Annotated in this window: 104 protein-coding genes; 39 read left to right on the forward strand and 65 right to left on the reverse strand. The window is 62.9% G+C overall.

Annotated elements, in window-relative coordinates; genetic code table 11:
* Positions 1 to 265: 265 nt before the first annotated feature.
* From NKJ81_RS07475 to NKJ81_RS07485, 3 genes are all read right to left on the reverse strand, one after another.
* Positions 266 to 3,394 (reverse strand): PAS domain-containing protein, encoded by a 3,129-nt coding sequence (locus NKJ81_RS07475; RefSeq protein WP_352540090.1) that lies wholly within the window; start codon positions 3,392 to 3,394, stop codon positions 266 to 268.
* A 404-nt stretch (positions 3,395 to 3,798) separates the two neighbouring features.
* A complete protein-coding gene (locus NKJ81_RS07480) occupies positions 3,799 to 5,379 on the reverse strand; it encodes an MFS transporter (RefSeq protein ID WP_352540091.1) in 1,581 nt (526 codons plus the stop codon).
* Positions 5,376 to 6,470, reverse strand: a complete 1,095-nt coding sequence (locus NKJ81_RS07485) for an HlyD family secretion protein (protein WP_352540092.1) — start codon at positions 6,468 to 6,470, stop codon at positions 5,376 to 5,378. The genes NKJ81_RS07480 and NKJ81_RS07485 overlap by 4 nt, the downstream gene beginning before the upstream one ends.
* Positions 6,471 to 6,890: 420 nt before the next feature.
* Here NKJ81_RS07485 and NKJ81_RS07490 point away from each other — a divergent pair, with 420 nt between their 5' ends.
* The gene (locus NKJ81_RS07490; RefSeq protein ID WP_352540093.1) at positions 6,891 to 7,172 is read left to right on the forward strand and encodes a hypothetical protein; all 282 of its coding nucleotides are present in this window, start codon (positions 6,891 to 6,893) and stop codon (positions 7,170 to 7,172) included.
* A 137-nt stretch (positions 7,173 to 7,309) separates the two neighbouring features.
* Here NKJ81_RS07490 and NKJ81_RS07495 read toward each other — a convergent pair whose 3' ends face one another.
* The 13 genes from NKJ81_RS07495 to NKJ81_RS07555 all read right to left on the reverse strand — a co-directional run bounded on the left by NKJ81_RS07495 (position 7,310) and on the right by NKJ81_RS07555 (position 21,288).
* A complete protein-coding gene (locus tag NKJ81_RS07495; RefSeq protein ID WP_352470623.1) occupies positions 7,310 to 8,368 on the reverse strand; it encodes an ABC transporter ATP-binding protein in 1,059 nt (352 codons plus the stop codon).
* Positions 8,369 to 8,408: 40 nt separating this feature from the next.
* Positions 8,409 to 9,230 carry a carbohydrate ABC transporter permease gene (locus NKJ81_RS07500; RefSeq protein ID WP_023674179.1) on the reverse strand — a complete coding sequence of 274 codons (822 nt, stop codon included), beginning with the start codon at positions 9,228 to 9,230 and terminating at the stop codon, positions 8,409 to 8,411.
* Positions 9,231 to 10,133, reverse strand: a complete 903-nt coding sequence (locus NKJ81_RS07505) for a carbohydrate ABC transporter permease (protein ID WP_245274609.1) — start codon at positions 10,131 to 10,133, stop codon at positions 9,231 to 9,233.
* 35 nt (positions 10,134 to 10,168) lie between these two features.
* Positions 10,169 to 11,506: an extracellular solute-binding protein gene (locus NKJ81_RS07510; RefSeq protein WP_352540094.1), complete on the reverse strand. Its 1,338-nt coding sequence runs from the start codon at positions 11,504 to 11,506 to the stop codon at positions 10,169 to 10,171.
* A 61-nt stretch (positions 11,507 to 11,567) separates the two neighbouring features.
* Entirely contained in the window at positions 11,568 to 12,227 is a 660-nt protein-coding gene (locus NKJ81_RS07515) for a GntR family transcriptional regulator (RefSeq protein WP_352540095.1), read from the reverse strand.
* 39 nt (positions 12,228 to 12,266) lie between these two features.
* On the reverse strand, positions 12,267 to 13,151 hold the full coding sequence (locus NKJ81_RS07520) for a dihydrodipicolinate synthase family protein (RefSeq protein WP_352470626.1): 885 nt from the start codon (positions 13,149 to 13,151) through the stop codon (positions 12,267 to 12,269).
* Positions 13,152 to 13,355: 204 nt separating this feature from the next.
* A complete protein-coding gene (locus tag NKJ81_RS07525) occupies positions 13,356 to 15,152 on the reverse strand; it encodes an ABC transporter ATP-binding protein (RefSeq protein WP_352470627.1) in 1,797 nt (598 codons plus the stop codon).
* Positions 15,149 to 16,093, reverse strand: a complete 945-nt coding sequence (locus tag NKJ81_RS07530) for an acetamidase/formamidase family protein (RefSeq protein WP_352470628.1) — start codon at positions 16,091 to 16,093, stop codon at positions 15,149 to 15,151. Before NKJ81_RS07530 ends, NKJ81_RS07525 begins: the two co-directional genes overlap by 4 nt.
* On the reverse strand, positions 16,083 to 17,726 hold the full coding sequence (locus tag NKJ81_RS07535) for an ABC transporter substrate-binding protein (RefSeq protein ID WP_352470629.1): 1,644 nt from the start codon (positions 17,724 to 17,726) through the stop codon (positions 16,083 to 16,085). The genes NKJ81_RS07530 and NKJ81_RS07535 overlap by 11 nt, the downstream gene beginning before the upstream one ends.
* Before the next feature lie 32 nt (positions 17,727 to 17,758).
* Positions 17,759 to 18,679: an ABC transporter permease gene (locus NKJ81_RS07540; protein ID WP_352470630.1), complete on the reverse strand. Its 921-nt coding sequence runs from the start codon at positions 18,677 to 18,679 to the stop codon at positions 17,759 to 17,761.
* Positions 18,676 to 19,542, reverse strand: coding sequence for an ABC transporter permease (locus NKJ81_RS07545; protein WP_352470704.1), 867 nt, complete (start codon positions 19,540 to 19,542; stop codon positions 18,676 to 18,678). Before NKJ81_RS07545 ends, NKJ81_RS07540 begins: the two co-directional genes overlap by 4 nt.
* Before the next feature lie 19 nt (positions 19,543 to 19,561).
* Complete coding sequence (locus tag NKJ81_RS07550; protein ID WP_352455770.1) at positions 19,562 to 20,164, reverse strand: ANTAR domain-containing response regulator; 603 nt, start codon at positions 20,162 to 20,164, stop codon at positions 19,562 to 19,564.
* A complete protein-coding gene (locus NKJ81_RS07555) occupies positions 20,161 to 21,288 on the reverse strand; it encodes a transporter substrate-binding protein (RefSeq protein ID WP_352470631.1) in 1,128 nt (375 codons plus the stop codon). Before NKJ81_RS07555 ends, NKJ81_RS07550 begins: the two co-directional genes overlap by 4 nt.
* Positions 21,289 to 21,810: 522 nt before the next feature.
* On the opposite strand from NKJ81_RS07555, the gene NKJ81_RS07560 reads away from it, so the two are divergent.
* From NKJ81_RS07560 to NKJ81_RS07570, 3 genes are all read left to right on the forward strand, one after another.
* Positions 21,811 to 22,926, forward strand: coding sequence for a hypothetical protein (locus NKJ81_RS07560; RefSeq protein WP_352470632.1), 1,116 nt, complete (start codon positions 21,811 to 21,813; stop codon positions 22,924 to 22,926).
* A 378-nt stretch (positions 22,927 to 23,304) separates the two neighbouring features.
* Positions 23,305 to 24,399 carry a branched-chain amino acid ABC transporter substrate-binding protein gene (locus tag NKJ81_RS07565; RefSeq protein WP_352470633.1) on the forward strand — a complete coding sequence of 365 codons (1,095 nt, stop codon included), beginning with the start codon at positions 23,305 to 23,307 and terminating at the stop codon, positions 24,397 to 24,399.
* 81 nt (positions 24,400 to 24,480) lie between these two features.
* Positions 24,481 to 26,949: an adenylate/guanylate cyclase domain-containing protein gene (locus NKJ81_RS07570; RefSeq protein ID WP_352470705.1), complete on the forward strand. Its 2,469-nt coding sequence runs from the start codon at positions 24,481 to 24,483 to the stop codon at positions 26,947 to 26,949.
* Positions 26,950 to 27,229: 280 nt separating this feature from the next.
* On the opposite strand, the gene nadE is transcribed toward NKJ81_RS07570, so the two are convergent.
* From nadE to NKJ81_RS07610, 8 genes are all read right to left on the reverse strand, one after another.
* Positions 27,230 to 28,237, reverse strand: a complete 1,008-nt coding sequence (nadE, locus tag NKJ81_RS07575) for an NAD(+) synthase (RefSeq protein WP_352470634.1) — start codon at positions 28,235 to 28,237, stop codon at positions 27,230 to 27,232.
* Positions 28,234 to 29,796, reverse strand: coding sequence for a class I adenylate-forming enzyme family protein (locus NKJ81_RS07580; RefSeq protein WP_352470635.1), 1,563 nt, complete (start codon positions 29,794 to 29,796; stop codon positions 28,234 to 28,236). Before NKJ81_RS07580 ends, nadE begins: the two co-directional genes overlap by 4 nt.
* A 22-nt stretch (positions 29,797 to 29,818) precedes the next feature.
* On the reverse strand, positions 29,819 to 30,082 hold the full coding sequence (locus NKJ81_RS07585; protein ID WP_352470706.1) for an acyl carrier protein: 264 nt from the start codon (positions 30,080 to 30,082) through the stop codon (positions 29,819 to 29,821).
* Between the two features lie 19 nt (positions 30,083 to 30,101).
* Positions 30,102 to 32,039 (reverse strand): asparagine synthase (glutamine-hydrolyzing), encoded by a 1,938-nt coding sequence (asnB, locus tag NKJ81_RS07590; RefSeq protein WP_352470636.1) that lies wholly within the window; start codon positions 32,037 to 32,039, stop codon positions 30,102 to 30,104.
* 185 nt (positions 32,040 to 32,224) lie between these two features.
* Positions 32,225 to 33,196, reverse strand: a complete 972-nt coding sequence (locus NKJ81_RS07595) for an NAD-dependent epimerase/dehydratase family protein (RefSeq protein WP_352470637.1) — start codon at positions 33,194 to 33,196, stop codon at positions 32,225 to 32,227.
* A gap of 109 nt (positions 33,197 to 33,305) precedes the next feature.
* On the reverse strand, positions 33,306 to 36,764 hold the full coding sequence (smc, locus tag NKJ81_RS07600) for a chromosome segregation protein SMC (protein WP_352470638.1): 3,459 nt from the start codon (positions 36,762 to 36,764) through the stop codon (positions 33,306 to 33,308).
* A gap of 117 nt (positions 36,765 to 36,881) precedes the next feature.
* Entirely contained in the window at positions 36,882 to 37,616 is a 735-nt protein-coding gene (locus NKJ81_RS07605) for a DsbA family protein (RefSeq protein WP_352470639.1), read from the reverse strand.
* A 129-nt stretch (positions 37,617 to 37,745) separates the two neighbouring features.
* Positions 37,746 to 38,246 (reverse strand): DUF721 domain-containing protein, encoded by a 501-nt coding sequence (locus NKJ81_RS07610; RefSeq protein WP_352470640.1) that lies wholly within the window; start codon positions 38,244 to 38,246, stop codon positions 37,746 to 37,748.
* 49 nt (positions 38,247 to 38,295) lie between these two features.
* On the opposite strand from NKJ81_RS07610, the gene mutY reads away from it, so the two are divergent.
* Complete coding sequence (gene mutY, locus NKJ81_RS07615) at positions 38,296 to 39,408, forward strand: A/G-specific adenine glycosylase (RefSeq protein ID WP_352470641.1); 1,113 nt, start codon at positions 38,296 to 38,298, stop codon at positions 39,406 to 39,408.
* A gap of 11 nt (positions 39,409 to 39,419) precedes the next feature.
* Entirely contained in the window at positions 39,420 to 40,031 is a 612-nt protein-coding gene (locus tag NKJ81_RS07620; RefSeq protein WP_352470642.1) for an HAD family hydrolase, read from the forward strand.
* Between the two features lie 65 nt (positions 40,032 to 40,096).
* Here the strand turns inward: NKJ81_RS07620 and NKJ81_RS07625 are convergent, their stop codons facing one another.
* Positions 40,097 to 41,230 (reverse strand): site-specific DNA-methyltransferase, encoded by a 1,134-nt coding sequence (locus NKJ81_RS07625; protein WP_352470643.1) that lies wholly within the window; start codon positions 41,228 to 41,230, stop codon positions 40,097 to 40,099.
* A gap of 180 nt (positions 41,231 to 41,410) precedes the next feature.
* Between NKJ81_RS07625 and NKJ81_RS07630 the strand changes: the two genes are divergently transcribed.
* Complete coding sequence (locus tag NKJ81_RS07630; RefSeq protein ID WP_254818468.1) at positions 41,411 to 42,100, forward strand: HAD family hydrolase; 690 nt, start codon at positions 41,411 to 41,413, stop codon at positions 42,098 to 42,100.
* Between the two features lie 38 nt (positions 42,101 to 42,138).
* Here the strand turns inward: NKJ81_RS07630 and NKJ81_RS07635 are convergent, their stop codons facing one another.
* Positions 42,139 to 42,837 carry a hypothetical protein gene (locus tag NKJ81_RS07635; RefSeq protein ID WP_352540096.1) on the reverse strand — a complete coding sequence of 233 codons (699 nt, stop codon included), beginning with the start codon at positions 42,835 to 42,837 and terminating at the stop codon, positions 42,139 to 42,141.
* 128 nt (positions 42,838 to 42,965) lie between these two features.
* Between NKJ81_RS07635 and thrC the strand changes: the two genes are divergently transcribed.
* From thrC to NKJ81_RS07655, 4 genes are read left to right on the forward strand one after another with little or no spacing between them, the layout of a single operon-like run.
* On the forward strand, positions 42,966 to 44,363 hold the full coding sequence (gene thrC / locus NKJ81_RS07640) for a threonine synthase (RefSeq protein ID WP_352540097.1): 1,398 nt from the start codon (positions 42,966 to 42,968) through the stop codon (positions 44,361 to 44,363).
* 14 nt (positions 44,364 to 44,377) lie between these two features.
* Positions 44,378 to 45,670 carry a M16 family metallopeptidase gene (locus tag NKJ81_RS07645; protein WP_352470646.1) on the forward strand — a complete coding sequence of 431 codons (1,293 nt, stop codon included), beginning with the start codon at positions 44,378 to 44,380 and terminating at the stop codon, positions 45,668 to 45,670.
* Positions 45,671 to 45,685: 15 nt separating this feature from the next.
* Complete coding sequence (locus NKJ81_RS07650; RefSeq protein ID WP_352470647.1) at positions 45,686 to 46,282, forward strand: GNAT family N-acetyltransferase; 597 nt, start codon at positions 45,686 to 45,688, stop codon at positions 46,280 to 46,282.
* Between the two features lie 2 nt (positions 46,283 to 46,284).
* Positions 46,285 to 49,173, forward strand: a complete 2,889-nt coding sequence (locus tag NKJ81_RS07655; RefSeq protein WP_352470648.1) for an EAL domain-containing protein — start codon at positions 46,285 to 46,287, stop codon at positions 49,171 to 49,173.
* Between the two features lie 23 nt (positions 49,174 to 49,196).
* On the opposite strand, the gene NKJ81_RS07660 is transcribed toward NKJ81_RS07655, so the two are convergent.
* Entirely contained in the window at positions 49,197 to 49,805 is a 609-nt protein-coding gene (locus NKJ81_RS07660) for a YqgE/AlgH family protein (protein WP_031211061.1), read from the reverse strand.
* Between the two features lie 147 nt (positions 49,806 to 49,952).
* On the opposite strand from NKJ81_RS07660, the gene NKJ81_RS07665 reads away from it, so the two are divergent.
* The 3 genes from NKJ81_RS07665 to NKJ81_RS07675 all read left to right on the forward strand — a co-directional run bounded on the left by NKJ81_RS07665 (position 49,953) and on the right by NKJ81_RS07675 (position 51,970).
* Entirely contained in the window at positions 49,953 to 50,759 is an 807-nt protein-coding gene (locus NKJ81_RS07665; protein ID WP_352456894.1) for a protein-disulfide reductase DsbD domain-containing protein, read from the forward strand.
* Between the two features lie 82 nt (positions 50,760 to 50,841).
* Positions 50,842 to 51,342: a peroxiredoxin gene (locus tag NKJ81_RS07670; RefSeq protein WP_352540098.1), complete on the forward strand. Its 501-nt coding sequence runs from the start codon at positions 50,842 to 50,844 to the stop codon at positions 51,340 to 51,342.
* Between the two features lie 148 nt (positions 51,343 to 51,490).
* Entirely contained in the window at positions 51,491 to 51,970 is a 480-nt protein-coding gene (locus tag NKJ81_RS07675; protein ID WP_352470650.1) for a DUF2938 domain-containing protein, read from the forward strand.
* A gap of 18 nt (positions 51,971 to 51,988) precedes the next feature.
* Here the strand turns inward: NKJ81_RS07675 and rnhA are convergent, their stop codons facing one another.
* From rnhA to coxB, 11 genes are all read right to left on the reverse strand, one after another.
* Entirely contained in the window at positions 51,989 to 52,528 is a 540-nt protein-coding gene (gene rnhA, locus NKJ81_RS07680; protein WP_352470651.1) for a ribonuclease HI, read from the reverse strand.
* Entirely contained in the window at positions 52,525 to 53,487 is a 963-nt protein-coding gene (locus tag NKJ81_RS07685) for a homoserine kinase (RefSeq protein ID WP_352456890.1), read from the reverse strand. The genes rnhA and NKJ81_RS07685 overlap by 4 nt, the downstream gene beginning before the upstream one ends.
* 5 nt (positions 53,488 to 53,492) lie before the next feature.
* Entirely contained in the window at positions 53,493 to 54,497 is a 1,005-nt protein-coding gene (gene ispH, locus NKJ81_RS07690) for a 4-hydroxy-3-methylbut-2-enyl diphosphate reductase (protein WP_254818458.1), read from the reverse strand.
* A 107-nt stretch (positions 54,498 to 54,604) separates the two neighbouring features.
* Positions 54,605 to 55,360 (reverse strand): SURF1 family protein, encoded by a 756-nt coding sequence (locus tag NKJ81_RS07695; protein ID WP_352540099.1) that lies wholly within the window; start codon positions 55,358 to 55,360, stop codon positions 54,605 to 54,607.
* The gene (locus NKJ81_RS07700; RefSeq protein ID WP_352470653.1) at positions 55,357 to 55,743 is read right to left on the reverse strand and encodes a DUF983 domain-containing protein; all 387 of its coding nucleotides are present in this window, start codon (positions 55,741 to 55,743) and stop codon (positions 55,357 to 55,359) included. The genes NKJ81_RS07695 and NKJ81_RS07700 overlap by 4 nt, the downstream gene beginning before the upstream one ends.
* Before the next feature lie 82 nt (positions 55,744 to 55,825).
* Positions 55,826 to 56,707 (reverse strand): cytochrome c oxidase subunit 3, encoded by an 882-nt coding sequence (locus NKJ81_RS07705; RefSeq protein ID WP_352540100.1) that lies wholly within the window; start codon positions 56,705 to 56,707, stop codon positions 55,826 to 55,828.
* A gap of 1 nt (position 56,708) precedes the next feature.
* Entirely contained in the window at positions 56,709 to 57,341 is a 633-nt protein-coding gene (locus tag NKJ81_RS07710) for a cytochrome c oxidase assembly protein (RefSeq protein ID WP_352449884.1), read from the reverse strand.
* Positions 57,342 to 57,348: 7 nt separating this feature from the next.
* Positions 57,349 to 57,516 (reverse strand): cytochrome c oxidase system small membrane protein, encoded by a 168-nt coding sequence (locus tag NKJ81_RS07715; protein ID WP_023674135.1) that lies wholly within the window; start codon positions 57,514 to 57,516, stop codon positions 57,349 to 57,351.
* Positions 57,513 to 58,457 (reverse strand): heme o synthase, encoded by a 945-nt coding sequence (locus NKJ81_RS07720; RefSeq protein WP_352470654.1) that lies wholly within the window; start codon positions 58,455 to 58,457, stop codon positions 57,513 to 57,515. The genes NKJ81_RS07715 and NKJ81_RS07720 overlap by 4 nt, the downstream gene beginning before the upstream one ends.
* Before the next feature lie 76 nt (positions 58,458 to 58,533).
* Positions 58,534 to 60,186, reverse strand: a complete 1,653-nt coding sequence (gene ctaD, locus NKJ81_RS07725; protein WP_352470655.1) for a cytochrome c oxidase subunit I — start codon at positions 60,184 to 60,186, stop codon at positions 58,534 to 58,536.
* 38 nt (positions 60,187 to 60,224) lie between these two features.
* Positions 60,225 to 61,103 (reverse strand): cytochrome c oxidase subunit II, encoded by an 879-nt coding sequence (coxB, locus tag NKJ81_RS07730; protein ID WP_352470656.1) that lies wholly within the window; start codon positions 61,101 to 61,103, stop codon positions 60,225 to 60,227.
* Between the two features lie 372 nt (positions 61,104 to 61,475).
* On the opposite strand from coxB, the gene NKJ81_RS07735 reads away from it, so the two are divergent.
* From NKJ81_RS07735 to NKJ81_RS07750, 4 genes are all read left to right on the forward strand, one after another.
* The gene (locus tag NKJ81_RS07735; RefSeq protein WP_352449887.1) at positions 61,476 to 62,000 is read left to right on the forward strand and encodes an invasion associated locus B family protein; all 525 of its coding nucleotides are present in this window, start codon (positions 61,476 to 61,478) and stop codon (positions 61,998 to 62,000) included.
* Positions 62,001 to 62,126: 126 nt separating this feature from the next.
* Positions 62,127 to 63,539 carry a metalloprotease TldD gene (gene tldD, locus NKJ81_RS07740; RefSeq protein WP_352540101.1) on the forward strand — a complete coding sequence of 471 codons (1,413 nt, stop codon included), beginning with the start codon at positions 62,127 to 62,129 and terminating at the stop codon, positions 63,537 to 63,539.
* A 151-nt stretch (positions 63,540 to 63,690) separates the two neighbouring features.
* Positions 63,691 to 63,966 carry an AbrB/MazE/SpoVT family DNA-binding domain-containing protein gene (locus NKJ81_RS07745; RefSeq protein WP_352449889.1) on the forward strand — a complete coding sequence of 92 codons (276 nt, stop codon included), beginning with the start codon at positions 63,691 to 63,693 and terminating at the stop codon, positions 63,964 to 63,966.
* The gene (locus NKJ81_RS07750; protein ID WP_023674128.1) at positions 63,953 to 64,342 is read left to right on the forward strand and encodes a type II toxin-antitoxin system VapC family toxin; all 390 of its coding nucleotides are present in this window, start codon (positions 63,953 to 63,955) and stop codon (positions 64,340 to 64,342) included. Before NKJ81_RS07745 ends, NKJ81_RS07750 begins: the two co-directional genes overlap by 14 nt.
* A 54-nt stretch (positions 64,343 to 64,396) precedes the next feature.
* Here the strand turns inward: NKJ81_RS07750 and NKJ81_RS07755 are convergent, their stop codons facing one another.
* The 3 genes from NKJ81_RS07755 to NKJ81_RS07765 form a co-directional block, all read right to left on the reverse strand.
* Entirely contained in the window at positions 64,397 to 64,768 is a 372-nt protein-coding gene (locus NKJ81_RS07755) for an antitoxin Xre/MbcA/ParS toxin-binding domain-containing protein (protein WP_352470658.1), read from the reverse strand.
* A 75-nt stretch (positions 64,769 to 64,843) separates the two neighbouring features.
* Positions 64,844 to 66,085: a class I SAM-dependent RNA methyltransferase gene (locus NKJ81_RS07760; RefSeq protein ID WP_352540102.1), complete on the reverse strand. Its 1,242-nt coding sequence runs from the start codon at positions 66,083 to 66,085 to the stop codon at positions 64,844 to 64,846.
* Positions 66,082 to 66,861, reverse strand: a complete 780-nt coding sequence (locus tag NKJ81_RS07765; RefSeq protein WP_352470660.1) for a TlyA family RNA methyltransferase — start codon at positions 66,859 to 66,861, stop codon at positions 66,082 to 66,084. Before NKJ81_RS07765 ends, NKJ81_RS07760 begins: the two co-directional genes overlap by 4 nt.
* Positions 66,862 to 67,036: 175 nt before the next feature.
* On the opposite strand from NKJ81_RS07765, the gene NKJ81_RS07770 reads away from it, so the two are divergent.
* The gene (locus NKJ81_RS07770) at positions 67,037 to 67,438 is read left to right on the forward strand and encodes a GFA family protein (protein WP_352449893.1); all 402 of its coding nucleotides are present in this window, start codon (positions 67,037 to 67,039) and stop codon (positions 67,436 to 67,438) included.
* A gap of 27 nt (positions 67,439 to 67,465) precedes the next feature.
* Here NKJ81_RS07770 and NKJ81_RS07775 read toward each other — a convergent pair whose 3' ends face one another.
* From NKJ81_RS07775 to NKJ81_RS07805, 7 genes are all read right to left on the reverse strand, one after another.
* Positions 67,466 to 67,759: a hypothetical protein gene (locus NKJ81_RS07775; protein ID WP_352449894.1), complete on the reverse strand. Its 294-nt coding sequence runs from the start codon at positions 67,757 to 67,759 to the stop codon at positions 67,466 to 67,468.
* A gap of 211 nt (positions 67,760 to 67,970) precedes the next feature.
* The gene (gene dxs / locus NKJ81_RS07780) at positions 67,971 to 69,884 is read right to left on the reverse strand and encodes a 1-deoxy-D-xylulose-5-phosphate synthase (protein ID WP_352540103.1); all 1,914 of its coding nucleotides are present in this window, start codon (positions 69,882 to 69,884) and stop codon (positions 67,971 to 67,973) included.
* 81 nt (positions 69,885 to 69,965) lie between these two features.
* Positions 69,966 to 70,886, reverse strand: coding sequence for a pirin family protein (locus NKJ81_RS07785; protein ID WP_352540104.1), 921 nt, complete (start codon positions 70,884 to 70,886; stop codon positions 69,966 to 69,968).
* A 9-nt stretch (positions 70,887 to 70,895) separates the two neighbouring features.
* Positions 70,896 to 71,162 (reverse strand): DUF2277 domain-containing protein, encoded by a 267-nt coding sequence (locus NKJ81_RS07790; RefSeq protein ID WP_352540105.1) that lies wholly within the window; start codon positions 71,160 to 71,162, stop codon positions 70,896 to 70,898.
* A gap of 109 nt (positions 71,163 to 71,271) precedes the next feature.
* Entirely contained in the window at positions 71,272 to 71,523 is a 252-nt protein-coding gene (locus tag NKJ81_RS07795; RefSeq protein WP_031211056.1) for an exodeoxyribonuclease VII small subunit, read from the reverse strand.
* Positions 71,524 to 71,526: 3 nt separating this feature from the next.
* Positions 71,527 to 72,453, reverse strand: a complete 927-nt coding sequence (locus tag NKJ81_RS07800; protein WP_352470663.1) for a histone deacetylase family protein — start codon at positions 72,451 to 72,453, stop codon at positions 71,527 to 71,529.
* A gap of 133 nt (positions 72,454 to 72,586) precedes the next feature.
* Positions 72,587 to 73,240 (reverse strand): TetR/AcrR family transcriptional regulator, encoded by a 654-nt coding sequence (locus NKJ81_RS07805; protein ID WP_352470664.1) that lies wholly within the window; start codon positions 73,238 to 73,240, stop codon positions 72,587 to 72,589.
* 118 nt (positions 73,241 to 73,358) lie between these two features.
* On the opposite strand from NKJ81_RS07805, the gene NKJ81_RS07810 reads away from it, so the two are divergent.
* Positions 73,359 to 74,582: an MFS transporter gene (locus tag NKJ81_RS07810; protein ID WP_352470665.1), complete on the forward strand. Its 1,224-nt coding sequence runs from the start codon at positions 73,359 to 73,361 to the stop codon at positions 74,580 to 74,582.
* 58 nt (positions 74,583 to 74,640) lie between these two features.
* Here NKJ81_RS07810 and ribB read toward each other — a convergent pair whose 3' ends face one another.
* The gene (ribB, locus tag NKJ81_RS07815; RefSeq protein ID WP_352449900.1) at positions 74,641 to 75,741 is read right to left on the reverse strand and encodes a 3,4-dihydroxy-2-butanone-4-phosphate synthase; all 1,101 of its coding nucleotides are present in this window, start codon (positions 75,739 to 75,741) and stop codon (positions 74,641 to 74,643) included.
* Between the two features lie 176 nt (positions 75,742 to 75,917).
* Positions 75,918 to 77,018, reverse strand: coding sequence for a chorismate synthase (aroC, locus tag NKJ81_RS07820; protein WP_352470666.1), 1,101 nt, complete (start codon positions 77,016 to 77,018; stop codon positions 75,918 to 75,920).
* A gap of 275 nt (positions 77,019 to 77,293) precedes the next feature.
* Here aroC and NKJ81_RS07825 point away from each other — a divergent pair, with 275 nt between their 5' ends.
* On the forward strand, positions 77,294 to 77,557 hold the full coding sequence (locus NKJ81_RS07825; RefSeq protein ID WP_023716902.1) for a DUF1344 domain-containing protein: 264 nt from the start codon (positions 77,294 to 77,296) through the stop codon (positions 77,555 to 77,557).
* Positions 77,558 to 77,620: 63 nt separating this feature from the next.
* Here NKJ81_RS07825 and NKJ81_RS07830 read toward each other — a convergent pair whose 3' ends face one another.
* Positions 77,621 to 78,208: a histidine phosphatase family protein gene (locus NKJ81_RS07830; protein WP_352456876.1), complete on the reverse strand. Its 588-nt coding sequence runs from the start codon at positions 78,206 to 78,208 to the stop codon at positions 77,621 to 77,623.
* 31 nt (positions 78,209 to 78,239) lie between these two features.
* On the reverse strand, positions 78,240 to 79,061 hold the full coding sequence (fabI, locus tag NKJ81_RS07835) for an enoyl-ACP reductase FabI (RefSeq protein WP_352449903.1): 822 nt from the start codon (positions 79,059 to 79,061) through the stop codon (positions 78,240 to 78,242).
* 572 nt (positions 79,062 to 79,633) lie between these two features.
* Between fabI and NKJ81_RS07840 the strand changes: the two genes are divergently transcribed.
* The 4 genes from NKJ81_RS07840 to NKJ81_RS07855 all read left to right on the forward strand — a co-directional run bounded on the left by NKJ81_RS07840 (position 79,634) and on the right by NKJ81_RS07855 (position 84,743).
* Positions 79,634 to 81,214, forward strand: a complete 1,581-nt coding sequence (locus tag NKJ81_RS07840) for a hypothetical protein (protein WP_352470667.1) — start codon at positions 79,634 to 79,636, stop codon at positions 81,212 to 81,214.
* Between the two features lie 84 nt (positions 81,215 to 81,298).
* Positions 81,299 to 82,321 (forward strand): phosphatase PAP2 family protein, encoded by a 1,023-nt coding sequence (locus NKJ81_RS07845; protein WP_352449905.1) that lies wholly within the window; start codon positions 81,299 to 81,301, stop codon positions 82,319 to 82,321.
* A gap of 9 nt (positions 82,322 to 82,330) precedes the next feature.
* Complete coding sequence (locus tag NKJ81_RS07850) at positions 82,331 to 83,875, forward strand: S8 family peptidase (protein ID WP_352540106.1); 1,545 nt, start codon at positions 82,331 to 82,333, stop codon at positions 83,873 to 83,875.
* Between the two features lie 166 nt (positions 83,876 to 84,041).
* Positions 84,042 to 84,743: an adenylate/guanylate cyclase domain-containing protein gene (locus tag NKJ81_RS07855; RefSeq protein ID WP_352470669.1), complete on the forward strand. Its 702-nt coding sequence runs from the start codon at positions 84,042 to 84,044 to the stop codon at positions 84,741 to 84,743.
* Positions 84,744 to 84,878: 135 nt separating this feature from the next.
* On the opposite strand, the gene NKJ81_RS07860 is transcribed toward NKJ81_RS07855, so the two are convergent.
* Positions 84,879 to 85,805: a DnaJ C-terminal domain-containing protein gene (locus NKJ81_RS07860; protein ID WP_352540107.1), complete on the reverse strand. Its 927-nt coding sequence runs from the start codon at positions 85,803 to 85,805 to the stop codon at positions 84,879 to 84,881.
* Positions 85,806 to 85,905: 100 nt separating this feature from the next.
* A complete protein-coding gene (locus NKJ81_RS07865) occupies positions 85,906 to 86,367 on the reverse strand; it encodes an RT0821/Lpp0805 family surface protein (RefSeq protein ID WP_352470671.1) in 462 nt (153 codons plus the stop codon).
* A gap of 39 nt (positions 86,368 to 86,406) precedes the next feature.
* Here NKJ81_RS07865 and pdxH point away from each other — a divergent pair, with 39 nt between their 5' ends.
* Together pdxH and NKJ81_RS07875 are read left to right on the forward strand one after the other, a co-directional pair.
* Positions 86,407 to 87,024: a pyridoxamine 5'-phosphate oxidase gene (gene pdxH / locus NKJ81_RS07870; RefSeq protein ID WP_352540108.1), complete on the forward strand. Its 618-nt coding sequence runs from the start codon at positions 86,407 to 86,409 to the stop codon at positions 87,022 to 87,024.
* Between the two features lie 257 nt (positions 87,025 to 87,281).
* Positions 87,282 to 87,566, forward strand: a complete 285-nt coding sequence (locus NKJ81_RS07875; RefSeq protein WP_352470673.1) for a hypothetical protein — start codon at positions 87,282 to 87,284, stop codon at positions 87,564 to 87,566.
* Positions 87,567 to 87,638: 72 nt separating this feature from the next.
* On the opposite strand, the gene NKJ81_RS07880 is transcribed toward NKJ81_RS07875, so the two are convergent.
* Together NKJ81_RS07880 and NKJ81_RS07885 are read right to left on the reverse strand one after the other, a co-directional pair.
* Complete coding sequence (locus tag NKJ81_RS07880) at positions 87,639 to 88,391, reverse strand: crotonase/enoyl-CoA hydratase family protein (RefSeq protein ID WP_352540109.1); 753 nt, start codon at positions 88,389 to 88,391, stop codon at positions 87,639 to 87,641.
* Between the two features lie 50 nt (positions 88,392 to 88,441).
* Positions 88,442 to 90,205 carry an acyl-CoA dehydrogenase family protein gene (locus tag NKJ81_RS07885; protein WP_352540110.1) on the reverse strand — a complete coding sequence of 588 codons (1,764 nt, stop codon included), beginning with the start codon at positions 90,203 to 90,205 and terminating at the stop codon, positions 88,442 to 88,444.
* Positions 90,206 to 90,328: 123 nt separating this feature from the next.
* Between NKJ81_RS07885 and NKJ81_RS07890 the strand changes: the two genes are divergently transcribed.
* The 3 genes from NKJ81_RS07890 (at position 90,329) to NKJ81_RS07900 (ending at position 92,505) form a co-directional block, all read left to right on the forward strand.
* The gene (locus NKJ81_RS07890; RefSeq protein ID WP_352540111.1) at positions 90,329 to 90,709 is read left to right on the forward strand and encodes a type II toxin-antitoxin system TacA family antitoxin; all 381 of its coding nucleotides are present in this window, start codon (positions 90,329 to 90,331) and stop codon (positions 90,707 to 90,709) included.
* On the forward strand, positions 90,706 to 91,209 hold the full coding sequence (locus tag NKJ81_RS07895; RefSeq protein ID WP_352470677.1) for a GNAT family N-acetyltransferase: 504 nt from the start codon (positions 90,706 to 90,708) through the stop codon (positions 91,207 to 91,209). Before NKJ81_RS07890 ends, NKJ81_RS07895 begins: the two co-directional genes overlap by 4 nt.
* A 138-nt stretch (positions 91,210 to 91,347) precedes the next feature.
* A complete protein-coding gene (locus tag NKJ81_RS07900) occupies positions 91,348 to 92,505 on the forward strand; it encodes a glycoside hydrolase family 25 protein (protein ID WP_502904275.1) in 1,158 nt (385 codons plus the stop codon).
* A 21-nt stretch (positions 92,506 to 92,526) separates the two neighbouring features.
* Here NKJ81_RS07900 and purD read toward each other — a convergent pair whose 3' ends face one another.
* Positions 92,527 to 93,804: a phosphoribosylamine--glycine ligase gene (gene purD, locus NKJ81_RS07905; protein WP_352470679.1), complete on the reverse strand. Its 1,278-nt coding sequence runs from the start codon at positions 93,802 to 93,804 to the stop codon at positions 92,527 to 92,529.
* 156 nt (positions 93,805 to 93,960) lie between these two features.
* Between purD and ubiA the strand changes: the two genes are divergently transcribed.
* Positions 93,961 to 94,944 carry a 4-hydroxybenzoate octaprenyltransferase gene (gene ubiA, locus NKJ81_RS07910; protein WP_352540157.1) on the forward strand — a complete coding sequence of 328 codons (984 nt, stop codon included), beginning with the start codon at positions 93,961 to 93,963 and terminating at the stop codon, positions 94,942 to 94,944.
* Here ubiA and NKJ81_RS07915 read toward each other — a convergent pair whose 3' ends face one another.
* From NKJ81_RS07915 to NKJ81_RS07925, 3 genes are all read right to left on the reverse strand, one after another.
* A complete protein-coding gene (locus tag NKJ81_RS07915) occupies positions 94,945 to 95,511 on the reverse strand; it encodes a DUF6101 family protein (protein ID WP_023674094.1) in 567 nt (188 codons plus the stop codon). It abuts the gene before it with no gap.
* 186 nt (positions 95,512 to 95,697) lie between these two features.
* Complete coding sequence (locus NKJ81_RS07920; protein WP_352470680.1) at positions 95,698 to 97,128, reverse strand: FAD-binding oxidoreductase; 1,431 nt, start codon at positions 97,126 to 97,128, stop codon at positions 95,698 to 95,700.
* Between the two features lie 18 nt (positions 97,129 to 97,146).
* Positions 97,147 to 98,127 (reverse strand): L-threonylcarbamoyladenylate synthase, encoded by a 981-nt coding sequence (locus tag NKJ81_RS07925; RefSeq protein ID WP_352540112.1) that lies wholly within the window; start codon positions 98,125 to 98,127, stop codon positions 97,147 to 97,149.
* 159 nt (positions 98,128 to 98,286) lie between these two features.
* Between NKJ81_RS07925 and NKJ81_RS07930 the strand changes: the two genes are divergently transcribed.
* On the forward strand, positions 98,287 to 98,718 hold the full coding sequence (locus NKJ81_RS07930; RefSeq protein WP_352470682.1) for a hypothetical protein: 432 nt from the start codon (positions 98,287 to 98,289) through the stop codon (positions 98,716 to 98,718).
* Between the two features lie 29 nt (positions 98,719 to 98,747).
* Here the strand turns inward: NKJ81_RS07930 and glyS are convergent, their stop codons facing one another.
* Positions 98,748 to 101,366, reverse strand: coding sequence for a glycine--tRNA ligase subunit beta (gene glyS, locus NKJ81_RS07935; protein WP_352540113.1), 2,619 nt, complete (start codon positions 101,364 to 101,366; stop codon positions 98,748 to 98,750).
* Between the two features lie 261 nt (positions 101,367 to 101,627).
* Here glyS and NKJ81_RS07940 point away from each other — a divergent pair, with 261 nt between their 5' ends.
* Positions 101,628 to 101,801, forward strand: coding sequence for a hypothetical protein (locus NKJ81_RS07940; RefSeq protein ID WP_352501982.1), 174 nt, complete (start codon positions 101,628 to 101,630; stop codon positions 101,799 to 101,801).
* Here the strand turns inward: NKJ81_RS07940 and NKJ81_RS07950 are convergent.
* Positions 101,798 to 102,835 carry a glycine--tRNA ligase subunit alpha gene (locus NKJ81_RS07950; RefSeq protein ID WP_502904278.1) on the reverse strand — a complete coding sequence of 346 codons (1,038 nt, stop codon included), beginning with the start codon at positions 102,833 to 102,835 and terminating at the stop codon, positions 101,798 to 101,800. The two genes, NKJ81_RS07940 and NKJ81_RS07950, sit on opposite strands and share 4 nt — an antisense overlap.
* Before the next feature lie 270 nt (positions 102,836 to 103,105).
* Positions 103,106 to 104,881, reverse strand: coding sequence for a tetratricopeptide repeat protein (locus NKJ81_RS07955; RefSeq protein ID WP_352470709.1), 1,776 nt, complete (start codon positions 104,879 to 104,881; stop codon positions 103,106 to 103,108).
* Between the two features lie 334 nt (positions 104,882 to 105,215).
* Between NKJ81_RS07955 and NKJ81_RS07960 the strand changes: the two genes are divergently transcribed.
* The 3 genes from NKJ81_RS07960 (at position 105,216) to NKJ81_RS07970 (ending at position 108,417) form a co-directional block, all read left to right on the forward strand.
* The gene (locus NKJ81_RS07960) at positions 105,216 to 106,301 is read left to right on the forward strand and encodes a helix-turn-helix transcriptional regulator (RefSeq protein WP_352540114.1); all 1,086 of its coding nucleotides are present in this window, start codon (positions 105,216 to 105,218) and stop codon (positions 106,299 to 106,301) included.
* Positions 106,302 to 106,706: 405 nt separating this feature from the next.
* On the forward strand, positions 106,707 to 107,774 hold the full coding sequence (locus tag NKJ81_RS07965) for a YadA-like family protein (RefSeq protein ID WP_352502062.1): 1,068 nt from the start codon (positions 106,707 to 106,709) through the stop codon (positions 107,772 to 107,774).
* 10 nt (positions 107,775 to 107,784) lie between these two features.
* A complete protein-coding gene (locus NKJ81_RS07970) occupies positions 107,785 to 108,417 on the forward strand; it encodes a hypothetical protein (protein WP_352540115.1) in 633 nt (210 codons plus the stop codon).
* Between the two features lie 19 nt (positions 108,418 to 108,436).
* Here the strand turns inward: NKJ81_RS07970 and NKJ81_RS07975 are convergent, their stop codons facing one another.
* A complete protein-coding gene (locus NKJ81_RS07975; RefSeq protein WP_352540116.1) occupies positions 108,437 to 109,042 on the reverse strand; it encodes a TetR/AcrR family transcriptional regulator in 606 nt (201 codons plus the stop codon).
* A 104-nt stretch (positions 109,043 to 109,146) separates the two neighbouring features.
* Between NKJ81_RS07975 and NKJ81_RS07980 the strand changes: the two genes are divergently transcribed.
* Entirely contained in the window at positions 109,147 to 110,580 is a 1,434-nt protein-coding gene (locus NKJ81_RS07980) for an MFS transporter (protein ID WP_352540117.1), read from the forward strand.
* Positions 110,581 to 110,617: 37 nt separating this feature from the next.
* Here NKJ81_RS07980 and NKJ81_RS07985 read toward each other — a convergent pair whose 3' ends face one another.
* Positions 110,618 to 111,634 carry a polyprenyl synthetase family protein gene (locus NKJ81_RS07985; protein ID WP_352540118.1) on the reverse strand — a complete coding sequence of 339 codons (1,017 nt, stop codon included), beginning with the start codon at positions 111,632 to 111,634 and terminating at the stop codon, positions 110,618 to 110,620.
* Positions 111,635 to 112,060: 426 nt separating this feature from the next.
* Between NKJ81_RS07985 and NKJ81_RS07990 the strand changes: the two genes are divergently transcribed.
* Positions 112,061 to 112,285 (forward strand): putative signal transducing protein, encoded by a 225-nt coding sequence (locus NKJ81_RS07990; RefSeq protein WP_023674082.1) that lies wholly within the window; start codon positions 112,061 to 112,063, stop codon positions 112,283 to 112,285.
* Positions 112,285 to 113,085 (forward strand): tRNA1(Val) (adenine(37)-N6)-methyltransferase, encoded by an 801-nt coding sequence (locus NKJ81_RS07995; RefSeq protein ID WP_352540119.1) that lies wholly within the window; start codon positions 112,285 to 112,287, stop codon positions 113,083 to 113,085. Before NKJ81_RS07990 ends, NKJ81_RS07995 begins: the two co-directional genes overlap by 1 nt.
* The last annotated feature ends 42 nt before the right edge of the window (positions 113,086 to 113,127 follow it).

Raw genomic sequence — 113,127 nt, forward strand, 5'->3', positions numbered from 1 at the left:
CGCGAGCGTTGCGCTGGAATCGGTCTCGCCAAGTGAGTTGGGCGCTATCGTCATCGGGTGCCCCTGACGGACAAACAAACTCTGGAGATTGTCGGCGCTTCGTGTAGCACTTGCTCTTGATAGCTGGACTGGGCTGACGGACTCACGTCGCCACCCTAATCCCGCCACGCCCCAACCGCACCTCATGGAAATCCATGCATTGCATGGGGCGGCGGCGCCCCTTCACCGAGAGCCGAAAAACCAAGCGCTTACTGAGCGCCGCCAGTTATTGCGCAGCTTTCGCTTCAACCGGGAGGGTGAAGATGAATATCGCCCCACGCGGCACGCTATTCTCCGCCCAAAGGCGTCCGCCGTGAGACTCGATGATCGAACGGGAGATCGCGAGCCCCATGCCCATTCCGTTCCCTTTCGTTGTAAAGAACGGCTCGAATATCTTGTTGGGACGTTCGATACCCGGGCCTCGGTCGCTGACCTCGGTCTGGATCGTGTCCTCTATCCGGCGCACGCGCATTCCGAGAACCTTGTCGCCCGCCGTGGTGTCCATCGCCTCCATGCCGTTGCGAATGAGGTTGACCAGGACCTGCTGGATCTGGACGCGATCGAACGCAACCAGCGGAAGGTCGCTTTCGACGTCGATGTCCATGCGAACGCGACGCCGCATGGCTTCCTCGGCCATAAGGTCACGTGCTTCGGCAACGACGCTGGGGATCGGCGTGCTGGTTCTCATTTCAAGCGAAGGTCTGAACAAGGCACGGATGCGGCTGACGACATCCGCCGCCGAGTTGGCATCGCGGATGATACGCTCGGCCGTGATCTTCGCGCGCTCGACGTTCGGGGGCTCGGCGGACAGCCAACGGTGGCATGCGTTGGAGTTGGCGACGATGGCGGCCAGCGGCTGGTTCACCTCATGAGCGATGGATGCGGAGAGTTCGGCAAGGCTCGCCGCCTGGCTCGCACGCGCAAGTCTCTCTTGTGCCAGCCGAAGCTCCTCTTGTGTCCGCACCTCATTTTCGATGTCGAGGCAGATAACGTTCCACTGCACTATGGCGCCTTCAGCGTTGCGCATCGGCGCGGCGCGCGTCTCGACCCAGCGATATTCACCATCGAAGCGCCGCAGACGGTGCCGTCGCGCATACGGCTCGCCTGTGGACAGACAATGGGCATATCTCTCTTTGACACCTGTCAGGTCGTCGGGATGAACACCGGCGTCGAGTGTGCCAGCCAGCCGGGACTTTCCCGCTTCGTCCAATTCCTCAAGATTGTATCCGAGGAATTCGCGGAGCTGCTGGCTGCGATATATCGGTTCGCCATCCGGCGCGGCGCAATCGATCATTGCCGGCAGCGTTTCAACGAGCTGCCAGAGAGCCCGTTCTCTCTCGCGCAGCGCCTCTTCGACGCGCAGCTGATCGTCGATGTCGTGCGTAAGGCCGTACCATTGGACGATGCGTCCACCCTGGTCCCGCAGCGGCTCCGCGCGGCCCTCCATCCAACGATAAACGCCATCGGCACGGCGCAGGCGATACTTCATGAAGAAGCGCTCGCCGGTGGCAAAGCAGCTGTCGAGTGCTTCCTTCAGGCTGGCTGCATCGTCGGGATGGACGACGGTGGCAATGAAGGCCGCCAGCAGGCTCGTGTCCGGCTTTTCCGCGTCCGCTATGTCCAGGCCGAGAAAATCTATCAGGCGCTTGTTGAAAAAGGTCGGCTCACCGTTGGGAGATAGCCGCCAGAGGTAGCTCGGAACCATGTTGACGAGTTGCGAGAGCTCTCGTTCCCGGTCGTGCAACGCGGCTTGCGTGGTCACCAGGTCATGGATGTCGACGCTCACGCCGTACCATTGGAGAATGCTGCCATCTTCGTCGCGCAGCGGCTCGGCGCGAGTCTCGGTCCAGCGATAGCCGCCGTCGGCCCGCCTCTGGCGATATCTCTGAACGTAAGGCACGCCCGTTGCGAATGAATGGCGGATCGCCTGTCGTGCGGTGTCGATATCGTCTGGATGGATCACGCTCAGCGACGGCGAGCCGTCCGGGGCGGTGATGTCGCGGAGCGTGGCCCCGGTTACATCGGTGAACCGTTTGTTGACGTAGGAAGGCGTCCCTTCCCGTGTCGTACTCCAGATCAAAGCGGGCACGGTGTCGATCAGCTGCTGAAGGCGCCGCTCACTTTTGCGCAACGCCGCCTGCGCGCGCACCTCATCGTCGATGTCGAGAGAAACCCCGTACCACTGCACGACCGTTCCATCGTCATCGCGTCGCGGCTCGACCCTGCACTCAGCCCAGCGATAGGTGCCGTCTTTTTCGCGCCAGCGAAACCGCATCGCGGAGCCGCCGCCAGTTTCGAAACACCTCAGCAACGTGCGCTGCACCTCGGGCGCATCTTCGGGATGAATCACCTCGTGCAGCAACGTTTCGATTCCCGGCTCGCCGAGCGCGTCAAAGTTCGCGATAACGGAGCGGAAATGGTCCTGGTATCGCTTGTTGAAGTAGACCGGCCCGCCGGTCGGCATCACACTCCAGATGCGGACCGGCACGGCGTCGATCATGTGCTGAAGTTGCTGCTCGCTCTGCCGCAACGCCGCTTCGGCGTGCATCTGATCGTCTATGTCGTGACAGAGGCCGTACCACTGGACGATGCGGCCAGCGCCATCGCGCATCGGCTCCGCCCGGCTCGACATCCAGCGATAGACGCCATCGGCACGGCGCAGGCGATAGCGCATGGCGAAGCTCGCACCGGTAGCGAAGCAACCACGAAGTGCATCGCCGAATGCTGCTGCGTCGTCCGGATGAACGGCGGCCTGTATCATCGCCGCCAGCCGGCTCATGCCCGGTCGGTCCAGATCCGCTACATCGAGGCCGAGAAAGTCGACCATGCGCCCATTGAAGAAGATCGGCTCGCCATCGGGATCGAGCCGCCAGATATGACTCGGGACCATATCCACGAGCTGCGAGAGTTCCCGCTCCCGGTCGCGCAATGCTGACTCGGCCCGCTTCTGGTCCTCAATGTCTATTGTCGTGCCGTACCATTGAACGATGCGCCCCTGGCTATCGCGAAATGGTCGTCCTGAGCTTCGAAACCAGCGATAGACGCCATCGGCGCGCCGCAGGCGATGCTCGGTATCATAGGGATCGCCGGTTTCGAGGCAATGCCGCCATCTGGCGGCTACAGGATCATAATCGTCGGGATGGACGGCTCGACGCCAGCCGAACTCGTCGTTGTCTTCGGAAGTGTTGAGACCCTCATGCGTGTTGCCGAGGAACGCCAGGGTGTTTGGGCTGACATAGGTGAATCTTCCGGCGGCATCGGCTGCCCACGCGTGGCCGGGCATGCTCTCAATGATTTGCAGCGCAAGCGTTGCTTCGGGGTCGATTTCGCCAAGTGAGTTGGACGCTGCTGTCATTGGCTTCTCCTGTCGGACAAAAAAGCCTGGGGACGGTCAGCGCTTGATATAGCACTTGTTTTCAATATCTGGACAGGCGAACTCACCGCCTAAATCTAGTTCCGCCATGCCTCGGCTGCATCTCATGGAAATCCATGCATTGCGCGGAGTTATCGCCGCTACGGGGGCCCTAACGATGGCCTCGCGCGAGGAGCGACGCGGATCGATGCATCAACACCTACCACTGGGAATACGAGCCGGACAGGTAAGACGCTCGGCTGCCTCTTCGTCGGCTGCAGAGTGAAACCGGAAAAACCTCTGCATTCGTCATCCCTGTCTCGTCCGGTTAACACGGCTCATGAGATAATCTGGAAGCCTCTCCCGACCAACACATCTGCTCCAAAGTATAGGGCGTGGACGCGGTTTTAGTTCTGCGGAGCGGCTTGGCGGCCGAGCAATTGTTTGGCGACAATGAGACAGGGCGCAGCGACCGCGAACAGCAGGACGAGCGCGAAGAAAGCTTCGTCGAACGAGATCGTGGCGACCTGCTTCTCAAGCGCGCGCTGCAGCAGCGGCAGGGCGGTCTTTGTCGCCGCAGTGCTGTCGACACTGTTCGCCAGAGCGTTCGCAGTTGCTCTCAAGCGCTGGTCTACGGCTGGATCGCCATTGACGAGGTGGGACGCCAGTATCGTCCGGTTGTGGACATTCTGGTGATCAATATACGTTTGCAAGAGGGCTGTGCCGGTCAGACCGCCCACCTGCTTGCCGAAGTTGAACAGCCCGATGCCAAACGGCAACGCATTGGCGGCAAGGCCCTGCAGCGTAACCAGCGTCAGTGCCACGAACAGAAGGCCGAGGCCGAATCCTCGCAGCAGCAGAGCAAGGGTCAGGTCCGGTGATCCGCTACCGCTCGTCGAAGCGGACAGCAGCCACATGGCACCTGCGAAGAGCAGAATGCCAAATGGCGCAAGCGTGATCGGGCGCATCCCGGTCCTTTGGATGACGAAGCCGGACAACAGAAGTCCAAGCGCGAGCATGGCTCCGCTGGGCAGCAGAAGCACTCCTGCGCCCGTCGCGGTAAAATCGAGCACGTTGAGGGCAAAAGCCGGAATAAGATAGGCGCTGCCTGAAAGGGCAGAGCCGGCGACGAAGCTGACGAGAAGGCCAAAGCGAAAGTCCGGATTGCCAAGGGGCGAGATGGCCAGCAGTGAGCCTTCTGAACGAAAGCGGGTCTCCCAGACGGCCAGGAGGCCGGCAGCCGTCATACCGGTTGCGGCAAGGAAGGTGATGTCGGTGTCGTCGAACCAGTTGAACCTGCTGCCTTGCAGCAGGACGTAGGTCAAAAGCGCGGCGCTGATGCCGAGCAACAATATCCTGACGGCAGGAAACCTGGTTTTCCGCCAAAAGGTCCGATCGCCGTCCGCCGCCAACAGGACAAGGGAGACGATGCCGAGCGGAATGATGCTCAGGAATATCCACTCCCAGGTCAGATGGTCGACAAGCCAGCCCTGCAGGGCTGGCGTGACGGTCGTCGGAGCCATGACGGCGCCTACGGCAAAAACCGCCTGAACGACCGGCTGATGCCGGTGCGGGAACCGAAAGAACAGCAGTGTCTGGCCGGCGACGAGAACTGTGCCGCCAGCCAGCCCTTGGACAATGCGGCAGATGCAAATCCAGGTGAGGTCCACTGACAACGTCAAGGCCGCGGATGCCAGCAGAAGGGCGACAACCGCCGCGCGCAGGCAGGCGGTCGGCCTGGCTGCCGTCACAAGTAGCGGAGCGACAAGGAACGCCGTCAGCTTGGCCGCGATGAAAACAACGTCGATCATCGCCAGTTCGTCCAACGTTGCGTAGGTGTCGCCGAGCATGTCGATCCGGCCGATGGACAGTGCAGTGGATGCGACCGCGTCCATGAAGGCGGCCAGCACGACGCCGGTTGCTATCAAGCAAGCGCGCAATGTACCGGGATGGCGCTGCACAGCCGCCGTTTCGGCGAGGTGCATCATTGTGCTGAGCGCCCGTCCGCAATCCCGCCTGTCTGCATTTCCTGCGCTACAGCCGGAGCATCCCTGGTGCCGACGGTGATGGCAACACGAGCCGAGAGTCCCGGAACCAGGCGGCCGGGCAACGGATTGCGCGTCATCCTGATCTTGACCGGCACACGTTGGACGACGCGGATGAAGTTTCCGGTGGCGTTGTCCGGCGGCAGCAGGCTGAATGCCGCGCCGCTACCGGGAGCGAAGCTGTCGACAAGGCCGTCGATTTGCAGATCTGGATATTCATCAACCATGACGCGAACCCGTTGGCCGATCTCAACCTGCTTCAGCTGTGTTTCCTTGAAGTTGGCAACGATCCAGACATCGTTAACCGGAACGATGTCCAAGGCTGCTGTCCCTGGGGTGACATAGCGGCCGACACGGATCTGGCGATTACCGACGATGCCGCCGACCGGGGCCCTCACGACGGTGTTGGCCAGGTCGAGCATTGCCAGGTCGAGCGCTGCCTGTGCCTGGGACAGGGCTGCCTGCGCACCGGACAACTGTGCATCCAGGACACCGAGCTTCAATTTTTGAGCCAGCAGATTGGCCTCTGCACCGTCCAGCGATGCCTTTGCCTTGTCATGGCCGGCCTGCGCATCCTGCAGCTTCTGATCGCTTGCGGTCCCGTTCTTCTGCAGCGTGACGTAGCGGTTCAGGTTGGCGCGGGCGAATTGCAGGTCGGCTGCGGCAGATTGCTTCTGCGCCTCAGCCTGCGCGATCAATGCGTCCTGCAGTTCACGGGTCGCCTTGATGTTGGCGATTTCCGCCTGCCGGGCGGCGACGTTGGCTTTCGCCTGCTCGGCCTTGGCCTTGTAGTCGCTGTCGTCGATGCGAAACAGGACAGCACCCTTTGACACACTGGCATTGTCGTCTATGTTGACTTCGACGACGTAACCGGCGAGCTTCGGCGCGATGCTGGTAATGTCTCCGCGGAGATAGGCGTTATCGGTCGTTTCCTCGAACCGGCCCCGCGTGAACCATTGCCAGCTCCAAATAGCTGCCATTGGAATCACCATAAGGGCGACGATAGCGATTGCGATCTTGCGGGCTCGGCTCATGATTGCCTCGACACCCGGTCGATGCGCTCGCTATCGAAGGAGGTATCCGCCTCCCGAAGAGCGAGATGTTCGGCAAGGCTGCAAACCCACGGTGCGCAGTACAGTTTCACGAGAACGTCTCCGTCGAGCTGCGGCTCTGCAGCAAAGCAGAACTGCAGAACGATCGCGGATTTCACGCCTCGCCGCTATCACGCGGACGAACATCCCATCTGCCCTGATCGGTAGTTCGTACTGAACCTCAGCACAGGTCGTATTGTCAGTCAGCCGGATTCAGGCGCGCGAACATGCCGGCGCGGATCTCCGTAGTGCCGAAGACCGCCCACGAGAAAATTCACTTTGAAGCGTTTCCGGATCATCCTGTGGCAGCAATGATCGCAGAGAGCGCCCCTCGCGGCGCGCGCGCCATGCTGGAAACTCTGCATGTTTGCCGAGGGCAGCCGCTACCAGGAGCAACTCTGCGCTGTCGGCGGCGACGGAAAGATCGAATGTCTGGTTCCCGGACCAGGCCGTTTCTGGCCGACCCAGCTTGGCCCTGCGCCAGTGCCCCAGTTGATCGTCAGTCCGCGCAATCCGCCTGGACCACGCCTGCTGGAGATTCCCGTCGACCCCCGGCTGCTCGAGGCAGGCGACCATAGCGGTTCGACTATTTCGAGCACGCCCGCTTCACCGCTGCGGTGCGCGAACAAGGCAAAGTGGAAGTGACCTTGCAAGACGGCTGGTGGGCCGTCGTCATGGGTCTCGGCGCCCAGAGATCGGCCAGCGAAGGCCGCGCCATCGAGGTCGCCGATGAATTCGCGTTGCCGACCTAAGGCCGACCACGCATTCACCAGACCATTGGGTCAGATGCGCCGACCGGTTGCTGCGTCGAACAGATGCGCACATGCGCGGTCGATCTCGATCCCCACCCCTTCGCCCTGCCTGAGCGCAAGCCTTTCTCGGAAAAGGCAGGAAATTTCTTCACCGGAGCAGTCGACCCTGGCGAAGATTTCCGAGCCTGTCGCCTCGAGAAGCGTGATCGTACCCGGCACGCCTTGCCCCGTCGCCCGGATATGTTCCGGTCGAATGCCGTAGACGAGTTCGCGTCCTGCGGCATCCGCGGGCTGGGCGCCTTCCGGCAACGGCAGGACCAACCCGCCGGCGCTGCGGAACACGCCCTCCTCGATGCGGCCGGCAATGAAGTTCATGGCGGGCGAGCCGATGAAACCGGCAACGAAGAGGTTGGCCGGATGGTCGTAGAGGTCCAGCGGCGCGCCGATCTGCTCGACCAGGCCGTCATGCAGCACGACGATCTTGTCGGCCATCGTCATGGCCTCGATCTGGTCGTGCGTGACATAGATCGTCGTGGTACCCAGCCGCTGGTGCAGGGCCTTGATCTCGCCGCGCATCTGGACGCGCAACTTGGCGTCGAGGTTGGAGAGCGGCTCGTCGAACAGAAAGACCTGCGGGTCACGTACGATCGCGCGGCCCATGGCGACGCGCTGACGCTGGCCGCCCGAAAGCTGGCGCGGATAGCGGTCAAGCAGCTTTTCCAGGCCGAGGATGCCGGCTGCCTTCCGGACCCGGCCAGCGGTGTCGGCCGGGTCGGCTTTCTTGATCTTGAGGGCAAAGCCCATGTTGTCGGCAACGGTCATATGCGGATAGAGCGCATAATTCTGGAACACCATGGCGATGTTCCGGTCCCGCGCGCGCAGATTGTTGACCATGCGTTCGCCGATGGCGATCTTCCCGCCGGAGATCGTCTCAAGGCCTGCGATCATGCGCAGCAGCGTCGATTTTCCGCATCCCGACGGGCCGACCAGGATGACGAATTCGCCGTCGGCGATGTCGACGCTGACGTCGTGAATGATCTTGGTGGCCCCGAAGGCCTTCTGCACGTTGTTGATCGTTACCGATGCCATTGGATCTTTCCTGGAAAAAGAGTGATGTCCGGGCGCGCGCTCAACCGCCCTTGACGGCGCCGGCGGTCAGCCCCGCCACGATCTGCCTTTGCGCGAACATGGTCAGGATCAGCACTGGCAACGTCACCACCAGCGCCGCCGCGGCGAGCGGCCCCCAGCTGACCTGCTCGTAGGACAACATGTTGTAGACGGCGACCGGCAGTGTGCGCGTCTCACGGCTGGCGAGCACGACGCCGAAGACGAAATTGTTCCACGAGAAGATCACGGACAGGATGAAGGCGACGACGATGCCTGGCTTGGCGATGGGCAGGGCAACCAGCCGGAAAACCTGCCAGGAGCTGGCGCCGTCGATGTTGGCCGCCTCCTCCAGTTCCATCGGCGTGGTCTCGAAATAGCCGATCATCACCCACACCACGATCGGCACCGTCACCACCAGATGGATGATGATCTGCGGCCACAGCGTGCCGAGTATCCCGATCCATTGGAACAGCAGAAACAGCGGGATGAGATAGGATAGCCCAGGTGTCATTCGGGCGATCATGATGACGACCGCCGATCGTTCAGCCTTGAGCCGTGCGATGCCATAGCCGGCCGGTACGCCGATCAGCAGCGCCAGCAAGGTCGCCGTGCCGGTCACCAGCACCGAATTCCAGAGATAGAGCAGGAAATTGTTCTCCTCGAACACCTTTACATAGTTCGACCAGGCGAAGCGTTCGGGGATCAGGATCGGCGGATAGGCACCGTTGTCGATCTCGAATTTCAGCGACAGCGAGATCATCCAGAGGAAGAACAGGATCGCCGGGGAGACGAAAACCAGGGCAGCGAAAAACAGACCGATCTGGTTGAGCAGCCGTGAACTCATCTATTTGCCCTCCGTATCGATCCACTGCGAGCGTTGGCGCAGCATCAGCAGGACAAACGACAGGGCCACGATGACAATGAAGAACACCACGGCCATGGCCGAGCCGTAGCCGATATCGTAGTAGGAGAAGGCGGTGTTGTAGAGATAGATGTTGATGGTCTCCGACGCCGTACCCGGCCCGCCCTGGGTCATCGCGTAGATGATGTCGAAGCTCTTCAGCGCATCGATGGTGCGGATGATGACCGCGATCATCAGGAACGGCGCGATCATCGGCAGAGTGAGATAGCGGAATTGCTGCCAGGCATTGGCGCCGTCGATCTCGGCGCTTTCGAAGGGCTCGCGCGGCACCGAGGCCAGCCCGCCAAGCACGATCAGCATGACGAGCGGCGTCCACTGCCAGGTCTCGACCGCAACCAGCGACGGGATGACCGTGTTGGCGTTGAATATCCATTCCTGGGCCGGGATGCCGACCAGCGACAGCAGGTAGTTGAGCACGCCAAGCTGAGGATGGAACATCATTGTCCAAACCAGTGCGACGGCAACGGGTGTCGCCATCATCGGCATGACGAAGACGCCGCGCAGCAAGCCGCGCAGCGGAAACCTGGCATCGAAGATCAGGGCGGCCAGGGTGCCCAGCAGCATCGGCGCTGCAACCGAGAGGAAGGTGTAGGTCAACGTATGAACAAGGGATTCCCAGAAACGTGGGTCGCTGGCCAGGCGGAGATAGTTTTCCATCCCGGCAAAACTCCGCGACTGGCCGAGCGTCCAGCGATTGACGCTCATCCACAGGGTGAAAGCCCAGGGGAAAACGATGACGGCGCCGACGACGACGAGTGCGGGGACGACGAATGGCCAGTAGTTGGGAGCCAGCCGGATCGTCTGGCTCCCGTCGATAACCGGCATCGTCACCCCGGTCTGTTCTGGGGTGGTGGCCGACATCAGCCCTGCTCGCTCCTGTCGAGAACCGGCTGGAACTGTTCGGTGGCCTTCTTCAGCTCCGCGGCTGGATCGGCGCCGGCAATCATGTTGGTCAACGCCACACCATAAATGTCGCGGAATTCCGTGACGGGGATGATGACCGGCAGTGCCAGCCGACTGATATTGCCCGAGCCGACCACGGCATCAAGCCAGCTTGCCGGCATGGTGACGCCTTCGCGCACCTTGGGATCCTCCAGCACGGATTTGCGGAACGGAACGCCGGCGCCGGCCTGCAACAGCCGTGCACCCATGGTTGGCGATACCGCCCACTGGCAGAACAGATAGGCAGCCTCCTTCTTCTCGCTGGCGGCGGTAACGCCAATCCCGTCGCCGAAGGTGCCCGAGGCATGCGCCTTGGGACCCTTGGGCATCACGCCGTAACCGACCTTGCCGACCACCCTCGATTTTTCCGGATCTTCCATCGGCGGGGCAAAACCCACGCCGTCGAGCCACATGCCGATCTTGCCCTGCAGGAAGGCCGACTGTGCTTCGGCCCAGTTGAACCCGGTAACGCCCGGAGGGGCGGACTTGGTCATCAATCTTTGATAGAGCGCGGCAGCCTCGATCGCCTCGGGAGCCTCGGTGCGCAGCTTGCCCTTGTCATCTAGCGGCGTCATGTCGTAGCCGAGCATCAGCGACGTCCACACCGGCGTGTTTGCGTTCTTGAGCCCGCGGGCGACGAAGCCGTATGTATTGGTCGAGTGGTCGGTCAGCGCTTCGGCGGCTGCCACCAGTTGCTCGAAGGTCTCTGGGTATTTGAGGGCCTTGGCCTCGAACAGCTCCTTGTTCCAATACAGGATCCAGTAGTCCACCGAGAACGGTAGCGAGCGCAGCACGCCCTGGCCGTCCTTGGCAAACAGCATGCCGGCTTCGGCGAAGTCGCTTTCGACCAGCGCCGGGTCGGTGAGCGACGGATCGGCGAGATAGCCGGCGATGTCGGCCAGCCAGCCACCCTTCTCGAACTGGCGCTTCTGCACGTGGTAGCTCAGATGCACGACGTCGAAGCTCGGCTTGCCCGAGCTCAACTCGATCACCGTCTTCTGGCGCTGCTGCTGCTCGGGCGTTGCCTCGGCATTGACCTTGATGCCGGTCAGTTCCTCGAACTCGGCGAGATATTTCAGGATGGTGTCGCTGCGCGGGCTTTTCACCAGATTGACGTCAAGCGTCGTCCCGGCAAAGCGTTTCCAGTCAACGCCTGCGGCAAAGCCGGGGCGAAGCCCCACAAGGCCCGCAGCGGTTAGCGCCGCGGTTCCGGCAAGGAGTTGCCTCCTGGTTGGGTTGAACAGATTGGACGACATTTCTTCCTCCCGGTTGCTGTCGTTGTGGATGCGCCGCAAACCGCGGCGCGGCTATATTTCCTCAGATCTGGAGCGCCAGCCGGCGCGCATTGTCGATATGCAGACTGATCGCTTCAACCGCTCTTTGCGGATTGCGGCTCTCCATGGCTTCGATGACCGCCAAATGTTCGCGCATCACCGGCACCACACGACCGTCGATGCGGAAACGCTCCTGGTGGATCAGCCGGATTTTCACCGAGTTGACCAGATAGGCCTTGGCGATAATCTCGTTGCCGAGCGCATTGATGAAGGTGTCGTGCATCGCCCAGTCGATGTTCTGGGCCTTGGCTTCCATTTCCGGCGTCGGTGCCTGCCCGAGAGCTTGGGCCAGCATCTCTTCATGTTCGCGCCGCATGCGGGCAAGTTCGGCATCAGAAGCGCTGGTCGTGAATAGCGCCACTGCCTCGCGTTCCATGAACAACCGAAACTGAAACGCCTCGCGGATCAGATTGATATCGATATGCGCGATCTGCATGCCGCGCTGCGGGATGGTGGTCAGCAGTCCCTCGGCCTCGAGACGCGGGACGATCTCGCGAATGGCACCCAGCGGCAGCCCGGTGAAAGCGACCAGTTCGCGCTGTGACACGAACTGCCCCGGCCGCAGATCGCGGGCCAGCAAATGCCGCGTGAAGCTGGCATAGGCCTTCTCCCGGAGAGTGATCGGTTCGCTGCCCTCTTCCACTTCAGCTCGCTTCCTTGTCGGTCAGCCCGGCCTTGTCGGTCAGGCTGCCTCTGTCGCAAACAGCCTGTCGAAGGCAGCGGCAAGCTGCCGCTGTCCCTGTGGATCGATCGCCTCTAGGGGCGGGCGGACCGCCAGCCAGCGCTCGTCGCCGGTCTTGCGCGCGACCATGACCTTCACCGCCGGCGTGACCGGGTATTTGAGCAATTCGAGCACGAAGTCTTCGACGCGTGGGTCGTCGCCCCCGTTTTCGACCATTGCCCGGATTTCGCCGGTAACAAAATTAGCCATGCCGGAAATCGCGCCCTGTCCGCCGCGGCGCACGCTTCTCGCGAGATGCCGTTCGTCGCCGATGAGGATCACCAGATCGCCGTGCGCCTCAAGCAGCGCCTCACTGTAGCTCCAGTCCCCGCCGGAATCCTTCACCCCGGCCACCACAGCGGGAAAGGCGGCGCGCAGCCGGCCGATCAGCCCAAGCGGGAGCGGCACCATGGTGACTGAGGGGATGTTATAGAGCAGCACGTCGCGCGCCAGCGGACCGAGTGCGGCGAAGACGGCGGAAAACCATCCGAACAGCCCGTCCTCGCCGACATTCTTGAAGTAGCTCGGCGGAGCGAGCAGAATGTTGCGAACGCCGCGCTGCAAAGCGTGCCGGGCCTGATCGGCGGCATCTTCGGCTGCATCGACCAGCACTGCGGCGACGAGCTGATGTGGCGGAATACCGGCCGCCAGCATGGCCTCGGTGACGATCCGTCGCTCGTCGGTGCCGACCGAGGCTCCTTCGCCGGTGGTGCCGAACAGCGTCGCGCTGCTGCAGCCGGCGCCAAGGCAGGCTCGGGCATGCGCGATCATCGGCGCGAGCGCTATCTGCCCCGACGGGTCGAAGGGTGTGGTCAGGGCAACCGAAAGACCAAAGCGGGAAGCCAATACGATCTCCGTTGAAATCAATGTGGATGTAGCGTTAGCACGCTAACATGTCAGGTGTAAACGGGTGATGTTGCCAACTCGGCATCGCCGAACGGCGCTGCCGCGGCAGCGCCATCGCCGATCATTTTCCTCCGCTCGAACATCACATATGCAGCTGTCCCCGAGCCTCTGCGGGATTGGCTGCACGAGGCAGCCTAAGCTCGATCAAGTGGCGACGAGGTGGCCGTCGCCAACATCTTCGAGCTTGAGTTTCCGGGGCTCGTCACCGATGCGCCGCACAGCGCTTGGAATTTCGCTGTCCAAACGGGCGAACCGGGCGCGGCGCCGGCCTGGATCGGGAACCGGAACGGCTTCGATCAGCCGCTTTGTGTAAGGATGGCGCGGGTTGGAGAAGATCTGGTCGCGGGTGCCCATCTCGACGATCTGCCCCAGATACATTACCGCCACGCGATCGGAGATGTTCTCGACCACCGCCATGTCGTGCGAGATGAAGAGATATGCGACGCCGAATTCGCGCTGCAGCTCCTTCAGCAATCTTAACACGCGCGCCTGCACCGACACGTCGAGAGCAGAGACGCTCTCGTCGGCAATGATCAGCTTTGGTCGCAGCGCCAGCGCCCGCGCAATGCAGATTCGCTGGCGCTGCCCGCCGGAGAATTCGTGGGGATAGCGCTCCATCTGGTCAGCCGAGAGGCCGACGCGTTCGAACAGGGCGGCGATCTGGGCATGCCGTTGCTCTCTGTCGCCGAGGCCGTGGATCAGCAGAGGCTCGGCGACGAGATCGCCGACCCGCATGCGCGGATCGAGGGACGCGAAGGGATCCTGAAAGATCATCTGCACATTGCGGCGGACAGCCTTGCGCTCCTTGCGGCTGAGCGCCGACAAGTCCTGGCCGCCGATTAAAATGCTGCCGGTGTAGGGCACCAGCCCGGCGATCGCCTTGGCCGTCGTCGACTTGCCGCAGCCCGATTCGCCGACCAGCGACAGGGTTTCGTGCGGCGCGATCGAGAAACTGACGCCTTCGACCGCGTGCACCCTGCGGTCAACGCGGCCGAAGAAGCCGCCGTGCAGGTCGAAGCGGACGTGAAGATCGCTGACAGATACAAGCTCGGCCGGCATGTTGGCGGCGTCTTGTCGTTCTTCGACGGTCCGTCCGCCGCCAATGCGCGGCACGGCGGCCAGAAGCTCGCGTGTATAGTCGGCCTGCGGGCGATTGAAGATGTCAGCCGCGCTGCCCTGCTCGACCATCCGTCCGTCACGCATGATGATGACGCGGTCCGCCATCTCGGCGACGACGCCCATGTCGTGCGTGATCAGGATAACACTGGTGCCGTGCTCGCGCTGCAGGTCGCGCAGCAGTTCCAGCACCTCACCCTGAACCGTGACATCGAGGGCGGTCGTCGGCTCATCGGCGATCAGCACGTCCGGGTTCAGGGCCAGAGCCATGGCAATCATCACGCGCTGGCGCATGCCGCCTGAGAGTTCGTGCGGATAGTGCTCGAGCCGCCGTTCGGCATCCGGAATTCGGACTGCCTTCAGCGCCTCGAGCGCCCTCAGCCGCGAGTTGGAGCGCGACATCGAGGTGTGTGCATCGATCGCCTCCGTGAGCTGACGGCCGATGGACAGCACCGGATTGAGCGATGTCATCGGTTCCTGAAAGATCATGGCAATACGGTCGCCGCGGATGCGGCGCATGCCGCTCTCGCTGAGAGCCGCGAGGTCCTGATCGCCGAGCCGGATGGAGCCTGATCCGATGCGTGCCGCCGGCTGCGGCAGCAAGCCCATGATGGCCAGCGCCGTCATCGACTTGCCGGAACCGGACTCGCCGGCGATGCAAAGCGTTTCGCCGCGCGTCAGGCCGAATGTCAGGTCGGAAACGACGTCGCGCTCGCCCTCCTCGCCGCGCACGGCGACGCTCAGGCCTGAGACGCTGAGTACCGGCCTGAGAGAGCCACTCTCCGCGGCGGCCTGCCTGGATCGTTTGATGTCCTCCACCTTCATTCAAAGACGCAGCGGGGGAAGTAGAACGAAACCACCCAGTTGGGCATGTCGACGATCTCGCTGATGCGCAGGTCACCGCAAACCGAGACGAGCATATAGGCATCTACCGGATCCATGCCGTAGCGGCCGGAGAGCAGGTCGATCATCTGGGAAACGGCACTCCTGGCGCCGTCCATCAGATCCGGCCCGATACCGGTTGTCACCTCGTAGCCCTTGGCGTCGAGATGCCGCGACACCGGACCGGGCGTTGTGAAACGCGGCGTCCGCAGCCGGGCATCCTTGACCAGATCGAGCGTCAGCACGGCGTTCATGGGGCTCTCGATCGCCGTGCCGCAGACCTCGCCATCGCCTTGCGCGGCGTGCGTGTCGCCGACCGAGAACAACGCGCCCGCGACCTCTACGGGCAGGTAGAGCACCGTGCCGGCGGCGAGATCGCGGATATCCAGGTTGCCGCCCACGCGCCGCGGCGGAACCACCGAATGCAGACCCGGCTCAGCCGGGGCATTGCCGATGGTGCCGGCGAAGGGCTTGAGCGGCACCCGGCCGCTCTTGCCGAACAGCGCCGGTTCGAGCGAGGCGGCGTCGTACTTCCAGATATTCAGTGCCGGTTGGGAGAAGTCATTCGCCAGCAGACCGAATCCCGGGATGTTCGCCGTCCAACCGAAGCCTGATGGCTTGAACGCCTCGATGGTGATTTTCAGGGCATCGCCCGGTTCTGCCCCGTCGACATAGATTGGCCCAGTGACCGGGTTCACCTTGGCAAAGTCGAGCAAAGCAACGTCGTCGATGGTGCTCTCCATCGTCAGCTGCCCGCCGGACGAGTCCAAGCACTGGAACTCGATCGTCGCCCCTGGCGCCACCCGTTCGGCCGGGACAAAGGAATTGTCCCAGCCGAAATGATGGTGGCGCCCGTGGATGGTGTAGTCGCAGTTATTGCACATCGGTCACATACACATTGTCGTAGTTGATCGGGATGTGGACCGGGTCGACATAGAGGTTGTCGGCGCCACCCATGCGGGTTGATTTCATGGTGAAACGCTGCTCGTTGAAGACCGGTGCCCAGGGCGCGTCTTCCATGATCTTGCCGTAGATCTCGCTCCACATCTTGGCGCGTTCGCCAGCCCTGGCCGGGTCGACGATGGAGTCGGCTTCGGCCGCCTTGGCGTCGAGCGCCTTGTTGCAATACCACGACCAGTTCCAGCCGCCCGGGACGGCACCAGCACAGCCGAGGATCGGGCCGTAGAAGTTCGACGGATCGGGGAAGTCGGCGATCCAGGCCATGCCGCCGGACCAGATCATCGGCGCACCCGCCTTGTCGCCGCCGGCGGCGATGACGTTGGCCTGCGCGAGCGACTGGATGCTGGCCTTGATGCCGACCGCCGCCAGATCCTGCTGAATGGCCTGCGCGATGCGCGGGTTGGGATCGGTGTTCATGGCAAACAGCTGCGTGTCAAATCCGTCGGGATGCCCGGCCTCGGCAAGCAAGGCCTTGGCCTTGGCCACGTCATAGGGATAGCCCTTGAATTCCTTGTCATAGCCAGGCATCGACGGCGGCAACGGCTGATTGGCCGGCACCGCACGGTTGTTGATCAGCTGGACGATGCGGTCCTTGTTGATCGCCATGTTGACCGCCTGCCGCACCTTCACGTTGTCGAAGGGCGCCATGGTGGTATTCATGGTGATATAGCCGGTGTGCAACTGGCCGCCCTCGACGACACGGGCCTTCTGCTCGGGATCGGCCATCACCTCCTGGAATTTCGCCGGCGGAATGCCGTCGCCGGGAACGTCGATCTCGCCTTTCTGGAGCCGCAGCAGCGCCACGATCGGCTCCTGGCCGATCTCAAAGGTGATCTTGTCGAGATGCGGCAGACCCTCGTGCCAGTAATCCGGGTTGCGCTCGAATACGACGCGCTGGCCGAGCGTCCATTCGGCGAGCTTGAAGGCGCCGGTTCCGACCGGATGTTTGCCGAAGTCTGCGCCGTATTTTTCGACTTCTTCCTTCGGCACCACATGCGAGAAGTTGATCGCCATGACATGCAGGAAGGTGGCGTCGGGCCGGGTCAGCTCGAACTTGATCGTGTAGGGATCGACGACGGTTATGCCCGCCAGGCTCTCCGCCTTGCCGGCAGCGACGTTGTCATAGCCTTTGATCGAGCCGAAGAAACCGGCACCCGGGCTCTGTGTCTTTGGATTGGTGACCCGGTCGAGCGAATATTTCACGTCGTCGGCGGTCATCTCGCGGCCATTGTGGAACTTCACTCCGTGGCGCAGCTTGAAGGTGAAGGTCTTGCCGTCGGGCGCAATCTCGTAGCTCTCGGCAAGGTCGGGCCGCAGGTTGGTGGTGCCCGGCTCGTAGTCCATCAGCCCGTCGAACAGGCTCTTGATCATCGACCAGTTCTGCCAGTCATAGCCGATGGCCGGATCGAGCGTGGCGACGTCGTCCTTGTAGGTGATGGTGATCGCGCCGCCCTGCTTGGCATTCGGATCGACGGCGTCTTCGGCACGTACGCTTGTCATGCCAAGCACCAGCGCAAGCGCCGATGCCGCCACGGTCGATATTAGATATTTTCTCATGTCATGTTCCCTTTCTCTGGTTTTCTTGGTTTTCATCTGAGCTTGATGCGTGGATCGATGAACGGTGCGACAGTGTCGGCCAGGAGATTGCCGAGCACGATGGCAAAGGCCGAAACCAGGGTGACCCCCATGATGATCGGAATGTCGATGCGCTGAATGGCCTGCCAGGCTAGCTGGCCGATGCCTGGCCAGCCGAACACGCTTTCGACAACCACGATGCCGCCCATGAAGATGCCGATATCGATGCCGATCATGGCGATGACCGGCAGGATGGCGTTGGGCAGCGCGTGCCGGAGGATAATGGCGCTGCGTGCAAGACCCTTGGCACGCGCGGTACGCACGTAGTCCTGGCGCAGCACGTCGATCATCGACGAGCGCATCATGCGGGCGTACCAGCCGGCGCCGAGAATTCCCATGGTCAGCGACGGCAGCACCAGATGACGCCAGGTGCCGTAACCGCCGATCGGGAACCAGCCGAGCCGCACCGCGAACACATAAAGCAGCATCAGGCCGACGACGAATTGCGGCGCCGAGACGCCAACGAAGGAGGCGACCATCAGCGACTGGTCGGTGGCGGTGCCACGCTTGACGGCGGCGATGAGGCCCATCGTCAGCCCGATCACGACTTCGCAGGCAATGGCGCCGACCATCAGCAGCAGGCTTGCCGGCAGCCGCGAGACGATAAGCTCCGTGACCTCCGAGCGCTGAATGTAGGAGCGCCCCAGATCGCCGCTGAGAAGGCTGGTCAGATAGTGCCAATACTGGACGACGAAGGGCTGGTCGAGGCCGAGCTGCCGGCGGATGTTTTCGACCGTCTCGGGTGTGGCGCTGCGGCCGGCGATCTGGCGGACGGGATCGGCGGGCAGCAGGTAGAGCAGCGCAAAGGTGATCAGAGAGACGCCGAGCAAGATGAGCACCGACTGGACAACGCGGCGGCCGAGATAGGCGATCATGCCCGCCCCCTTTGCGTCGGATCGAGGATGTCGCGCAGTGCGTCACCGATCAGGTTGAAGGCCAGCGCCAGTGCCAGGATCGCCGCACCGGGAAAGAAGACCAGCCAGGGCGCGGCCTGGAAATAGGTCTGGTTCTCGAAGATGATGTTGCCCCATGACGCGGTCGGCGGTTGCACGCCGATGCCGAGATAGCTGAGCGTCGCTTCGAGCAGCACCGTGGTCGAAATACCGAGCGTGCCCCAGACGATGATCGTCGGCAAAAGATGTGGCAGGATATGGCGGAACAGGATGCGTGGAGCGCTAGCGCCGATGGTGCGCTCGGCATCGATGAACTCGCGTTCGGAGAGCGAACTTGTCTCGGTGTAGATGACGCGGGCGGTCTGCACCCAGTTCACCAATGCGATCACCATGGCGACGATCCACAGGCTCGGCTGGAGCACCGCCGCCAGGCAGATGGCGAGCAGCAGCGCCGGGAAAGCCATCATCAAATCGGTGAAGCGCATAAGCGCGCTGCCGATCCAGCCGCGGAAATAGCCGGCGGTGATGCCGACCAGCGTGCCGATCAGAAGCGCCACGCCATTGGCGACGATGCCGATGATCAGCGACGTGCGCGCGCCGAATAGGAGACGGGTCAGCAGGTCGCGGCCAAGCAGGTCGGTGCCCAGCCAGAACTGGGCTCCCGGCGGCAGTGGCGCGCCTTCAAGCGTGAGCCCGTCGAACATCTGCTCGTTTGGATCGTAGCCTGTCAGCCACGGTGCAAGAATGGCGCCGGCCAAGACAACGGCAATAATCCCGAGGCCGAGCAAAGCGAGAGGCCGTTTTAGCAGACGTCGCCAGACGCCGGCGCGAGGCTTGGCTGGCATACGCCCGGCGGCCGAAAGCTCAGGCGCGATCGGATTGGTCATCGTCGCCTTCTTCTTGTGTCATCGCCACGATCCTGCGCGCGGCTTCCTCGACACTGATTTGCCAGCTCATCGCCAGCGAGCGGAGCTGCGCATAGGCACGGCCGTCCTCGGCGCCCTTCGACAAGACCTCTACCGCGCGTACGATGGTCTGGCGCTCCGCGACCCGCTGACGAAGCGAGGCAATCTCGCTGGCCAGAAGCTTGCGCGCCTCGAAACTCTGCCTTGCGATTAAAAGTGCGCTATAGACGCCGGCATTGCCGACCGGTTTCAGCAACTGCGCATCGGCCTTGTGCGACAATGCCCATTCGACGCGCCCCGGCGCCTCGGAGCCGATCAGTGCTATCAGCGGCATCGGCGCCTCGCCCGGCTTCCACGGAAATTGCTCGTCAAAGCCGAGATCGACGTCGAAGAAGACGAAGTCCGCCGCCAAGGCTTCGGCCGGCAGTTCCGGCCAGAAGCCAATCGCCTCAAGGCCGATGGCCGACAATTGCCTTGTGATCGCCTGCACGGTCGGATGTGGACGATGCAGGACAAAAGCCCTGGCGCCTCCAAGGTTCGGGATACGCGCCATCTTGCTCACGACACCACCCGCAGGCGTGGCCGCCCGAACGTCTCCGTCCGGTCATAGCGGGAAAGGTAGGGATCGGGTGCCACGCCCTTCGTCAGTGTGACCGTTTTGAACGATGTTCCATCGATACGTCCGATTAGCACCGGCAAGGTAGCATGCTGGGTTTGCTGGTCGATGGCGATGTCGCCCAGCGGCGTTCGAAATGATGTTTCGGAAAAGACCTTGGGAAGGTCCGTCCATTGTGCACCGGGGTTAAGGGTGAGGATCTCGGCGAGCATGCGCACCGAGGCATAAGCCGCCGCCTCGAAGGATGAGGCCGGCATGACGGAAGGCACTGGAACCGCACCGCGATCCGCCCCCGAGATGTCGTGAAAATAGGGCCCAACGGAAAGGTGGCCATCGCCTGCCCCGTTGAGCGCCGGCAATTCGCATTCCGTGAGATTGCAGGACAGGATCGGGCAACGCTCCGGCCTGAAATGCGGGTCGCGCCGGCCAAGCTCCGCATAGGCAGCGATGAAGGCATAAGAAGAAGGGCCGATGAGATTGTTCAGAATGAAATCAGGTCTCGTCGCCTGTATCTCCGCGATCAGCCGCGCAACATCGACCTCGCCGAGCGGCAGATAGCGTTCGCCCAGCACCTTGCCGCCAGCGTCCGCAATCAGGTCGCGCGCCACGCGGTTGGTCTCCCAGCCCCAGATGTAGTTGGAACCGAGCAGGAAGCCATCGGCGCCGAAACGAGGCACGACATAGGCGAGCAGCGGTACGAGATGCTGATTGGGGCAGGCGTGTGTGTAGACGACATGCTCGTTGGCTTCGAAGCCCTCGTACGGGCAGGCGTACCACAGCGTGCCGCCTGCCCTTTCCAGGATTGGAATGACCTCCTTGCGGCTCCACGAGGTGACGCAGCCAATGATGTGACGCGCGCCGCTGTTGGCGAGAATGTCCGCGCAGCCGCTTGCATAGCGATCGATGTTGCCCTGCGGGTCGCGCTCGATCGGGATGAATTCGAATGGGATAGCGAGATCGCCGTTGACGTCGGCGATGGCGTTCATCGCACCCGCACGGCAGGATTCGGACACCAGCCGGTAGTTGCCGGACCGCGAATAGAGAATGCCGATGTCGATATGCCGTTTCAAGCAATGCCTCAAAAATGACAATGCCCCGCAGCCACCGCCGCAGGGCGAGGCATACGAGGCATTCTTGCCGCCCGGCGGTCGGAGCCGGTATTTGTCCTCACCGTATTACGCCCGCGCTCCCAGTCAAGAGCCGCCACGCGAAACTTTGGCCAGCCGAAACGGTTCGGCGCGCAGCACGCAACTCATGCCGCTGGTCGTTTAGAGTCCGCCAGGAACCAAAATTGCTGATGTCCAGCTATGGGGCCCGGACAAACCCGGTTCGCTACCATTCAAAGCAACGACTTTAATATCGGTTTACCTGAATCTGCTAGCAGCAATGACGCCGGTTTTCGTCGGTCAAGCAAAGGGTTCCACCTTGCCGCAGCAATTCAGCACTCCGTTCGGTCACCGGGGCGATGCCAACTGGCCGAGGTTGCACGGCTTCATGGGCGTCGAGTTGGAACGCGCGCCCGATGTTCTCGTGCCTCGCGTCGCCTTGGCCCGGAAGCTCGGTGGATGGGACTTTGGTGGCGGGAGCCGGGCTTGAGCGTCATTCGCGCCTTGCAAGGCGCCGACCTCCCGGCAGTTGCGAACATGTTTCAGCGCGTGCTGTTGAAGGAGAGGACCGAAGCGCCGGCCTCTCTCGTGGAATACATGCAACGGTTTTATCTGGATGCGCCCGGTTGCGCAGACAACCTCCGGTCGCTTGTCCATGTCAACGACGCCGGTCGCGTCTCCGGATTTGTCGGCGTCCACGTCCTGCCGATGACGTTCAACGGCCGACAACTACGCGCGGCCATCTGTAGCTCGCTCATGGTCGAGGACCATGAGCACGACCCGCTGGCCGGCGCCCGCTTGCTGAAAGCTTACCTGGATGGTCCGCAGGACATCTCCTTCAGCGAGACGGCCAACGATATTTCCGTGAAATTGTGGACCCGGCTGCGCGGCGTGGTCCTGCCGCAATACAGCCTTGACTGGGTCCGTGTGATGCGCCCCGCGGCCTTCATGCTCAGCCTTTCCGCCAATCGCATGGCGCTTGCGCGAATGCTCAATCCGCTGGCGCGTGCAGTCGACCGATTTTACTGCAGAAGGATGACGTCCAGCGAACGACGTTGGTCGGGTGTGGCGGTGGACGGGGCAGGCCACGGAGCATTTCGTACATCCGAAATCGACAGCCATGCATTTGCCAGGCTCATCGAACCGTTTACCGCTCAATTCGCCCTGCGGCCTGACTGGACGGAAGATCAACTCGACCACATCCTGACAGATGCGGCACAAAAGCCGGATCTGGGGGAGCTTGTCTACGTTTGTGTGACGTCGCCAGTCGGCACCAATGTCGGCGCTTTCGCCTACTACGCACGGAAGTATGAAATTGGTCGCGTGCTGCAGATCTTCGCCCTTCCCGGCCAGGCGGGCCCGGTGATTGACTGCCTGATCGATCACGCCGCCGCGCGCGGCGTCAGCGGCCTGCGCGGACGTATTCAACCTGCACTTCTGGAGGCGATGCTTGGACGACGCATTGCTTTCCTGACCGTTGCCTCAACGGTGGTACATTCACGCGATCCAGAGCTTTTGGACGCGATGAAGAACTCGCAAGTCTTCCTGAACGGCCTTGCGGGCGAGCAGTGGAGCCGGCTTATCGGGAGCCGCTTCAGCTAGAGCGGGATGCGTTCAAGTTGAAGCGGGCATCCCGCTCTAACTATTTATTTTAGGCGCGTTTCCACTTGGCTGCAGAATGCTTGGGTCAAAACCCAATCACTCTGAACGACCGAGTTCGACCCTTTGCCGTCATCCAGTTGGGAGCGTCGCATGACGCTCCGTGACCCAATCACGACGCTCACTCCGGTCAGTGGTAACGTCCGGATTTGGCGCGCGATTCCGACCTCAGCGAACGAAGTTATGACACGCCATTCCAGTGTATGCTTGCTTCGCCAAATTGGGTGTGCGCTGCAATAGCAGCCCGAGACAGTCGCGCTTGCCGAAGGGGCTGTCGGCTTTGACGGGATTGGCGTAAGCTACAGTTAAGGGGGTGCACACATGCACCGCATCATCGCCATACTGATCTTGGTTCTCGCGGCCGTGTTCAGCTCCGCACGGGCGGAGGTGCTGATCGGCGTCTCGGCTGCGATGACGGGACGGCTCGCCTGGATCGGCGAGCAGGGACAGCGCGGCGCGGAGATGGCAGTGGCCGACGTCAACACGGCGGGCGGCGTGCTCGGCCAGAAGGTGAGGCTCATCTCGGTCGACGACTTCTGCGATCCCGAGCAAGCTGTGGCGGCCGCCAAGAAGCTGGTGGCTGACGGGGTCGTGCTCGTCGTCGGGCATTATTGCTCCGGGGCCTCGATCCCCGCATCAAAAGTGTACGAGGAGGCGGGCGTCGTTGAGATATCCCCAGGCTCGACCAATCCGCAGCTGACCGAACAGGGCCGTGCCAATGTCTTTCGCACCATTGGCCGCGACGACGCGCAAGGTTTCATCGCTGGCAACTACCTTGCCGATCGCTGGGGCAACAAGAAGATTGCGATCCTCCACGACAACTCGACCTATGGGAAGGGTCTCGCCGACGAGACCAGGAAGCAGCTGCACAAGCGGGGCGTGACTGAGGCCGTTTACGACGCATACATTCCCGGGAAGGACGACTATTCGGCCGAGGTCGCTACGTTGCGGACCGCCGGCGTCTCCGCCTTATATGTGGGTGGGTATCATGCCGAGGTTGCGCTGATTGCTCGCGCTGCACACGACAGTGGCTACACGGTTCAGCTCATATCCGGAGATGCTTTGGCGACCGAGGAATTTGCCCTGATCGCCGGCCCCGCGGCGGAGGGGACCCTCTTCACGTTCCCGGCGGACGCGAGGCGAAGCCCCGAAGCGGCCGCGGTCGTTGAGCAGTTCCGTGCGGAGAATTTCGAACCCGCGGGCTACACGCTGTTGAGCTACTGCGCGGTCCAGGTTTGGGCCCAGGCGGTCTCGAAGGCAGGTTCGCTGGAGCCGAAGGCCGTCATTGCGGCACTGCACGAACAGGAATTCGACACGGTGATCGGCCGGGTCGATTTCGACGACAAGGGCGACCTCACGAAGCAGAGCTGGGTTTGGTACGTCTGGCGCGGCGGAGAGTACGTGCCGGTTGAATAGGGTTCGCTGATCGCCGGCGTGCCGGCTGAGATGTCTAGTCTGATGCAGACCAGTGTGGCCGGACTGTTCCGACTCGCCGAGATGCTTGAACGCCTCGGCATACGTGGCCGGCTGTTGCTCGCCTTTTTCGGGATCAGCGCCCTTGCGGTGCTGGCAACGGCTGCGGCGCTTTATGCCTTCCTCCAGGTTGGCGACGTCGTGGACCGAATTACCACGGATCGAGTGCCGTCGGCGCTCGCCTCCCTCCAGCTGTCGCGCCAGGCCGAACGGGTCGCTGCTGCCGCGCCATCGGTGCTGGCAGCGACAAGCAGGGCTCAGCACAGCGAGGTCTCGGCTGCCGTCGCGCTCGAGATGTCCCGCCTCGAGGCCCTGCGCACGGACCTCCGGGATGCCACGTTGGGCACAGTGCCTTTGGCCGAGATTGAGGAAGCCGCGATTGTTCTGAGGCGCAACCTGAAGGAGCTCGACTCTCTTGTTGTCGCCCGGCTCGACGTGGTCGCCCGCAAGGAGGAGCTCCTGAACCGCCTCGCCGCGACGACAACCGGAAGCCAGCGCCTTGTCGCCACCGGCATCCTAGTGATGGATTCCAGGCTGCCGCAATGGCGGGCGGTCGCGGCCGACACGTCGCTATCGCCCGATCGACGCGCAGCGGCGATGGCCGACCTGGTCCAGGCGATTGCGGCCTACATCCCCCAGCAGAAGGCGCAGCTGGAGATCTCGGCAGTCAACGACGCGCTGGTGAAGGTCGCGAACGCGCCGACGCCGGGCGACCTGGCGTTGATCCTTTTTCCGCTACGCCGTTCGCTCACTGCTCTTGAAAAGGTTTCCACGGAGATCGACGAAAAGCTGCGGACCCGCTTTCGGCAGCGTGTCGATGAGTTCAAGGGCTTGACCGACGGCGAGGACAGCATCCCCAAGGCGCGGGAGGACGAGTTTGCTGTCCTGGCACAGGGCGAAAGGCTTCTGGCCGAGAACAATCGACTGTCGCGCAATCTCACCGCTGGCGTCGATCGCCTGGTCGCCACGGCAGACCAGGAGATCGCTGCGTCCGGTCGCGAAGCCGCGCTCGTCCAGCGCTACGGCACCGCGGTTGTGCTCGGCTCCGCCTTCCTCAGCCTCCTGAGTTCGGTTCTGGTTGTCTGGCTCTATGTCGACCGCAGCCTCCTCGCCCGACTGGGGGCCGTGAGCCAGGGCATGCTCGCGATTGCGGGGGGCAACCTTCGTGCGCCGCTGCCAGCCGCGGGCAGCGACGAAATCGGGCGCATGGCCGAAGCGCTGAGACTTTTCCGGGATACTGCCGTCGAGGTCGAGGAAAAGAACCTGCGCGACGTTGCGGAAGCTCGTCAGCGGCTCATCGATGCCATCGAAAGCATCTCCGAAGGATTCGCTCTGTACGACGGGGAGGACCGGCTCGTCCTCAGCAACAGCCGCTACCGCGAATTGCTCTACGCCGGTCTGGAGACCGAACTGACGCCCGGCACGATATTCGAGCAAATCATTCGCCGATCCGCTGAGCGCGGCTACATCAGGGACGCCGAGGGGCGGGTCGAGGAGTGGGTCGCCGAGCGCCTCTCGCGGCACCGCAACCCTGGCGAACCTTGGGTGCAGCGGCGAGGCGACGGGCGATGGGTCATGATCAGCGAGCGGCGGATCAGCGCCGGCGGCACGGTCGCCGTCTATTCGGACATCACTGAGCTGAAGCAAAGGGAGGAGAACCTCGCCGAGAAATCCGTGGTTCTGGAGGCGCTTTCCAGCAAGCTGGCGAAGTATCTGGCGCCCCAAGTGTATCGCTCGATATTCACCGGCCGCCAGGAGGTCAGGATCGCCAGCCAGCGGAAGAAACTGACAATATGCTTCTCCGATATCGCGGGCTTTACCGAGACCACTGACAAAATGGAATCCGAGGATCTCACCCAACTCCTCAATCACTATTTGACGGAAATGTCGAAAATTGCTTCGGATCACGGCGCGACGATCGACAAATATGTCGGCGACGCGATCCTGATGTTTTTCGGCGATCCCGAGACTCGCGGCGTCAAGGAGGACGCGCTGGCTTGCGCGCAGATGGCACTTGCAATGCAAAAGCGGATTAGCGAGCTTGCCGAAGTCTGGCGGGACATGGGGATCGAAACACCGCTGCGCTGTCGCATCGGCATCCATACCGACTACTGCACCGTCGGTAACTTCGGCAGCGAGGACCGGATGGACTACACGATAATCGGCGGCGCCGTGAATCTCGCCTCGCGCCTGGAGCAGGAGGCGCCGCCGGGGACAATCCTCATTTCCTACGAGACGTTTGCGCAAGTGAAGGACGCAATCGACTGTGAAGAACTGGGGCAAGTCCAGGTCAAGGGGATCGCTTATCCCGTCGCCACCTACCGCGTCATCGATCTGAAGGCCAATTTGGCGGCCGCTCGTCGTGCTGTTCGGACCGAGCTGCCGCACTTCAGGTTGGAACTTGAACCGGAGCTGATGTCCCCTGACGAGCGTGGCGATGCCGCCAATGCACTTCGAGACGCGCTGGATCGGCTTCGTCACAAGCCTGGGTAGTAGGGCTTGGTCCACAACGACCCCTCCCAATGGACACAAGGAGTGGGATGTGGGACGCCGCTCATTGGCGCTGTCGATGCGAAGGCCGCAGAACGGTCGCGGTCAGTCTTCGAACTCGGGCGGAACGTCGGCATCGGAGCCGAGACTTAACATTCACGGCATCACTGGCATGGGTCCGGATATGGCGCAACGTGCTCGTTCTCGCAGATGAGACGAACGGCAACTTCCCGCCCATCTCGGCCATGACGGCGGCCTGGGACGTGGCCGGTCTCGAAGCAGGTCAGGTACCGAGTTCTTCGACTTCCTCGACGAGTTGCGGACGCATGTGCAGATAACGCGTCGCCTTGCGTTTGGCGATGATATCGGCCCAGACGTGTTCCACTTGTGAGGCGGCCAACCCCGCCGCCTGCCCCACCACCTCAGCCGCCACGCCGTTGTTGAGACCGTAAAGGCAAAGATCCATACGGTCATAGGGAAGCGAGAAGTAGAACTCCTCCTGGGTCTGCGCCAGCGAGTAGGTATCGGTGGTCGGAGGCCGGTTGCGGATTTCTTCCGGAATACCGAGATGGGCCGCAAGCGCATAGACCTGTGTTTTATAGAGGTGGGCAATCGGCTTGACGTCCGCGGCGCCGTCACCGTTCTTCACGAAGAAACCCTGATCGTATTCCAGCCGGTTCGGGGTTCCAAGAACGGCGAAGTTCAGGCGATCCGCATGATAGTATTCAATCTGCTTGCGGGTGCGCTGCTTCATATTGGTAGCGGCGACGACGCCGAGATAGACAGGCAGCGGCATTCTCCGTTTCGTCTGCTTGCCCTCCGGGTCTTGCACCACCAGGGACGAGATATTGTAGCCCCCGCCCTCAAGGGCGTTCGCGATCACGATCTTCGAAGCCCAGCCTTCGCCGTATTCCGGGACCAATTCGCGGATGAAGGCGTCGCGACGCCTGTAGCAGCCCATTGCGCGCAGGATCGGCCCGATATCCTCCGTCACAGCCTCGACACCGAAAGTTTCGGCGACGAGGCGGCCGAGCCGCAGACTTTCAGGATCGGAATCGCTTTCCGGCATGAACAGGCAAAGCACATTCTTGGGGCCAACGGCTCGTACCGCCAACGCGACCGACACGCTCGAATCGATCCCGCCCGAAAGACCGAGCACAAGGCCCCGCTTGCGAAGCCCGCGCAACTGCTGGCGCAAGGCCGTTACGATACGGTCCGTTTCGGTGATCAGGTCGATTGCCAGAGCCTGCGCCAGAAAGGTCCGCGCATCCTCGGTCGGGCGAACATTCATTGCGCGGCCTCCATGGTTTCTGCCGCAAGCCGACGGCTGACCTTGCCGGTATCGGTCTTCGGCAGCTCGCGGCGGAACTCGACGACCTTGGGGACCATGAAGTCCTCAAGGTGGCGTGCACAGTGACGTATGATATCCTTTTCGGTAAGCGCCGGGTCGGACCGTACTATAACTGCGCCGATCGCATGCCCGAGCACGGGATCCGGCACACCGACAACCACCGCTTCCGCGATGCCCGGATGAGCGTGAAGCACGGCTTCCACTTCCTTGGGCGCCACCTTCTCTCCCCGCGACTTTATGATGTCGTCCTTGCGGCCGACGAAATAAAGAAAGCCTTCCTCATCGGCCCTGAAAAGATCGCCGGTGTAGAGAACCTTCTCCCAAGGGTTCGGACCCCGGCGCAGGGCTCGTGCCGTCGCAGCTTCGTTTCGCCAATAACCCTGCATGACGTGCGGCCCGCGAATGACCAGCTCACCCGCTACGCCCGGCGGCACCCGTTGCCCCTCGTCGTCGACGACAAAGGCTTCGGTGTTCGGAATGGCTATTCCGACCGAGCCCGGCCGGCGGTCGAGCTCCTCGGGCGGCAGATAGGTGCAGCGCTTGCATTCCGTCAGGCCATACATCGAATAGAGCCTGACACCGGGGAAAAGGAACCGAAGGCGTTCTATGTGAGGCGGCGGCAAGGCAGCCGCCGTGTTGGAAATATAGCGAAGGCTGGGCAGGAAGCCCGGCGCCAGGTCCCTCAACTGCAGGATCATCGCTGCCATCGTGGGCACGAGCGGAAGCCCGGTGACGCCTTCCTGGCGGATGCGTTCAAAGACCGCCTGGGGAAAAGCGAAGGACTTCTCGAGCACGAGCGTGGCGCCGAGCCTGACGGCCATCAGCAATTGATAGAGGCCGTAGTCGAAAGCGAGGGGCAGAACATTCAAGATGATGTCGTCGGGCGAGTTGCGCAGGTAGTTGGTGATGGAGTCGGCCGCCGCGTCGCAATTGCGGTGCGTCATCATCACACCCTTGGGCCGGCCGGTCGAGCCCGAGGTGTAGATCAACATCGCAAGATCGACGTCAACGCCGCGATGGTCAATCTCCCTGACTTGGACCGTCAAGCACTCCGCCAGGGATGTGGCCCCTGCCGGGCATTGGCTATCGGCAGCAACGGTGGAAGCCACGAAGATGCCGGTCTTGCCGGAGGACGTCTCGCCGGAGGATCCGGACGCCTCGGCGACCACGGGCATCAGTCTTGCTTGCGTGAGGATCGCGGCGGCATCGCAATCGGCGATGATGTAGGCTAGCTTTTCGGCCTTGGTGGATGCGTTGATCGGACTGAAAGTCGCGCCTGCTTTAAGAACTGCGAAAATCGAAACCGCAGCCTCCCAGCAATTGTCCATGAAGATCAGCACCCGGTCGTCGCGCCTGACGCCATTCAAAAAAAGGGCGGCGGCCAAGCGGCTCGAGAGATCGTCCAGCTCTTTGTAGCACAGCCTTTTGTGCTCGGTGATCAATGCCGTTTTGGCTGGATGGGCAGCGGCCTTCGCCGTCAGAAAATGTTCGATCCGCACGGACGCTCCTCACCGATGGCGCCTATGCTGCCAGCGCTTCTGCTTTTGCCTTGACGAAGGCTGAGATACGGTCAATCGAATCCAGATTGGCCGGTACGATGTCGGCATCGACCATCGCTATGCCAAAATCATCCTCTATGAATGCCACTAGCTCCAACACGGCCGTCGAGTCGATGATGCCGTTCTCGATCAGTGATGCGGTGTCTGCAAGCTCGTAGGACGTGTCGCCGAACAGGAAGTTGTCGACGATAAAGGTTTTGACCTTGTCCTTGATTGCTACCATGATTTTTCATTCCCTCGATTTCTCAGGCCGCTCGTGCTTCACCGACCTTTTCGCCGGTGAAAATCTTCTGCCACAGTTGCGCCGACAAAATGCCGACGAAAGCCGCATTGTCGCGGAATCCGGACGCTGGCTGCAAGCGGCATTTCTCGTGCAGGTTCGCCACCGCCTTGGCGTTGAATAGTCCTCCGGAGGCGATACTCGCCTCGCTCAGCGAGTCGCGTACGTAGTCCAATTCTCCGGCTCCCACGAAGGAGCGGGCTTCCGGCGCCCGGTAAGGCTGTTTGGTGCGCTCGCGGATGGCCGTCGGAAGCAGGTGCTTGGCAGCTTTGCGCAATATGTGTTTTTCCACCAGTCCCTTCAGCTTCATCTCCGGCGGAAGTCTTGCCGCAAACTCCACCAAGCGATGGTCAAGGAAGGGGAACCGCCCTTCGATACCGTGCGCCATGGCCATGCGATCGCCCTGGCTGGAGAGGATGTAGCCCGGCAGGAGGAAGCGGGTTTCTAGATATTGCGCCTGATGCAGCGGATGCCACCGGGAAAACGCCTCAGGCAACCGGCTGGCCAGGTCCTCGGCTGCGTCATACCCCTTCAATGTCGCGCGCAGGTCACCGGAAAAGAACATCTTCGCCGCTGATGTGGTCTTGAAACGCGGCCGATGCGAGAACAGCGGATCGTCCAGGGCAGCGCTGCCGGTTCCGAAGAACGCAGCCAGGTACTCCACGGACTGCTGTTGCAGGCCCGGCAGATAGGGATAAAGCTTGCGGAACAGTTGTGGCCTTATGCGCGATGCCGGCTGTCGCGCGCAGAAACGGCGAACCCGCGCTTCCTTGAAGACATCATAGCCGGCAAAGACCTCGTCGGCGCCTTCGCCTGTCAGCACTACTTTCAAACCGGCCTGGCGAACGAGGCCGGACAGTTGATAGAGGGGGGCTGGGGCCGTGCGGATGATCGGCCGCTCGGTAAAGCGGATGACTTCGGGAAACGCACCGGCGATATCGCCGGCACGACACGCAATGGTTCGATGGCGTGTGCCAAGTGCTGACGCCATTTCGGTCTGGAAGGCGCTTTCGTCATGCTCGCCGCTGTCGAACGTCACGGAAAATGTCTGCAGCTTAAGAGGAGTCATGCCGGCCGCGAGTGCCGAAACGAGGGATGAATCGAGCCCGCCCGAAAGGTAAGAACCGACCGGCACGTCGGCGCGCATCCGAAGCCTCACCGCGTCGGTCAACAGGGCCTGCAGTTCCTCGGCCGCGTCGTCCTCATTGGTGATCTTCGATGGCCTATCCGGATACGGGTAGTCTAGGTGCCAATATGGTTTGACCGTGACTTGCCCCTGTGTCGCGATCATCACGCTTGCCGGCTCCAGCTCGTGGATGTTGCGGAAAGCCGTGCGTGGAGCGATCGGCGCCCACAGCGTAAAGATCTGGTCGAGTGCAATTGGATCGATTTCGGCCGAGACGCCGGGTACCGTCAGCAGGGCCTTTATCTCCGACGCAAAGTAGAGCACCCCGTCCTTGCTGGTGTAGAACAGCGGCCGAACACCCATGCGGTCTCTTGCAAGCACCATCCGCCGCCGCCGGTTATCCCAAATCGCGAAGGCGAAATCACCGTTCAGGAGCGACAGACAGTCTTCGCCCATCTCGTCATACAGCTGCAGGAGAACCTCTGTGTCGCTCGACGTGCGGAAGCGTCGGCCCTTGGCCAGCAGCCCTTCGCGCAATTCCACGTAGTTGAAGATCTCGCCGTTGAACGCAACCGTCAAATCGCCGGTTTCGTCGGACATCGGCTGCTGGCCATCACCAATCCCAATCACCGACAGCCGCGCATGCCCAAGTCCAGCCTCGGGCGCTACGAATTTCCCTTGTTCATCCGGCCCGCGATGGGCGATCGCAGACGTCATGCGCGCAAGCAAAGCTTCCGCATCCCGGACTGAACCGAAATAGCCCCCGAATCCGCACATCCACCCAGCTCATACTGAACAGCAAGCCACGAAACATAGCGGTCATAAGCGCCTCAAAGGTTAATCGGATACGTTTCAGCGAGCATGTGGTTAACAGGATGTTAGGACAAAATGATGCTTTTTGCGGACCGACTTGCGCCCCACTTCAGATGTCAGCTTGAAGGCATCACGGCGAGCGGTGCAAATCACTGCTTCGAGTACGGCCGGTACCAGTCGACAAACTTCTTCAGCCCGTCCTCTATCGAAACGCTAGGCCTGAAGCCGAAATCCCGCTCCAGCGCGGTCATGTCGGCGTAGGTCTTCTCGACGTCGCTCGCCTGCATCGGCTCGTTGTGGCGGATTGCCTTGACCTTGAGCAGCCTTTCCAGAATGTCGATGAAGTCGCCCAGACGCACCGGCCGGTTGTTGCCGACATTGTAGAGCCTGTTCGGCGGAACGTCAGCCGCCGGCGGCTTGTCGAGCACGGCGACAACCGCCTTCACAACATCGTCTATGTAGGTGAAATCGCGCCACATTTCGCCATTGTTGAAGACCCGGATCGGCTTGCCCTTGAGCATCGCCTGGGTGAACATCCAATAGGCCATGTCGGGACGGCCCCAGGGACCGTAGACCGTGAAAAACCGCAGGCCGGTCTGCGGTATGCCGAACAGATGGGCGTAGGTGTGGCTCATCAACTCATCGGTTTTCTTGGTGGCGGCGTAAAGCGAAACGGGCTTGTCGACCTGATCGGCTTCGCTGAACGGCACGCTGCGGTTGCCGCCATACACCGAGCTCGACGAGGCATAGACCAGATGCTCGAATGCCGGTTCGGCGCGACAGAATTCGAGCACTTCGAGGTGGCCCATGACATTGGAGCGGATATAGAGCCGCGGATTGTCGAGTGAGTGGCGCACGCCCGCCTGCGCGGCAAGGTGCACGATCCTAACGATGCCTTGCCCGGCCAAAGCGGCTGCAAGCGCGCCCTGTTCGGCAATATCGATCTGGTGGAACGAAAAATCCTTATGGGGCAGAAGGCCGGCAAGCCGCCCCTTTTTGAGCGCCAGGTCGTAATAGTCGTTCATGTTGTCGACGCCGACGACCGCTTCTCCCCGGTCGAGCAGATGGTGGCAAACGTGGCTGCCAATGAACCCCGCGGCTCCGGTGACAAGTATAGGCAACAAGCTTCTCCACGCGCATAGCCGGGCCGGTATCTGGAGCGGCAGATCCGGCCCATTTTGTCGTGCTATAGTCGAAAGCCGAGGTGGAGACCACCATTAAGCTGATGCGTCAGCTTGCCTCGCGCATGGCTTCGGCCGCCTGCAGGTCAACCGACACCAGTTGGCTGACGCCTTGCTCGGCCATGGTCACCCCAAACAGCCGGTCCATGCGCGCCATGGTGATCGGGTTGTGTGTGATGATGACGAAGCGCGTTTCGGTGGTTGCGGCCATTTCGTCCATCAGATTGCAGAAACGCTCGACATTGTGGTCATCGAGCGGCGCGTCGACTTCGTCGAGCACGCAGATCGGCGCCGGGTTGGTCAGGAACACGGCGAAGATCAGCGACATCGCCGTCAACGCCTGCTCGCCGCCGGACAGCAGCGTCATCGTCTGCGGCTTCTTGCCGGGCGGACGCGCCAGGATCTCGAGCCCCGCTTCGAGCGGATCGTCGGACTCGATCAGTTGCAGCTCGGCGGTGCCGCCGCCGAACAGATGCGAAAACAGCCGTTGAAAATGGCCGTTGACCACCTCGAAGGCGGCGAGCAGCCGCTCGCGGCCTTCGCGGTTCAGGCTATGGATCGCCTGTCGCAGCTTCCGGATCGCCTCGATGATGTCGTCGCGCTCGGAGACGATGGTCTCCAGCCGGTCCGACAGTTCCTTCTGCTCCTCCTCGGCGCGCAGATTGACGGCCCCGAGCCGTTCGCGTTCGACCTTCAGCCGGTCGAGCTGACGCTCGATCTCGGCCATTTCGGGCATCGGGCTGTCGGGTTCGAGGCCGGTGTGGCGGATAACCAGATGCGGCGGCGTGTTCAGCGTTTCCTGGATGCGCGCCTCGACTTCCAGCCGACGCTCGTCGGCGGCGGTCAGCCGCTCTTCGGCGCGAACGCGGGATTCGCGCGCCTCGGCCAGCGACTGGATGGCAGCAGTCGCAGCCTTGTCCAGCTCGGACTGGCGGTTCTCCGCTTCCTGCAAGCGGTCGCCCGCCGCCTTGCGCAGGCTTTCGGCCTCGGCGAGTTGCGACAGCAGGGCGCGCCGCTTGGCGTCGATCTCGTCGGGGGCGTCGGCCAGTTGCTCGCGCTCGGCCTCGGCCTCCGCCTTGCGTTCGCCGAGCGCCGCGATCTGTGTCGAGGCGTTTTCGGCTCGCTCCACCCAGTTGCACCGTTCCGCGCCGATGGCATCGAGCCGACGCGCACGTGCCTCGGCTTCCCGCCTCAGGCCCTCGTGAACGGCACGCGCATCGGCAAGGGCGGCGCGGTCGCGGGCGACGTTGGCCGCCGACTGCTCGAGCTGCAATTGCAGATCGCCGAGATCGGGCGCGTCCTGCAGCAGCATTTCCGCCTCGACGAATGCCGCCGCCGTTTCCTCATGGCTGTCGACAATGCGTGCGCGCGCCTCGTCAAGTGCTGCACGCCGGCTCGACAGCTCGCCGCCGGCTCTTTCGGCCTCGGCCAGCGTATTGCGGGCAGCATCGAGCCCGTGCTGGGCATCGCGTCCGGCCTGTCGGGCGTTGCGTTCGGCCTCGCTCGCCTGGGCACGCGCCTGTTCGGCCCGGGCAAGGGCTTGTTCAGCTTCGCGCAGGGCGCGCGTGGCATGGACTACTTCGGCATCGAGCTCGGCCAGCCGGTTTTTCTGCGCCAGCCGCTGCGCGGCGGCGGTCGGGGCATCGGCGCTGGCGGTGAAGCCGTCCCAACGCCAGAGCGCGCCTTCGCGGCTGACCAGCCGTTGACCGGGAGCAAGCAGCGTCTGCAGCCGTCTTCCGTCGGCGGCTTCGACAATGCCGATCTGGGCCAGCCTGCGGGCCAGCTGTGCCGGCGCACGCACAACGCTGGCGAGGCTCCTTATGCCTTCGGGCAATGCGGCGTCGGCAGGCTGGATTTCGCTCTGGCCCCAATGCACCGGCGCACTGCGGTCGAGCGGCACGTCGAGATCTTCGCCAAGCGCGGCACCCAGCGCCGTCTCGTAGCCACGCTCGACGCTGATCTGCTCCAGCACCGAGGGAAATAGATCGCCGCTGGCGGCGTTGAGGATCTTGGCCAGCGTGCGGGCCTCGGTTTCGATCCGCGCCAGCTCGGCCTTTGTGTCCTGAACCGGTGGGCGGGCAGCACTTTCGTCTGCACGCGCCTCGGCGACCGCCTGTTCGGCGGCAATGGCGGCTGCCTCGGCCTTTTCGAGCAGCGCCAGCGCCTGATCGACCAGTAGCCGCTTCTCGGCGGGATCGGGCAGGCCGGCGACCCTGGAGACGATCTCCGACAGTTCGCGGTCGACATCGGCAAGCTGGCGGGCAAAGCGGTCGCGGCGCTCAGCGGTGTCGCGCAGCGTCCGTTCGATCTGGTTGCGCGAGGCGGCAGCCTCCGCCCGTTCGGCGGTCAGCGCGGCGAGCCTGACCTCGCTCGAGGCAAGCGTCGATGCCGCCTGCTCGAAAGCCGCGCGGGTGCTGGCCTCGCGCTCGGCGGCGCCGGCGTTTTCGGCATTGAGCGCGGCTTCTTCGGCGGCGAGGCGTTCGAGGATATCCGCATTATCGCGGACCATGCGCTCCTCACGGGCAAGGTCGCCATCGAGCTGTTGCAGTCGGCGGTCGAGCTCTGCCTGGCGGGCGCGGATGCGGCCCGCCTCTTCCTCGATCTGCGCCTTGGCGATCGACAGACGCTGGAAGGCGGCGGCGGCAGCGGCTTCCGCATCGCGCAAGTCCGGCAGCCGGTGGGCGTTGATACCTTGTTCCCTGGCGGCAGCCATCTGGGCGGCGGCACGGTCGCCGACCAGCGCGGTGGCAATCGCCAGCGCCGAACGCGCTTCCCCTTCCTGCGTCTTGGCCAGCGTCCAGCGCAGATGCAGCAGCGTCGCTTCGGCCTTGCGGATGTCGGCCGACAGGTTCTTGAAGCGCGAGGCCTGGCGAGCCTGGCGTTTCAGGCTTTCAATCTGGCTTTCCAGCTCGCCGACGACGTCGTCCAGCCTTTCGAGGTTCTGTTCCGCCGCCTTCAGCCGCAGCTCGGCTTCGTGGCGGCGCGTATGCAGGCCGGAAATTCCGGCCGCCTCTTCCAGCAGCGCGCGGCGCGCTTGCGGCTTTGCCTGGATCAGCTCGCCGATGCGGCCCTGGCCGACCATCGAGGGCGAGCGGGCGCCGGTCGACTGGTCGGCGAACAGCAGCTGCACGTCCTTGGCGCGAGCCTCCTTGCCGTTGATGCGGTAGAGCGAGCCGGCCTCGCGCTCGATGCGGCGCGAGACCTGCAACTCATCGGCGTCGTTGAAGGCGGACGGCGCGGTGCGGTCGCTATTGTCGAGGAACAGCGTGACTTCGGCGGTGTTGCGGGCCGGACGCGTTCCCGAGCCGGAAAAGATGACGTCGTCCATGCCGGACGCACGCATGTTCTTGTAGGAGCTTTCGCCCATAACCCAGCGCAGCGCCTCGACCAGGTTCGACTTGCCGCAGCCGTTCGGCCCGACGATGCCGGTCAGGCCGCGTTCGATGACGAACTCGCCGGGTTCGACGAAGGATTTGAAGCCGAGCAGGCGAAGGCGCGAGAACTTCATTCGCGCCGGCCCATAGCCAAGTTTCGCAACGCTGTTCCGCGGTTTTGCAAGGAGACCCCGCGGCAAGACAAAGAAGTGCGTACGCCGAAGCGACGCCGCTTCGGCGCTGCCGAAACGTCAGAGCAGAGGGTCGATGATGGCCGACATTTCCGCAATCGACATCGCCCCTTTGTAGGTCTTTCCGTTGATGAAAAAGGTCGGTGTGGAATCGACCTTGAATTCGTCGGCGCCGCGCTTCTGGACGGATCTCACATCGTCCAGAAGTTTCTGGTCCGTCAAGCAGGCCTCGAAGGACTCCTGTGTAAAACCGGCAAGCTTGGCGATTTGCAGCAGCGCGTCCTTGGTATTGTTCACACCAACCCAGTTCGCCTGCTGCCTGAACAGCACATCGACCATCGGGAAATAGTTGTCCTTGGAGCATCGCGCCAGCATGAAACCGGCCTCCGCGCTGGGATCGAACGGAAACTCGCGCAGTATGTAACGGGCCTTGCCGGTGTCGATATATTTCGTCTTCAGCTCCGGAAAAGTGGTCTCGGCGAAATGCGCGCAATGCGGGCAGGTCATCGATGCATATTCGACTATGGTGACCTTTGCATCGTCCTTGCCGAGTTGCATGTCGGGCAATGCGCCGGGCTTCAGCAGTGCTGCCATATCGACCGTGCCCTGAGCCTCCGGCGCCGCCGCGGCGGCCGGAGCGGCCGGAGCGGCCGGCTTCGCAGGTTCCGGAGCCGCAGGCTTCACATCCTGCGCCTCGGCTTTCTCGCCCGAGTCGCTGCAGGCGGCAAGCAGCGCCACCGCTGGTATTGCGACCAGCGAAGTCAAAAGGTTTCTGCGGGACAAGGAACGGATCATACGAATCACCTGGCAATAGTTGGATTTTGCAATGCAAAGTCTACAAAAAGCGAGAGTTGGCGCGAATTAAGGCATTACCGCCCCTATTCCAATCGCCAAATCCGGGCATACCATCACGATAGCGCGAGATCACGGTTTCTTTTGACCGAGAATGGTGGCGCCAAGCCGCTCTAGCGAGGCGCGCAGCCCGCCGTCCTCGATCAAACCAACGGTGCCCGACAGCTTCGCTTTCTCGGCCGCAGTCAATGGCCGCAAACTGGGTTTCGGCTTGTCCTTGCCCGCCATTACCGGCTTCTGCACGATCCTGATCCGGCCGATCGCATTGAAACCGAGGAAGGCATTGACCCGGTTGATGATCTCGCCGGTCTCGTGCTGCAGATGCAGCGCCGCCACGCCCTCGCAGGCAACCACCAGCACCGCCGGTTCGAAAGGATCGTCCTCGTGCATGCGGCGCGGCCACTGGATCTTTTCCGGGCGCGAGCGGCCGGCAAGCCGCGGCCCAGCAATTTCTTCCCATGACTGGACCAGTCCGATCGACATACCGGCCCGTTTGCGCAGCACTGGGTCGAGGATCTCGGTTGCGAGATCGCTCACCGGAACGGGATTGCCGAAGGGCCTTTTCCCTGCCATTTGCGTTCTCCAGCTTCAGCACTAATGGATTAGGGCCGACCCTCGATCAATGGCACTGCACGACCAGACCCGCAAGGCCGTATCCGGAGACAATGTCGAGATCGCCTCCCGGCTGCTTGCCTGGTACGACGCGCATCACCGCGACTTGCCCTGGCGCGTTTCACCGCGCGCGCTGGCGGGCGGGGCGCGGCCCGATCCCTATCTGGTCTGGCTTTCCGAGGTGATGCTGCAGCAAACCACGGTCGAGGCGGTAAAATCCTATTTTCGGGCGTTCGTGCAGAAATGGCCAACGGTCCAGGCGCTGGCGGCGGCACCGACCGAAGACGTCATGAAGGCCTGGGCCGGGCTCGGCTATTATTCCCGCGCCCGTAACCTCAAAGCCTGTGCCGATCTCGTCGCGCGGCAAGGCGGCCGCTTTCCGGACAGCGAGTCCGCCTTGAAGGAACTGCCCGGCATCGGCGCCTATACGGCGGCGGCGATCGCAGCGATCGCCTTCGACCGACCAGCCGCGGTCGTCGACGGCAATGTCGAACGGGTCGTCTCACGGCTGTTTTCGATCGCCACGCCGCTGGGCGAGGCCAAGGGCGAGATACGCGGCCAGGTCGAACGCATGGTTCCCCCGACAAGGCCCGGCGACTTCGCGCAGGCGATGATGGACCTGGGCGCGACGATCTGCACGCCGCGACGGCCCCGCTGCATGCTCTGCCCCGTTCGCGAGAATTGCAGCGCCACGATCTCGGGCGACCCCGAACGCTTTCCGGTCCGCCTGCCCAAGGCCGAAAGACCCTTACGCCGCGGTGCCGCCTTCGTTGCCGTCAGGTGCGACGGCGCCATCCTTCTGCGCAAGCGCGCGGACAAAGGCCTGCTCGGCGGCATGACTGAGGTGCCGACGACCGGCTGGACGGCGCGCATAGACGGCGCTACCACGGAAGCGGCGGCCCCGCTCCCCGGCAACTGGCAGCAGGCCGGACGCATCGGCCATATCTTTACCCATTTTGCGCTTGAACTCGACGTGTTCAAGGCGGAGACCGACGTTGCCGCCCCGGTCGGGCATTTCTGGTCGCTGGCCCATGAAATTTCCGGGGAAGCGCTGCCGAGCGTCATGAAAAAGGTAATCGAAGCGGCGATACCGGGCGCGACGAAAAAGCAGCGGCCGCGTTGAAAGAGAGAAGAATGACTGAAATCCGCCACATCGTTTTCGACATCGGCAAAGTGCTGATCCACTATGATCCGGACCTGCCCTTCAGTCGCTTGATCCCCGATCCCGACGAACGGAAATGGTTCTTCGACAATGTCTGCACGCATGATTGGAACATCGAGCAGGATCGCGGCCGCAGTTGGGAAGAGGCCGAAGCGCTGGCGATCGCGCAATATCCCGAGCACGCCGAAAATATCCGCAATTTCCGCCGGCACTGGCACGAGATGGTGCCTCACGCCTATGAGGACAGCGTCGCCATCATGATCGGCCTGATCGACAGCGGCCATGACGTGACGATGCTCACCAATTTCGCTGCAGATACGCTCGCCGAGGCCCGCGAGCGCTTCGATTTCCTCAATCGGCCGCGCGGCGTCACCGTTTCCGGCGACATCCGCCAGATCAAGCCGGATCGCGCCATCTATGACCACCACGTCGCCGCGTTCAGCCTCGAGCCGTCAGCGACGCTGTTCATCGACGACAGCCAGAAGAACGTCGACGGCGCCAAGGCGGCGGGCTGGCAGTCGGTGCTGTTCACCGATGCAAAGACGCTCAGGGCGGACCTTGAGAGTCTTGGGATCAAAGTGTGATTTGAATCGGTTCCAGGAGTTGGTTGAGCCTTCGCATTAACCGATCTGCCGCAACTCGGAAGCCGTCAGGCGCCCGCCCGCTCCATGCCTAGCCGAGCAATGCGGCGAAGCTCGTCGATCGGGGTCAGGCCGCCGCTGCGCTCATAATGCCAGAAGGTCCATCCGTTGCAGGCGTCCAGCCCCTGCACCTCGGCGCCGATCTTGTGGATCGACCCGGCACTGTCGCCGATGGCCAGCGTGCCGTCGGCGCGCACTTTTGCCGCCCAGCGCTTCTTGGCGTCGTAGAGCGTGGCGCCTGGCGCCACCAGGCCATTGTCGAGAAGGGTGACGAAGGCGACGCGCGGCTCGGCGCGCTTGCCGGTCAGTACCGTCAAATTGGCGCCTTCCAGCGGCCGGACCGCATCGATACGTTCCATGGCGGCATCGATATAGGTTTGTTCGCGCTCGATGCCGACGAAGTGGCGGCCAAGCCGCTTGGCCACAGCCCCGGTGGTGCCTGAACCGAAGAACGGGTCGAGCACGATGTCGCCCGGCCTGGTCGATGCCGTCATGACGCGGGCAAGCAACGCTTCCGGCTTCTGCGTCGGATGCAATTTGTCACCATTGTCGTTCTTCAGGCGCTCGCCGCCGGTGCAGATCGGAAACAGCCAGTCCGAGCGCATCTGGACGTCGTCGTTCGACGCCTTCAGCGCCTCGTAGTTGAATGTGTAACCCTTGCCCTTCTGGTCGCGCGATGCCCAGATCATCGTCTCATGCGCGTTCTGGAAACGGCGGCCACGGAAATTCGGCATTGGATTGGTCTTGCGCCAGACGACGTCGTTGAGGATCCAGAAGCCCAGGTCCTGCATCTTGGCGCCGACCCTGAAAATATTGTGGTAGGAGCCGATAACCCAGATCGTGCCGTTGGGCTTCAACACACGGCGCGCCGCCAGCAGCCAGGCGCGGGTGAAGGCGTCGTAGGCCTCAAAACTGTCGAACTGGTCCCAATGGTCGTCGACGGCATCGACCTTGGATTGATCGGGCCGGTGCAGATCGCCATCGAGCTGCAAATTATAGGGCGGATCGGCGAAGATCACGTCGATCGACTTTTCCGGCAGCCGTTCGAGCGCGGCGACGCAGTCGCCCTTCAGGATCGTATCCAGCCACTCGGATTGCTGGGGAACATCGGAAAGCTCGTCGAGAAGACGCACGGCAGACATTGTGACACCCAAGGCACGCGTTACTGTTTACTGTCCGTTATGGTTACCGATCAGCGTAAATATTCAGTGAAGCAGCCCGCCGAATTTGCGAAGCCCGGCCTGTTGGTGTATGCCGCGCCGCCTGAGCCGTTTGGACCAAAAAGCCCTCGGCATTCCCTTCATCCCGCTTTCCGGATCACCATGCCCCAGCCAGACCTTGTCATCTTCGATTGCGACGGCGTGCTCGTCGATTCCGAAATCATCGCCGCGCGGATCGATGCCGAGCTGTTGACCTCGGCCGGCTACGAGATATCGGCCGAGGAGATTTCCGAGGTCTATGCCGGGTTGACTTTCAAGGACATCATGATGCGGGTCGAGGAAAAGTCCCGGATCCCGTTCCAGGCCTCGCTGATCGACAAGGAGGAACAGCTGGTCGATCGTAGGCTGCGCAGCGACGTGCGTGCCATCGACGGGGCGCACGAGGCTGTCGCCGCGGTAGCAGTGCCGCGCTGCGTCTGTTCGAATTCGCGCTCGGAGCGGATCGAATTCATGCTGGAGAAGGTGCAGCTTTTGCCGTTCTTTGCCGGCCGTATCTTTTCCTCGCTGGAAACTCCGACCGGGAAAACCAAGCCGGCGCCGGACGTGTTTCGGTTCGCCGCGGAAAAGCTCAAGGCCGATCCTGCGAACACCTTTGTCATCGAGGATTCGGTGCATGGCGTCACCGGCGCCAAGACGGCGGGAATGCGCGTCATCGGCTTCACCGGCGCGGCGCACAGCTATCCCGGCCACGCCGATGCGCTGACCGAGGCCGGCGCGGAAACGGTCATCCGCCGCTGGGCGGAGCTGAAAAGCGTGATCGCCGCGCTGTCGGAATGGTCGGCGGACGCCTGAGAGGCCGCCTCCAACCGCCGTGGCACGAATGCAGCGGCTTAGTTGGTCGCGGCGGCTTTCTTCTTCCTCGGCTTGTCTGTCGCTACTTTCGGAGCGCCCTCGTCATACCCGGCATATGCCTGGTAGTCCTTCGCCGTCGGCTCCGGAACGACGACGTTGGAATCGGTGAAGACGAACTGCGTGGCACTCGAAGGATCGGTAACCTGGACCTGATAGGAGTGAAGCTGCGAATAGAGAACTTCGGTGCCGTGCATCACCGCGATGCGGATCGGCATGGTGATGGTCCCGGGGGTGAACATCGGGCCAGGCACGACCTTGCCGGCGACGGCTATCTTCATCGACAAGGAGCCGTTGGCGCGGCTGCAGTCGCGGGTCACATCGGTGATCGAAGCCTGATAGATGATCTTGGCGGAATCGTCCGGCTGATCGACGCCTGCCGCGTCCGCTGCCGGCTGGGCGGCTTCCTCGGCGGCAACATCGGTTTTTTTCTTCGGCTTCGGACCGCTCTTGGCGTAGGTATTGAAGAAGGCGGTGCCGTCACGCAACGTCACTTTCGGGCAATAGGCCTGCAGCTGGCTGGAAAGCACCTTGGGATCGGGTGGCGGTGGCGGTGTCGCATCCTTTTTGCCGAAGCCGAGAATTCCATTGTCGCTCGATTGGCAACCTGCGGCGGCAAGCATAAAGCCGGTGAGCGCCACACCCGCGACAAAACGACCGTTGAATGAATGAAACGCCATGGACTGCACTTCCCTCTCGCAAAGCCGGTGACGTATATCAACCGCGCGGCAAAAATGCGACTGATCCAGCGCAGAAATCCACCACCTCGCGGCGGGCGAAAATTCCCGGCAGCAATGGAAACTTGACGATGCAATATGTGAGTACCCGCGGGGAAGCGCCCGCGCTTGGATTTTCCGACGCGGTGCTGGCCGGACTGGCGCGCGACGGCGGGCTCTACCTGCCGAGCGCCTGGCCGCATTTTTCCGCAGCCGAGATCCGCGCCATGCGCGGCCTTGCCTATCCCGATCTTGCCATCCGCGTGCTGTCGCCGTTCCTCGGCGGCGAGATCGCGGCGCCGGTGTTCGAACGGCTGGTGCGCGAAGCCTATGCAACCTTCCGCCATGAGGCCGTCTGCCCGCTGGTGCAGACCGGGCCGAACAGCTTCGTGCTCGAGCTCTTCCACGGCCCGACGCTCGCTTTCAAGGACGTGGCGATGCAGCTTCTTGCACGGCTGATGGACCATGTGCTGGCCGAGCGTGACCAGCGCGCCACCATTGTCGGCGCCACCTCCGGCGACACCGGAGGGGCCGCCATCGATGCCTTTGCCGGGCGCAACCGCACCGACATCTTCGTGCTTTTCCCGCACGGCCGCGTCTCGCCGGTACAGCAGCGGCAGATGACGACCTCGACCGCCGCAAACGTCCATGCGTTGGCGATCGAAGGCAATTTCGACGACTGCCAGAGCCTGGTAAAGGACATGTTCAACGACCACGGTTTTCGTGACCGGGTATCGCTGTCCGGCGTCAACTCGATCAACTGGGCCCGCATCATGGCCCAGATCGTCTATTATTTCTCCTCCGCGCTGTCGCTCGGCGCGCCCGACAGGCCGGTTTCCTTCACCGTGCCGACCGGCAATTTCGGCGACATCTTCGCCGGCTATGCCGCCAAGAAGATGGGGCTGCCGATCGAACGGCTGATCATCGCCACCAACGACAACGATATTCTGGCGCGCACGCTGGCAACCGGCGAATACCGCATGAAGGGGGTCTTTTCGACCACGTCCCCCTCGATGGACATCCAGGTGTCTTCGAACTTCGAACGCTTGCTGTTCGAAGCGTCCGGCCGCGATGCCTCGGCCGTGCGGCGCTACATGAACGGACTCAAGCAGTCCGGCGCCTTCACCATCGAGGCCGGCGAAATCGCCAAGATCCGCTCCGAATTCGACGCCGGCCGCGCCACCATGGACGAGGTCGCCGCCACCATCCGCACCACACTTGCGGCGAGCGGCTATCTGCTCGACCCGCATACCGCCGCGGCCGTGCATGTGGCCGCCGGCAAGGCTGCGGGTGAGGTGCCGATGGTGGTGCTGGGCACTGCGCACCCGGCAAAGTTTCCCGCCGCCGTCGAAGCCGCCAGCGGCGTGTCGCCTGCCCTGCCTGCATGGCTAGGCGGGTTGATGAGTGCCGAGGAAAAATACACGGTACTTCCATCCGACCTGAAAATGGTGGAAGATTATCTCGGCCGCCACACGCGGGCGGCGCGTTAGGGAGTAATTGCCATATGGGTGTTGAGGTAAGCCGTCTGTCGAACGGCCTGACAGTCGCCACCGAAACCCTTCCAAGCCTCGAATCTGTTGCCCTTGGCGCCTGGGTCAAGTCGGGCGCACGCAACGAGCGTGACGAAGAGCACGGAATGGCGCACTTGCTCGAGCACATGGCTTTCAAGGGCACCAGTCGGCGAAGCGCCTTCGAGATTGCCTCGGAGATCGAGGACGTCGGCGGCGAGATCAATGCCGCCACCAGCGTCGAGACGACCTCCTATTATGCAAGGGTTCTGAGCGACGACGTGCCGCTGGCCGTCGATATCCTTTCCGACATCCTGCAGGAATCCGAATTCGATCCGCAGGAGTTGGAACGAGAGCAGCATGTGATTCTGCAGGAGATCGGCGCCGCGCACGATACGCCCGACGACGTCGTTTTCGATCACTTTACCGAGACCGCCTTCCGCCACCAGACTATCGGCCGCTCGATTCTTGGCACGCCGGAAACCGTCAAATCCTTCACTTCGAAGCAGCTGCACGACTTCATCGAACGACAGTACGGCGCCGAGAACATGGTGATGGTGGCGGCCGGCGATATCAAGCACGACGATTTCGTGCGCGAGGTCGAAAAGCGTCTCGGCAGCTTCCGCGGCAAGGCCGACGGCACCATCCCGCAATATGCGCAGTATGTCGGCGGCGATTTTCGCGAGGACCGCGACCTGATGGACGCGCAGATCGTGCTGGGTTTCGAGGGCCGCGCCTATCACGTCCGCGATTTCTACGCCTCCCAGGTCCTGTCGATGATCCTGGGCGGCGGCATGTCGTCGCGGCTTTTCCAGGAAGTCCGCGAGAAACGCGGCCTGTGCTATTCGGTCTACGCCTTCCATTGGGGTTTTTCCGACACCGGCGTCTTCGGGGTCCATGCGGCGACCGGACAAAGCGATATTGCCGAGCTGGTGCCTGTGATCATCGACGAGCTGCAAAAGGCCGGTGAAAACATCCTGCAGGAGGAGCTCGACCGGGCGCGTGCGCAGTACCGCGCCGGGCTGATCATGTCGGCCGAGAGCCCGGCCAGCCGCGCCTCGCAGATCGCCAGGCAGTTGCTTCTGTTCGGCAGGCCGATAGCCAAGGAAGAGTTGATGGAGCGGCTGTCGGCGCTGACGGTCGAGCGGCTGACGGACCTGTCGTCGCGGCTTTTTTCGACCAAGCCGACGCTTACAGCCGTCGGGCCGGTGGGTACGCTCGCGCCCTATGAGGCGATCCTCGATTCGCTTTCGGGCACGCAGACCACTGCCCGCAAGCTCGCCGTCTAAGCCTACTCGAGCGTCGTGTTCGCGCTCCCTTTCTTTCGCCGCGACCTGCCGGCACTGAAGGGCGAGCTTGTCACGCTGCGCGTACCGCTGACCAACGACTATCGCGAGTGGTCGGTGCTGCGCAGTGAAAGCCGCGCCTTCCTTGAGCCGTGGGAGCCGCGATGGACCCCTGACGAACTCGACCGCACGGCGTGGCGGCATCGTATCGGGCGCTACCGCGAGGACTACGCGCAGGGGACGGCGATCGCCTTCTTCATCTTCGAGAAAAGCAGCGGCAAGCTGGCCGGCGGTATCACCCTCGGCAATATCCGCCACGGGGTCGCCCAAAGCGGCCATATCGGCTACTGGATCGGCGAGCGCTTCAGCGGACGCGGCCTGATGACCGATGCCGTAAGAGTGGTGACGCGTTTCGCCTTCGAAACGCTGCGATTGCACCGGATCGAAGCTGCCTGTATTCCCGACAACGCCCGGTCGATCCGCGTGCTTGAAAAAGCCGGATTCCGGCGCGAAGGACTGCTACGATCCTATCTCAGGATCAACGGCATCTGGCAGGACCATTACCTATACGCCCGAATCGCGGACGATCCGCCGGGCGTTGGAACAAAGGGCTGATTTTGACGAATTTTCTGCGCAAGGGGTCGCTGCTTGCCTTTATGCTGGCGGCAATCGTCACGCTCTGCGCGGCGTCCTCGGCCTTTGCCGTAGAACCGATCAAGATCGCCCGCGACGACGTTGCGCTCGATCTTTCGGGGGCCGTCTTGATCTACCGGAACCAGGGCGAGAATTTTCAGGTGTCGACCGCGCCAGGCCCGGACGGCATCGTGCGGCGCATCGAGGTCGAGGCAAATGATGCGCGCTCGAGCGGTGACTGGGCGGTGTTCGCGCTGGCCAATACCACCGACCAGCAGCTCGACAGGCTGATTGTCGCACCGCATTTCCGGCTGGTAAATTCCGGCCTGTTCTGGCCGGATCTCGGCTCGACCCGTATCGCCGCGATCACGCCCAGCGAAGGCTTTGCGCTCGACCGCCAGACCAGCCCCGACGCCGACGTCTTCCGGGTCACGCTGAACCCGGGAACGGTGATTACCTTCATCGCCGAGCTTGCCTCGCCCAAGCTGCCGCAGGTCTATCTGTGGGACCCTGAATCCTATAAGGATTCGGTCAATTCCTACACGCTGTTTCGTGGCATCGTCATCGGCATTGCCGGCCTGCTGGCGCTGTTCCTGACCATCCTTTTCGTCGTCAAGGGGACCTCGATGTTCCCGGCAACGGCGGCCCTAGCCTGGGCGGTGCTTGCCTATATCTGCGTCGATTTCGGCTTTCTCAACAAGATCATAGAGATCTCACCGGGCAATGAGCAGATGTGGCGCGCCGGAACGGAGGTGGCGCTCGCGGCGACCTTCGTGGTGTTCCTGTTTGCCTATCTCAATCTCAACCGGTGGCACGGCCATTTCAGCTACGGCGCGCTGGTCTGGATTCTCGGGCTGGTGCTGATCGCCGGTGTCGCCATCATCGATCCGGCGGTTGCCGCTGGCATTGCCAGGCTGTCCTTCGCCGCCACCGCGCTGACCGGGCTCGGCCTGATCATCTTCCTCGGTATCCGCGGTTACGACCGCGCCATCATGCTGGTGCCCAGTTGGGTGATGGTTCTGCTGTGGCTATGCGGATCGTGGATGGCGATCACCGGCATGCTGGACAACGATATCGCCCAGCCGGCGCTGGGCGGCGGGCTGATCCTCATCATCCTGCTGATCGGCTTCACGGTGATGCAGCACGCTTTTGCCGGCGGCGCCCTGCATCAGGGCCTGTTCTCCGATCTCGAGCGCCAGGCGCTGGCGGTTGCCGGATCGGGCGATACCGTGTGGGACTGGGACGTGCTGCGCGACCGCGTCGTCACTCGTCCCGACGTCAGCATTCAGCTCGGCCTTGCCCCCAACAGTCTCGGCGGGCCCGCCCGCAACTGGCTGCCGGTGCTGCATGCCGACGACCGCGACACGTTTCGCACGACGCTCGACGTGGTGCTCGAGCACCGGCGCGGCCGGGTGTCGCAAAACTTCCGCCTGCGCGGCGCCGACGGGCACTATCACTGGTTTTCGCTGCGCGCCCGGCCGGTGATCGGCTCGGACGGCGAGGTCATCCGCTGCGTCGGCACCATGGTCGACGTGACGGAGCAGAAGAAGTCCGAGGAACGGCTGCTGCATGACGCCGTACATGACAATCTCACCGGCCTGCCCAACCGCGAGTTGTTCATGAACCGGCTGGAGGCGATCATTTCGATCGCCCGCACCGAAGAGAAGGTGCGCCCGACCGTCTTCGTCATCGACATCGACCGCTTCAAGCAGGTCAATGACGGGCTCGGCATCTCGGCCGGCGATACCATCCTTTTGACCATCGCGCGGCGGCTGCACCGGCTGCTCAAGCCGAAGGATTCGCTGTCGCGCTTTGCCGGCGACCAGTTCGCGCTGATGCTTTTGTCGGAGCAGGATCCGGCTCGCATCGCGGGCATTGCCGATGCCATCAAGCACGCCATCAACAACCCGATCACCTTCGCCAAGCGCGAGATCGTGCTGACCGCCTCGATCGGGCTGATCACCTGGACCGCCACGCAGACCTCAGCCGAGGACATGGTCAAGGATGCCGAGCTTGCCATGCATCAGGCCAAGCGCTTCGGCGGCGACCGGATCGAGCCATTCCGTCCCGCCTTCCGCACCGTCGGCACCGACCGGCTGCAGTTCGAGTCCGATCTGCGCCGCGCCATCGAACGACGCGAATTCACGCTTGCCTACCAGCCGATCGTGCGGCTGGAGGACGGCAGCGTCGCAGGCTTCGAAGCGCTGCTGCGCTGGGACCATCCGCGTCGCGGCATGATCCCGCCGGCTGATTTCATTCCGGTCGCCGAAAACTGCGGCCTGATCGTGCAGCTTGGGCTGTTCGCCATGCAACAGGCTGCCGAAGACCTGGCGGGATGGCAAAAGCAGATCGGCGATGCGCCGCTGTCGGTCTCGGTCAATCTGTCCAGCCGTCAGCTCATCCGCCGCGACCTGGTCAGCGACGTCCGCTCGGTGATCGCGCGAGCCAACCTGAAACCGCGCTGCTTCCGGCTCGAACTCACCGAATCGCTGGTGATGGACAATCCCGAGCAGACCGCCCATGTGCTGACCAAGCTGAAGCAGCTTGGCATCGGCCTGTCGCTGGATGATTTCGGCACCGGCTATTCATCGCTGGCCTATCTGACGCGCTTTCCATTCGACACCATCAAGATCGACAAGAGCTTCGTCGACGACGCGACGCCGAAACGTGCGGTGCTGCTCAAATCCATGGTCAATATGGCGCATGAACTCGGCCTGTCGGTTGTCGCCGAAGGCATTTCGGACGAGAGCGATGCGCTGGAGTTGCGGCAGATGGGCTGCGAGTACGTGCAGAGCTTCATGTTCGGCGCGCCGATGCCGGGCGACCAGGTGCTGAAGACGCTGAAGGAACAGTATCCGTTGACCCAAGCGTGACAAGTTTCAGGACGTAATGAGGTTCAGGCGTGACCGGCAGCCAGGCTGAGATGCGCGAGATCAATGCCGATCGAGGCGAGGATCCGGTCATATTTGCGATCGATGTCGGCGTCGAACAGAAGCTCGGCACTTGCCGGGCAAGTCAGCCAGCCATTCTCGACGATCTCGTTTTCAAGCTGGCCCGCACCCCAGCCGGCATAGCCAAGCGCCATCAGAGCCCGCCGGGGTCCGCGGCCGGAGGAGATGGCGCGCAATATGTCGACGGTCGCGGTCAGACAGACATCGTCGGACACGGCGAGCGAGGATTCCACCCGGTAGTCGCCCGAATGCAGAACGAAGCCGCGGCTACGATCCACCGGTCCGCCATTGCGCACGACGAAGTCGCGCGCCGGTGGCGGCAGGCGAATTGCCTCCAGCTCGTTCATGATGCCGAGTTGCACGAGCAGGTCCGGAAACAGCATCTGCTGCGTCTGGTTGATGATCAGCCCCATCGCGCCTTCGTCGCTGTGCGCGCAAATGTAGATGACAGAGCGCGTGAAGCGGTCATCCTTCATGCCGGGCATGGCAATCAGGAACTGATCGTCGAGAAAGCCGGGTCCTGCGGCCGTCCTTTTATGGCGCAACAAATCCATGGCCACAGCGTAACGCGTTTCCGGGGCGTCGAAAAGATGGGCGGCGCCCGATTTGATCAGGCTCGTAAATCGAAGGTCACGCAAATATGATGCCGGCGGCGTCATGAAATCATTGTGCGGCCATCAACAGACGATCAAATCATTGCCATGCAAAGCTTGAAAATCCTGCTGCTTGGCGTAGCCATTGGATCGGCGACCGGCCTCCCCGCCTCAGCCTCCTCATCGGCCTGGTACAACAGCGAAGGCGGCAGGGTGCGGCTGGTGACGAGCGGCAAGGCCGATGAGGCCGGGCGTCTCCAGGGCGTCCTCGACATTGCGCTGAAGCCCGGCTGGAAGACCTATTGGCGCGATCCGGGCGATGCGGGCGTGCCGCCACAGATCGACGTCTCGGCCAGCACCAACATTGCCGACGCGACGCTTTCGTTTCCGCCGCCGCAGCGCCACGACGACGGCTACGGCAAATGGGCCGGCTACGACCACCCCGTTTCGTTGCCGGTGACGTTCACGCTTGCCGCGCCCGGCCAGCCGGCCGTCATCGATGCGGACATTTTCCTCGGCATCTGCGAAACCATCTGCATCCCGGTGCAGACAAGGCTGACCGTCGATCCCGGCGCCGATCCGGACAACGCCGAGGACGCGGCACTGGTCAAGGCAGGCCTTGCCACCCTGCCCGCCACGGCAACGCCCGATTTCGGCATAAACGTACTGCCGGGCGACCACGAAACGCTGATTGTCGAAGCGAGCTTTCCGGGCAGCCCCGAGGGCGCCGACTTCTTCGTTGCCGGCGAACGCGACTACATGTTCGGTGCCCCGGCACGCAGCGAAAAGGATGGCAAGCTGATCTTTACTGTGCCGATCCTCGACAGGCCGTCGACAACGCCAACCGATGGCGGCCTGCACTACACACTGACAAGTGCCGCAGGCGCGGTCGAAGGCCTGTTGCCATTCCCGTGATGCCAACGTCTGGACGGTTGCCGGGCGCGCCTTAATTCGCTATCGCAAGGACACTCCCTTCCATTTCCAAGCGAGGACCATCATGACGATCTCCGTTGGCGACAAACTGCCCGATGCGACCTTCAAGACAATGACCGCCGACGGTGCAAAGCCGATAACGACGGGCGAGCTATTCTCAGGAAAGAAGGTCGTGCTGTTTGGCGTTCCAGGCGCCTTCACGCCGACCTGCAGCAACAATCATCTGCCCGGCTACCTGGACAATTACGACGCCATCCTGGCGCGCGGCGTCGACACTATCGCCGTTGTCTCGGTCAACGATGTTCACGTTATGGGGGCCTGGGCCCGCTTCAGCGGCGGTGAAGGCAAAATCCTTTATCTTGCCGATGGCAATGGCGATTTCGCCAAATCCGTCGGCCTCGACGCCGACCTCTCCAGCGGCGGCATGGGGCTACGCTCGAAGCGTTTTTCGATGATCGTCGATGACGGCAAGGTCACCGCATTCAATGTCGAGACAAAGCCCGGCGTCGACGAATCCGGTGCGGCTCACATTCTCGGACAGCTTTCCGTCCTGGCGACAGCCTAGGCCAGGCACGGCAAAGGGCGCCTTCGAGCGCTCAACGTCCAAAGGACGCTGACTTTTGCATCGGCGCATGATCCTTCCGAAAGCCGACCCGGTTTTTCGGGACCATGCGTCGGCCCTTCGGGACTGCTTGCTTCTGGGGACCTCGATTATGTCTGACATCGTCTGGCGCAGCGTCGCGATCGGCATCGGCGCAACCGCGCTTATGGATGTCTGGGCGATTTTCCTGAACAAGGCGTTTGCTCAGCCGCGGCCGAACTGGGGGCTGGTCGGCCGCTGGGTCTGGCATCTCAGGGAAGGCAAGGTCTTCCATGACGACATTGGCGAGGCCTCGCCCTACCCGCATGAATCAGTACTTGGCTGGGCCTTTCATTATGCTGTCGGCATCGTCTACGGCGTCATACTGGTCGTGCTGGCCGGAACGGCCTGGCTCACCGCGCCGACCTTCCTGCCGGCTTTTATGCTCGGCATCGTCACCGTCGGCGCCGGGTGGTTTCTGCTGGCGCCCGGCATGGGCGCCGGCTGGGCCGCTTCGAAGCGGCCCAATCCGATGCAGGTCCGCGCCCTCAATCTTGTGTCGCATACGGTGTTTGCCATCGGACTGTTCGGCACCGCCCTTCTGATCCGCTGACACGCCAGTTCAACCGGATCAATAACTCTGGGTCGAGCGCCGAACCTTCTTGGCCGCCGATTGCCTGGAGTGGGTGCCTTCCTCCGGCGGCACGGACGCGAGCACGGGTTTCGCCGACTTCGTCTTGAATGGCGCCATGCCGAGCCGCGCCAATTCGTCGGCGCGCTCGTTCTCGGGATGGCCGGCGTGGCCCTTGACCCAATGCCAGGTGACCTGGTGGCGGTTGCGCGCAGCGTCGAGCTGCTGCCACAGCTCGGCATTCTTCACCGGCTGCCTGGCGGCCGTCTTCCAGCCGTTGCGCTTCCAGCCGTCGATCCAGCCGAAAATGCCGTCCTTGACGTAGTTGCTGTCGGTATAAAGATCGACGACGCAAGGCTCCTTGAGCGCATTGAGCGCCGAGATGGCCGCCAACAACTCCATGCGGTTGTTGGTGGTCAGAGCCTCGCCACCATGGAGCTCCTTGATTGCGCCGTTGAAGCGCAGGATTGCGCCCCAGCCGCCAGGCCCGGGATTGCCCGAACAGGCACCATCGGTGAAGATTTCAACGCGCTTGGTCATGTCAGTCCATATTCGGAAGGAGAGTTGATCGCCCGGTGGAAGCGCATCCGGCGGATATACTCGGTCGGGTCGCGTTTCATCACCAGGCCGCCGTCCGGGACCGTCAGCCAGTCGTAGAGCCGGGTCAGCATGAAGCGCAGCGCCGAACCGCGCGCCAGCATCGGCAGCGCAGCTTTCTCGTCACTGCTCAACGGCCGCACGCTTTGGTAGCCGGCAAGCAGCGCCGTGCCCTTGGTCAGATTGAAGGAAAAATCCTTCTCGAAGCACCAGGCGTTCAGGCACGTGGCAACGTCATAGGCATAGAGGTCGTTGCAGGCGAAATAGAAGTCGATCAGCCCGGACAGTTTCTCGCCGAGGAAAAACACATTGTCCGGGAAAAGATCAGCATGGATGATGCCTTGCGGCAGACCGTTCGGCCAGTTCCGCTCGAAATCGGCGAAATCGGCATCGACCTCGGCCGCCAGTCCCGGCTCGACCTCGTCGGCGCGGGCGCGGGCGGCATTCCACAGCTTGCGCCAGCCATCGATGGCAAGGGCGTTGGGGCGGGTCATCGGAAAATCCGCGCCGGCGAGATGCAGTGCCGCCAGCGCCTTGCCGACCTCGCCGCAATGTGCAGCCGTCGGCCGCCGCAGCGACAGGCCTTCGAGAAAGGTGATGATGACCGCCGGCCGGCCGGCAAGTGTTCCGATCACGCCGCCATCATGTGCGGTGACCGGGAGCGGACACGAGATGCCCTTTCTGGCGAGGTGGGCCATGAGGCCGAGAAAGAACGGCAGGTCAGCCTTGTCGACGCGCTTCTCGTAAAGCGTCAGGATGTAGGAGCCGCTGCTGGTGTGCAGCAGAAAATTCGAGTTTTCGGTGCCTTCGGCGATGCCCTTGTAGGACAAGAGGTCGCCGACCGGATAGTTCCTGAGGAATGCGCCGAGCTCGCCCTCGTTGACGTCGGTGTAAACCGCCATCGTTGCTACGCGGCCCCGTTGACGAAGGCCATGTCGGCAGCCGTCAGTTCGACATCGCGCAACACCCGCATCACCGGAAAGTCCTCCGTCTCCGTCGCCGTCACGGCCAGCTCGATGGTCACGTCGAAGCGCTGCCTGAACGCATCGACGATCTCGTCGACGATGATCTCCGGCGCCGAGGCGCCCGCCGACAGGCCGAGCGTCGAAATGCCGGCAATCTCATTCCACGGAATTTCGGAGGCGCGCTGCACGAGAAGCGACATCGAGGCGCCGGCGCGCTCGGCCACTTCGACCAGGCGCCGCGAGTTGGACGAGTTAGGTGCGCCGACAACCAGGAAGAGATCGGCGCCGGCCGCTGTTTCCTTGACCGCTTCCTGGCGATTGGTGGTGGCATAACAGATCGATTCCGCCGCCGGCGCGTGCAGCTCGGGAAAACGCTGCTGCAGGGCGCGGATGATACCGGCGGTATCCTCGACCGACAGCGTCGTCTGGGTGACGAAGCCGAGCGCTTGTGGGTCTGCGGGCACGAAGCTTGCGGCGTCGGCCTCGGTCTCGATCAGAGTTACCGCGCCGTCCGGCAACTGGCCCATTGTGCCGATCACCTCCGGATGCCCGGCATGGCCGATCAAGAGCACGTGGCGGCCAAGCCGCTGATGGCGCATCGCCTGCTTGTGGACTTTCGAGACCAGCGGGCAAGTCGCATCGAGATAGAACAGGTTGCGGGACTGGGCGTCGGCCGGCACCGATTTCGGCACGCCATGCGCCGAAAAGACGACCGGGCTCTGGCGATGCTCGGGCGGGATCTCGGAGAGCTCCTCGATGAACACCGCGCCGAGGCTTTGCAGCCCTTCGACGACGTAGCGGTTGTGCACGATCTCGTGGCGGACATAGACCGGCGCGCCGTATTTCTTCAGCGCCAGCACGACGATCTGGATGGCACGGTCAACGCCCGCACAGAAACCGCGGGGCTGGCAGAGCCGGATGGTCAGCGGCGGCTTTGTGTGAAGCATGATTGCATCTTACGCTGATTGTGGGCCGGTTGATCGGACTATGACTTCTGAGCTCAAGGCGCGAAATGAGGTGCGCGGCCCTGCCCTGTCAAGGGTAGTGGCGGCGATCATTGGTCTTTCGCCGGGCGGCGGAGCCAGGAGATCAGGACGCCGGCAAGGGCGGCGGCAAGGCCGTACCAGGTTATCGCATATTGCAGATGGCTGTTCGGCAGGTCGATGACGGTGACACCGCCAACCGGCAGCCCGCCGGGGTTGGGCGTGGCGTTCGCATCGATGAAGATCGGCACCAGCGCCGCACCTGTCGGCAGGCCGGCGCTCGAGGCCATCGCGTCACGGTCCTTCCAGTAGAAGATGTTCTTCTGCGGGTCATTGTCGGGAAGCATCATCGAGGGCTTGGCCGGCAGCGGGTTGCGGGCGAGCCCCGTCACCGTCACTTTGCCCGTTACCTGCCCCTGCGGCCGCTTGGCTGGATCCTTGAAATCGTAGGGCACGAAGCCGCGGTTGATCAGCACGAAACGGCCATCGTCGAGCTGCAGCGGCGTGAAAACGTCGAAACCGGACTGGCCTTCCCAGGTGGCGAGGAAATGCCGCTCGTCTTGATGCAGGAAAGTGCCGGTCACCATCACCGGCGTGTAGTCCACGTCGCCGGTGGCAGCAAACCGCTTTTCGACCTCGGCCAATGGTACAGGCGCCGAATGCGTACGCTGGTCGATCGTCTGGAGAAGGCCCTCTTTCCAGTGCAGGCGCTGAACCTGCCAGGTGCCGAGCGCCAGCAGGATCAAAAACACGACGATACCCAGGCCGAGCGCCAATGCGCGCTTGGGCCGCGACCGGCCGGCCACCGAACCTGATGCCTCGCTCATTCGCCGCGGTCCAGCCGGCCCTCGGCCGCCTTGTTGCGGTATTGCAGCGTCAGCAGCACGCCCTTGATCAGCCGGAGCGCCGCCAGGCAAAGCACCAGCGTCAGCGGAATCCACAGCAGCAGATGCAGCCAAAGCGGTGGATTGAGCGTCACCTCCATCCACAACGCCAGGCCGACGACGATGAAGCCGATGATCAGGATAACGAACACCGCCGGCCCGTCACCAGCATCGGCGAAAGAATAATCGAGGCCGCAATTGGTGCAGCGATTGCCGACCGTGAGGAACCCGGAGAACAGCTTGCCCTCGCCACAGCGGGGGCAGCGGCCATGCAAGCCGGCCGAGATCGGATCGATTGGTGGCCAGATCGCCTTGTCGTCGCTCATGGGATCATCCTAGGAGCATTTGCCGCAAAAGATAAGGCGGCCACGTCGCCGCAGCCGCCTTGTCGATTTCCTCAGTTCGATCTCAGTGCGGTTCGATCATCGCGCCGTTCGATGCCCAGACGTAGATCGAGGCAAACAGGAACAGCCACACCACGTCCACGAAGTGCCAGTACCAGGCGGCGGCCTCGAAGCCGAAATGCTGCTTGGGCGTGAAGTCGCCCTTTATGGCGCGGATCAGGCAGACCAACAGGAAGATCGTGCCGATGATGACGTGGAAACCATGGAAGCCGGTCGCCATGAAGAAGGTGGCGCCGTAGATCGAATCCCTGAAGCCGAACGGCGCGTGCATGTACTCGTAGGCCTGCACCATGGTGAACAGCATGCCGAGGCCGACGGTCAGCACCAACCCATTGATCAGGCCCTTGCGGTCGCCGTGGATGAGCGAGTGGTGCGCCCAGGTCACCGTGGTACCCGACAGAAGCAGGATGACGGTGTTGTAGAGCGGCAGATGGAAGGGGTCGAGAACTTCGAGGCCCTTGGGCGGCCAGACGCCGCCGGTGAAGGCGGTACGGGCGTATTGATGGACCTCGCCCGGAAACAGGCTGGCGTCGAAGAAGGCCCAGAACCAGGCGACGAAGAACATCACCTCGGAGGCGATGAACATGATCATGCCGTAGCGCAGATGCAGCGACACGACACGGGTGTGGTGTCCCTCATGCGCCTCCTTGATCGTATCCGACCACCAGGCGAACATCGTGTAGATGACGATCAGCAGGCCGATGAAGAACAGCCATGGATTGGCGACATTGAAACCGAAGATCGCGAAATCGCCGCCCTTGAGGTATTGCATGTAACAGACGCCGCCGAACGCGGTCACCAGCGCCCCGACGGAGCCCAGGAACGGCCACGGGCTCGGGTCGACGAGGTGGTAGTCATGTTGTGGTTTTGCGTGTGCGTCTGCCATATCAACCCCCGAGGCTTGCTTCGGTATCTGAAATCTTGTTGCGGCGGCCGTCGGCCGGCACCGATGATGCGACCGGCTTGGTCTTGTCGACCGGGAACATCGTGTAGGACAGGGTAATCGTCGTCAGATCCTTCAATTCCGGCGCGTTGACGATGTCGGGATCGACATAGAAGACGACCGGCATGTCCAGTGTCTCGCCCGGCTTCAGCGTCGTGTCGGTGAAGCAGAAACACTCGACCTTGTTGAAGTAAGGTCCGGCCAGTTCCGGCTGCACGTTGAAGGTGGCGCGTCCAGTGATGGGACGGTTGAATTTGTTGGTCGCGCTGAAATGCGCCTCGGCGGTTTCGCCGATCTTGATGGTGATCGAGCGGGCGACCGGCTGGAATTGCCAGGGAACGCCGGCGGTGTTGGCGTCGAAGCGGATGGTGATGTCGCGATCGAGCACCCGATCGGCATATTGCTGGGTCGCCCGTTTGACGGTGCCGCCGTAGCCTGTCGCCTGGCAGAACATCGCGTAGAGCGGCACCGCGGCGTAGGCCATGCCGATCATGCCGCCGAAGAACGCGATGCAGACGCCGGCGACGACACGGTTCGTATTCTTCTTCTTAGGATCGGTGACTGTTTGCCTGGTCATTGTGAGCTCACATCGAGCCGGGGAAACTGTGACCAAATTTCACGATGGTCGCGACGTAGAATATGACGACCAGCGCCGCCAGCGCGAAACCGATTGCGGCCGAGCGATTGCGGCGGGCCTTCTGCTGACGTTCGGTCAACGTGACCAGTTCAAGCTTCTTTTCGGCCATGCTCATGCTCCACCAATGGTCAGCGCGCGCGCGACGACACAATCGCCAAGGTAGGCGGCGAAGATGGCGAAGAGATAGAGCAGCGAATAGCCGAACAAGGCCTTGGCCGGCTTCATCGCCCGGTCGTCATCGGCCATTTGCAGCACCCTCCACGCATACCAGACGAAGCCGGCGCCGAGCAGCAATGCAACGATGCCATAGACCGGCGTGGTGAACCCGAGAACCCAGGGCAGCACGCCAACCGGCGCGAGGACCAGCGCATAGGCAAAGATCTGGCGTCTGGTCGAGGCCTGGCCGGCGACATTCGGCATCATCGGAATGCCTGCCTTGGCGTAGTCCTCCGACTTGAACAGCGCGAGCGCCCAGAAATGTGGCGGCGTCCACAGGAAGATGACCAGGAACAGCACCAAGCTTTCGAGGCTGACCGATCCGGTTACCGCCGCCCAGCCTATGACCGGCGGAATGGCACCGGCAGCCCCGCCGATGACGATGTTCTGCGGCGTCCAGCGCTTCAGCCACATCGTATAGATGACGGCATAGAAAAAGATGGTGAAGGCCAGAAGCGATGCTGCCAACCAGTTGACCAGCACGCCGAGCGTCATCACCGACAGAACCGACAGCACCAGCCCGAAACTCAATGCCTCGCCTGGCCGGATACGGCCGGCCGGCACGGGACGGCCGGCGGTGCGCGTCATCACCGCATCGATGTCTGCGTCATACCACATGTTGAGCGCACCGGAGGCGCCGGCGCCGATGGCAATAGCTAGGATCGCGATCACCGCCAGCAGCGGATTGATGGTCACCGGAGCGGCGACCATGCCGACAAACGCAGTGAACACCACCAGCGACATGACGCGCGGCTTCAGCAGGGCGAAGAAATCGCCCGCCGTCGCTTCCGACATGCGGAAGCCCGGCTCGTCAATCAGTCTGTCTTCGGCAAGGGCCATGCGTACTTAAAGTCCATCATTCCGTTGGCCAAAACCGCCGGTCGGCCGGCGGCTCCGTATTAAAGGAGGCAACCGCCTACTTGATCTTCGGCAACTGTTCCCACTGGTGGAACGGCGGCGGCGAAGGCAGCTGCCATTCCAGCGTGGTCGCACCCTCGCCCCAAGGATTGGCGCCGGCGACCCGCTTCTTCTGGAACGCCTCGAAGACGCCGAACAGGAAGATGACGACGCCGATAGCCGAGATGTACGAGCCGTAGGACGACACCATGTTCCAGCCGGCGAAGGCATCCGGATAGTCGATATAGCGACGCGGCATACCGGAAAGGCCGAGGAAGTGCTGCGGGAAAAAGACCAGGTTGACGCCGACAAAAGTGACCCAGAAGTGGGTGTTCGCGATCACCGGCGAATACATGTAGCCGGTCATTTTCGGGAACCAGTAGTACCAGCCGGCGAAGATCGCGAAGACCGCGCCCAGCGACAGCACGTAGTGGAAGTGCGCGACCACGAAATAGGTGTCGTGCAGCGGGCGGTCGAGGCCGGCATTGGCCAGCTGCACGCCGGTGACGCCGCCAACAGTGAACAGGAAGATGAAGCCGATCGCCCACAGCATCGGGGTCTTGAGCGAAATCGACCCGCCCCACATAGTGGCGATCCACGAGAAGATCTTCACACCCGTCGGCACCGCGATGACCATGGTGGCGAAGACGAAATAGCGCTGGGTGTCGAGCGATAGGCCCGTCGTGTACATGTGGTGGGCCCAGACGATGAAGCCCACCGCGCCGATGGCTACCATCGCATAGGCCATGCCGAGATAGCCGAACACCGGCTTCCTCGAAAAGGTCGAGATGATATGGCTGATGATACCGAAACCCGGCAGGATCAGAATGTAGACCTCCGGATGGCCGAAGAACCAGAACAGGTGCTGGAACAGGATCGGATCGCCGCCACCGTCCGGGGCGAAGAAGGTGGTGCCGAAATTGCGGTCGGTCAACAGCATGGTGATGCCGCCGGCCAGCACCGGAAGCGACAGAAGCAGCAGGAAGGCGGTAATCAGCACAGACCAGGCGAAAAGCGGCATCTTGTGCATGGTCATGCCGGGCGCGCGCATGTTGAAGATGGTGGTGATGAAGTTGATGGCGCCAAGAATCGAGGAGGCGCCGGCGATGTGGATTGACAGGATCGCCAGGTCCATGGCCGGTCCGGGCTGGCCCGATGTCGACAATGGCGGATAAAGCGTCCAGCCGCCGCCGACGCCGTAGGCGCCGGGCGCACTCGGGACGAAGGCCGAGAAAATCAGCAGGATGAAAGCCGGCGGCAGCAGCCAGAACGAGACGTTGTTCATGCGCGGGAAGGCCATATCCGGCGCGCCGATCATGATCGGCACCATCCAGTTGGCAAAGCCGCCGATCAGCGCCGGCATCACCATGAAGAAGATCATGATCAGCGCATGCGCGGTGGTGAAAGCATTGTACATGCTCTTGCCCCCGTCGATGGCGGCGTCGCCATTCATGCCGTAGACCATCTGCGCCAGGCCAGTGAATATCTGGATGCCCGGCTCCTGCAATTCCATGCGCATGACGACCGACAAGGCGCCACCGATGCAGCCCGCCATGATCGCGAAGATCAGATAAAGCGTACCGATGTCCTTGTGGTTGGTCGAATACACCCACCGGACCCAGCCATGATACGGCTTGTGGTCGTGGTCGTCGTGAGCTGCAGCGTGCGCCATGGTCGGCTCCGTTCCCTGAATCTTTTCTGGTCGCGGCATCAATTGCCGGCGGCCGCTACCTTGTTCGTGCCATCGACCTCGGCCATCAGCGCCTTGTTGGCGCCGGGAAGGTCGGTTTTGGCTGCCGCCAGCCAGGTCTTGTATTGTGCATCGGAGACGACGCGAATGGCGATCGGCATGAAGGCGTGGTCCTTACCGCAGAGTTCCGAGCACTGGCCGTAATAGAGGCCTTCCTTGTCGGCCTTGAACCAGACCTCGTTGATGCGGCCCGGCACCGCGTCGGTCTTGATGCCGAAGGACGGCATGGCAAAGGCGTGAATGACGTCGGTCGCCGTCACCAGCACGCGGGTCATGGTGCTGACCGGCACCACCATCTCATTGTCGACGGCGAGCAGGCGCGGATACGCGGCGCGATCTTCCTTGCCGGCAGCAGCCCTGTCAGCATCCTGAAGGATCGCGGAATTAAAGGAAAGCGTGTTGTCGACCTGGTATTCGTAGTCCCAGTTCCACTGATTGCCGGTCGCCTTGACGGTCAGCTTGGCTTCTTCCGGCGGCGTGTATTGCGCGGTCAGCAGCTGGAACGAGGGAATGGCGAGACAGAGCAGGATGACGACGGGACCGACAGTCCAGATGACCTCGATCAGCGTGTTGTGGCTGGTGCGCGACGGCGTCGGGTTGACGCTCGCCCGGAACCGCAAAATGCAGTAGGCAATCAGGAAAAGCACCAAGGCGGTGATCACAATGATGAACGCGAACGAGTAGTTCCCGAACCACTCGATCTGCCGCATAATGTCGGTCGCCGGAGGCTGAAAACTGGTTTCCCAAGGTTGGGGCTGGGCTGCATGAGCGGATGCAGCGGCAAACAACGCGGCGGCGGCACTAGCTACGATTTTGGCGGTTGCCAGGAATTTTTTCATCGCCCTCGTCATCTCCCAGTTCCTCGCGATCGGACCGCAAGAATGTCGAACAATGGCCGGGACGGGAATCCCGGACAATTCAAGGCTGGTTCAAACCATACTCTATTTGCCTCCGCAAGAAAGGAGCGCCGGAACCCGTGCGGCATTTTTGCGCGCAAGTGCGGCGCTGGCTTCGTGCGGTGACGGCTCGCCGCGAATCACCAGAGCGGCATCCGGGTAGAATGAGCCGCGCGGCGTGCGGAGCCGTCGCAATTAGGGCGAAATTGGCACTGAAAAGCGCATTGTCGCCTGTGTCGGGGCAGATCGCCGGGGTCTCGTCCTTTACTTGGGTTTAGTGCGGCTTAAAGTGCCGTGATTCGCAATGGAGCCGTCATGAACCCTTGGCTTTCGAGAACCTTGGCGAAGGTCATCTTTGTTGCCGCCGCAATAGGCTTGTCCGGTGCCGGCCTGGCCAATGCCGCGCAGCCAAGCGGCACGGTGAAGTCAACGCATGGGGCGTGGTCGATCATCTGCGATACGCCCGCCGGTGCTACATCCGAACAATGCGTGATGATGCAGAACGTCGTCGCCGAGGACCGTCCGGAAATGGGTCTTTCCGTCGTCGTGCTGCGCACAGCCGACAACAAGGCCGAAATCCTGCGTGTGCTGGCGCCGCTCGGCGTGCTGTTGCCCAACGGCCTCGGCCTCAATGTCGACGGCAAGGATATCGGCCGCGCCTATTTCGTGCGCTGTTTCCAGGACGGCTGCTATGCCGAGGTCATCCTGGAAAAGCCGCTGCTCGACACGCTGAAGACCGGTACGTCCGCCACCTTCATCGTCTTCCAGACGCCGGAAGAGGGCATCGGCATTCCCGTCGACCTCAAGGGTTTCGCCGACGGCTTCGCCGCCCTGCCTTGAGACTGGGTCTTGTAGCAGATCCAGTGATGTTGACCGGCCGGGTCACGGCAAATCTCATTTCAGATTGTCTGTGCGGGCCTTCGCGCCTACATCGTGGGAAACAATCCTCCTGCGAATGGACCTGCCATGAACAGCCTGATCGGCCAATTTGACATTTCCGACGATCGCATCAAGCAAATCGTTGCCGAGACTATTAACGGCGCCGACGACGGCGAACTGTTTCTCGAATATAGCGAAAGCGAATCGCTGATGTTCGACAATGGCAAGCTGAAGACCGCGAATTTCAACACCGACCAGGGTTTCGGCCTGCGTGCCGTCGCCGGCGAAGCCAGCGGCTACGCCCATTCCAGCGATCTCTCCGAAGCCTCGCTGCTGCGCGCCGCCGATGCCGTTTCGACGGTGAAGAGCGGCTATTCCGGTACGCTTGCCGCAGCGCCTGCCCGCACCAACCGCCATCTCTACGGCGACGGAAACCCTATCCCCTCGCCTTCCTTCGAGGCCAAGGCCAAGCTGCTTCAGGAAATCGATGCATGGCTGCGGGCCGAGGATCCGCGCGTCAGGCAGGTGACGGCATCGCTCGCCGCCTCCTGGCAGCATGTCGAGATCGTGCGCGCCGACGGCCAGATGGTGCGCGACATCCGTCCGCTGGTCAGGATCAACGTGTCGGTGGTGGTCGGCGACGGCGACCGCCAGGAGAGCGGCTCCTACGGCATGGGAGGCCGCAAGGATTTTGGTGAATTCCTGATCGAGGACAGCTGGCGGCACGCGGCCAAGGAGGCATTGCGGCAAGCGCTGGTCAATCTCGAAGCGGTTCCAGCACCTGCCGGCACTTTCGACATCGTGCTGTCGAGCGGCTGGCCGGGCGTCATGTTGCACGAGGCCGTCGGCCACGGGCTGGAGGGCGATTTCAACCGCAAGAAGACGTCGGCCTTTGCCGGCCTGCTTGGCCAGCAGGTGGCGGCGAAAGGCGTCACCGTCGTTGACGACGGCACCCTGCCCGAGCGGCGTGGCTCGCTTACCGTCGACGATGAGGGCACGCCATCGGCCCATAACGTGCTGATCGACGATGGCAAGCTGGTCGGCTACATGCAGGACCGCCAGAACGCCCGGCTGATGGGCATGAAAGCCACCGGCAACGGGCGACGCCAAGGTTACGCGCACGAGCCTATGCCGCGCATGACCAACACCTACATGACAGCGGGCGACATGGAGCCGAACGAGATCATCGCCTCGGTCAAGAACGGCATCTATGCCGTGTCGTTCGGTGGCGGCCAGGTTGACATCACTTCGGGCAAGTTCGTGTTCGGCTGCACCGAAGCCTACATGATCGAGAACGGCAAGGTGACGCAACCGATCAAGGGCGCCATGCTGATCGGCAACGGGCCGGATGCCATGCATCGTGTGGCGATGATCGGCAACGACATGAAGCTCGACACCGGCATCGGCATGTGTGGCAAGGCCGGACAGGGCGTGCCGGTCGGCGTCGGCCAGCCGCATCTCAGGATGAACCAGATGACAGTCGGCGGCACCAGGGTTTGATGGAGTTGACGCCGAATTATCGCCGCTCCGGAACAACCAATCCCCGTCGCCCACTGCCTTGTCATCGCTTTAAGTAGGAGTAGCTTGCGCCTTGAATTTGCGGAGAGCTTCGACTATCTTACATTCGTCTTACACCTAAGGACGTGCGCAGATGGCTGCCGCAAAGAAGCTCGTAACTACGGTCTCGACCAAGGGACAGGTCATCCTGCCCAGCGCGATCCGGAAACGGAGGGAATGGCATGCCGGCACACGCCTTCTGGTCGAGGATACCCCGGAGGGCGTGCTACTGAAGCCTGCGCCAGTCTTCGCCGAGACACGGCCAGAGGACGTGTTTGGATCGCTGCGCTATAGTGGCAGGCCGAAGACGTTGGAGGAAATGGACGCGGGCGTGCTCGCCGAAGCGCGGCGGCGCCATGCTCGCAATTGATACCAACCTGATCGTCCGCTACCTGACGGGCGATCACCCGTCGCAGTCTTCCCGCGCCCGGGCGCTGATCGATAGCCAGCCGGTCTTTGTCGCCGTCACGGTGATGCTGGAAGTCGAATGGGTGTTGCGCAGCGCCTACGGTTTTGCGCCGCTTGAAATCGCCCGTACGCTACGGGTGTTTAGCGGGCTTCCCACGGTAGAGGTGGAAGACGGGGCGGTCGTGTCGTCCGCGCTCGACCTCTCGGAACAGGGGTTGGATTTCGCTGATGCGCTGCATCTGGGCAAGTCCGCTCACTGCGCTGGCTTCGCGACTTTTGACCGCAAGTTCGTCAGGGCCGCGAAGGCGGCCGGATACGAACGCGTGCAAGAAGCATAGCAGCTCACAGCGGCCCAGCGCGGCACAAAAGCGCGCCACAGGGTCAGCCTGGTTTCAGGCATAGATGCCGGAGCGGACTGCCTCCAGATAGGCAAGCACCTTGTCCGTCTTGCCTTCGCGAACCAGATCGTAGGCGGTCTTTCCGGCCCAACCGGGGATCGGCTGATGCTTGAACCAGATCGCCGCACGATGTTCATCACCGGCCATCTCGCCGGCCATCGCCAGGATACGGACGATGGGACTCAATGCGGCGTCGACCTTGCGCGCACCGGACTCGGCGGCAAGCGTGTTGCGCGCGAGACCGGTCAGCCCCGCCAGTTCTGTCGTATTGACCCCTAGCAGTTCAGCGACCCGCCTTGGCGAGAGAAACGGCGCCCGCTCCTCGCCGAAGCACGATGGCGAAATTTCGAAGGCTGCGGTGCTCATGGCAATTCCCTAGCACGGTCTGAACGACGTGCGCTAAAAATGTGCTTTTTTGGTGCGCGTTTCAGGCCCTGGCTGCTAGCGTCTTCGTCTCGGCTTCTCCAACAGCGCCACGGCCTCGACATGCGGCGACCACAGGAACTGGTCGATCGGCGTCACGCTCTTCAGGGTATAGCCGCCGTCCATGAGGATGCGTAGGTCCCGCGCCAGCGTTACCGGATTGCAAGACACCGCAGCGACGAGCGGCACGTAGGAGCGCGCGATCTGCTTCGACTGGTCCTCGGCGCCGGCGCGAGGCGGGTCGAAGACAACGCCGTCAAAGGCATTCAACTCCTTGAATGTGAGCGGCCTCCGGAACAGGTCGCGACGTTCGCCGGTCACCCGCTTCAGGCCGCTGGCGAAACGGAATGCCCGGTCGAGCGCCGCGAGTGCTGCCGCATCGCCTTCCACCGCATGAACCTCCGATCTTGCGGCCAGGCGCAGCGCGAAGCTGCCGCAGCCGGCGAACAGATCGGCGACCTTTTTGGCGCGCGCGAAATGCTGGCCGACAATGTTGGCCATCGCCTGTTCGGCAGCCTCGGTCGCCTGCAGGAAAGCGCCCGGAGGCACTGCGACGGCGACGCCACCAAACAGGACGACCGGTTTGTTTGGTTCGATAATGATCTCGCCGTCGACCGACAGCCTGGCCAGCCCCTCGGCGATGACGAAGTTGGAAGCGACGCGGCGCTGGTTCTCGCCGAGCTTGCCGGAATCGTGAACCGCGACATCGAGGCCGGAACCGGTCACCGTCACCGCCATGTGGAACGATTTGGTCGTGGTGCAGATCAGTCCGGCAAGCATCCTCAAACGGTCGAGCGCAGCGACGATCTGCGGCGCCGAGATCGGGCATTCCTCGATCGAGATGATCTCGGATGACAGCGCGCGAACGAAGCCGAACTGCATTCCCGCCTCGCTCCGCCGGGCGGTGAAGACGACGCGGCGGCGCGTGTGCGGCGCGCACGGCACCAGCGCCCCGACATCGCAAGCGATGCCCTTGCTCTTCAGCGCATGCACGACCTTTTCGCGCTTCCACCGGTGATAGGCTTCAGTCTCGAGATGCTGGACGGCGCAGCCGCCGCATGCGCCGAAATGCCGGCACGGCGGATCGACCCGCAACGGCGAAGCCTCAACGACCGACATCAAGGTGGCGCGATCTTTCTCCCGCGCGGCGGTGACGACCTCTCCCGGCAGCGCGAACGGAATGAAAATCTCGCCGGTTTCCGTCTCGGCGATGCCGTCGCCCTGCGAGCCCAACCTTGCGATCGTGAAACGGGTGCTCATCGCTTCTGGGTCTCGACGTCCTTGATGCCGCCGAGCAGGAACTCGCGGTTGCCGTCGCCGCCCTCTATCGGTGACAGATGAAGCCCCAGCGAGCGCCAGCCGGGAATGGCATCGAGCCAGTCCTGCATCAGGCCGGCAATGCGCGCCGCATCATAGGGGTCCTTAAGCAGGCCGCCCTTGCCGATCGCCTCGCGGCCGGCCTCGAATTGCGGCTTGACCAGAAACACAGCTTTTGCGCCATTCCTGGCCAAGGCAAGCGCCGGCGGCAGCGCCAGTTTCAGCGATATGAAGCTGACATCCGAGACGATGAAATCCGGCACACGGCCGCCGAGATCGGCGGCCGATAGTTGGCGCGCATTCAGGCCTTCAATTACCGTCACGCGCGGATCGCCGGCAATGTCGGAGTGCATCTGGCCGTGCCCGACATCGATCGCGGTGACATGCGCCGCGCCGCGTTCGAGCAGCACCTGCGTAAAGCCCCCGGTCGAGGCGCCGACATCGAGCGCTTCGCTGCCGGTGGGGTCGAGGGCGAAATGCTCGAGACCAGCCTTCAGCTTCAGTGCGGCGCGCGACACGTAACCCTGCGCCGGATCGTCAACGACAATGTTGCACTCAGGCAGAACGGCCTGGCCCGGCTTGAGGGCGACGATGCCATCGACCGTCACGGTGCCGCGCTCGACCGCGTCGCGGGCACGCGAGCGGCTGGCAAACAGACCGCGCTGGACGAGCAATTCGTCGAGCCGCTGGCGTATGCTGGCTGGCGGAAGGGAAGTCATCGGCCTTCATGGCGAATGCCAACGATGATGGCAAGGATATTGGCGATGAGACAATGCATAGTTGGCAACGGGTGAACGCATCAAGCCACTCCGCTGTTTGTCGAACCTCGCACGAGATCCGACGCAATGCTAAGAAAGAGATGCCGTTTAGCCGTCGAAACGTGGAGGAGGAAACATGCTGACGGGAACCTGCCACTGCGGCGCAGCCCACTGGACCCTGGAGGGCGATCCCGGTTCGATCACTGCCTGCAATTGCACACTTTGCCGTCGCTACGGCACGCTCTGGGCTTATGACCATGTCGACGAACGCATCCGCCTTGCCGGGCCCGTAAGCGCCTATCGGCGCGTCGGAAAGGCTCATCCTTCGCTTGAGATTCTCTTCTGCCCAACCTGCGCTTGCGTCCTGGCCTGGCGCGGTTTGCATCCCGATGCGGCTGGGCGCTACCGCATCGCCGTCAATGTGAGGCTTGCGCCGCCCGAGGCCGTCGCCGATCTCCCGATCGACCATTTCGATGGTCTCGATGCATTCGAGGATTTGCCGAGAGATGGTCGCTGTGTGCGGGATATGTGGTTCTAGTTTCTAGAGTCTCTTCGGGATCATGCTTTAGAATATGGTCCGCGAAACCCGCCGTTCGACGGCCGGCGTCAGACCGTCGCTGCTGTCGCCGAACACCTGCGGGCGCGGCCGGTCAACGGAAATTGACGCCTTCGGTGAGGTATCTGGCATGACGACAAATTGCGGCGCCTGCTTGTAGGAAAAGCCGCCACGGATCTCGCCGATCTTGCCGGCGACGATGCCCATCACCGCCTCTTCGAGTTTGCGGTCGTAGCGCGTTTCGGCCCCGGCCGACGCGGCGAAGATGGCCGCAAGCGCGATGCCGCCCAAAAGCGATCTCATTGGTCTTCTTTCCCCTGCCTGGTTGCCTTCTAGCAGGGCAGCGTTGAAGAACGGCCAAAGGACACGGTAAGCAAATCGCCAAACGGCAGCGTAAACAGCAGGTTACGACTGTTCGCCGGCAATTTGATTCAGGCAGTTGAGATATTGATTCAGGCTAGCATCTTGCAGCCAAGTTGAATCGCTTCGGCGTCGCCGGAAATGCGTCTAAAAACTAGGCGCGCTGGGCCTGCGCGGTATGCCCCAGCGCCACGAACACGGTGCGCACGATGCCGGCGCTGTCCAGCCCGGCATCGGCATACATCTTTTCCGGCTTGGCATGGTCGACAAATGTGTCGGGCAGCACCAGCGGGCGCACCTTCAAGCCGCTCTCCAGCAGCCCTTCATGGGCCAGGAACTGCAGCACATGGCTGGCGAAGCCGCCGACCGCGCCCTCTTCCACCGTCACCAGCACCTCGTGTGAACGGGCCAGCCGCCGGATCAGGTCCTCGTCGAGCGGCTTGGCAAAACGGGCATCGGCGACCGTGGTCGAAAGCCCGGCCGCGCCAAGCTCCTCGGCCGCGGCCAGGCAATCCTGCAGCCTGGTGCCGAAGGAAAGCAGCGCAACCTTGGTGCCCTCCCTGACGATCCGGCCCTTGCCGATCTCCAATGCCGAGCCGCGTTGCGGCATCTCGACACCAACGCCGTTGCCGCGCGGGTAGCGGAAGGCGATCGGGCCGTCATCGTAGCTTGCAGCGGTGCGTACCATATGGCGCAGCTCGGCCTCATCGGCCGCGGCCATGACGACGAAACCGGGCAGCGTCGCCAGGAAGGTCGTGTCGAAGGCGCCGCAATGGGTGGCACCATCGGCGCCGACGAAGCCGGCGCGATCGATCGGAAAGCGCACCGGCAATTTCTGGATCGCCACGTCGTGGACGACCTGGTCGTAGGCGCGCTGCAGAAAGGTCGAGTAGATCGCCGCGAAAGGCTTGAAGCCTTCCGTGGCAAGACCGGCGGCGAAGGTCACCGCATGTTGCTCGGCGATGCCGACATCGAAGGTCCTCGCCGGAAACGCTTCGCCGAACAGGTCAAGCCCGGTGCCGTTCGGCATGGCGGCGGTGATGGCGACGATGCGGTCGTCCTCTCGGGCCTCCTGGATCAGGCTTTCGGCAAACACCTTGGTGTAGCTCGGCGCATTGGCGGGCGCCTTGGTCTGGGCGCCGGTGATGACGTCGAATTTGTTGACGCCATGATATTTGTCGGCCGCTGCCTCGGCCGGGGCGTAGCCCTTGCCTTTCTGGGTCACGACGTGGATCAGCACCGGGCCGTCGGCATTGTCGCGGACGTTCTTCAGCACCGGGATCAGGTGCTCGAGGTTGTGACCGTCGATCGGGCCGATGTGGTAGAACCCCATTTCCTCGAACAACGTGCCGCCGGTGACGTAACCGCGCGCATGCTCGACCGCTCGCTTGATGGCGCGATCGGCGCGCTCGCCGAGATACGACGTCAGCTTCTTGCCGAAATCGCGCAAGCCCAGATAGGTCTTGCCCGACGCCAGACGGGCCAGATAGGCGCTCATTGCGCCGGTCGGCGGAGCGATCGACATATCGTTGTCGTTCAAGATGACGATCAGCCGGGCATCGAGTGCGCCGGCATTGTTCATCGCCTCATAGGCCATGCCGGCCGACATGGCGCCGTCGCCGATGACGGCAATGACATTGTTGCGGCCATCGGACAGATCGCGCGCCATCGCCATGCCGAGGCCGGCTGAAATCGAGGTCGAGGAGTGGGCTGCGCCGAACGGATCGTATTCGCTCTCGACGCGACGGGTGAAGCCGGACAGGCCGCCCTCCTGGCGCAGCGTGCGGATGCGGTCGCGGCGGCCGGTCAGGATCTTGTGCGGATAGGCCTGGTGGCCGACGTCCCAGATCAGCCGGTCGTCCGGCGTGTTGAAGACGTAGTGCAGCGCGACGGTCAACTCGACCACGCCAAGGCCGGCGCCGAGATGGCCGCCGGTGTGGGAAACGACGTCGATCAGTTCGGCGCGAAGCTCTGACGCAAGCTGCGGCAGGTCGCCTTCGGCAAGCGTGCGCAAATCGGCTGGGACGCGGACCTTGTCGAGAAGCGGCGTATCGGGCTTTGCGTTCACTGTTTGCGAGCCTGGTCAGATTTTCTGTTCATCGTGAAATATGCCGCTGGCCGGCGAATGTAAATGTGGCGGTAACGCGCATCAGCTTTCGGGCAGCGGGATGAACTCTTGCTCGTCTCCAGGAACGATATCGAAGCGGCCTGTCTTCCATTCTTCTTTCGCCTGCTCGATGCGTTCCTTTGAGGACGATACGAAATTCCACCAGATATAGCGTTTCGAACCGAGCGAGGCGCCGCCAAACAGCATGAAATGGGCGCCGCGTTCCGATGAGACAACGATTTCGTCGCCGGGCCGGAAGACCAGCAGCCGCTCGGCCGGAAAGCGGTCACCGGATATCGAAACCTCGCCTTCCAGCGTATAGATGGCGCGCTCCTCGGCATCGGCCGGGATTTTCACGCTGGCACCCGGCGCCAGCCTGAGATCGGCATAAAGCGTGTCCGAAGCGGTGGCGACCGGGGAGCGCAGTCCGGAAAACGCACCGATGATCACACGGCCGCTGACCCCCTCGGCCTCGACTTCGGGCAGGCGCAGGGCTGCGGTGTTCTCGAAGACCGGCGCGACCTCCTCCTTGCCGTCCGGCAGCGCCAGCCATGTCTGCAGGCCGGAAACCGACATCGGCGCGCCGCGCAGTTCTTCCGGCGTGCGCTCCGAATGGACGATGCCACGGCCGGCGGTCATCAAATTCACGTCCCCGGGCTGGATTACCATCTCGGTGCCGAGCGAATCGCGGTGCCTGATCTTGCCGTCGAACAGGTAAGTCACCGTAGACAGGCCGATATGTGGGTGCGGACGCACGTCGAGCGCCTGGCCCGCTCGCAGAACGGCTGGACCCATGCGGTCGAAGAAGATGAAGGGTCCGACCAGCCGGCGCCTGGCCGTCGGCAAGGCGCGGCGAACCTGAAATCCGCCAATATCCTTGGCATTCGGAATGACCATCAGCTCGATCTGATCGCTGGCGAAGGCATCGCCCATCTGCGGATCGTTTCCGGGAAAGAAGCTCACGCGGTCCCCTCAGGCGAAGCGAAGTGCGGATTTGGCCTTCGCCTTGGCCGCCACCTCTTCGCGATTGCGCGGATGCTGCGTCGCCTCGAGGCTGTCGAGCAATTCGCGCGCCGAGGCGGCAATGGCCTCGACGGCATGGTCGAACGCATGCTGGTTCTGTTTCGACGGCCGCGTCGTTCCGCTCAGCTTGCGGACAAACTGAAGTGCGGCATCGCGGACCTCGTCATTGGTTGCCGGCGGATCGAAATTGAACAGGGTCTTGATGTTTCTGCACATCCTTCGCAATCTCCTCTCGTCCTGGAGCCGTTTCAAACGGGATGAGTTTTACCCTCAATCGTGATGATGTCCAAAGCCGGTAAGCAAAATTGTCGTTCGACGCCGCGCCTCAATCCGCGTCCAACGGCTCTGTCCCCACCGGCTTGCCGTCACGCGACAGCCTGATTTTCTCGACCTTGTCCTCGGCCGCCTTCAGCAGCCGGTCGCAATGCGCCTTCAGCGCCTCGCCGCGCTCGTAGATGCGGATCGACTGGTCGAGCGGAACGTCGCCGCGCTCCAGATCGTCGACGATCCTCTCCAGCGCCTCGAGCGCCTGCTCGAAGCTCATCGCCTTGACGTCCTCGTTGGTCTCACCAGCCATCATCTATCCCTTCATCAGCCGCCCAACATGGGCGGCGACTGAAAATGCCAATCCCTGCAGATCGTAGCCGCCCTCGAGCACGCTGACGAGCCGGTTGCGGCTATGGCGCCCGGCTCGTTCGAGCAACTGGCCGGTCGCCCAGTCGAAATCATCCTCAGTCAGGTTGATCTCGGCCAGCGGATCGCGGTGGTGGGCATCGAAACCGGCGGAGATGATGATGAGATCGGGCGCAAAATTGTCGAGCGCCGGCAGGATGCGTGACAGAAAGGCGTCGCGAAAACTATCGCTGCCGCTCTGCGGCGCCAGCGGCGCGTTGACGATGTTGCCGGCGCCGGTTTCGCTCACAGCCCCGGTTCCCGGGTAAAGCGGCATCTGGTGTGTCGAGCAATAGAGCACCGATGGATCGTCCCAGAAAATGTCCTGCGTGCCGTTGCCGTGATGTACATCCCAGTCGACGACGGCGACACGGTCGGCGCCATGGTTCTTCTGCGCGTAGCGTGCCGCGATCGCGGCGGTGTTGAACAGGCAAAAACCCATGGAGGTGGTCTTTTCGGCATGATGGCCGGGCGGCCGTGCGGCGACGAAGACGTTTTCGGCACGGCCGGTGAAGACGTCGTCGACCGCGGCGTTGGCTGCGCCGATCGCGGTCACGGCCGCCTGCCAGCTCTTCGGGCTGGCGGTGGTGTCGGCATCGATACGGGCGATGCCGGTGTCCGGTATCGCTGCACGGACCCGTTTGACGAATTCGGGCGGATGTGCGTAGAGGATGGTTGCCTCGTTGCCTTCCGGCGCCTGGACGCGATCGAGCGCCGCGAACGCCTCGTCGTCAAGCACACGCTCTATGGCGCGCAAACGGTCCGGCCGCTCCGGATGACCGGGCGGTGTTATGTGCTCGAGGAAAATCGGGTGGGTATAAAGTCGCGTGACCATGCCCCGATATAGGCGCGCCTCGCCGCTTTGGCCATGTTTTCGCGCGCTGGTGAGGCGATGTTCAACAGGGTTTAGGCAACCGGCGTCGGCTGAGCCCACCGCGAGCCGCCTGGGATCGGCGAAAAGAATGACCTCAGGCCGGTGATCGGTCAATCTGGGGCTGCTTCGCTGACGATCGATCAGGCTTAGGCAGCTTGCCGGTGCGATTGAGCAGCCCTTCCAGAAGAACCTTGAACGCCTTCACTGCCTTCTTCGACGTCGCTTCGGGATCGTTCGAATTTGCGATCCACTGCGCCCCATGCAACGAAGCGCCGCTGACCAGCCTTGCCGCGGCTTCGGGATCGACGGCGAGAATTGTCCCCTCGTCGCTCAGTCTTTGCAGGCTCTCCGTCATCGAGCGGATGCATGTGCTCTGGCTTGGCCATTGCGATGGATCGCCGAGCACCGCCGGCCCGTCACGAAGCACGATACGCTGGATCTCCGGCTCCAGCGCCATCTCGATATAGGCGGTGCATTCGTCGACAAAGCCCTGCCAGAGATTGCCCGGCTTGGCCGAAACGACCTTCAGCCGGGCTGCCATTTCGGCGTCGATCTCGGCGATAACCGCCTGGAGTAGGCCCTTCTTGTCGCCGAAGTGATGATAGAGCGCACCGCGCGTCAGCCCGGCCGATGCCGTGAAGTCATCCATCGAGGCTTCGGCATAGCCGAGCGTGCCGAAGGCCTGGCGCGCCGCTCCGATCAGCTTGGCGCGGGTTTCGGCAATCATCTCCTTGCGTGGTCTATGCATGCTCTGGCCCTATTACCATACGTCTCGTATGCCAATTGACATACGCCGCGTATGATCTATTTAAACTCATACGCTACGTATGTAATCGCCGAACCGGCCGTTGTCGAGGAGCCAGACCATGCAAAATCCCTATTCCCAGATCTTTCGCGCGTCGGGCGCCAAGGGCTTTGCCGCCGCCGGCTTCGTTGCCCGGCTGCCGATGGCCATGGCTCCGATCGGGATCGTCGCGATGCTGTCGCAGACCGATGGCGAATACTGGCTGGCCGGTGCCGTCTCCGCGACATATGCGCTGGCCAACGCTTTTGTCGCCCCGCAGGTATCGCGACTGGTGGACCGCCTCGGCCAGACGCGGATTGTGGTGCCGACCACCATGATTTCCACGCTCGCTTTTGCGATCCTGATTGCAGCGGCCAATCAGCATTGGCCGATATGGACGCTATTCGTCTCGGCGCTGCTCGCCGCCATCATGCCCAGCATACCGGCAATGGTGCGCGCACGCTGGACCGAGATTTTTCGCAACCGCCCCGAGTTGAACACGGCGTTCGCCTTCGAGTCGGCGGCGGACGAACTGGTGTACATCGCCGGCGCATCGCTGTCGGTAGGGCTGAGCGTCGCGCTTTTCCCGGAAGCGGGAGTGCTCGCGAGCACATTGTTCCTCGCCTTCGGTTCGACGGCCTTCATCCTGCAGCGTTCGACCGAACCGCGAGCCCGACCGGTGGAACACGGTTCGGGCGGCTCGGCAATCCGGCTGCGGCCGGTCCAGATCATCACCTTGGCCCTGATCTTCATCGGCGCGACCTTCGCCACCACGGAGGTGAGCACCGTGGCGATCACGAAGGAGCTTGCCCAGCCGGGCGCCGCCAGCTTCGTCATCGGCGTCTACGCGCTCGGATCGTTCGTCGTCGGCATCATCATCGGCGCCCTGAACCTGAAAGTGCCGCTGCAGATTCAGCTTGCCATCGCAATCGCCATCATTGCGCTTACCTCGCTGCCGCTGCTCGTCGCCGACACCGTGCCGCTGCTGGCACTGGCCGTCTTCGTCAGCGGCGTGGCAATCTCGCCGACCTTCATCACGGCATTTGGCCTGATCGAACGGCGCGTGCCCGAGGCGGTGCTGACCGAGGGCGTGACCTGGGTGATGACCGGCATCGGCATCGGCATGGCGCTCGGCTCGTTCGCCGCCGGCTGGGTAGTGGACGCTTTCGGCGCGCAGAACGGGTTCTGGGTATCGGTGGCATCGGGCACAATCGCGCTGGTCATCGTGCTCGCCGGCCAGCGCAGCCTTGCCGCGCCGAACTGCGACATGCCTGCATGCGACGCAGCCGCGGTCGCTGCGGAATAGTTTCCGGTGCGTTCGGCCCGAGCCGGGGCCGGACGCATACCAGCACCGTGAGAATGGCCTAAAGAATCTCGGTCTTGGCGATGTGGATGCCAAAACCTTCGAGGCCGACATAATGGCGCTCGCGCGAGGCGATCAGATTGATCGAGGAAATGCCGAGATCCTTGAGGATTTGCGCGCCGAGGCCGATCTCGCGCCATTCGTTTTCGCGGCGACGAGCCTCTTCATGGTCCTCGCGGTCGCCGGCAGCCGGCCGCTTGCGCTCCTGATGGGCGACGCCGACCGAGCCTTCGCGCAGATAGACGATGACGCCGCGTTGGCGCTCGCCCATTGCCTTCATGATGGCGTCCAGCCTGTGGCTGGTGCCGAAGACGTCGCTGACCACGTCCTCGGAATGAAGGCGCACCGGCACCTCGACGCCGTCGCGGATATCGCCGAAGACGACCGCCACGTGATGCATGGAGTCCCAGGGCAGCGTGTAGGTGAAGACCTGCGCCTTGCCGCCCGGCGTCTCGATGTCGGAACAGGCGACGCGCTCGACCAGCGTTTCCTTGCGTTGCCGGTAGCCGATAAGGTCGGCAACCGAGATCTGCTTCAACCCGTGCTTTTCGGCGAAGGCCTGCACCTGCGGGCCACGCATAACGGTGCCGTCATCATTGACCAGCTCGGAAATGACGCCGACCGGCGGCAGGCCGGCGAGCTTGCAGAGGTCGACAGCGGCTTCGGTATGGCCCGAACGCATCAGCACGCCGCCTTCGCGCGCGATCAGCGGAAAGATGTGGCCGGGGCGCACGAAATCGGACGCGCCGACATTGCCGTTGGCGAGATTGCGCACCGTCAGCGTCCGGTCGTCCGCCGAAATGCCGGTCGTGGTGCCGTGCTTGAAGTCGACGCTGACGGTAAAGGCGGTGGTGTGGGCGGAATCATTGTCAGCCACCATCGGCGACAGGTTGAGCCGCTTTGCTTCCTCGCGCGGCATCGGCGTGCAGACGATGCCCGACGTGTTGCGGACGATGAACGCCATCTTTTCCGGCGTGCAATGGACGGCGGCGACGATCAGGTCACCCTCGTTCTCGCGGCCGTCATCGTCCATAACGACGACGATCTCGCCGCGCTCGAAGGCGCGCAGGGCTTCGACGATTTTCTTCTGGTCGTAAGGCATGGGTGCTCGCTTCGCTCGCGGGAACAGGGGAGTAAGGGAGTAGGGCAGTACGGGAGTAGGGAAAAGGAAAAAATGCTGTCGTGGGAGCTGCGTAACCTACTCCCCTACTCCCCTACTCCCCTACTCCCCTACTCCCCTACTCCCCTACTCCCCTACTCCCCTACTCCCCTACTCCCCTACTCCCTTCCCGTTTGTCCCCGATGACGCAGATAATGATCGGCAATGGCGCAGGCAACCATCGCCTCGCCGATCGGTACGGCGCGGATGCCGACGCATGGATCGTGCCGGCCCTTGGTCATGATCTCGACGTCGTTACCGTCCTTGTCGATCGACTTTCGCGGCGTCAGGATCGACGAGGTCGGCTTGACGGCGAAACGCGCGACGATCGCCTGGCCGGTCGAGATGCCGCCGAGGATGCCGCCGGCATTGTTGGACAGGAAGACCGGCTTGCCGTCATTGCCCATGCGCATCTCATCGGCATTCTCCTCGCCGGTGATGCGGGCGGCCTCGAAACCGTTGCCGATCTCGACGCCCTTGACGGCGTTGATCGACATCAGGCCGGCGGCGATGTCCTGGTCGAGCTTGGCATAGATCGGCGCGCCAAGCCCCGCCGGAACGCCGTCGGCGACGATCTCGATGACCGCACCGACCGAGGAGCCCGCCTTGCGGATGCCGTCCAGATATTTCGTGAAGACGGCGACGGACGCCGGATCAGGCGTGAAGAACGGGTTTTCGGCGTCGCCGACGAAATTCCAGTTCCAATTGGCGCGATCGATCGATTTATCGCCCATCGACACCAGCGCGCCGCGCACCACCATGCCGGGCACGACCTTGCGGGCAAGCGCCCCGGCCGCCACCCGCGCCGCCGTCTCACGCGCCGAGGAGCGACCGCCGCCGCGGTAATCGCGCAGGCCGTATTTGACCTCGTAAGTGTAATCGGCATGGCCCGGCCGGAACTGGCGGGCGATGTCGCCATAGTCCTTGGAGCGCTGGTCGACGTTCTCGATCAGCATCGACACCGGCGTGCCGGTGGTGACCATCGTCTCACCGTCCTCATCGAGGATGAAGCCGGACAGGACCTTGACCTCGTCAGGTTCGCGACGCTGCGTTACAAAACGTGACTGGCCGGGGCGGCGCTTGTCGAGTTCGGCCTGGATCTCGTCGCGAGTGAAGCGGATGCCTGGCGGACAGCCGTCGACGACGCAGCCCAGCGCCGGCCCATGGCTTTCGCCCCAGGTGGTGACGCGGAAAAGATGGCCGAACGTGTTGTGCGACATGGAACCAGCCCTGCCGGCGTCGGAGCCGGCCTAGCGCATGACCCCGAAAATCGGAGCGATTTTCGGAAAGGATCATGCACAAAATCAAAAGTGCTACAGCGTCCCTTGCGCGTCCAGGAGGACGCGCGACACTGTCGCCTGCCTTCTATTGGCGTTTTCCACAGTGGTCAAACTGTGATCCCGCGGATTTAGTTTTGACACATTCGATTGGTTTCTGCTCAGTTCCGTTCCGTTGGACCGAGCCGCTGTACCGGCAATGATTAAAGAGGACGATGATGCGTATCCTGATTGGCGCTGTTGCCGCCACGCTGTTGATTTCCACCGCCGCCTTCGCCGGCCAGACCGAAGGCCTGATCAAGAAGGTCGACAAGGATGCGCTGACGCTGACGCTGGACGACGGCAAGTCCTACAAGCTGAACGCCGAAACCGACCTCGATGCGCTGAAGCCAGGCATGGACATCGTCCTCGCCTACGACGTGACCAATGGCGAGAACGTCGTCACCGACATGGAATTGCCGGACACCGGATCGACCGAGTAGGACGCGTCGATATTCAGCTGATGCCGGCCCGACCTGATCTCAACATACGCTAGGTCATCGGTCTCAGAGCCACTCCAGGCGCCGGCCGTCCAGTCTGAGCACGCGATCCTGCGGCACTTCCATGCTGACCGCATCTTGTTCGGACATCCCCAGTACCAAGCGGAACATTACGCGCATGATGCCACCATGGGTCACGCAGACCGTCTGGCGATCGAGCGCGTCGAACCACGGCTTCACCCGTTCGAGCAGCATCTGATAGCTTTCGGCGCCCTCGCCGGGCGGCTGGAAATTCCATTTATCGAGGCGGCGGCGCCTGGTCGAACCGGGATTGTTCGCCTCGAGTTCGGCAAAGGTGAAACCCTGCCAGTCGCCAAAGCTCAATTCCACGAGCAGCGGCTCGGTACGATAGGCGTGCGGATCGAGCTTCATCGCCGCGCGCAGGCGCTCCATCGTCTCGCGCGTGCGCCGCATCGGGCTGGCGACAAAATCGAAATCTTCGGGCTTGTCGATGAGTTCGGCCAGCCTGCGCCCGTTGCGGCTAGCCTGCTCGCGGCCGAGCTCGTTGAGGTCGGTATCGGCCTGCCCCTGCAGCCGGGCCTCGGCGTTCCACGCCGTCTGGCCGTGGCGCACGATATAGACGAGCGGGTACATCAGGTCTTCCGGAAGAGGTCAGGCGGTGGCGTCAGTCCTTGACCGTCGAAATATCCGGCGCGTCGACCGCCTTCATGCCGACGACATGATAGCCGGAATCGACATGATGGATCTCGCCGGTGACGCCGCGCGAAAGGTCGGACAGGAAATAGACGCCGGAATCGCCAACCTCCTCCTGCGTGACCGTCTGCTTCAACGGCGAATTGTATTCGTTCCATTTCAGGATATAGCGGAAATCGCCGATGCCGGATGCGGCAAGCGTCTTGATCGGGCCGGCGGAGATCGCGTTGACACGGATCTTCTTGGCGCCGAGATCGACGGCCAGATAGCGCACGCTGGCTTCGAGTGCCGCCTTGGCAACACCCATGACGTTATAGTGCGGCATCACCTTTTCCGCGCCGTAATAGGTCAGCGTGAGCAGCGAGCCGCCGTCGGTCATCAGCGCCTCGGCACGTTTGGCGATGGTGGTGAAGGAATAGACCGAAATATCCATGGTGCGCAGGAAATTGTCGCGCGTCGTCTCGACATAGCGGCCGGTCAGTTCGTCCTTGTCGGAAAAGGCGATTGCGTGGACGAGGAAATCGAGCTTGCCACCCCAGTGCTTGCTGACATTTTCGAACACCGCATCGAGGCTGGCCGGGTCGGTCACGTCGCAATGGCCGGCGACATGCGCGCCCAGTTCCGCCGCGAGCGGCTCGACGCGTTTCTTGAACGCCTCGCCCTGATAGGTCAGCGCGATCTCGGCGCCATGGTCGACACAGGCCTTGGCGATGCCGTAAGCGATCGAGCGATTGTTGGCGATGCCAAGGATAAGGCCGCGCTTGCCGGCCATAAGGCCCCGTCCACCCGCCATGTCAGCGCTCTCCGAAAGGTTCTCTGCTTTGTGGAGTGCCTATCGCACAGCCACAGTGCCCCTTCAAGCGTTCAAAGCGGACAGTTCGGGGGACAAAAGCGTTTGCTCAACAGCGCCGCGCGTCCTTTGGACGTGCAAAGGACGCTGTAGCGCTTTGACCTTGCAGTCATGGGCCGGTGGGAAAATCCGACACTGGGTGTCCGTGTGGCACGGCGGAAGAGGACCCTTTGGCGGAAGTTCGTTGGCCAGCGGCCGAAGTCACGCTCATGACCCCGAGCCGACAATGGGACCGCTTACATCGAACGACCGCTTGATGTCGCTACCGAGTCCTTCCGTCACAGCAGAATTCCCGTCTCGAATCCTTTGCCACGTGTAGGTTTGACCTCACGGAAGCCGAGAATTACAGATAGACTTATATTAGCAGATGCTATATTAGGGTGCGGGGACGCGAGGGGCCGCTAGTGTACTCGGATTGCCGTCCTTTCCTTAGATTGATTGGGCCATTCGCGATTGAGAGCGCGGATGGCGCGGACGTCACGCCGCATGGCAGACGGTCTAAGGCGCTCTTGGCCATGCTCGCCCTGGCACCCAACGGTACGCGGAGCCGAAAATGGCTGCAAAGCAAGCTCTGGAGCACTCGCGGCGAGGAGCAGGGTGCAGCAAGCTTGCGGCAGGAGCTGTCCGAGGTTCGGAAGTCGCTCCGCAGCGCCGGCATTGATCTAATCTCGACCGATCGTGATGTGGTTCGACTCGACGTCGCTTCGATCGGCATCGATTTGAACGATCCACCCGAAGGCTCTGCCACGCGTGATCTGCTTGAGGGCCTCGATATTCGCGATCCAGAGTTCGAGGATTGGCTTCGTGAGCAAAGAAGCCAATGGCCCCGGCCTCGCACAGTGCCAGCAAACGTCTCTCCTGTTGCCGCGGCAGATCAGTTGTCCGGACAGCGAAGCGCCTCACTTCTGAATTCGTCGCGGCTATGCTTGGGCCTGGTTCGCGATGCCAGGTGGACGGAGGGCTCCGCTAACAGGGCCGTCAGCGACCTTGTCCTGGATCTGGTGGTTCGATCGATCCTGAATTTCGAAGTGGTCGACGTCGTGGATTTTCAAGCGCAGGGACCGCTGACCCAAGCGCCTGACACAGCGCTACCAGACTGGCTGTTGCAAACCAGGGCAACGGTGGTGGGCGACAGAGTGGGCCTGACATTTGCATTAATTGCGCCCGGTGACAGCCGGCTCTTGTGGTCGCATACGGATTTTCTCGAGCCGGCCGACCTGACTGGCCCGGCGAGCCTGAAGCTGATGTCGTTGGTCAATCAGATCGTGTTTTCGATCCTCGAATTCGTTCTCGATCCTAAGTCCATTCGCGACGAGCCCCGACACCGGGCGTCTCGGCTTGCATTGACAGCGCTGCGACAGGTATTCCGCATGCGCGATACGGACCTGGATTCGGCGGAGCGCATGCTCGCCGAAGCATATGAGCTCGACCCGCGTAGCACGTATCTGGCGTGGCAGCTGTTTGTGTTTGTCACCCGCTTTGGCGAGAGACGGGTCGGCCGCTCGGGCACCTTTCACGATCAGGTTCGGGAATGCGCCAGTCGCGCCGTCGAAGTGGCCCCCTTCAATCCTATCACCCTGGCGTTGGCCGCTCATGCCCATTCGTTCGTCTTTCGTGAATACGCACAGGCACTGGAACTCGCCGATCGAGCGATAGCCGCTAACCCGCTACAAGCCATTTGCTGGGACATGCGCGCCTTGACGCTCGGCTATCTCGGCGAAGTGAAGCGTGGCTATGAGGATGCGATGCGCGCACGTGCACTGGGCGGGCCTCCCCTGTATCGTTACTGCATCGATACCACGTGCTGCATCTTGGCAACTCTGAACGGGCGCTTCGAGGAGGGGATACGTCACGGCGAGCGTGTCCTTGCGCAGCAACCCACATACCTACCCGCTTTGAGATACTCGGCTGCCTGCCACGGGCATTTGGGGCAGACTGTGGAGGCAGTTCGAACTATCGAACGCTTGCGCGCCTGGGAGCCGGATTTCTCGCTCGAGCTGCTTTCGGAGGAGAATTATCCAATTGCAGGCGTACTCGGAGTTTCGGTTATCAAGAGCGGGTTGTCGCGGATAACGCTGCCAAGGTACGCACCCTAGCGCTGCGCACCGCAGGCGTTACGTCGAGGCTCCGACCACCAGTTGGCGCGGATCAAATTTAGAAGCTTTAGTTGAGGGGTGGACATGATGTCGACAATTGATCTTAATAACAAGTTGTTTAGCGCCCGATTCTTAGTAAGTGGATCGGCCATAAGGCAATATCCGCTGATATTGGGTGACGCAAGTCCTGAAAAATCTCTTGAGGAATACATCAAAAATAGAGGCGGCGAAAAACTGCATCCTTTCGCGTCTATGATGACCAAGAGCAGCGTTCTGTCGATTCAAGAAGAGCAGATCGTGATAACGATTTCTGATGACCCTGTGGAGGGTGCCATGCGCCTTTCGCCAGCCTTCCTGGCGGGGCCGAGCGCAGGTCGAGGTCGAGGCAGGGGCAGAGGGCGCGGACGAGGACGGGGACGCGGCAGGGGGCAAACGGCTTTCGAAACTGGCGAGGAGGCTTTGCCGGCGTGGCACGACAAGCGTGCCTTGCACAGGATCGGACTAAGCGTCGCCAACAAATATCTCGGTGCGATCTGGGAGGACATTCTTATCGATCCCCCGCCCGGACCTTCAGAGAGCCTCAGGGAGACAGAAGCGCTTATCGATCTGCAGAAGAGGAGGGAAGGTGACCCGCTGCGGCGCGAGGAGATCGTCCGCCAGGCATCGTTCGGGATTTTGGACTACACGGCGCCGCTCGGAATAGACACTCTCGCGGGCTTCGAGGGGACATGCGCATTGATCGTTGCGATCCTCGAACTCACGGAGGAGATCGGGCTCAACTACAAAGATCGATTCAATCGGCCACGGCCCAACATCATTGAGCCGAGGCTGCGGCCGGCGCTTCCGGTTCCCTCGCACGCTTCCTACCCGTCCAACCATTCATTTCAGTCATTTGCAGTGGCGAACGTTCTGCAACGGATGCTGCCCGAGCACGCCGGCGTAACCGCGGTTTATGAGCGCGCCCGCCGGGTGGCCGAGAACAGGGAATGGGCCGGGCTGCACTACGCCAGCGACACCGATGCCGGCGAGGAACTGGCTGCGCGCATTTCTCCGTACTTGGTGGACGCGATGGATGAAACGATCCGACGCGCCCAGAGCGAATGGTAGGTGGGTGCCATGATGGACGACATCAAGAAGGGCGAAGGCCATCTTTGTTATGACTGGTATCACTACCTGTGGCACCTGATCGCAATCGGCGCCTTACGCGATCGTCCGCGCATCCCTGAAGCGCGGTTGCCGCACGAGGCCGCATACCTGCTGGAGGCCGACGCCTGGGATTTGTTGGGTACTGACAAGCCCGGTTACGGCGAGGTCATTGCCCAGATCGATACGGGAGTGAACTCAAGCCATCCCAATCTCGAGCCTCGTATCCTTTCTGCGGTCAGCTTCGCCGCTCACCCTTTCGGGTTGAGTTACGTCACACCCAGGCAGCAACCGCTCGTCTTGCGAGGGCCGGAAAAAAAGCAGAGCAAGAGCTTTGTGGGCGACGATACCTGGGCGTGGGCGGCAAGCCTGATCAAATCGAGGAACAATGCGCAGGAAGTCGAGGTTCAGAAATCGCTGCTTCGAGCACTGAAAGATGGGCGCGGCGTAATTCAGGAGACTGCTGAGACCTCGCGTACGCGCTACTCAGCGCACGGGACCGCCTGCGCTGGGCTGATGGTCGGCGCCCCTGCGGCCCCGCCCACGAAGTTGAGGCAATTTAGCAACGGTGAAGGCGCAATACCTTATTGGGGGGTCGCCCCAGGCGCTGAACTCCTGCCGATCGAGATTTCAGCACGGCCCGACGCAGCGCAGCTCATTCTGGCGTTCCTCTATGCCCGCGACCAGAAGGTTTCAGTCATACACTTTCCCCGGGAAGTACCCGATCCATGGCGAGCGCACCGTTCCTATCCTGGATATGGCGACAGCAGATATACTTCGGTCGAACAGGCAAAGCCAATTTGGGATTATTTCGAGACGCTTTTCGAGGCGATCAGCGAGGAAATCCCCATCATCTGCGCAGCCGGCAACGATGGCTACGACCATCTGATTTACCCGGCGAGCAAGGCCGGCGAAAGCAATGGCGTGGTTGCGGTGGCGGCCGCCACTTATCGGGCGAGACGTTCAGCATATTCCAACTACAGCGGCGATCCGACCGACAATTCCGTCACCATTTCCGCGCCGTCCGACGACCAGGAGGTGTGTACACGCTGCCAAATACGACTGGACCGTGAGTCGCTGCGTTCACGTGACCACAATTTCGAGATCTACGAGAAGCTCCCCCAGGTTGAATACGCGCCGCAGGGCGTGCTCACCACGGACATCCCGGGCCACCACGGCTATTCCGGCGGACAGCTGGAAGGGATCCAGCCACCGCGCGTCGAAAGCAGAGACCGCGCCGGGCTCTACACAGTATTTGGCGGAACATCTGCAGCCTCGGCCATCGTCGCGGGAGCAGCCGCTTTGTTGCAGTCGAAACATCGCTCCGCCGGTAGGCCGCTCAACGGCATAGAGGTTAAGGCGAAGATGACCCAGTCAGGCGCAAAGGAGGTTTCATGGCCTTGGCTTGAAGCTGACGTTCCGATTCTACCGGACAGCCCTAATTGCGAGAGAAGGGTGCCTTCGTTCGATCAGCAGTTTGGAGCGGGGCTGCTTGACCTCCGTAAGTTGCTGAGCTGAGGGTCCCGCCGAATTTTGACTAAAAGGTCGGCTGCAAGCCGCCAAAGCCGGGCCCGAATGGATTTCTGACGTAATTCTGACGTGCCCGCCACGGCGGGCTTACGATCCGCCTACGCCGTCCAGTCATATTCGAGCGACATTTGAACCGCTCGGGGGCCGGACTCCAATGCATCCGATCACTGCCTATACGAATCCACAGACTGACCGCGTGCTCCCGTCATTCGGCATGGGTGAAACGAAATTCCAGCGCGCCATCGCCACGATCATGTTTACCGACGTGGAGGACTCGACCGGCTTGGCGAGCGCGCTTGGCCTGATCGAAACCACGCGGTTCATGATCGAGCACTTCACGTTGACCCGCCAGGTCGTGGTGGCCAATGGGGGGATCGTTCAAAACTTTACAGGCGACGGCGTGCTAGCTCTCTGGCTGGGGAGCGAAATGACGTCCAGCGAAACGGCGCTAAAGGCGCTGGCCGCCGTCGCGGAACTGGTACCGGAAATCTCGCTCGGCAACGCTTGGAAGCGTTCAATGGGCTCCCTGTCGCGCCGCATCAGGATCGGCTTACACTCCGGCGAGGTGATGTTCGTCAACGATCGCCAGCGGGATTTCTCTTTTCTGGTCGGCTCGGAGGTAAATTTCGCCCGCCACGTCGAGCAGGCTGGCAAGAGGGAGAATGGCGCAGGCGTCGATGCGCTGGTGATGGTCAGCGGTGCGACCCTCCACCTTGCTGGCCTGGCGACTGCATCGATCGACCCCTACAAGCTTGTGCGGCTAACCCCCGCCGAACTGGCTCATCGCCAGTCGGTCGACTGGCGTCGACCGTGTTCGCGAAGCGGAACTATGGCGGGTGCAAATGTCGGCCTTTGAGGCGTTAGCTGACGTTGAACCTACTTCGGCCAAATAGCGGCTCCTGGCGCTGGTTGCTCGTTTCCTGTCAATAACCGACGCGGCATGAAACCACTCACGCCCGCTTACGACGTCAAGCGCCAGCCTTTTCGACCGTCAGCCCTTTCGCCTGCGCATCAGTGCCTCGAGCTCGGCGTCGCCGCCTTCCGGCAGCATCAGCCGCACGTGCGCGTAGAGGTCGCCGTGACCGCCGGCCTTTTCCGGCAGGCCCCTGCCCTTCAGCCGCAGAACCTTGTCCGAGCTCGACCAAGGGGGAACGTTGACCGCAATCCTGCCGGTCGGGGTTTCGACCGCCACCTTGGCGCCATGCACCGCATCGGCCAGTTCCACCGGCAGGTCGACATGCAGGTCGCGGCCCTCGACGCGGTAGCGCGGGTGCCGGCGGAAACGGATTTTAACCAGCGCATCGCCCGGCTGCCCCGGTCCTTGCTCACCCTGGCCTTTCAACCGGATGGTCTGGCCGTCCTCGACATAGGCCGGCAACTTGACCGCCATCTTGCGGCCGTCGGGGAACATCGCCGTCACTTTCTCGGCGGTTGCGGCCTCCTCGATGGTGACGTCCAGCGTCACGTTGAGGTCGGCTGCGGTCGGCATCCGGCGGCCGGCGCCCATGCCGGAACCGCGCTGCTGGCTGAAAGCATCGCCGAAGATCTGGCTGAAGATGTCGCTGTTGCCGTCGAACGGGTCACCACCGGGACGGCCCGTGCGGAATTCGAAATGCGCGCCGCCCGGCCCTTGCTGCCGGCGGAAACCGGCGAAAGGATCGGCGCCGCCGGCCGCACTCTCGAAACCCTGAAACCGCGGTTTGCCTTCGGCGTCGATCTCACCGCGATCGAAAGCCGCCCGGTTCTTCTCGTCGCCGACGATCTCGTAAGCCTGATTGGCGGCGGCAAAACGCTCCTTTGCCTTGGGATCCGGATTCTGGTCCGGATGATACTTCTTGGCGAGCTTCCGGTACGCCGATTTTATGTCCTTGGCCGATGCGTTCTTGGCAACGCCCAGCACCTCATAGGGGTCGCGCATGCTTACTGCCCTGGAGAAGGAGTGGTTCCATGATCGCCTCCTATATGCGCTTGCATAGGAAGAAATTCCAGTGGCTTACCGCTATATAGCCGGCGGAAAATCAGAGCGCCTTGAAGTCCTGCATTCGCCAGGCGCTGCCGCCGGCCAGGCATACTTCGCCTTTGAACAGCGCGACGCCGTCGAAGCTCTCGCGCGACGCGGTGAAGCGACGGCATGTCTCACCGTTAGCCCTGAATTCTGCGAGCTCGGTGATGGAGCCGCGCGAGCCGGTGTCGGCATTCGCCCAGGGAATGGCCTGCCCGGCCAGTTGCTCGACGTCGGCGGAGGACACGGCGTTGCGGATCGTAGCCTGGTCGGAAGCGCGGTCCTGATCGAGCGGCGTGACTGAGGCCGGCGTGCTCGAGGTCAGTATCGAGCGGTCCACCTCCGCCTGCTCCAGGCTGAAGCCGCCCCCGCCACAGGCGGCAAGCGGCAGGATGATTGTCACGATCATGGCTTTGGCGCTGGCCGAAGCGATAACGCTCCATTGCCCACTGTCAAAAGCTTGCGCGATACGCGACAATCGGCAATCTCCCCAGCCGGCGACAAATTTGGGAAAACTATGAGCGAAACCGGGTTAACAAGCGGTGACTTTGCCGAGGCGGCGGAGCCGTTCCGGCTTTTTGCGGCGTGGCTCGACGACGCTACGAAGAGCGAGATCAACGACCCCAACAGCGTGGCGCTGGCGACGGTCGATGCCGAGGGCATGCCGAATGTCCGCATGGTGCTGCTCAAGGGGTTCGATGAGGGTGGCTTTGTCTTCTACACGAATTTCGAGAGCGCCAAGGGCCGCGAGATCCTTGGCAGCATGAAAGCAGCGATGTGCTTCCACTGGAAATCTCTGCGCCGGCAGGTGCGGGCGCGGGGGCCGGTGGAGATTGTCACCGACGCCGAAGCCGATGCCTATTATGCGACGCGTCCGCGCGGCAGCCGCATCGGCGCCTGGGCCTCCAAGCAGTCGCGGCCGCTGGAAAGCCGCTTCGCGCTGGAAAAGGCGGTTGCCGAATATACGGCGCGCCACGCGATCGGCGAGATCCCGCGGCCAAAACACTGGTCGGGCTTTCGCATCGTGCCGCAGAGCATCGAGTTCTGGCACGACCGTCCGTTCCGGCTGCACGACCGTGTCGTGTTTTCGCGCAACGCCGAGGGCGGCTGGGACAAAATGAGGCTTTATCCGTAGGGCACGACGGTGGAGCGCCGATCTCCCCCTTGTGGGCCCTTGTGGGGCAGATCGGCAGCTTCCGCACCGGCGCCCATTTTTTCAGCCCTTCTTCCTGGTCATGAAGGCGGCCAAGGCCGGGCCGCTTCTGCCGGATTTCCAATTCCCACGATCACGATCTCGTGTGCGTGAAACGTTCCAACTTGCCGGAACGAACCAGGAAAGGGCTCAACGCGCCGCTGGCGCAAATTCAGGAGGAAACAATGCATTCACTCAGGTTGGTCACGCTGGCCGGTCTTGCCTGCCTTTTCGCTTCGCAAGCCTTTGCGGAGGACGCGATGGGGACAATGACGGTGATGAAGGGTGGGGAGGTCATGGCGATCATGCCCGATGGGCATATGGGCACCATGATGCCCGACGCGAAGATGAGCGCCGAAATGATGAAAATGGCGAAACCGATCAAGCATTGCATGATGTTGATGACCGACGCCAAAGGCAAGACGTTCATGATCGACACGTCTTCGGCAAAGGCCCAGGCCGAATGTAAAAAAATGGCGATGTGACAAAGAGATCATGGCAAGAAAACCCGCCGGTTGCTGCCGGCGGGTCCACGATGCGAGACAAGGCCAGAAGGTCTAGGCCTTCTTCCTGGTCATGAAGGCCGTCAAGGCTGCGCGGGCCTCGTCGGATTTGAGCCGCTCGCGGAAATGCTGGCTTTCCTGGCCGATGCGCTCGACAAGGGCGTCGCGCGAGCCGCGCATCAGGTCGCGCGCGATCTTCAGCGCTTGCGGCGGTTTGGCAGCGATCTGGCCCGCCGCCGCCAATACCGATGCTTCGAGTGCCTCTTCCTCGACCACCTCGTAGATCAGCCCAGCGGCCTTCGCCCGCTCGGCCGAAAAGCCCTCGCCGAGGCCAAGCAGCGCGAAGGCGCCTTGGCGGCCGAGGATCTGCGGCGCGAGCAGGCTCGAACCGGCCTCCGGCACAAGGCCGAGATCGACGAAGGGCGTCCGGAATAGTGTGCGCGGCGTGGCGAAGGTCAGGTCGCAATGCAGGTTGAGCGTGGTGCCGATACCGACCGCAATGCCGTCGACGCCGGAAACCATCGGCTTTTCCACCTTGGCCAGCGCCCTCAGGAAATCCCAGACCTCGGAACCGCCTTCGCCGCCCGAGGCGACGACCATGAAATCGGCAAGGTCGTTACCGGACGAGAAGGCACCGGGCACGCCGAGAAAGACATGAACGCGGATCGCCGGATCGGCGTCGCCGCCGGCAAGAGCCGCCGACATCGTCGCGTACATGGCGCGGGTCAGGGCGTTCTTCTTGTCCGGACGGTTGATGCGGATGATCTGGATGGCGCCCTGGCGTTCGACGAGGATGTGGTCTGTCACGGATTGGTCCTTTGTGAATTTCGGGCCATGAATATCGGCGCGTGCGAACGTCAGGCTGAAATCAGCGCCTTGCCGGCAACGGCAAGGCTGTCGGCGCCGCCGATGATGCGCTCCTTCAGCGCGCCCACTTCGCCAAGCAGGTTCTCGGCGAAGAACCGGCAAAGCGCGATACGGTTTTGGTCGGCAAGCCCGCCGCGCGCCAGATAGGCCCCGCCCGCGGCAAGCGAGATCAGCGTGAGATAGGGTGTGGCGCCGGCCAGCGCCTCGTCCGAACGGCCTTCGGCCTGCAGGTCTTGCAGCAAACGGGTTGCCTGGGAGAGCTCGTCGAGCGCCTGGTCGAGGCGATCGGCGGTCCGGCCGAAGCCTTCAAGGTTCGACGCTCGCACCGCATCGGCGACGGCCTTGAGTTCGGCGATGTAGCCATGCACATGCCGGCCGCCGCCGAGCGGCAGCTTGCGTGTCACCAGATCGATCGCCTGGATGCCATTGGTGCCTTCGTAAATGGGCGCGATGCGCGCGTCGCGATAAAGTGCTGCGGCCCCTGTCTCCTCGATGAACCCCATGCCGCCATGCACCTGCAGCCCAAGCGAGGCGACCTCGACGCCGACGTCGGTCGAAAAGGCCTTGGCCAGCGGCGTCAACAGATTGGCGCGTTCCTGCCAGTGCTTTGCATCTTCGCTCTGCGACGCAAGATCGATGGCGTGGGCGCAGGAATAGCAGATGGCACGGGCAATCTGGGTCAGCGCCTTCATGGTCAGAAGACTGCGCTGGATGTCGGGGTGATGCACGATCGGCGCCATGCCGGCACCGCGATAGCTCGCCGCCTTGCCTTGGCGGCGATCGTTTGCATAGGCGAGCGCCTTCTGCGTCGCCGCCTCGGCGACCGCGACACCCTGAATGCCGACGGCAAGGCGCGCATTATTCATCATGGTGAACATGCAGGCGAGGCCCTTGTTCTCCCCGCCGACCAGCCAGCCGATCGCGCCGGGCGCGGTGCCTTCGAAGCCATCGCCATAAATCATCGTGCAGGTCGGCGAAGCGTGGATGCCCAGTTTGTGCTCCAGCCCGGAGCAGAAGACGTCGTTGCGTGCGCCCAGCGCGCCATCGTCTCCGACCAGGAATTTCGGCACCAGGAACAACGACAGGCCGCGCGTGCCGGCCGGCGCGTCCGGCAGCCGCGCCAGCACCATATGGATGATGTTGTCGGTGAAATCGTGCTCGCCATAGGTGATGAATATCTTTTGCCCGAAGATGCGGTAGGTGCCGTCGCCGGCCGGCTCGGCGCGGGTTCGCAAGGCATTCAGGTCCGAGCCTGCCTGCGGCTCGGTCAGGTTCATGGTGCCCATCCATTCGCCGGAGACCAGCTTTTCCAGATATTTGGCCTTGAGTGCCTGCGAGCCATGCTTGTCGAGTGCTTCGACCGCGGCCATGGTCAGCGTCGGGGCGATGCCGAACGCCATCGAGGCGGAGTTCCACATTTCGAGCGCGGCGACGCCGAGCATGGCCGGCAGCGCCTGGCCGCCATACGCTTCAGGCGCGGACAGCGCATTCCAGCCGCCGCCGATCCAGCGGTGATAAAGTTCCTTCCAGCCGGGCGGGGTGGTGACGGCAGCGCCGTCGAGCACCGCGCCTTGCTGGTCGCCGATCTTGTAGAGCGGCGCCACCTCCTCACTGGCGAAGCGGCCGGCCTCGGCCAGAATGGCGTCGACGAGGTCCTCGCCGAGTTCGCCAAAGATGCCGGTATCGAGCGCCGGCTTCAAGCCGGCGACATGCTTCAGGGTGAAGGCGATCTCCTCGACCGGTGCCCGATACATGGCGCTCGCTCCTCCTCTGTCCGGCTCTCCTCAGTCCGGCAGGTCAACTCAAGATCCGTGCCGACGCTCCCCGTCCACCTTCGTTTTACGTAAACGTCAAACTTTGTCACGCGGATTTTGCAGTTGCTGGCTCGTCTGCAAAATTATTTAGAGTCGGACGACGCACTTGATTTGTACGGCTATTTCCCGTACAAGGCAGCATCAGGGGTGACGATAATGCCAAACCAACAGACCCGCACCGCCCGTCTCGAAGCCCGTATTTCGCCGGATATGCTGGACGTTGTGAAACGTGCCGCCGAAATCCAGGGCCGCAGCGTCAGCGACTTCGTGGTCGCCGCCGCTCAAGAGGCGGCGCAGCGCACTATCGAGAACACCACCATCATGCGTATCTCCATCGAAGATCAGCGCGCCATGATGGAGGCGATTCTCAATCCGCCCGAGCCTAATGAGGCACTGCGCAAAGCTGCCGACGCCCACAAACGGCTGGTCGTCGAAACCCGGTGACTTTCGCCGTCATTATCGAACCGCTCGGCGGATCGCATGATCGCAAGGCGTTCAGCTGCGGGGTACCGGCGCTCGACCGCTACATTCGGGAGCAAGCCAGCCAGGATGTCAAACGCCGAGTCGGCAATTGCTTCGTTGCCGTGGATCGCGATGGCGGCGCGATCGCCGGATATTACACTTTGGCGGCGTCGAGCATACCAATCGCGTCCTTGCCTGACGAACAGACAAAACATCTGCCACGCTACCCGGTTCTGCCCGCGATATTGGTCGGCAGGCTGGCCGTCGATGCCCGATACCAGCGGCGGCGGGTCGGGTCGGCGCTGATCGTGGATGCGCTACGATGTAGCGTTAGCGCTGCCCCAGCAGCCTTCGCGTTGATTGTCGATGCCAAGGATGACCAGGCGGTCGCGTATTATCGCAGGCATGGCTTCACCTCGTTTCAGAGCCGCCCGCTATCACTGTTCCTGCCCATAGCAACAGCGTTGAAGCTATTTGGCTGACAATCGCAACCATCGCTTTGCTCTTGAGGAGCACCAAGGATCGCTTCTCCAGCGCTCCAACTCGCCCACTCGGCACCCGAAGCATTTCCTTAACCATGGCGGTTCAGGATTTGGCTTTGGCCAGCAAGGATCTGCTGTTTGAAAACGCCGGCGCGCCCCCTTGTCCGCTCAGCGCTTCTCCTTGTCGCGGCCGCGATGACCCTGATGCTGACGCCGGCAAAGGCCTCGGATTTCTCCGAACCGTGGAAGGATGCCGACCGGGCGCTGGTCGTCGACGCCTACGAATACAATTCCATCGACTGGACCAGGCTTGCCACCGACAAGCGTCTTGTCGGCTTCATCAACAAGGCATCCGACGGAATGCCGCCACCCTATTTCTGTTTCGGCGACGAGACCGAGACGCGGCTGTGCAAGACGCTCTGGAAACGCCATGCGATGGCACAGGAACTGTTCCAGACGCGCAAGGTTGTGGCCAAGGCGCTTGGCTTGAAATGGGGCGCCTATCACCTCGCCCGCCCCGGCAACCCGGTCGGCCAGGCCAATCATTTCATCGAGTTCGCCGAACCCGGGCCGGACGACCTGCTTGCCCTCGACATCGAGGACGACGACCCGACGCAGTGGATGTCGCTGGACGACGCCGAAGAATTCGTCCGCCAGGTGCATCGGCGGCTCGGCCGCTTTCCGGTGCTCTACACCAATGGAACGACCGCCCGGCACATCGCCGACAACAGATACAAATACCAGCTGCTGTCGCGGCTGCCGCTGTGGTATGCGCGCTACAAGCCCGACATCGACGTGCATTTTCCGATGGGCAACTGGCAGGGTTATGCGCTCTGGCAGTTTTCGGCGCGAGCAAATTGCGGCCGGTTCCGCTGCCCTTACAGGGTCGCGGGCACACCCAACGATATCGACGTCAGCGTCGCGCCGATGAACGCCACGGAATTGCGCGCGCAGTGGCCGTTCGGCGGCCTGATCGACGTGCAGCCGGATTATCTCACCTCGATACCGGTGCCGCTCTCACGCGAGGCGGGGCTCGCCGGCGGCACCATCACTTACGCCAGCGTGACGCCAGCAAGCTTCGAGGAGATGGTCGCGGTATTCAGGGCGCGCCTGGCCAGGTTCAGCAGCGGCTTTCAAATGCCTGCGGCGAAAGCGGCGCCGGGCCTTCCGCGCGGGATTGCCGAATATGTCGCCTGGACGCGAAACGAAAAGCGTGCGGCATCGGTGCCAGGATTTGTCTCCACCGCCGATGCGGTCAGCAGCGTCTCGACCGAATTCGACCACGGCTTGCGCTGAGGCCGAAGGCCGCCCGATGCATCAGTTCGACTGCTCGCGCGCCACTGCCAGCCAGCCAATGTCGCGGCGGCAAAAGCCTTGCGGCCAGTCGATCCGGTCGAGCGCGGCGTAGGCCTTCTTCTGCGCCTCGCCGACGGTGCGGCCGGTCGCCGTGATGTTGAGCACGCGACCGCCATTGGCGACGAGTGCGCCGCCGTTTATGGCGGTGCCGGCATGAAATATCTCGACGCCCTCACCTGCCGCCGCCTCGACGCCGCGAATGACCGAGCCCTTTTCCGGCGTGCCGGGATAGCCCCTGGCTGCCATCACCACGGTGAGCGCCGCCTCGTCGCGCCAGCGCACCGAAGTATGCGCCAGCTGGCCGTCAGCGGCTGCGTTGAGCAGGACCAGGAGATCGTCCTTCAGCCGCATCATTAGCACCTGGCATTCCGGGTCGCCGAAACGGGTGTTGTATTCGATCAGCTTCGGCGCGCTGTCAGTGATCATCAGCCCGGCGAACAGCACGCCGGAAAACGGCGCGCCTGTTTCAGCCATGCCGCGCATGGTCGGCTCGACGATCTCGCGCATGGTGCGGTCGATCATCTCCGGCGTCATCACCGGCGCCGGCGAATAGGCGCCCATGCCGCCGGTGTTCGGGCCGGTGTCGCCGTCACTGAGGCGCTTATGGTCCTGCGCGGTGCCGAAGGGCAGCGCGGTGGTGCCGTCGCACAGGCAGAAGAAGCTTGCTTCTTCGCCGACGAGAAACTCCTCGACCACCACTTCCGCGCCGGCCTGGCCGAAGGAGCCGTCAAAACAGGCGTCGAGCGCGGCCAGCGCCTCGTCAAGCGTCATGGCGACGGTGACGCCCTTGCCGGCAGCGAGGCCGTCGGCCTTGATGACGATCGGCGCACCCGTCTTCTCGACATAGGCCCTGGCCGAAGCCAGATCGTCGAAGCGGCCATAGGCGGCGGTCGGGATGCCGTATCTGGCGCAGAGGTCCTTGGTGAAACCTTTCGAGCCTTCCAGCCGTGCCGCTGCCTTTGACGGTCCGAAGACGCGGATGCCCTCGGCGCGCAGGTCGTCGGCAATGCCGGCGACCAGCGGCCCTTCCGGCCCGACCACGACTAGGCCTATTTCATTCTCGAGGCAAAACCGGGCAACCGCCGTGTGATCCGCAATATCGAGCCTCACCAGCTCGGCTTCGCGGCCGATGCCCGGATTGCCGGGCACCGCGTAGAGTTTGGTCAGCAGCGGCGACGCCGCGATCTTCCAGGCAAGCGCATGCTCTCGTCCGCCGGAGCCGATCAGCAAAACACGCATGCCCAGATTCCTTGCCATTTCACGACCAGGACTGCGCTATTGCGCCGCGCGCGACGGGTCAAGACATTTGGCTGCCGAAGCGCCGATTGCGCGTGGCGAGCGTGCGGGGGCTGCTTGACGCTTGACGGCATTCGCCTCTGCTGCCACTCCAGCAAAATGGAAACCGTCCAGTCGAAAGCGGCCCAGGGCCGCGTCGCCGATGCGCCGAGCGGCCACTGGGTCCATCGCGTGCTGCCGCGGCGGTTGTGGCCCTATGCGCAGCTTGCCCGGTGGGACCGGCCGATCGGCTGGCAATTGCTGCTGTGGCCATGCTGGTGGTCGGCTGCGCTTGCCGCGAGCGCCTATCCGCGTCCGACGGACCCGCTGCTCTCGCTGCTGCCGTCGCCGTGGTATCTGCTGCTGTTTTTTCTTGGCGCGTTCGCCATGCGCGGCGCCGGCTGCACCTACAATGATTTGGTCGACGAGGACATCGACAACCAGGTGGAACGCACGCGCTCGCGGCCGCTGCCGGCCGGCAAGGTCACGCGCCGGCAGGCCTGGATGTTTGTTGTCGTGCAGGCACTGGTCGGCCTTGCCGTGCTTTTGCAGTTCAACAGCTTCGCCATCTTGCTCGGCATCGGCTCGCTGGTCATCGTCGCCGTCTACCCGTTCATGAAGCGGTACACCAATTGGCCGCAACTCGTTCTCGGCCTTGCCTTTTCCTGGGGAGCGCTGATGGGATGGGCGGTCGAGTTCGGCGATCTCGATGGGCCGGCAATCATGCTCTATATCGGCTCGATCCTGTGGGTGATCGGCTATGACACGATCTATGCGCATCAGGACAAGGAAGACGACGCCATCGTCGGCGTGCGCTCGACGGCGCGCCTGTTCGGCGACAATACCAAGGTCTGGCTGGCCGGGCTTTATGGCGGAGCGCTGGTCTGCTTCGCCATCGCCTTTGCCTCGGCACAGGCACCGGTGCCTGCACTTGCCGGGCTGATCGCCGCCGGCGCGAATCTGGCGCGGCAGATCGGCGTGCTCGACATCGACGATCCGGACCAGTGCCTGAGGCTGTTCAGATCGAACAACCAGGTCGGCTGGCTGATCTTCCTCGGCCTGATCGGCGGCGCGGTCTGGGTGGCGCTGAAGCCGCTGGTTTAGCTATTCCCGCGAAATAAGCTCTTCGCCGCCGATGACCAGCCTGAGGCCGAGGTCGCCGGCGCGGCGGCGGGCGAGGAAGCGCGGGCGGCGCATGGTCGAGACGCGACCCTTGCGGCGGTCCTGCGCCGGCAGCGCCTTGATGGCGGCGCCGAGCGATTCTTCCAGCGTGCGGGCGATGCCGTCGGCCTCGATCAGCAGCATCGGCAGGCGGTAGGCGTCGGCCCAGGCGCGCCAGTCGGCGGCGACGTCGTCGAGATCGTCGGCGACCAGCAGCGGCACCGACAGCATCGGGTCATTGTGCAGAAGCTCAAGCGTCACTGTGACATTGCCATCCGGATCCTCCATCGCGCGGGCGGCGACGCCGCGAAACGCGTTGGCGGGCAGAGCGATGATCGCCGGCACGCCGCTCATCTCCAGCGTGCGGCGGATAACCGCGCCGCGCTGGTCGATGGTGAAGGTAACGTCGCCATAGTCGTCGCGGGTGGCGTAGCTCACCACCTGCGGCAGGCGGAATGGGTCGAGACGCATATTGCGGCCGGCCCAGACTGGCTTCAGTCCAGTGTTCATATCGTGCCTTTCCTGTTTCTCCTGAGAGCCGGTGTTTCCGGTTCTCCGGGCCGGTTTTCCCAGCCTCGTTTGTGGAGAAACATTAGCGCGGGCTTCTTATCCTCGCGCTTAAGAAAGTCGGTTAAATTTTGCTGATCCGGGGCGGATGGTTATCGGAATGCCAACCGGCGCAGGCCGGCGAAAGGATCAGATAACCTTACCCGGATTCATGATGCCGGCCGGATCGAAGGCGGCCTTCACCCTGCGCATCAGCTCGATCGCCATCGGCGGCGCCGTCGCGATCAATTCGTCCCGCTTCAACTGGCCGATGCCGTGCTCGGCCGAGATCGAGCCATGAAACGCGCGCACGACGTCGTGCACGGCCCTGTTCATGACGTGGTAAAGGCCGAGAAACGCCTCGTCATCGCCGTCGGCCGGCCGGGAGATGTTATAGTGCAGGTTCCCGTCGCCCATGTGGCCGAAGCAGACGACGCGCGCGCCGGGACTGACCGATTGCACGACGACGGCGGCCTTTTCAATGAAGGGCGGGATTGACGCCACCGGCACCGAGATGTCGTGCTTGATCGAGGCACCTTCCGGTTTCTGCGCCTCGGGCAGCACCTCGCGGAAATTCCAGAACGCATCGCCCTGGGCCATGCTTGCCGCGATCACCGCATCGCCGACGATCGCTTGCTCGAGGCCTGCCTCCAGCACCTCCTCGATCAGCGCCCTGGCGTCGCCGGCCGAACGGCCCGACGAGATCTGCATCAGCACATACCACGGCCAATCGCCGGCAAGCGGCCGCACCACGCCTTGTGCGTGGGCAAGCGTGAAGTCGTAGGGCCTCTGGCCGATCAGCTCGAAGGCGGTGAGCGCTGCCCCTGCACGGTCCATCGCCAGGCTGAACAGCGACAATGCCGCCTCCGGCGATGACAGGCCGGCAAACGCCACCTCGCGCCCCTTGGGCTTGGGGAACAGCTTGAGCACGGCGGCGGTGATGATGCCGAGCGTGCCTTCCGCGCCGACGAACAGGTTCTTCAGATCGTAGCCGGTATTGTCCTTTTTCAGCTTGCGCAGATCGTCGAACACTTCACCGGTCGGCAGCACCACTTCGACGCCGAGGCAGAGCTCGCGCGCATTGCCGTAGGCAAGCACGCCGGTGCCGCCGGCGTTGGACGAGAGATTGCCGCCGATCTGGCAGGAGCCTTGCGCGGCAAGCGACAGCGGAAACAGCCGGTCGGCGGCATCGGCCGCTTCCTGCAGCGTCTGCAGGATGACGCCGGTTTCGACCGTCACCGTGTTGGACAGCGTATCGATCTCGCGGATGCGGTTCAGCCGCGACAGCGACAGCACGATCTCGCGGCCGGATGCGTCCGGCACCTGGGCGCCGACCAGCCCGGTGTTGCCGCTTTGCGGCACGATGGGCGTGCCGGTTTCGGTTGCCAGCCGCATGATGCGGCTGACCTCCTCGACGCTCCCCGGCCTCAGCACCAAAGCCGTCCTGCCGTGCCAAAGTCCGCGCCGCTCGGTGAGGAAAGGCGCGATGTCCCGCTGATCGCGCAGCGCATATTTGTCGCCGACGATTGCCGCAAAGCGGGCGACGACGGCGGGGTCGAGATCGGGGGAAATGTCGTTCATGGGTGGAAACTATGGTGCTCAATCCATCTTGTCACGCGGGGCGATCTTGTCACGCGGGGCGGCGGCGCGCGAAAGCCGGTCATTGATCGCCTCGCCCAGCCCGTCGAACGGGATCGGCTCGACGGCGATGGTTTTGGCGCGACTGCTATCGAGATCCTGCAGATGAGCGAAGAGATTGCTTGCCGCCTCGCGCAGGTCGCCGGTCTCCGACAAATTGCGCAGTGCGGCTGCGTCGCGCCAGCCTTCGGCACGGCGGCGGCCGAAGGCCAGCAAGGCTTCGCCCGGTGCGACCTCCGCAGCATTGAGCCGCACCGCCGCACCTGGCGCATAGTGCGAGGCAAGCATGCCAGGTGCCTCGATGACCGAAGCGCCGCGCAGCAACTTTGACCCGGCCACTGCTTCGATCTCTTCGGCGGCAATGCCGCCCGGCCGCAGCAGCCGCAGCTTTCCAGCTTCGACCTTGACAATGGTCGATTCCAGCCCGACCGGCGTCGCGCCGCCATCGACCACAAGCTTGATCCGGGGACCGAGATCGGCGGCCACGGCCTCGGCCGTCGTGGCGCTGATCCTGCCCGAGGAATTGGCGCTTGGCGCCGCCAGCGCGCGGCCGAACCTGGCGATCAGCTCGCCGCCAAAGCCTTTCGGCATGCGCAGCGCGATCGTTTCCAGACCGGCGGTGACCAGCGGATGAATGCCGCTGCCGGGCCGTTGCGGCAGCACCAGCGTCAGCGGCCCCGGCCAGAATGCCTGCGCCAATCTTTCCGACAGCGGATCGAACAGCGCGATGCGCTCGGCCATCGCCGGGTCGGCTATATGGGCGATCAGCGGGTTGAAGCGAGGGCGGCCCTTGACTTCGAAGATGCGGGCCACGGCAACGCCATTGGTCGCGTCGCCGGCCAGCCCATAGACGGTCTCGGTCGGGATGGCGACGACGTCGCCGCTCTCGAGCAGCGCCAACGCCCTTTCCATCGCCTCGCCGACGGCACGAATTTCAGCCACTGTCGTCACCTCACGGATGCGGGTGCCTAATACGCTGACGCCGACGGAGCAAGTCCGGGCGTAGGCGAATCGCAAATCACTAAAATGCTCCGTTTCCCCGCAAGCCGGCATCAACTGCCCTCGGCTACGGTGCCGTCTTGTTGGGCAAGGGGAATTATCATGCTTTCGATGCGTATCCTTGGAGCGCTTGGTCTGGCGTTTATGGCCGGCACGGCACAGGCCTCGTCGCTCGTTTTTCTCGGGCAAACGACGGCGACGCCTTCGGTTGTAAGTGCCGGCGCGCTCGAACGGGCAAAAACACCGTCGATCGTCGCGCTCGGCGAGAAGTTGCCTGACGTCAATGAAAACGTCACCGATGAAAAGGTCGCGGCGATCCCGAGCCAGCCGAGTCATGGCTTCGACGGAAGCCCGATGATCATTCGCGGCGGTATCGTCGGCGATGCCTTTGCAACGCCGGCGCCCAAGGTCGCGCCGGCCATCGCTGCCGCGCCCGCCGCGGACAGCAAAGCCGACCCAAAGGTCGCCAGCAAAACCCCTGAACCGGCTGCGCAGCAGCCTGCCCCGCTAGCAGCTCCCGACCAGCCGAAATAGCGCCACAAGCGATGATTTTTTTCCGGACGTCAGCCGGCTATCTTGGAGAAATCCGCGACCCGGTCGGTCGCCGCGCGGATGCGGGCGAGCAATGCCAGGCGATTGGCGCGCACCGCCTGGTCCTCATCGTTTACGAGGACTTTCTCAAAGAATGAATCAACCGGCTCGCGCAACACGCTAAGCGCCAGCATGGCGGCGGAAAAGTCTTCGTTTTGAATTGCTTCGCCGGCTTGCCTCTCGGCCTGATTGACCGCGGCGTACAAGGTTTTTTCGGCGCCCTCCCGGAACAGCGCCGGCTCAACACGGTCGGCGATCGTCGTGTTCTTCTTCTCCTCGGCAGCCACGATGTTGGCAGCGCGCTTGGTGCCGGCAAGCAGGTTCCTGCCGTCCTCGCTGTCGAGGAAGGAGCCAAGCGCTTCGACGCGGCGGACGATTTGCAGGAGGTCGTCGTTGGACGATTGGCCGATCTCCCCCCTAGAGGGGGAGATGCCCGGCAGGGCAGAGGGGGGCGCGACAGAATGAGAGGCTGGCGGGACAGCGCCCCCCTCTGTCGGCTGCGCCGACATCTCCCCCTCTAGGGGGGAGATTGGGCGCGAGCCCGCCGCCAGTACGGCGTCGATCAGATCGTGCCGCGCGCCCTGGTCGCGCAGATAGACTTTCAGGCGGTCGTGGAAGAAGGCGAGGAGGTCGCGGGCGCGATCAATCTCCCAATCCTGAGGCGGTACATCGGCGTCGCTAAACATCAGTTGAGAGGCGCGTTCGGATAGGCTGGTCAGTTGGCTCAACAAGCCTTTTCCGGACAGTTCTTCCATTGCTCGCATGGGTGCAAGCCGAGCCTCGGCTTTGCCGGCCTCCTTTTGAAGCAGTTGCGCCATTAGATGACGCCCTGAACGGATAAACTGCATAGCAATCTCCAATCGGACCTCATTCTCGACCAAGATTCTGATCACTCCCAGTGCTGCACGACGCAGCGCATAGGGATCTTTCGATCCGGTCGGCTTTTCATCGATCGCCCAGAACCCGACCAGCGTATCCAGCTTGTCGGCAAGCGCCACCGCCACCGACACCAGATCGGTCGGCACGCGATCGGACGGTCCCTGCGGCTTGTAGTGCTCCTCGATCGCGGCGGCGACGGAGGGGTGCTCGCCCTGCAGCAGCGCGTATTTGCGGCCCATGGCGCCTTGCAGTTCCGGGAACTCGCCAACCACTTCGGTGGTGAGGTCGGCCTTGGCGAGGACGGCAGCGCGGCGCGCCAGCGCGGTAATCTCCCCCCTCGAGGGGGAGATGTCACCGAAGGCGACAGAGGGGGTCATCTCGCGTGGAGCGCCAACTTCCTCTTGCTTCGAAACGTCAGGTCGCGTCGCGCCAGCCGAGGCGACCCCCTCTGGCCTGCCGGCCATCTCCCCCTCAAGGGGGGAGATTGAACTCGCCACGAGCGGCGCCAATTCTTCGGCCAACCTGGCAATCCGCTCCACCCGCTCGCCTTGCGTGCCGAGCTTGGCATGAAACGTTACATTGAGGTGGTCGAGGCGGGCCATGCGCTGGTCGAGCGGTTTTTTTAGATCAAGCCCGAACTTTTCCGCCGATGCCTGCAGCTGGTCGAGATCCGGCAGGTCGCCCTGGTCGGTTCTCCAGAAATAGAGCGCGTCGGACAGGCGCGCGCGCACCACCTTGCCATTGCCGTGGGCGATCTCCTTGCCGCCGTCCTTGGCCTCGATGTTGGCAGTCAGGATGAAGCGGTTGGAGAGCTCTTCGCCCGCGCCGTGCGGCCGTGTCACAAAACACTTCTGGTTGGCGCGGATGGTGAGCCGGATCACCTCGGCCGGAATGGCGAGAAAATCCTGTTCGAATTCGCCCATCAGCACGACAGGCCATTCGACCAGGCCCGACACTTCCTCCAGCAGCCCCTCGTCCTCGACGAGATCGAGCCCGCTGGCGAAAGCAAGATTCCTGGCATCGGCAAGGATGATCTCCTTGCGCCTGTCGGCATCGAGCACGACCTTGGCCGTCTCAAGCCTGGCGACATAATCGTCGAAGCGGCGCACCGTGATGGCGCCAGGCGCATGGAAACGGTGGCCGTAAGTGATATTGCCGGAGCGGATGCCGTCGATCTCGAAATCGACGACCACCGGCTCCTCGGTTTCGGGGCCCAAGGTGCACAGGATCGATTGCAATGGCCGCACCCAGCGCAGCGAGCCGGGCTTGGCCGAAGCCGGCCCCCAGCGCATCGATTTCGGCCAGGGGAAGTTGCGGATGATGCCCGGCACCAGCTCGGCGATGATCTGCTCCGCCGGCCTGCCCGGCCTGGAAATATGGGCGACGTAGAAGTCGCCCTTCTTCGGATCGGAATGAACATGCGCCTCGGCAATCGAGGCAAGGCCGGCCTTGCGCAGAAAACCCTGCACCGCCGGCTCGGTCGCCTTGGTCGAGGGCCCCTTGATCTCCTCGCTGATGTCCTTCGAGCGGGCGGTCAGGCCGCGAATGTCGAGCGTCAACCGGCGCGGCGTCCAATATTCGCGCGCCGCCTCATAGGTCAGCCCGGCGTCGACCAGCCCGTCGGTCAAAAGCTTCCTGAGATCGCCGGCAGCCTTGCGCTGCATGCGGGCGGGAATCTCTTCCGAACGGAGTTCTAAAAGCAGGTCGGGCATCGAAGGAACTCATGGACAAAAATAGCCGCCGCTTCGCGGCGACCTCCCCCATCGAGGGGGAGGTAAGCGGGGGCATAGCAACTCGGCTGGCCGCTGTCACCCTTCCCCGCTCGATCGGGACATCTAACGGCATTTCCGAAAAAATTCAGCCGCCTGTCGGACACGCGCCGGTCCGCCCGTCCTTGGATCAAAGATTTCCCTGAACCGAACGCAGCGCTGAAGCGACCAACGCTCAGGCAGAGAGCTATTGGCTGAACGACCATGAGAACGGCATCGACATTCCTGCAGATCCTCGCGCTCAGCGCCTGCTTCACGGCGCAAGTTCATGGCACGTTCTCGATGCCCGGCGTCAGGCAAGCGCTGCGGACAATAGCCGGTGCAAGCGGCCAAGGCACGTTGCCAATCAGCGCCCCTGCCGAAACCGCCTGGAGCTAAGCCGCCAAGCCGCCCGCCTGCGTCAGCAGAAACGCCTCGCCGCAGGCCTTGGCCAGATTGCGCACCCGCAAAATATAACTCTGGCGCTCGGTGACCGAAATCACGCCGCGTGCGTCGAGCAGATTGAAGACGTGGCTGGCCTTGATGCACTGGTCGTAGGCGGGGAATACAAGGCGGTGGTATCCCTCCCCCTTGAGGGGACCAGACAAAGTCTGGCCGGGAGGGGTCGCCCGCGTAGTGCTCGACGCCTGACCTGCAGTGCCTTCTGAGGTGACCCCCTCTGCCCGCTTCGCGGGCATCTCCCCCTCAAGGGGGGAGACAGGCGCGCCGGCTTCGAGCAGCGCCTTGCACTCGGCTTCGGCGTCCTCGAAATGCCTGAGCAGCATTGCGGTGTTGGCAAATTCGAAATTATGGCGCGAATATTCCTGCTCGGCCTGCAGGAAGACGTCGCCATAGGTCACCTTGTCGGCGCCTTCGCGGCCGTTGAAGTTGAGGTCGTAGACATTGTCGACGCCCTGCACATACATGGCCAGCCGTTCCAGCCCGTAAGTGAGCTCGCCCGCCACCGGGGCGCATTCGATGCCGCAGACCTGCTGGAAATAGGTGAACTGCGACACCTCCATGCCGTCGCACCAGCACTCCCAGCCCAGCCCCCAGGCGCCCAGCGTCGGGCTTTCCCAGTCGTCCTCGACGAAGCGGATGTCATGCAGCAGCGGATCGATTCCGATCGCGGCCAGCGAGCCGAGATAAAGCTCCTGCAGATTGGGCGGATTGGGCTTCAGGATCACCTGGTATTGGTAATAGTGCTGCAGCCGGTTCGGGTTCTCGCCATAGCGGCCGTCCTTGGGGCGGCGCGAGGGCTGGACATAGGCCGCATTCCAGCGTTTTGGGCCGAGCGCGCGCAATGTCGTTGCCGGATGGAAGGTGCCGGCGCCGACTTCCATATCGTAAGGCTGGAGGACGACGCAGCCATAGTCCGCCCAATAATTATGCAAGGTCAGGATCAGCCCCTGGAACGAGCGGCTGGGGTGCATGTGGGCAGGAATGGTCACGGCGGCCTCGGCGGGAAAGGCGGGATGCCGGCACGTCCTAGATGCCTGGCCAGCAAGCGTCAAGGCAGAGGGGGTCAGGCCTTTGAAGGTGTTCCCTTCTCCCCTTCTTGTGGGAGAAGGTGGCCGAGCGAAGCTCGGTCGGATGAGGGGTGCTCCAGCTTGGCACCGACGGCAATCCGTCCGACACCCCTCAACCGTCTCGGCGCTGCGCGCCGATCCACCTTCTCCCACAAGGGGAGAAGGAAAGAAGGGTCACCCCTTAGGGGCGGGCGCCGGCAAGGGCTTTACGTTCGGGGTTTCCTGCGCCGTGTTGGATTCGATCGGCGGCAGGCCTTTCATCAGCTTTTGCTGCAAGGCGGCAAGCACATCCGGGTCCGGCTTCAGGTCGCGGGCCTGGTTCCACTGGAAGGTGGCTTCCAGCTTGCGGCCGACGCGCCAGTAAGCGTCGCCGAGGTGATCGTTGAGCACCGGATCCTCCGGCTTCAACGAAACGGCGCGTTCCATTTCGCGCACTGCATCGTCGAACTGGCCAAGGCGGTAATAGGCCCAGCCCAGCGAATCGACGATGTAGCCGTCGCTCGGCCTCAGGTCGACGGCCTTCTGGATCATCGCGAGGCCTTCCTTGAGGTTCATGTTCTTGTCGACCCAGGAATAGCCGAGATAGTTCAGAACCTGCGGCTGGTCGGGGTAGAGCTCCAGCGCCTTGCGGAAATTCGGCTCGGCCTTCGGCCATTCCTTCAGCCGCTCATAGGCGATGCCGCGCTGGTAGAAGATGTTCCAGTTGGCGGCGGTCGGCGTCTTCAGCACCTCGACCGCCTTGTCGTAAAGATTGGCGGCGGAGCGGAAATCCTCCTTCGAGGAATAGACGCCGCCGAGCGCCAGATAGGCGCGCATGTCGTCTGGATGCGCATCGACGATGGCCTTGAGGTGAGTGATCGCCTCGTCGTTGCGGTCGAGATCGGCAAGGTTGAGGCCAAGCTGCAGGTCCGAAAGCTGCTTCAGCGGCGAGCCGGCGGGAATGCGGCGATAGAGCGCGATGGCGCCCTCGCCGTCTTTCAACTGCTCGGCAACGGCGGCAAGCTGAACGAGCGCCGCGTCGTTGTCGGGCCGCAGCGCCAGGGCATATTGCAGATAAAGCCGCACGAACGGCTCGCCGCCGCCGCGGTTGAGCGCGGTGGCGAGATCGAGCAGGATTTCCGAGGCGCCGTCCGACGGACCGGCAACGAAGGGCTCGATCTTTTCGCCCTTGTTGATCTTGTCGCGAAGGGCTGCAATCTCGACCTTGCCGGGCGCAAACGCCTCGGCCTTGTCGAGCACCGACAGCGCCTTGGCCTTGTCGCCTTTGCGGGCGAGGAAAGAGGCGTAGGCCTGCGCGTTGCGCATCCATGTTTCGGGGGCCGCACCGCCGGCGGCCGTGTCCTGCACGGTGGCGGTGTAGAGCGCATCCGCCCTGTCGGGCAGGCCGGAGGCGTCGGCAATCAAGGCGCGGTGGAAGGACTTGAACAGGCTGAACCAGTCGGGGCCTTGCAGCTTGTCGATGGAAGCCATGGCCTCGCCGGCGTCACCCGCACCCTGCTTGGCCCAGCCGGTCATGACGCCGGAGATCAGCCGGTCGAGATCGGATTCGAGCGACAGCTTGAGCCAGTATTCGGCCTTGGAGAAATCCTTCTTGTGGAAGGAATCGATGGCCAGCGCCAGGCGCGAGAAGCGCTCGACATCGGGAACCGCCTTGAGCTTGTCGGCATAGACCAGGGATTCGTCGAAGCGCCCCTGCGCGATCAGCGACAGCATCAGGCTCTGCTGCAGTCCCGTATCGTTCGGATCGAACGCAAGCGCCTGCTTGTAATAGGAAATGGCGCTGTCGAGGTCGTTGTCGCCGTCGGCAATCCTGGCGGCAAGATAGGCCCCCGAGAAGGATGTGATCCTGACCGGCTCGGCGGTCTGTTTGGCATGCGCCGGCAAAGCCGAGATCGCCATGCCCGTCGCGATTGCCAGCCCCGTCAGCCAGCGCGCATATCCTTGCCGCATCATATCCCTTTCAGCCAAACGCCATCTCCGCGTCAGCGGGATCGCCGTAGACTCGATCTTTACAGGTAAAGCATGGCCTTTTTGGGGTCGTGCTTCAACCCGGCCCGAATTCACAATCGGGTCAAGCAATTAATAAACCATGCCGAAAGGGCCTGAACTGCGACTCTTGACCGCGTGGCGTCCGCTTTGGCGCTGCCTGCACGGCGCTATTTCCCGACGCCGTAAGCGATCCATAATCGCCAGCGGTTGAAAGCTTCCGCCATGCAACTTTGCGTGGCAGGATGTGCCCTCAGTTCTTGCCTCGCCAGCCGTCAGGGGGGTGCCGATGCTGGAAATGCCGCGAAACGAAGAAGCCTTCGCCATCGTCGACCGTATCTACGAAGCCGCATTCGCAGCCGAGCTGTGGCCGGATGCTTTGGAGGCGACCAGCGCGGTCTCGCGCTCGGCAAGCGGCGCGATCTTCATGATCAGCGATCATTCGCCGCTTCGCGCCATCGGCGAGGCGCGGGCCGAACCCTTGATCGACGCTTTCATGGCCGATTGGAAATTTTCCGAAAGCGTACAGCGCATGTGCAGCACCCAGCCGGCAAGCTTTGTGCGGGTCGACGACTTCATGACCGGCGATGAGATCGAGCGGGACCCGATCTACGCATGGGCAAGAAATTTCGGCGTCGGATCGCCCGTCTGCACGTCGATTCCCATGCCGAGCGGAGAGCTGGTGCTGTTCGTCTTCCAGCGCTGGCTGAAGGACGGCAAGTACGATCAAGCGGCGATCGACCTGCTGAACGGACTGCGTCCGCATCTGGCGCGGGCCGGCCTTGTCGCCGGGCGGCTCGGTCTGGAGCGGGCCAGGACCGCCGTGTCCATTCTGAGCGAGATCGAGCTGCCGGCGGCAGTCATGAGCGGATCGGGCCGCGTGCTGACGGTCAACCGCCTGCTGGAAGATATGAAGGACGTGTTCATCCCCCAGGCCGGCGGCGGCATGGTGCTTGCGGACCTGTCTGCAAACGCGCTTTTCCAGCAAGCCATCATGCACAACGACGACCATCGCGTTGTGCGGTCCATCCCTGTCCCAGCCGTCGAGGGGCGGCCTGCGCTGATCGTTCACCTTTTGCCGTTGCGCCGTGCCGCACATGACATCTTTTCGGGCGCGGATATCCTTGTCGCGGCAACCGCCGTCAGCATCAGCGCGACGGTGCCGTCGCCCAATATCCTTTCGGGCCTGTTCGACTTGACGCCGGCGGAAGCCCGGCTCGCCGTCGTGCTTGCCTCAGGCCGTTCCGTACAGGAAGCCGCCCTCGAAATCGGCATCGCCGTCAAATCGGCCCGTACTTATCTCGAGCGAATTTTTCGGAAAACCGGAACCAGTCGCCAAAGCCAGCTCGTGGCGCTGCTGACGAGCGCGCGGCCGTTTTCGTGATTTCGGTCAGTCAACCGGCCCGACGTTGCAAGATTGCAACAGCCAGGACTGAAAACGCTGCAAGAACAGGGGGAATGCCGCGAAGTGTAGGCATTTGCCGACTGTCCGGCCGTTGCCGGCTTCATGCATGGTCCATCTCATCGGGAGCTTTGCGATCGGCCGGCGCCGTTCTGGAAAGAAGGGGATAATTCGATGAAGAGCCGTGTTGTAGAAGGCTTTGAGTGGTCGGCTGCATTGGGGGCTGCCGGCATCCTGATGTCGTCCCGCGTGCCGGTTCGCGGGGCCGGAGCTTTGGTGATAGCCGCGGCAGCCGGCCTGGTGGCCCTCGCGCCGACTCCGGCGGCTGCGTTTGTGTGTGAAGATATAAATTATGGCGCAGATGGCGCCGGGGCTTCGCCCACCGGTATGGCATGCGGAACTATCGCCCAAGCTGCGGGCGGATCCTCGACGGCGGTCGGCGGTAGAGCCGTTTCTGATGGAGACCTCAGTACCGCTCTTGGCGATGATGCGTGGGCCGGGGGAATCTCGGGTCCCATCAACCATAACAATGCAAGCACGACGGCTATCGGCGCCCGTGCTCAGGCTGGTGCGGGAGGCCCTAACCAGGCCAACGCTACCGCTCTTGGCGCCTCGGCCAAGGCGAATGCGGTGAATGCCACCGCCCTCGGCACCGGTGCGACGGCCAATTTTGCCGATTCAGTCGCCGTAGGCCAAGGTGTGACCACGACACGCGCCAATCAGGTGGCTATCGGCAACAGCAGCGCCACCTACACTCTGTCGGGCATCAACAGCGCAGCCAGCAGGGAGGCCCAGAGCGGACCGAAATACCTGGTGACGTCCGACGCCGCGGGCAATCTGGCGACCGCTTCCGTGAACATCGACGAACTCGAAGGACTGGCCGACGACGTTGCAGCCCATACCACCCAGATCGCCTCGCTCAACACCACGGTAAGCAGCCACACGATGCAGCTTGCCGATCACGAGACGCGCATTGTCAACAACACCAACCAGATCAACGCGCTCAACACGACGGTCGGCAATCATACGATCCAGCTTGCCGATCACGAGGCGCGTATCACCAACAATACCAACACGCTCAACCTGCACACCGCGCAGATTTTCAGCCTCGACAGTCGCACCACGATCAACGAGGCTAACATCGCCCTGCTCGACGGCCGCGTCAGCGCGCTGGAGGGCGGGTTGCAGAACCTTGGCGAGCAGGTCAGCGAAAACCGCTCGGAAGCCCGCGCCGGAACGGCGCTTGCGCTGGCGACGGCGGGATTGCGTTACGACGACAGGCCCGGCAAATTGTCGCTGGCTGGCGGCTTTGGCCATTTCAAGGGCCAGTCGGGCCTGGCGCTCGGCCTTGGCTATAGCACGAGCCTGGATTTCCGCCTCAACGCCGCCGTGTCGGCCTCCACCAACCGTGGCGATGTCGGCGTCAGCGTCGGCGCATCGTGGACACTCAACTGATGCAGCGGGCATGACCTCAATCTTGCCGGGATCGGTGCGGCCGACGGGCAGAATGTTGCTGGCCGCCTTGGTGCTGACGGCAGCCGTTCCGCAGCTTGTCCAGCCTGCCCTGGCGCAAACGTCGAAAATCCAGAAATCGGCCAAGCCCCAGGCGCCGAAGCCGGCCAATATCGAGCGCAACGGCGTGCTGATCCTGGTGCGCGGCTCGCTGCTGGCGCTCGACCATGCCAACAAGACGGGGAATTACACGGTGCTGCGCGATCTCGGCGCGCCGGGCTTCCAGACCAACAATGCGGCCAAGCTTGCCGAGATCTTCGCCAGCCACCGCAATGACGGCATCGACCTCGGCGGCGTCGCGGTGCTGGAGCCGCAATTGACGCTGCTGCCGCAGATCGAGTCCAACGGCATGTTGCATATGGCCGGTTTCTTTCCCTCGGTGCCGATGCAGGTCAATTTCGAGCTGTTGTTTGCGCCGGTCGAACGGCAATGGAAGGTGTTCGGCATCTCGGTCGCGCTCAGCAAGGCCGGCCCCGAAGCGCCGGCGACGGAGCCGCAACCGCCAAAGCCTGTCGCCACCGAAATACCCGACCCGCCGACGCCGGCGGTCAATCCCAGAAGGGCCGCCGAACAAGCCGGCAAGTGAGGCATCACGGCCCTGAAACTCAGGACGTTTGCGAAAGGCTTGCGTCAAGCGCCTGCATGGCGACGGTGACAAGATCGTGCAGCTGCTTTTTCGGCACGCCGTCGCGTGCCTGCACCGAAAGGCCGTGCAGCAGCGTGGCGTAATAATCCCCCAACGTCTCGGCGTCGGTGTCCGGCTTCAATTCGCCATCGCGCACCGCCTGCTTCAACCGCTCGACGATCGATGCGGTACGCGCCAGCCGATGCTCCGCCAGCCATTGCAGCACGGCGTCATTTTCGACGGCGCAATTGGTCGCGGCCGTCACCACCATGCAGCCCTGCGGCTGCCCCGGCCGCGTATAGATTTCGACGGCGTCGCGAAGCATGCGCTCGATGACGCGCCGGACATTTGGTTCTTCCTGCAGTGCGCGTGTGGCGAAGCCGCCCTCATTGGCCTCGTAAAGTGCCACCGCTTCGCGAAACAGATCCTCCTTCGAGCCGAAGGCGGCATAGATGCGCGCCGATGCGAGACCAAGCGCCGATACGAGATCGGCCATCGAGGTGCCCTCGTAGCCGCGTCTCCAGAAAGCGTCGCGGGCTTTCTCCAGCGCCTGGTCGCGGTCGAACTCCCTTGGCCTTCCCGCCATGGCGGTCTCCAATTTTTGTTGATCAACAAATAATCCGCTTGACTTCGGATTGCAAATCTCAATTCTTTGTCGATCATTAAATAATTGTCGACAAGGAGACCGGCATGAGTTCACTGGATCAAGGCGCGCCGCTCGGGGCGATAACGCAGGGAGCAAGCAGGGCGAAACATGGCGCAACGCTGGCGCTGCTCGCCTTCGCGCAGCTCATCATCTCGCTCGACCTCAACATAGTCTTCGTGGCGTTGCCGGAGATCGGCGCCGGCCTCGGATTTTCAGGCCAGACCCTGCAGTGGGTGGTCAGCGCCTACACCGTCTTCACCGGCGGCTTCCTGCTGTTCGGCGGCCGGGCCGCCGACCTGATCGGCCAGCGCCGCGTCTTCATCTTCGCGCTCTGGCTCTACGCGCTCTCATCTCTGGTCGGCGGCCTCGCCTGGTCGCCGGAAATCATCATCGCGGCCCGCGCCGTGCAAGGCATCGGCGCCGCGTTCCTGTTTCCTGCGACGTTGTCGCTGATCAACCGCCTGTTCGCCGAGGGACCGGAACGCAACCGGGCGCTCGCCGTCTGGGGCGGCGCGGGCGCCAGCGGCCTGACGCTCGGTTCGCTTGCCGGCGGGTTTCTGACCAGCGCCTTCGGCTGGCCGTCGGTCTTCTACGTCAACGTGCTGTTGGCCGGGATCGCCATCATCGCGGCTTTCGCCATCATCCCGCGCGATCGCAAGCGGCACGAGCAGTGCAGCTTCGATCTGCCGGGCGCGCTGACCGTCACCGCCGGCGCGACGCTGCTTGTCTTCACCCTGGTTCAGGGGCCCGAATATGGCTGGGGCTCTGGCGCAATCATCGTCAGCGCAGCACTGGCGGCATTTTTCCTGATCGCCTTCACCGTGATCGAGGCCAACAGCGCCGACCCGCTGATGCCGCTGCGCCTGTTCCACAACCGCAGCCTCGTCGCCGGCATGACGATAACCTTCCTCTACATGGCTACTTTCGGCGCGCTGCCCTACTTCCTCACCGTGCTGCTGCAGAACGTGCACGGCTTCACTGCCTTGCAGACGGGCCTCGCCTTTCTCGTGCCGTCGGTCGCCATCGCCACCGGCACCCAACTCGGCGAGCGTCTGGCAACGCGCTTTTCGACGCGCAGCACCCTGGTCGGCGGCATGATCGTCGGCGCGGTCGGCACAGCATTGATGGTATCAGGCGCGACTGCCGACAGCAGCTATCTGCCCCTCGTACCCGGCCTGATCGTCTCCGGCGTCGGACAAGGCATCGTCTGGACCGCAATGTGGATTGCCGCCGCTTCCGGCGTTGCCCATGACCAGCAAGGCGTCGCCTCGGGGATGGCTTCGACGACGCTCAATGTCGGCAACGCCATCGGCATGGCCGTGCTGATTGCGATTGCGAACAGCCAAATCGGCGAATTGTCCGGCGATGCGTTGAAAATTGCCGTCGCCGACGGCATCCAGGTTGCCTTCCGGCTCGCGGCGGCGGGCATCGTCGTCAGTTTGCTGGCAGCAATAGTGCTTCCGGCAAAGGCTCGATGAGAACAGGCGGCGTCCCGGCCTCGCGCCGCGACGCCTGTCAATTCACCCGGCTGATGCAGAAATCGATGACGTCGATCAGTGCAGACTTCTGCGGCGTCGCCTCGAGCGGCGCCAGCGCGTCGCGGGCTATCTCGCCGAAATGGCGGGCGCGCCCGATGGTGTCGGCAATCGCCCCGTGGCGGAGCATCAGGCCGATGGCCTTTTCCAGCCCGGCATCGTCGGCGGCATTGTCCTCGATGGCGCGTTTCCAGAAGCTGCGCTCGGCCTTGGTGCCGCGCCGATAGGCGAGGATCACCGGCAGCGTCACCTTGCCCTCGCGGAAATCGTCGCCGACATTCTTGCCGAGATCCTTGCTGGTGCCGCCGTAATCCAGCGCGTCATCGATCAGCTGGAAGGCAAGGCCGAGATTCATGCCGTAGGAGCGAAGTGCTGCGCGATCATTGCGCGTCGCCTGGGCGATGACCGGGCCGACCTCGGCGGCAGCGGAGAACAGCGCCGCGGTCTTGGCCTTGATCACCGCGAAATGCTCGTCCTCGGTGGTCTCGAGGTTTTTGGCGGCGGCAAGCTGCATCACCTCGCCTTCGGCGATGATCGAAGCAGCGCTCGACAGGATATCGAGCGCTTCAAGCGAGCCGACATCGACCATCATCCGGAACGCCTGGCCGAGCAGGAAATCGCCGACCAGAACACTGGCCTGGTTGCCCCAGATCATGCGCGCCGTCTTCTTGCCGCGCCGCATGCCGCTTTCGTCGACGACGTCGTCGTGGAGAAGTGTCGCGGTATGCATGAATTCGACCGATGTGGCGAGCTTGACATGGCCGTCGCCGGAATAGCCGAACATCTGAGCGGCGGCGAGCGTCAGCATCGGCCGCAGCCGTTTGCCGCCCGACGAGATCAGATGGTTGGCAATCTCCGGGATCATCTCGACATCGGAGCCGGCCTTCGACAGGATCAATTTGTTGACGCGCCCCATGTCGGCCGCGGTCAGGTCGATGAGGTCCTTTATCGAGGCGGCTTCGCGCTTCCCGTTTTCAATGTTGAGAACGACACCCACGGCAAAACTCCCAACCTCGATATGCACGACGGCAACATGGTCCCTGAACAGACTCTAGGGTGTCACCCACTGCTGCGGCAAGAGGCGAATTGGCGCGCCGGCTCTGGTACATGATCACGCCTACGTTTACATCAACGCCGCAAACTGCGAGTTTAGGGCCATGATCTATCGATATGATCGAAATGGTGTGAGGCCATCCGTCCGGATACGCGGAGCGAAGGCGCAGGAAGTCATTCGGCTTTCAAGTCCTTCGCGACAAAGTAGCCGGGCAGATGGACCACATCCTCCGGACGCCGAAACGGCTGCAAGCTGCGTCGTCGAACCGCTCGGCCGGGGGAAAGACCCCGACCTTCACGCTTCTCCTCGCATCTTCTTGCCGTTTCAGGCGCCATTTCGACCATATCGATAGATCATGGCCCTAATCCGATGATAGAGCTCATCCGCACCAACGACGCCGTCATCATTTCGTTTGTCGAATCGCTCATGCGCGATGCCGGCATCGGCTGTTTCGTCGCCGACCAGAACATGAGCGTCCTCGACGGCTCGATCGGCATCCTGCCCCGCCGTGTCATGGTGGACGCCGACAAGGCCGATGCGGCGCGGCGCATCCTGACGGATGCCGGCATCGCCAACGAGATCCGCCAAAAATAATGTCCGCGTCGCCCGCTGCCCTTGTCCCGGACATGCCGGCTCATACGGTCGATGCCTTCCATCGCGGTCGCTTCTGGCTGGTGCAGCCGAGAAAGGCGGGCCACCGCGCCGGCATGGATGCGATGATGCTGGCGGCTGCCGTGCCGTCCTCCTTCGCCGGGCGGCTTGCCGATTTTGGCGCGGGCGCTGGTGCGGCCGGCCTGGCGGTCCTGTCGCGCTGCCCCGGTGCCGCGGCCGTGCTCGTCGAGCGTTCCCCGGAAATGGCGGCCTTCGCCACCACCACGCTTGCCCACCCCGGCAATGCGCATCTCAGCGACCGCGCCTCGGTGCTCGTCGCCGATGTCGCGCTGTCGGGCCGGGCGCGAACGGCCGCCGGACTTGAGGACAACAGCTTCGATTTCGTCATCATGAACCCGCCGTTCAATGCCGCCGAGGATCGCGCGACGCCCGATCCGCTGAGAAAGGCCGCGCATGTCTCGGAGGACGGGCTTTTCGACGGCTGGATCCGCAGCGCAGCCGCGGTGGTCAGGCCGGGCGGCGGGCTGGCCGTCATCGCCCGGCCGGAACAGCTCGGCGCCATCCTCGATGCCATTGCCGGCCGCTTCGGCGATGCCGAGATGCTGGCCGTCCATCCTCGCCCCGAAGCGGCGGCGATCCGCATCGTCGTCCGGGCAGCACTCGGCGCACGCGGCAAACTGTCGATCCAGCCACCGCTGATGCTGCATGCCTATTCAGGCAATGGCCCTTCGGAGCGGGCAGAGCTGATCAATAACGGGCTGGCGTCGCTTTTCGGAGACTGATCCATTCTGATTGCCGGGGTGACGGCATTGCCGTTGGCCGGC

This window comes from Mesorhizobium sp. M0018 (assembly GCF_040323955.1).
In the GTDB taxonomy this organism is placed as follows: Bacteria; Pseudomonadota; Alphaproteobacteria; order Rhizobiales; family Rhizobiaceae; genus Mesorhizobium.

What these genes read in the sequence shown, in the direction of transcription:
- NKJ81_RS07475 (WP_352540090.1), bottom strand. Translation starts at nt 3,394, where the DNA reads ATGACAGCAGCGTCCAACTCACTTGGCGAAATCGACCCCGAAGCAACG.
- NKJ81_RS07480 (WP_352540091.1), bottom strand. Translation starts at nt 5,379, where the DNA reads ATGATGCACCTCGCCGAAACGGCGGCTGTGCAGCGCCATCCCGGTACA.
- NKJ81_RS07485 (WP_352540092.1), bottom strand. Translation starts at nt 6,470, where the DNA reads ATGAGCCGAGCCCGCAAGATCGCAATCGCTATCGTCGCCCTTATGGTG.
- NKJ81_RS07490 (WP_352540093.1), top strand. Translation starts at nt 6,891, where the DNA reads ATGTTTGCCGAGGGCAGCCGCTACCAGGAGCAACTCTGCGCTGTCGGC.
- NKJ81_RS07495 (WP_352470623.1), bottom strand. Translation starts at nt 8,368, where the DNA reads ATGGCATCGGTAACGATCAACAACGTGCAGAAGGCCTTCGGGGCCACC.
- NKJ81_RS07500 (WP_023674179.1), bottom strand. Translation starts at nt 9,230, where the DNA reads ATGAGTTCACGGCTGCTCAACCAGATCGGTCTGTTTTTCGCTGCCCTG.
- NKJ81_RS07505 (WP_245274609.1), bottom strand. Translation starts at nt 10,133, where the DNA reads ATGCCGGTTATCGACGGGAGCCAGACGATCCGGCTGGCTCCCAACTAC.
- NKJ81_RS07510 (WP_352540094.1), bottom strand. Translation starts at nt 11,506, where the DNA reads ATGTCGTCCAATCTGTTCAACCCAACCAGGAGGCAACTCCTTGCCGGA.
- NKJ81_RS07525 (WP_352470627.1), bottom strand. Translation starts at nt 15,152, where the DNA reads ATGAAGGTGGAGGACATCAAACGATCCAGGCAGGCCGCCGCGGAGAGT.
- NKJ81_RS07530 (WP_352470628.1), bottom strand. Translation starts at nt 16,093, where the DNA reads ATGTGCAATAACTGCGACTACACCATCCACGGGCGCCACCATCATTTC.
- NKJ81_RS07535 (WP_352470629.1), bottom strand. Translation starts at nt 17,726, where the DNA reads ATGAGAAAATATCTAATATCGACCGTGGCGGCATCGGCGCTTGCGCTG.
- NKJ81_RS07540 (WP_352470630.1), bottom strand. Translation starts at nt 18,679, where the DNA reads ATGATCGCCTATCTCGGCCGCCGCGTTGTCCAGTCGGTGCTCATCTTG.
- NKJ81_RS07545 (WP_352470704.1), bottom strand. Translation starts at nt 19,542, where the DNA reads ATGCCAGCCAAGCCTCGCGCCGGCGTCTGGCGACGTCTGCTAAAACGG.
- NKJ81_RS07565 (WP_352470633.1), top strand. Translation starts at nt 23,305, where the DNA reads ATGCACCGCATCATCGCCATACTGATCTTGGTTCTCGCGGCCGTGTTC.
- NKJ81_RS07570 (WP_352470705.1), top strand. Translation starts at nt 24,481, where the DNA reads ATGCTTGAACGCCTCGGCATACGTGGCCGGCTGTTGCTCGCCTTTTTC.
- nadE (WP_352470634.1), bottom strand. Translation starts at nt 28,237, where the DNA reads ATGAATGTTCGCCCGACCGAGGATGCGCGGACCTTTCTGGCGCAGGCT.
- asnB (WP_352470636.1), bottom strand. Translation starts at nt 32,039, where the DNA reads ATGTGCGGATTCGGGGGCTATTTCGGTTCAGTCCGGGATGCGGAAGCT.
- smc (WP_352470638.1), bottom strand. Translation starts at nt 36,764, where the DNA reads ATGAAGTTCTCGCGCCTTCGCCTGCTCGGCTTCAAATCCTTCGTCGAA.
- NKJ81_RS07605 (WP_352470639.1), bottom strand. Translation starts at nt 37,616, where the DNA reads ATGATCCGTTCCTTGTCCCGCAGAAACCTTTTGACTTCGCTGGTCGCA.
- NKJ81_RS07610 (WP_352470640.1), bottom strand. Translation starts at nt 38,246, where the DNA reads ATGGCAGGGAAAAGGCCCTTCGGCAATCCCGTTCCGGTGAGCGATCTC.
- mutY (WP_352470641.1), top strand. Translation starts at nt 38,296, where the DNA reads ATGGCACTGCACGACCAGACCCGCAAGGCCGTATCCGGAGACAATGTC.
- NKJ81_RS07620 (WP_352470642.1), top strand. Translation starts at nt 39,420, where the DNA reads ATGACTGAAATCCGCCACATCGTTTTCGACATCGGCAAAGTGCTGATC.
- NKJ81_RS07625 (WP_352470643.1), bottom strand. Translation starts at nt 41,230, where the DNA reads ATGTCTGCCGTGCGTCTTCTCGACGAGCTTTCCGATGTTCCCCAGCAA.
- NKJ81_RS07630 (WP_254818468.1), top strand. Translation starts at nt 41,411, where the DNA reads ATGCCCCAGCCAGACCTTGTCATCTTCGATTGCGACGGCGTGCTCGTC.
- NKJ81_RS07635 (WP_352540096.1), bottom strand. Translation starts at nt 42,837, where the DNA reads ATGGCGTTTCATTCATTCAACGGTCGTTTTGTCGCGGGTGTGGCGCTC.
- thrC (WP_352540097.1), top strand. Translation starts at nt 42,966, where the DNA reads ATGCAATATGTGAGTACCCGCGGGGAAGCGCCCGCGCTTGGATTTTCC.
- NKJ81_RS07645 (WP_352470646.1), top strand. Translation starts at nt 44,378, where the DNA reads ATGGGTGTTGAGGTAAGCCGTCTGTCGAACGGCCTGACAGTCGCCACC.
- NKJ81_RS07660 (WP_031211061.1), bottom strand. Translation starts at nt 49,805, where the DNA reads ATGGATTTGTTGCGCCATAAAAGGACGGCCGCAGGACCCGGCTTTCTC.
- NKJ81_RS07665 (WP_352456894.1), top strand. Translation starts at nt 49,953, where the DNA reads ATGCAAAGCTTGAAAATCCTGCTGCTTGGCGTAGCCATTGGATCGGCG.
- NKJ81_RS07670 (WP_352540098.1), top strand. Translation starts at nt 50,842, where the DNA reads ATGACGATCTCCGTTGGCGACAAACTGCCCGATGCGACCTTCAAGACA.
- NKJ81_RS07675 (WP_352470650.1), top strand. Translation starts at nt 51,491, where the DNA reads ATGTCTGACATCGTCTGGCGCAGCGTCGCGATCGGCATCGGCGCAACC.
- rnhA (WP_352470651.1), bottom strand. Translation starts at nt 52,528, where the DNA reads ATGACCAAGCGCGTTGAAATCTTCACCGATGGTGCCTGTTCGGGCAAT.
- NKJ81_RS07685 (WP_352456890.1), bottom strand. Translation starts at nt 53,487, where the DNA reads ATGGCGGTTTACACCGACGTCAACGAGGGCGAGCTCGGCGCATTCCTC.
- ispH (WP_254818458.1), bottom strand. Translation starts at nt 54,497, where the DNA reads ATGCTTCACACAAAGCCGCCGCTGACCATCCGGCTCTGCCAGCCCCGC.
- NKJ81_RS07695 (WP_352540099.1), bottom strand. Translation starts at nt 55,360, where the DNA reads ATGAGCGAGGCATCAGGTTCGGTGGCCGGCCGGTCGCGGCCCAAGCGC.
- NKJ81_RS07700 (WP_352470653.1), bottom strand. Translation starts at nt 55,743, where the DNA reads ATGAGCGACGACAAGGCGATCTGGCCACCAATCGATCCGATCTCGGCC.
- NKJ81_RS07705 (WP_352540100.1), bottom strand. Translation starts at nt 56,707, where the DNA reads ATGGCAGACGCACACGCAAAACCACAACATGACTACCACCTCGTCGAC.
- NKJ81_RS07710 (WP_352449884.1), bottom strand. Translation starts at nt 57,341, where the DNA reads ATGACCAGGCAAACAGTCACCGATCCTAAGAAGAAGAATACGAACCGT.
- NKJ81_RS07715 (WP_023674135.1), bottom strand. Translation starts at nt 57,516, where the DNA reads ATGAGCATGGCCGAAAAGAAGCTTGAACTGGTCACGTTGACCGAACGT.
- NKJ81_RS07720 (WP_352470654.1), bottom strand. Translation starts at nt 58,457, where the DNA reads ATGGCCCTTGCCGAAGACAGACTGATTGACGAGCCGGGCTTCCGCATG.
- ctaD (WP_352470655.1), bottom strand. Translation starts at nt 60,186, where the DNA reads ATGGCGCACGCTGCAGCTCACGACGACCACGACCACAAGCCGTATCAT.
- coxB (WP_352470656.1), bottom strand. Translation starts at nt 61,103, where the DNA reads ATGAAAAAATTCCTGGCAACCGCCAAAATCGTAGCTAGTGCCGCCGCC.
- NKJ81_RS07735 (WP_352449887.1), top strand. Translation starts at nt 61,476, where the DNA reads ATGAACCCTTGGCTTTCGAGAACCTTGGCGAAGGTCATCTTTGTTGCC.
- tldD (WP_352540101.1), top strand. Translation starts at nt 62,127, where the DNA reads ATGAACAGCCTGATCGGCCAATTTGACATTTCCGACGATCGCATCAAG.
- NKJ81_RS07745 (WP_352449889.1), top strand. Translation starts at nt 63,691, where the DNA reads ATGGCTGCCGCAAAGAAGCTCGTAACTACGGTCTCGACCAAGGGACAG.
- NKJ81_RS07750 (WP_023674128.1), top strand. Translation starts at nt 63,953, where the DNA reads ATGCTCGCAATTGATACCAACCTGATCGTCCGCTACCTGACGGGCGAT.
- NKJ81_RS07755 (WP_352470658.1), bottom strand. Translation starts at nt 64,768, where the DNA reads ATGAGCACCGCAGCCTTCGAAATTTCGCCATCGTGCTTCGGCGAGGAG.
- NKJ81_RS07760 (WP_352540102.1), bottom strand. Translation starts at nt 66,085, where the DNA reads ATGAGCACCCGTTTCACGATCGCAAGGTTGGGCTCGCAGGGCGACGGC.
- NKJ81_RS07765 (WP_352470660.1), bottom strand. Translation starts at nt 66,861, where the DNA reads ATGACTTCCCTTCCGCCAGCCAGCATACGCCAGCGGCTCGACGAATTG.
- NKJ81_RS07770 (WP_352449893.1), top strand. Translation starts at nt 67,037, where the DNA reads ATGCTGACGGGAACCTGCCACTGCGGCGCAGCCCACTGGACCCTGGAG.
- NKJ81_RS07775 (WP_352449894.1), bottom strand. Translation starts at nt 67,759, where the DNA reads ATGAGATCGCTTTTGGGCGGCATCGCGCTTGCGGCCATCTTCGCCGCG.
- NKJ81_RS07790 (WP_352540105.1), bottom strand. Translation starts at nt 71,162, where the DNA reads ATGTGCAGAAACATCAAGACCCTGTTCAATTTCGATCCGCCGGCAACC.
- NKJ81_RS07795 (WP_031211056.1), bottom strand. Translation starts at nt 71,523, where the DNA reads ATGGCTGGTGAGACCAACGAGGACGTCAAGGCGATGAGCTTCGAGCAG.
- NKJ81_RS07800 (WP_352470663.1), bottom strand. Translation starts at nt 72,453, where the DNA reads ATGGTCACGCGACTTTATACCCACCCGATTTTCCTCGAGCACATAACA.
- NKJ81_RS07805 (WP_352470664.1), bottom strand. Translation starts at nt 73,240, where the DNA reads ATGCATAGACCACGCAAGGAGATGATTGCCGAAACCCGCGCCAAGCTG.
- NKJ81_RS07810 (WP_352470665.1), top strand. Translation starts at nt 73,359, where the DNA reads ATGCAAAATCCCTATTCCCAGATCTTTCGCGCGTCGGGCGCCAAGGGC.
- ribB (WP_352449900.1), bottom strand. Translation starts at nt 75,741, where the DNA reads ATGCCTTACGACCAGAAGAAAATCGTCGAAGCCCTGCGCGCCTTCGAG.
- aroC (WP_352470666.1), bottom strand. Translation starts at nt 77,018, where the DNA reads ATGTCGCACAACACGTTCGGCCATCTTTTCCGCGTCACCACCTGGGGC.
- NKJ81_RS07825 (WP_023716902.1), top strand. Translation starts at nt 77,294, where the DNA reads ATGCGTATCCTGATTGGCGCTGTTGCCGCCACGCTGTTGATTTCCACC.
- NKJ81_RS07830 (WP_352456876.1), bottom strand. Translation starts at nt 78,208, where the DNA reads ATGTACCCGCTCGTCTATATCGTGCGCCACGGCCAGACGGCGTGGAAC.
- fabI (WP_352449903.1), bottom strand. Translation starts at nt 79,061, where the DNA reads ATGGCGGGTGGACGGGGCCTTATGGCCGGCAAGCGCGGCCTTATCCTT.
- NKJ81_RS07840 (WP_352470667.1), top strand. Translation starts at nt 79,634, where the DNA reads ATGCTCGCCCTGGCACCCAACGGTACGCGGAGCCGAAAATGGCTGCAA.
- NKJ81_RS07845 (WP_352449905.1), top strand. Translation starts at nt 81,299, where the DNA reads ATGATGTCGACAATTGATCTTAATAACAAGTTGTTTAGCGCCCGATTC.
- NKJ81_RS07850 (WP_352540106.1), top strand. Translation starts at nt 82,331, where the DNA reads ATGATGGACGACATCAAGAAGGGCGAAGGCCATCTTTGTTATGACTGG.
- NKJ81_RS07855 (WP_352470669.1), top strand. Translation starts at nt 84,042, where the DNA reads ATGCATCCGATCACTGCCTATACGAATCCACAGACTGACCGCGTGCTC.
- NKJ81_RS07860 (WP_352540107.1), bottom strand. Translation starts at nt 85,805, where the DNA reads ATGCGCGACCCCTATGAGGTGCTGGGCGTTGCCAAGAACGCATCGGCC.
- pdxH (WP_352540108.1), top strand. Translation starts at nt 86,407, where the DNA reads ATGAGCGAAACCGGGTTAACAAGCGGTGACTTTGCCGAGGCGGCGGAG.
- NKJ81_RS07885 (WP_352540110.1), bottom strand. Translation starts at nt 90,205, where the DNA reads ATGTATCGGGCACCGGTCGAGGAGATCGCCTTCACCCTGAAGCATGTC.
- purD (WP_352470679.1), bottom strand. Translation starts at nt 93,804, where the DNA reads ATGCGTGTTTTGCTGATCGGCTCCGGCGGACGAGAGCATGCGCTTGCC.
- ubiA (WP_352540157.1), top strand. Translation starts at nt 93,961, where the DNA reads ATGGAAACCGTCCAGTCGAAAGCGGCCCAGGGCCGCGTCGCCGATGCG.
- NKJ81_RS07915 (WP_023674094.1), bottom strand. Translation starts at nt 95,511, where the DNA reads ATGAACACTGGACTGAAGCCAGTCTGGGCCGGCCGCAATATGCGTCTC.
- NKJ81_RS07920 (WP_352470680.1), bottom strand. Translation starts at nt 97,128, where the DNA reads ATGAACGACATTTCCCCCGATCTCGACCCCGCCGTCGTCGCCCGCTTT.
- NKJ81_RS07930 (WP_352470682.1), top strand. Translation starts at nt 98,287, where the DNA reads ATGCTTTCGATGCGTATCCTTGGAGCGCTTGGTCTGGCGTTTATGGCC.
- glyS (WP_352540113.1), bottom strand. Translation starts at nt 101,366, where the DNA reads ATGCCCGACCTGCTTTTAGAACTCCGTTCGGAAGAGATTCCCGCCCGC.
- NKJ81_RS07940 (WP_352501982.1), top strand. Translation starts at nt 101,628, where the DNA reads ATGAGAACGGCATCGACATTCCTGCAGATCCTCGCGCTCAGCGCCTGC.
- NKJ81_RS07950 (WP_502904278.1), bottom strand. Translation starts at nt 102,835, where the DNA reads ATGCACCCCAGCCGCTCGTTCCAGGGGCTGATCCTGACCTTGCATAAT.
- NKJ81_RS07955 (WP_352470709.1), bottom strand. Translation starts at nt 104,881, where the DNA reads ATGCGGCAAGGATATGCGCGCTGGCTGACGGGGCTGGCAATCGCGACG.
- NKJ81_RS07960 (WP_352540114.1), top strand. Translation starts at nt 105,216, where the DNA reads ATGCCGCGAAACGAAGAAGCCTTCGCCATCGTCGACCGTATCTACGAA.
- NKJ81_RS07965 (WP_352502062.1), top strand. Translation starts at nt 106,707, where the DNA reads ATGGCATGCGGAACTATCGCCCAAGCTGCGGGCGGATCCTCGACGGCG.
- NKJ81_RS07970 (WP_352540115.1), top strand. Translation starts at nt 107,785, where the DNA reads ATGACCTCAATCTTGCCGGGATCGGTGCGGCCGACGGGCAGAATGTTG.
- NKJ81_RS07975 (WP_352540116.1), bottom strand. Translation starts at nt 109,042, where the DNA reads ATGGCGGGAAGGCCAAGGGAGTTCGACCGCGACCAGGCGCTGGAGAAA.
- NKJ81_RS07980 (WP_352540117.1), top strand. Translation starts at nt 109,147, where the DNA reads ATGAGTTCACTGGATCAAGGCGCGCCGCTCGGGGCGATAACGCAGGGA.
- NKJ81_RS07990 (WP_023674082.1), top strand. Translation starts at nt 112,061, where the DNA reads ATGATAGAGCTCATCCGCACCAACGACGCCGTCATCATTTCGTTTGTC.
- NKJ81_RS07995 (WP_352540119.1), top strand. Translation starts at nt 112,285, where the DNA reads ATGTCCGCGTCGCCCGCTGCCCTTGTCCCGGACATGCCGGCTCATACG.